This is a genomic window from Paractinoplanes durhamensis (assembly GCF_016862175.1).
GTDB lineage: Bacteria > Actinomycetota > Actinomycetes > Mycobacteriales > Micromonosporaceae > Actinoplanes > Actinoplanes durhamensis.
The window spans coordinates 56,996-172,338 of record NZ_BOML01000022.1 but is presented as its reverse complement, the minus strand read 5'-3'; the positions used below and the strand labels follow the sequence as shown (position 1 = coordinate 172,338).

General features: G+C 72.0%; 88 protein-coding genes and 1 pseudogene (2 of these 89 running past the window's edge). 45 read left to right on the top strand and 44 right to left on the bottom strand.

The window, feature by feature from the left end:
* The 4 genes and pseudogenes from Adu01nite_RS48890 to Adu01nite_RS14330 all read left to right on the top strand — a co-directional run.
* Positions 1-357 (top strand): annotated as a pseudogene (locus Adu01nite_RS48890) (Hsp70 family protein); its annotated part reaches 27 nt to the left of the window's first position; the annotation flags it as partial.
* A 414-nt stretch (positions 358-771) separates the two neighbouring features.
* Entirely contained in the window at positions 772-1,488 is a 717-nt protein-coding gene (locus Adu01nite_RS48885; RefSeq protein ID WP_239132391.1) for a hypothetical protein, read from the top strand.
* A 16-nt stretch (positions 1,489-1,504) separates the two neighbouring features.
* Positions 1,505-2,185, top strand: coding sequence for a hypothetical protein (locus tag Adu01nite_RS14335; protein WP_203727255.1), 681 nt, complete (start codon positions 1,505-1,507; stop codon positions 2,183-2,185).
* Between the two features lie 48 nt (positions 2,186-2,233).
* Complete coding sequence (locus Adu01nite_RS14330) at positions 2,234-3,268, top strand: magnesium and cobalt transport protein CorA (RefSeq protein WP_203727253.1); 1,035 nt, start codon at positions 2,234-2,236, stop codon at positions 3,266-3,268.
* A gap of 7 nt (positions 3,269-3,275) precedes the next feature.
* On the opposite strand, the gene Adu01nite_RS14325 is transcribed toward Adu01nite_RS14330, so the two are convergent.
* Both Adu01nite_RS14325 and Adu01nite_RS14320 read right to left on the bottom strand, forming a co-directional pair.
* Entirely contained in the window at positions 3,276-4,787 is a 1,512-nt protein-coding gene (locus tag Adu01nite_RS14325) for a hypothetical protein (protein ID WP_203727251.1), read from the bottom strand.
* Between the two features lies 1 nt (position 4,788).
* Positions 4,789-6,843, bottom strand: coding sequence for a hypothetical protein (locus Adu01nite_RS14320; protein ID WP_203727249.1), 2,055 nt, complete (start codon positions 6,841-6,843; stop codon positions 4,789-4,791).
* A gap of 154 nt (positions 6,844-6,997) precedes the next feature.
* On the opposite strand from Adu01nite_RS14320, the gene Adu01nite_RS14315 reads away from it, so the two are divergent.
* Positions 6,998-9,370 (top strand): putative bifunctional diguanylate cyclase/phosphodiesterase, encoded by a 2,373-nt coding sequence (locus Adu01nite_RS14315; protein ID WP_239132390.1) that lies wholly within the window; start codon positions 6,998-7,000, stop codon positions 9,368-9,370.
* A 38-nt stretch (positions 9,371-9,408) separates the two neighbouring features.
* On the opposite strand, the gene Adu01nite_RS14310 is transcribed toward Adu01nite_RS14315, so the two are convergent.
* Genes Adu01nite_RS14310 through Adu01nite_RS14285 form a run of 6 tightly spaced genes read right to left on the bottom strand, consistent with a single transcriptional unit; the run spans position 9,409 to position 13,380 of the window.
* Complete coding sequence (locus tag Adu01nite_RS14310; protein WP_203727247.1) at positions 9,409-9,885, bottom strand: hypothetical protein; 477 nt, start codon at positions 9,883-9,885, stop codon at positions 9,409-9,411.
* A complete protein-coding gene (locus Adu01nite_RS14305) occupies positions 9,882-10,700 on the bottom strand; it encodes a hypothetical protein (protein ID WP_203727245.1) in 819 nt (272 codons plus the stop codon). Before Adu01nite_RS14305 ends, Adu01nite_RS14310 begins: the two co-directional genes overlap by 4 nt.
* Before the next feature lie 12 nt (positions 10,701-10,712).
* Positions 10,713-11,036 carry a hypothetical protein gene (locus Adu01nite_RS14300; RefSeq protein WP_203727243.1) on the bottom strand — a complete coding sequence of 108 codons (324 nt, stop codon included), beginning with the start codon at positions 11,034-11,036 and terminating at the stop codon, positions 10,713-10,715.
* Positions 11,037-11,061: 25 nt separating this feature from the next.
* Entirely contained in the window at positions 11,062-11,793 is a 732-nt protein-coding gene (locus Adu01nite_RS14295) for a YbaB/EbfC family nucleoid-associated protein (RefSeq protein WP_203727241.1), read from the bottom strand.
* 22 nt (positions 11,794-11,815) lie between these two features.
* Positions 11,816-13,180, bottom strand: coding sequence for a hypothetical protein (locus Adu01nite_RS14290; protein WP_203727239.1), 1,365 nt, complete (start codon positions 13,178-13,180; stop codon positions 11,816-11,818).
* A gap of 41 nt (positions 13,181-13,221) precedes the next feature.
* Complete coding sequence (locus Adu01nite_RS14285) at positions 13,222-13,380, bottom strand: hypothetical protein (protein WP_203727237.1); 159 nt, start codon at positions 13,378-13,380, stop codon at positions 13,222-13,224.
* A 334-nt stretch (positions 13,381-13,714) separates the two neighbouring features.
* Between Adu01nite_RS14285 and Adu01nite_RS14280 the strand changes: the two genes are divergently transcribed.
* Together Adu01nite_RS14280 and Adu01nite_RS14275 are read left to right on the top strand one after the other, a co-directional pair.
* Positions 13,715-13,999, top strand: coding sequence for a hypothetical protein (locus Adu01nite_RS14280; protein ID WP_203727235.1), 285 nt, complete (start codon positions 13,715-13,717; stop codon positions 13,997-13,999).
* A 29-nt stretch (positions 14,000-14,028) separates the two neighbouring features.
* The gene (locus tag Adu01nite_RS14275; RefSeq protein WP_203727233.1) at positions 14,029-14,928 is read left to right on the top strand and encodes a helix-turn-helix domain-containing protein; all 900 of its coding nucleotides are present in this window, start codon (positions 14,029-14,031) and stop codon (positions 14,926-14,928) included.
* A 17-nt stretch (positions 14,929-14,945) separates the two neighbouring features.
* On the opposite strand, the gene Adu01nite_RS14270 is transcribed toward Adu01nite_RS14275, so the two are convergent.
* From Adu01nite_RS14270 to Adu01nite_RS14260, 3 genes are all read right to left on the bottom strand, one after another.
* Positions 14,946-15,587 (bottom strand): hypothetical protein, encoded by a 642-nt coding sequence (locus tag Adu01nite_RS14270; protein WP_239132389.1) that lies wholly within the window; start codon positions 15,585-15,587, stop codon positions 14,946-14,948.
* 157 nt (positions 15,588-15,744) lie between these two features.
* Positions 15,745-17,991, bottom strand: coding sequence for an FtsX-like permease family protein (locus Adu01nite_RS14265; protein ID WP_203727231.1), 2,247 nt, complete (start codon positions 17,989-17,991; stop codon positions 15,745-15,747).
* A 64-nt stretch (positions 17,992-18,055) separates the two neighbouring features.
* Positions 18,056-18,715, bottom strand: coding sequence for an ABC transporter ATP-binding protein (locus Adu01nite_RS14260; protein WP_203727341.1), 660 nt, complete (start codon positions 18,713-18,715; stop codon positions 18,056-18,058).
* Between the two features lie 126 nt (positions 18,716-18,841).
* On the opposite strand from Adu01nite_RS14260, the gene Adu01nite_RS14255 reads away from it, so the two are divergent.
* The 3 genes from Adu01nite_RS14255 to Adu01nite_RS14245 all read left to right on the top strand — a co-directional run bounded on the left by Adu01nite_RS14255 (position 18,842) and on the right by Adu01nite_RS14245 (position 21,592).
* The gene (locus tag Adu01nite_RS14255) at positions 18,842-20,182 is read left to right on the top strand and encodes a sensor histidine kinase (protein ID WP_239132388.1); all 1,341 of its coding nucleotides are present in this window, start codon (positions 18,842-18,844) and stop codon (positions 20,180-20,182) included.
* Positions 20,179-20,826: a response regulator gene (locus Adu01nite_RS14250; protein WP_203727227.1), complete on the top strand. Its 648-nt coding sequence runs from the start codon at positions 20,179-20,181 to the stop codon at positions 20,824-20,826. The genes Adu01nite_RS14255 and Adu01nite_RS14250 overlap by 4 nt, the downstream gene beginning before the upstream one ends.
* A 79-nt stretch (positions 20,827-20,905) precedes the next feature.
* A complete protein-coding gene (locus Adu01nite_RS14245; protein WP_203727225.1) occupies positions 20,906-21,592 on the top strand; it encodes a SprT-like domain-containing protein in 687 nt (228 codons plus the stop codon).
* Here Adu01nite_RS14245 and Adu01nite_RS14240 read toward each other — a convergent pair.
* Both Adu01nite_RS14240 and Adu01nite_RS14235 read right to left on the bottom strand, forming a co-directional pair.
* Positions 21,567-24,203: a putative bifunctional diguanylate cyclase/phosphodiesterase gene (locus Adu01nite_RS14240; RefSeq protein ID WP_203727223.1), complete on the bottom strand. Its 2,637-nt coding sequence runs from the start codon at positions 24,201-24,203 to the stop codon at positions 21,567-21,569. The two genes, Adu01nite_RS14245 and Adu01nite_RS14240, sit on opposite strands and share 26 nt — an antisense overlap.
* Before the next feature lie 53 nt (positions 24,204-24,256).
* Positions 24,257-25,723 carry a GGDEF domain-containing protein gene (locus tag Adu01nite_RS14235; protein WP_203727222.1) on the bottom strand — a complete coding sequence of 489 codons (1,467 nt, stop codon included), beginning with the start codon at positions 25,721-25,723 and terminating at the stop codon, positions 24,257-24,259.
* 174 nt (positions 25,724-25,897) lie between these two features.
* Between Adu01nite_RS14235 and Adu01nite_RS14230 the strand changes: the two genes are divergently transcribed.
* From Adu01nite_RS14230 to Adu01nite_RS14210, 5 genes are all read left to right on the top strand, one after another.
* Entirely contained in the window at positions 25,898-28,162 is a 2,265-nt protein-coding gene (locus Adu01nite_RS14230; protein ID WP_203727221.1) for a putative bifunctional diguanylate cyclase/phosphodiesterase, read from the top strand.
* Complete coding sequence (locus tag Adu01nite_RS14225) at positions 28,159-29,124, top strand: glycoside hydrolase family 6 protein (protein WP_239132387.1); 966 nt, start codon at positions 28,159-28,161, stop codon at positions 29,122-29,124. Before Adu01nite_RS14230 ends, Adu01nite_RS14225 begins: the two co-directional genes overlap by 4 nt.
* 68 nt (positions 29,125-29,192) lie before the next feature.
* Positions 29,193-29,498, top strand: coding sequence for a type VII secretion target (locus Adu01nite_RS14220; RefSeq protein WP_203727220.1), 306 nt, complete (start codon positions 29,193-29,195; stop codon positions 29,496-29,498).
* A complete protein-coding gene (locus tag Adu01nite_RS14215; protein WP_203727219.1) occupies positions 29,495-31,066 on the top strand; it encodes a hypothetical protein in 1,572 nt (523 codons plus the stop codon). Before Adu01nite_RS14220 ends, Adu01nite_RS14215 begins: the two co-directional genes overlap by 4 nt.
* Positions 31,066-31,389, top strand: a complete 324-nt coding sequence (locus tag Adu01nite_RS14210; protein WP_203727218.1) for a hypothetical protein — start codon at positions 31,066-31,068, stop codon at positions 31,387-31,389. The genes Adu01nite_RS14215 and Adu01nite_RS14210 overlap by 1 nt, the downstream gene beginning before the upstream one ends.
* Here Adu01nite_RS14210 and Adu01nite_RS14205 read toward each other — a convergent pair.
* Positions 31,376-31,819, bottom strand: coding sequence for a protease inhibitor I42 family protein (locus Adu01nite_RS14205; protein WP_203727217.1), 444 nt, complete (start codon positions 31,817-31,819; stop codon positions 31,376-31,378). The genes Adu01nite_RS14210 and Adu01nite_RS14205 overlap by 14 nt on opposite strands.
* A gap of 115 nt (positions 31,820-31,934) precedes the next feature.
* Here Adu01nite_RS14205 and mraY point away from each other — a divergent pair, with 115 nt between their 5' ends.
* Positions 31,935-33,041 carry a phospho-N-acetylmuramoyl-pentapeptide-transferase gene (gene mraY, locus Adu01nite_RS14200; RefSeq protein ID WP_203727216.1) on the top strand — a complete coding sequence of 369 codons (1,107 nt, stop codon included), beginning with the start codon at positions 31,935-31,937 and terminating at the stop codon, positions 33,039-33,041.
* A gap of 48 nt (positions 33,042-33,089) precedes the next feature.
* Here the strand turns inward: mraY and Adu01nite_RS14195 are convergent, their stop codons facing one another.
* Complete coding sequence (locus Adu01nite_RS14195) at positions 33,090-33,422, bottom strand: hypothetical protein (RefSeq protein ID WP_203727214.1); 333 nt, start codon at positions 33,420-33,422, stop codon at positions 33,090-33,092.
* A 174-nt stretch (positions 33,423-33,596) separates the two neighbouring features.
* Here Adu01nite_RS14195 and Adu01nite_RS14190 point away from each other — a divergent pair, with 174 nt between their 5' ends.
* Positions 33,597-35,054, top strand: a complete 1,458-nt coding sequence (locus tag Adu01nite_RS14190) for a tetratricopeptide repeat protein (RefSeq protein WP_203727212.1) — start codon at positions 33,597-33,599, stop codon at positions 35,052-35,054.
* Here Adu01nite_RS14190 and Adu01nite_RS14185 read toward each other — a convergent pair.
* Positions 35,051-37,369, bottom strand: a complete 2,319-nt coding sequence (locus tag Adu01nite_RS14185; protein ID WP_203727210.1) for a putative bifunctional diguanylate cyclase/phosphodiesterase — start codon at positions 37,367-37,369, stop codon at positions 35,051-35,053. The two genes, Adu01nite_RS14190 and Adu01nite_RS14185, sit on opposite strands and share 4 nt — an antisense overlap.
* A gap of 161 nt (positions 37,370-37,530) precedes the next feature.
* Here Adu01nite_RS14185 and Adu01nite_RS14180 point away from each other — a divergent pair, with 161 nt between their 5' ends.
* Both Adu01nite_RS14180 and Adu01nite_RS14175 read left to right on the top strand, forming a co-directional pair.
* Positions 37,531-39,228, top strand: a complete 1,698-nt coding sequence (locus tag Adu01nite_RS14180) for an ABC transporter ATP-binding protein (protein ID WP_203727208.1) — start codon at positions 37,531-37,533, stop codon at positions 39,226-39,228.
* The gene (locus tag Adu01nite_RS14175; RefSeq protein WP_203727206.1) at positions 39,225-40,958 is read left to right on the top strand and encodes an ABC transporter ATP-binding protein; all 1,734 of its coding nucleotides are present in this window, start codon (positions 39,225-39,227) and stop codon (positions 40,956-40,958) included. Before Adu01nite_RS14180 ends, Adu01nite_RS14175 begins: the two co-directional genes overlap by 4 nt.
* Before the next feature lie 54 nt (positions 40,959-41,012).
* On the opposite strand, the gene Adu01nite_RS14170 is transcribed toward Adu01nite_RS14175, so the two are convergent.
* From Adu01nite_RS14170 to Adu01nite_RS14160, 3 genes are all read right to left on the bottom strand, one after another.
* Positions 41,013-43,715, bottom strand: a complete 2,703-nt coding sequence (locus Adu01nite_RS14170; protein ID WP_203727204.1) for a putative bifunctional diguanylate cyclase/phosphodiesterase — start codon at positions 43,713-43,715, stop codon at positions 41,013-41,015.
* Between the two features lie 66 nt (positions 43,716-43,781).
* On the bottom strand, positions 43,782-44,000 hold the full coding sequence (locus Adu01nite_RS14165; protein WP_239132386.1) for a sigma factor-like helix-turn-helix DNA-binding protein: 219 nt from the start codon (positions 43,998-44,000) through the stop codon (positions 43,782-43,784).
* A 75-nt stretch (positions 44,001-44,075) separates the two neighbouring features.
* Positions 44,076-47,489, bottom strand: coding sequence for a TIR domain-containing protein (locus tag Adu01nite_RS14160; protein WP_203727203.1), 3,414 nt, complete (start codon positions 47,487-47,489; stop codon positions 44,076-44,078).
* A gap of 129 nt (positions 47,490-47,618) precedes the next feature.
* Between Adu01nite_RS14160 and Adu01nite_RS14155 the strand changes: the two genes are divergently transcribed.
* Positions 47,619-48,092, top strand: a complete 474-nt coding sequence (locus Adu01nite_RS14155; RefSeq protein ID WP_239132385.1) for a hypothetical protein — start codon at positions 47,619-47,621, stop codon at positions 48,090-48,092.
* Here the strand turns inward: Adu01nite_RS14155 and Adu01nite_RS14150 are convergent.
* Positions 48,089-51,019: an AfsR/SARP family transcriptional regulator gene (locus Adu01nite_RS14150; RefSeq protein WP_203727202.1), complete on the bottom strand. Its 2,931-nt coding sequence runs from the start codon at positions 51,017-51,019 to the stop codon at positions 48,089-48,091. The two genes, Adu01nite_RS14155 and Adu01nite_RS14150, sit on opposite strands and share 4 nt — an antisense overlap.
* Positions 51,020-51,291: 272 nt before the next feature.
* On the opposite strand from Adu01nite_RS14150, the gene Adu01nite_RS14145 reads away from it, so the two are divergent.
* Genes Adu01nite_RS14145 through Adu01nite_RS14135 form a run of 3 tightly spaced genes read left to right on the top strand, consistent with a single transcriptional unit; the run spans position 51,292 to position 56,842 of the window.
* Complete coding sequence (locus tag Adu01nite_RS14145) at positions 51,292-54,366, top strand: ATP-binding protein (protein ID WP_239132384.1); 3,075 nt, start codon at positions 51,292-51,294, stop codon at positions 54,364-54,366.
* Positions 54,363-55,529 (top strand): aminotransferase-like domain-containing protein, encoded by a 1,167-nt coding sequence (locus Adu01nite_RS14140; RefSeq protein ID WP_203727200.1) that lies wholly within the window; start codon positions 54,363-54,365, stop codon positions 55,527-55,529. Before Adu01nite_RS14145 ends, Adu01nite_RS14140 begins: the two co-directional genes overlap by 4 nt.
* On the top strand, positions 55,526-56,842 hold the full coding sequence (locus Adu01nite_RS14135; RefSeq protein WP_239132383.1) for an MFS transporter: 1,317 nt from the start codon (positions 55,526-55,528) through the stop codon (positions 56,840-56,842). Before Adu01nite_RS14140 ends, Adu01nite_RS14135 begins: the two co-directional genes overlap by 4 nt.
* On the opposite strand, the gene Adu01nite_RS14130 is transcribed toward Adu01nite_RS14135, so the two are convergent.
* Positions 56,808-57,587, bottom strand: coding sequence for an alpha/beta fold hydrolase (locus tag Adu01nite_RS14130; protein WP_203727199.1), 780 nt, complete (start codon positions 57,585-57,587; stop codon positions 56,808-56,810). The two genes, Adu01nite_RS14135 and Adu01nite_RS14130, sit on opposite strands and share 35 nt — an antisense overlap.
* A 163-nt stretch (positions 57,588-57,750) precedes the next feature.
* On the opposite strand from Adu01nite_RS14130, the gene Adu01nite_RS14125 reads away from it, so the two are divergent.
* Positions 57,751-58,734, top strand: a complete 984-nt coding sequence (locus Adu01nite_RS14125) for a hypothetical protein (RefSeq protein ID WP_203727198.1) — start codon at positions 57,751-57,753, stop codon at positions 58,732-58,734.
* A 40-nt stretch (positions 58,735-58,774) separates the two neighbouring features.
* Complete coding sequence (locus tag Adu01nite_RS14120) at positions 58,775-59,431, top strand: GntR family transcriptional regulator (protein WP_203727197.1); 657 nt, start codon at positions 58,775-58,777, stop codon at positions 59,429-59,431.
* 349 nt (positions 59,432-59,780) lie between these two features.
* Here the strand turns inward: Adu01nite_RS14120 and Adu01nite_RS14115 are convergent, their stop codons facing one another.
* The 11 genes from Adu01nite_RS14115 to budC form a co-directional block, all read right to left on the bottom strand.
* On the bottom strand, positions 59,781-61,355 hold the full coding sequence (locus Adu01nite_RS14115; RefSeq protein ID WP_203727195.1) for an ABC transporter substrate-binding protein: 1,575 nt from the start codon (positions 61,353-61,355) through the stop codon (positions 59,781-59,783).
* Between the two features lie 18 nt (positions 61,356-61,373).
* Positions 61,374-62,336, bottom strand: coding sequence for an ABC transporter permease (locus Adu01nite_RS14110; protein ID WP_203727194.1), 963 nt, complete (start codon positions 62,334-62,336; stop codon positions 61,374-61,376).
* A complete protein-coding gene (locus Adu01nite_RS14105; RefSeq protein WP_203727193.1) occupies positions 62,333-63,193 on the bottom strand; it encodes an ABC transporter permease in 861 nt (286 codons plus the stop codon). Before Adu01nite_RS14105 ends, Adu01nite_RS14110 begins: the two co-directional genes overlap by 4 nt.
* The gene (locus Adu01nite_RS14100) at positions 63,190-64,884 is read right to left on the bottom strand and encodes an oligopeptide/dipeptide ABC transporter ATP-binding protein (RefSeq protein ID WP_203727192.1); all 1,695 of its coding nucleotides are present in this window, start codon (positions 64,882-64,884) and stop codon (positions 63,190-63,192) included. Before Adu01nite_RS14100 ends, Adu01nite_RS14105 begins: the two co-directional genes overlap by 4 nt.
* Positions 64,865-65,731 carry a polysaccharide deacetylase family protein gene (locus Adu01nite_RS14095; protein WP_203727191.1) on the bottom strand — a complete coding sequence of 289 codons (867 nt, stop codon included), beginning with the start codon at positions 65,729-65,731 and terminating at the stop codon, positions 64,865-64,867. Before Adu01nite_RS14095 ends, Adu01nite_RS14100 begins: the two co-directional genes overlap by 20 nt.
* Positions 65,728-67,194 carry an amidohydrolase family protein gene (locus Adu01nite_RS14090; RefSeq protein WP_203727190.1) on the bottom strand — a complete coding sequence of 489 codons (1,467 nt, stop codon included), beginning with the start codon at positions 67,192-67,194 and terminating at the stop codon, positions 65,728-65,730. The genes Adu01nite_RS14095 and Adu01nite_RS14090 overlap by 4 nt, the downstream gene beginning before the upstream one ends.
* A 59-nt stretch (positions 67,195-67,253) precedes the next feature.
* On the bottom strand, positions 67,254-67,931 hold the full coding sequence (locus Adu01nite_RS14085) for an aspartate/glutamate racemase family protein (protein ID WP_203727189.1): 678 nt from the start codon (positions 67,929-67,931) through the stop codon (positions 67,254-67,256).
* Positions 67,928-69,061 carry a carbohydrate kinase family protein gene (locus Adu01nite_RS14080; protein ID WP_203727187.1) on the bottom strand — a complete coding sequence of 378 codons (1,134 nt, stop codon included), beginning with the start codon at positions 69,059-69,061 and terminating at the stop codon, positions 67,928-67,930. The genes Adu01nite_RS14085 and Adu01nite_RS14080 overlap by 4 nt, the downstream gene beginning before the upstream one ends.
* A complete protein-coding gene (locus Adu01nite_RS14075) occupies positions 69,058-70,200 on the bottom strand; it encodes an SIS domain-containing protein (RefSeq protein WP_203727185.1) in 1,143 nt (380 codons plus the stop codon). Before Adu01nite_RS14075 ends, Adu01nite_RS14080 begins: the two co-directional genes overlap by 4 nt.
* 110 nt (positions 70,201-70,310) lie before the next feature.
* Positions 70,311-71,303 carry an alpha/beta hydrolase fold domain-containing protein gene (locus Adu01nite_RS14070; RefSeq protein ID WP_203727183.1) on the bottom strand — a complete coding sequence of 331 codons (993 nt, stop codon included), beginning with the start codon at positions 71,301-71,303 and terminating at the stop codon, positions 70,311-70,313.
* Positions 71,304-71,316: 13 nt separating this feature from the next.
* The gene (gene budC / locus Adu01nite_RS14065) at positions 71,317-72,078 is read right to left on the bottom strand and encodes a meso-2,3-butanediol dehydrogenase (RefSeq protein ID WP_203727181.1); all 762 of its coding nucleotides are present in this window, start codon (positions 72,076-72,078) and stop codon (positions 71,317-71,319) included.
* A gap of 93 nt (positions 72,079-72,171) precedes the next feature.
* On the opposite strand from budC, the gene Adu01nite_RS14060 reads away from it, so the two are divergent.
* Positions 72,172-72,741 carry a TetR/AcrR family transcriptional regulator gene (locus Adu01nite_RS14060; RefSeq protein WP_239132382.1) on the top strand — a complete coding sequence of 190 codons (570 nt, stop codon included), beginning with the start codon at positions 72,172-72,174 and terminating at the stop codon, positions 72,739-72,741.
* Here the strand turns inward: Adu01nite_RS14060 and Adu01nite_RS14055 are convergent.
* Positions 72,738-73,487, bottom strand: a complete 750-nt coding sequence (locus tag Adu01nite_RS14055) for a sulfite exporter TauE/SafE family protein (protein ID WP_203727179.1) — start codon at positions 73,485-73,487, stop codon at positions 72,738-72,740. The two genes, Adu01nite_RS14060 and Adu01nite_RS14055, sit on opposite strands and share 4 nt — an antisense overlap.
* 34 nt (positions 73,488-73,521) lie before the next feature.
* Positions 73,522-74,850: a serine hydrolase gene (locus tag Adu01nite_RS14050; protein WP_203727178.1), complete on the bottom strand. Its 1,329-nt coding sequence runs from the start codon at positions 74,848-74,850 to the stop codon at positions 73,522-73,524.
* 233 nt (positions 74,851-75,083) lie between these two features.
* Between Adu01nite_RS14050 and Adu01nite_RS14045 the strand changes: the two genes are divergently transcribed.
* A complete protein-coding gene (locus Adu01nite_RS14045; RefSeq protein WP_239132381.1) occupies positions 75,084-76,634 on the top strand; it encodes a M4 family metallopeptidase in 1,551 nt (516 codons plus the stop codon).
* 27 nt (positions 76,635-76,661) lie between these two features.
* Here Adu01nite_RS14045 and Adu01nite_RS14040 read toward each other — a convergent pair whose 3' ends face one another.
* From Adu01nite_RS14040 to Adu01nite_RS14020, 5 genes are read right to left on the bottom strand one after another with little or no spacing between them, the layout of a single operon-like run.
* Entirely contained in the window at positions 76,662-78,002 is a 1,341-nt protein-coding gene (locus Adu01nite_RS14040; RefSeq protein WP_203727177.1) for an MFS transporter, read from the bottom strand.
* Positions 77,999-79,552 (bottom strand): beta-galactosidase, encoded by a 1,554-nt coding sequence (locus Adu01nite_RS14035; protein ID WP_203727176.1) that lies wholly within the window; start codon positions 79,550-79,552, stop codon positions 77,999-78,001. The genes Adu01nite_RS14040 and Adu01nite_RS14035 overlap by 4 nt, the downstream gene beginning before the upstream one ends.
* Positions 79,549-80,496, bottom strand: a complete 948-nt coding sequence (locus Adu01nite_RS14030; RefSeq protein ID WP_203727175.1) for a carbohydrate ABC transporter permease — start codon at positions 80,494-80,496, stop codon at positions 79,549-79,551. Before Adu01nite_RS14030 ends, Adu01nite_RS14035 begins: the two co-directional genes overlap by 4 nt.
* Positions 80,493-81,482, bottom strand: coding sequence for an ABC transporter permease (locus Adu01nite_RS14025; RefSeq protein WP_239132380.1), 990 nt, complete (start codon positions 81,480-81,482; stop codon positions 80,493-80,495). The genes Adu01nite_RS14030 and Adu01nite_RS14025 overlap by 4 nt, the downstream gene beginning before the upstream one ends.
* 48 nt (positions 81,483-81,530) lie before the next feature.
* Positions 81,531-83,225 carry a type 2 periplasmic-binding domain-containing protein gene (locus Adu01nite_RS14020; protein WP_203727174.1) on the bottom strand — a complete coding sequence of 565 codons (1,695 nt, stop codon included), beginning with the start codon at positions 83,223-83,225 and terminating at the stop codon, positions 81,531-81,533.
* Positions 83,226-83,400: 175 nt separating this feature from the next.
* Between Adu01nite_RS14020 and Adu01nite_RS14015 the strand changes: the two genes are divergently transcribed.
* From Adu01nite_RS14015 to Adu01nite_RS14000, 4 genes are all read left to right on the top strand, one after another.
* The gene (locus Adu01nite_RS14015; RefSeq protein ID WP_203727173.1) at positions 83,401-84,618 is read left to right on the top strand and encodes an ROK family transcriptional regulator; all 1,218 of its coding nucleotides are present in this window, start codon (positions 83,401-83,403) and stop codon (positions 84,616-84,618) included.
* Positions 84,619-84,789: 171 nt separating this feature from the next.
* Positions 84,790-87,570, top strand: a complete 2,781-nt coding sequence (locus Adu01nite_RS14010; RefSeq protein WP_203727172.1) for a glycoside hydrolase family 3 protein — start codon at positions 84,790-84,792, stop codon at positions 87,568-87,570.
* 73 nt (positions 87,571-87,643) lie between these two features.
* Complete coding sequence (locus Adu01nite_RS14005; protein WP_203727170.1) at positions 87,644-87,967, top strand: YciI family protein; 324 nt, start codon at positions 87,644-87,646, stop codon at positions 87,965-87,967.
* Positions 87,964-89,184: an RNA polymerase sigma factor gene (locus Adu01nite_RS14000; protein ID WP_203727168.1), complete on the top strand. Its 1,221-nt coding sequence runs from the start codon at positions 87,964-87,966 to the stop codon at positions 89,182-89,184. Before Adu01nite_RS14005 ends, Adu01nite_RS14000 begins: the two co-directional genes overlap by 4 nt.
* Before the next feature lie 2 nt (positions 89,185-89,186).
* Here Adu01nite_RS14000 and Adu01nite_RS13995 read toward each other — a convergent pair whose 3' ends face one another.
* Positions 89,187-89,579, bottom strand: coding sequence for a hypothetical protein (locus Adu01nite_RS13995; protein ID WP_203727166.1), 393 nt, complete (start codon positions 89,577-89,579; stop codon positions 89,187-89,189).
* Between the two features lie 203 nt (positions 89,580-89,782).
* On the opposite strand from Adu01nite_RS13995, the gene Adu01nite_RS13990 reads away from it, so the two are divergent.
* On the top strand, positions 89,783-92,107 hold the full coding sequence (locus Adu01nite_RS13990) for a putative bifunctional diguanylate cyclase/phosphodiesterase (RefSeq protein ID WP_203727164.1): 2,325 nt from the start codon (positions 89,783-89,785) through the stop codon (positions 92,105-92,107).
* Here Adu01nite_RS13990 and Adu01nite_RS13985 read toward each other — a convergent pair.
* Complete coding sequence (locus tag Adu01nite_RS13985; protein ID WP_203727162.1) at positions 92,029-94,254, bottom strand: helix-turn-helix domain-containing protein; 2,226 nt, start codon at positions 94,252-94,254, stop codon at positions 92,029-92,031. The genes Adu01nite_RS13990 and Adu01nite_RS13985 overlap by 79 nt on opposite strands.
* A gap of 275 nt (positions 94,255-94,529) precedes the next feature.
* Between Adu01nite_RS13985 and Adu01nite_RS13980 the strand changes: the two genes are divergently transcribed.
* The 11 genes from Adu01nite_RS13980 to Adu01nite_RS13930 all read left to right on the top strand — a co-directional run bounded on the left by Adu01nite_RS13980 (position 94,530) and on the right by Adu01nite_RS13930 (position 109,218).
* Positions 94,530-97,022, top strand: a complete 2,493-nt coding sequence (locus tag Adu01nite_RS13980) for a phosphoenolpyruvate synthase (protein ID WP_379138986.1) — start codon at positions 94,530-94,532, stop codon at positions 97,020-97,022.
* Entirely contained in the window at positions 97,019-98,578 is a 1,560-nt protein-coding gene (locus tag Adu01nite_RS13975; protein WP_203727158.1) for an AMP-binding protein, read from the top strand. Before Adu01nite_RS13980 ends, Adu01nite_RS13975 begins: the two co-directional genes overlap by 4 nt.
* Positions 98,575-100,125, top strand: a complete 1,551-nt coding sequence (locus tag Adu01nite_RS13970; RefSeq protein WP_203727156.1) for a hypothetical protein — start codon at positions 98,575-98,577, stop codon at positions 100,123-100,125. The genes Adu01nite_RS13975 and Adu01nite_RS13970 overlap by 4 nt, the downstream gene beginning before the upstream one ends.
* Positions 100,122-100,358 (top strand): acyl carrier protein, encoded by a 237-nt coding sequence (locus Adu01nite_RS13965; protein WP_203727154.1) that lies wholly within the window; start codon positions 100,122-100,124, stop codon positions 100,356-100,358. Before Adu01nite_RS13970 ends, Adu01nite_RS13965 begins: the two co-directional genes overlap by 4 nt.
* Entirely contained in the window at positions 100,355-101,392 is a 1,038-nt protein-coding gene (locus tag Adu01nite_RS13960; protein WP_203727152.1) for an SDR family oxidoreductase, read from the top strand. Before Adu01nite_RS13965 ends, Adu01nite_RS13960 begins: the two co-directional genes overlap by 4 nt.
* Entirely contained in the window at positions 101,389-102,321 is a 933-nt protein-coding gene (locus Adu01nite_RS13955; RefSeq protein ID WP_203727150.1) for a nucleoside-diphosphate kinase, read from the top strand. The genes Adu01nite_RS13960 and Adu01nite_RS13955 overlap by 4 nt, the downstream gene beginning before the upstream one ends.
* The gene (locus Adu01nite_RS13950; protein ID WP_203727148.1) at positions 102,318-103,130 is read left to right on the top strand and encodes a hypothetical protein; all 813 of its coding nucleotides are present in this window, start codon (positions 102,318-102,320) and stop codon (positions 103,128-103,130) included. Before Adu01nite_RS13955 ends, Adu01nite_RS13950 begins: the two co-directional genes overlap by 4 nt.
* Positions 103,130-103,966, top strand: coding sequence for an LLM class F420-dependent oxidoreductase (locus tag Adu01nite_RS13945; protein ID WP_203727146.1), 837 nt, complete (start codon positions 103,130-103,132; stop codon positions 103,964-103,966). The genes Adu01nite_RS13950 and Adu01nite_RS13945 overlap by 1 nt, the downstream gene beginning before the upstream one ends.
* Positions 103,963-104,865, top strand: a complete 903-nt coding sequence (locus Adu01nite_RS13940; RefSeq protein WP_203727144.1) for a ScbA/BarX family gamma-butyrolactone biosynthesis protein — start codon at positions 103,963-103,965, stop codon at positions 104,863-104,865. Before Adu01nite_RS13945 ends, Adu01nite_RS13940 begins: the two co-directional genes overlap by 4 nt.
* Positions 104,866-104,936: 71 nt before the next feature.
* The gene (locus tag Adu01nite_RS13935) at positions 104,937-107,780 is read left to right on the top strand and encodes a M28 family peptidase (protein ID WP_239132379.1); all 2,844 of its coding nucleotides are present in this window, start codon (positions 104,937-104,939) and stop codon (positions 107,778-107,780) included.
* Positions 107,781-107,874: 94 nt separating this feature from the next.
* Positions 107,875-109,218: a HAMP domain-containing sensor histidine kinase gene (locus Adu01nite_RS13930; protein WP_203727142.1), complete on the top strand. Its 1,344-nt coding sequence runs from the start codon at positions 107,875-107,877 to the stop codon at positions 109,216-109,218.
* Here Adu01nite_RS13930 and Adu01nite_RS13925 read toward each other — a convergent pair.
* Positions 109,215-109,883: a response regulator transcription factor gene (locus Adu01nite_RS13925; protein WP_203727331.1), complete on the bottom strand. Its 669-nt coding sequence runs from the start codon at positions 109,881-109,883 to the stop codon at positions 109,215-109,217. The two genes, Adu01nite_RS13930 and Adu01nite_RS13925, sit on opposite strands and share 4 nt — an antisense overlap.
* Positions 109,884-109,925: 42 nt before the next feature.
* On the opposite strand from Adu01nite_RS13925, the gene Adu01nite_RS13920 reads away from it, so the two are divergent.
* Together Adu01nite_RS13920 and Adu01nite_RS13915 are read left to right on the top strand one after the other, a co-directional pair.
* The gene (locus tag Adu01nite_RS13920; RefSeq protein WP_203727140.1) at positions 109,926-110,480 is read left to right on the top strand and encodes a hypothetical protein; all 555 of its coding nucleotides are present in this window, start codon (positions 109,926-109,928) and stop codon (positions 110,478-110,480) included.
* The gene (locus Adu01nite_RS13915; RefSeq protein WP_203727138.1) at positions 110,477-111,274 is read left to right on the top strand and encodes a DUF4253 domain-containing protein; all 798 of its coding nucleotides are present in this window, start codon (positions 110,477-110,479) and stop codon (positions 111,272-111,274) included. Before Adu01nite_RS13920 ends, Adu01nite_RS13915 begins: the two co-directional genes overlap by 4 nt.
* Positions 111,275-111,699: 425 nt before the next feature.
* On the opposite strand, the gene Adu01nite_RS13910 is transcribed toward Adu01nite_RS13915, so the two are convergent.
* Both Adu01nite_RS13910 and Adu01nite_RS13905 read right to left on the bottom strand, forming a co-directional pair.
* On the bottom strand, positions 111,700-113,871 hold the full coding sequence (locus Adu01nite_RS13910) for a TerD family protein (RefSeq protein ID WP_203727136.1): 2,172 nt from the start codon (positions 113,869-113,871) through the stop codon (positions 111,700-111,702).
* Positions 113,872-114,008: 137 nt separating this feature from the next.
* Positions 114,009-115,343: the 3' portion of a carboxylesterase/lipase family protein gene (locus Adu01nite_RS13905; protein ID WP_203727134.1), read on the bottom strand. The gene runs 90 nt beyond the window's last position; 1,335 of the gene's 1,425 nt are visible here — the last part of the coding sequence; its start codon lies beyond the right edge, outside the window; it ends in the stop codon at positions 114,009-114,011.

Genomic DNA, 115,343 nt, shown 5'->3' with positions numbered 1-115,343 from the left:
AGGGAGGTGGCCCGCCGCGACGGAATCGTCGACCTCGGCCGGGACCGGCTGGTGCGCCGGTTCATCGCTTCGACCCTGGAGCAGATGCGCAAGCACGCGGTGACGGCGGTGACGAAGGAAACCGGCCTGACCATGGCGGACATCCAGTGGTGCATCACGGTGCCGGCGATCTGGTCCGACGCGCAGAAGCAGACGATGCGCGACGCGGCCGTGGAGGCCGGGCTCGGCCGCGGCGACCAGGTGGTCATCGCGATCGAGCCGGAGACCGCCGCCCTCTACTGCGTCCTGGACGCGGGGCGGCTGAACCCGGGCAAGAGCTGGCGGACCGACGGCGAGCAGCGGTTCATGATCGTCGACTGTGGCGGCGGCACGATCGACATCTCCGCCTTCGCCTTCACCATGGACGGGGGACGGCTCCGGCTGGCCGAGATCGGGGCCGGCAGCACCGGGGCGGCACTCGGCTCGCAGTTCATCAACCAGGCTTTCCGCCAGACGCTGTTGCGGCAGCAGCTCGCCCCCGACGTGTTCGACCAGTTGGAGCGGGAGCACGGCAACCTGCTCAACGCGGTGGAGAACAACTGGGAGGAGGAAAAGCGGCACGTGGGCGTGGCCACCGGCGACGGCGGGCGGCCGGTGATCTCCGGCGACACCAGCATCGGCATCCCGGACGCGTTGTGGAAGCTGCTGCCGAGGCCGGTGCGACACCGGCTGACCGCGGCGGCCAACGACGACCTACGCACTCTGCTCGTCACCGCCGAGCAGGCGCAGACGTTGTTCGACGCGGTCATCGACCCCATCGTCGTCCTGGTCCGGCGCGCCTTCGACGAGCTGAGCGAGCAGGTCGCCGGCGAGCCCGTCACCGTGCTGCTGGTCGGCGGGTTCTCGGTCAGTGACTACCTGCACGCCCGGATCAGCCACGCGCTCAAGGGCCGGGCGAAGGTCGCCAGGCCGACCGAGCCGCGCGAGGCGGTGGTGCACGGCGCGGTGCACTTCTGCTACGACCCGGACCTCATCACCGAGCGCCGCGCGAAGCTGACCTACGGATTCCAGATGGCGCTGCGATTCCGGGAGGGCACGGAGGACAACCGGCACCAAGGCATCTTCGGGCCGGACGGGCAGAAACTGGTCCGGGACCGGTTCCAGATCGCCGTGCGCCGATCCCAGGCGGTCCAGCGCGATCAGCCGTATCGCAAGATACTCACCCCGTCCTCGGCCGAGACTCCCACGCTGCAGGTGACGTTCTTCGCCAGTCGCGACCGCGACCCGCAGTACGTCACCGAGGCCGGCGTCGAGAAGCTCGGCGAGATCTCCATCGACATCAGCCACAGTGTCGGGCGGCCGCCGGCCGACCGGAAGGTGCGACTCGACCTGGTGTTCGGCGACACCACCATCATGGCCACGGCGACCGACCTCGACACCGGGACCACGACCCGGATCGACCTGCCGGTCGACGACCCGGAGCAGGCCGAAGCCCTCGGCCTGGTCTGAACAGTAGGAGGAGCTCGTGTTCCGCTGGTTTCGCGCCATCGCGGCCGCTGCCGACACCCGTGCCCGGTTGCTCGGTCTGCCGGCACCGGCCGCGCCGCCACCGATCGTCGAGGTGCCCGACGAGGCCAAGGAACTGGCGGAGCTGCGGGACGAGGTGGCGAACCTGCGCACCCGTGTCCTCGCCCTCTCCGGCGGCTCCGACGAGGAAGACCTGGTGCACGACAACCTCGCCGACCTCTACCGGAGCCTCGTCACGCAGCGGCTGCGCCAGCTGGCCCGGCTGCGCTGGGCCCGGGTCCGGGGCGCGCGCCCGGGGGCCGACGGCCCGGTGGCGCAGGCCCGGATGGTCCGCGAGCTGGTCCGGCTCACGATCGCCGGGAACGCCGACGAGCAGGACGTCGCCGACTGGCTGCGCGGCGACGGGGACGAGCTCGCCGACCCGGAGCGCCGCGCGGTCGAGGGGGCCTGCGGGCAGGCCCGCCGCCTGGCCGTGGGACTCGCCGGCACCACCCGGCAGGCCACGTTCGCCGAGGACGTGCCGCGCGGTGAGCCGCTCGCCGAGGGCGCCGGCCGGCCCTGGGCCGGTTGTGCGCCGGACGGCCCGGTGACCTTCGTCGTCGCCCCGGCCTACCTCTTCCGCGGCCGGGTCCTGGTCGAGCCGATGGTGTTCACCGAAACCGAGCCCGACCTGGACTGATCCTCCGGAGCAGGGGCAGTAGGCTCCGGCCGGGGGGTGACGTGAATCTTGGACGCCCGACGCACCTGGGAACCGCCCCGGCCGGCCGGCTGGCGGCGGGCCGACCACACCGCGATCGTGGGCTGCGACCTGTTCGTCGACGGGGTCGCGGTCGAGAGCCCGGGGTCGGCCGCCGACCTGGCCCGGCTGTATGCCGCGGCCCAGGAACGGGAGGGCGCGTTCGTCCGGCTCAGCCTGCACGAGCCCACCGAGGCCGCGCTCACCCGGGTCGCCGACGTGTTCGGGCTGCATCCGCTGACGGTCGAGGACATTCTGCAGCGCGAGCAGCGGGTGAAGATCGAGCGATACGACGACGTGGTGTTCCTCGTCGTACGTTCCGCCCAATATGTCGATCATGAGCAGATCACCGCGACCAGTGAGATCGTCAGCACCGGTTTCATCCGGGTCTTCGTCGGGCCGCACTTCGTGATCACCGTGCGGCAGGGCACCGTTCTGGACCACAGCACACTCGACGCGGGGAGCCCGTGGTCGGTGGTGCACGCGATCCTGGACCGGCTCGTCGACGACTACGTCGAGATCGCCGCGGCCATCCAGACCGACCTCGACGGAATCGAAGCGGCCGTTTTCGCGTCCGGGTCGCCGGTCACGGTCGAGCAGATCTACCAGCTCAAACGGCAGCTGATGAAGTTCAAGGCGGCGGTGCTCCCGCTCCATCGGCCGCTCGCCGCCCTGGCCGGCAAGGAGTTCGCCGACCTGCCCAAGGAGGTCCGCCGCTACTTCGGCGACGTCGCCGACCACCACGCCGCCGCGGTCGAGCAGGTCGCCGCGTTCGACGACGTGGTCAACGCCCTCCTGCAGGCCCGGCTCACCCAGCTGACGGTGGAGCAGAACGACGACATGCGCAAGATCGCCTCGTGGGCGGCGATCGCCGCGCTGATCACCGCGATCGCCGGCGTCTACGGCATGAACTTCCCGAACATGCCCGAGCTGACCTGGCGCTACGGCTACCCGAGCATCATGTTGTTCATGCTGCTCAGCGCGGCCGTCCTGTACTGGGTGCTGCGCCGCGCCGGCTGGCTCTGAAAAAGCTTCAGGCCGAGATGTCGGCGTAGGTCAGCCAGCGCTCCCGCGGCGACAACCGCAGCCGCACCTTGCTCGGGTCGACCCCGCCGACGGTCGGGATCCATTCCCGGATGCGCAGCTGGGCCGCCTCGGTGGCGTCGGTCAGCAGGCGCTGCACCGCCGCGTGGTCGCGGTGCTCCTGGGAGAGCATCACGATCAGCTTGGCCCGGCCCCGGACGACGTCGCCCCGGCACAGCCGCGACTGGGCGTAGGCGATCTCGCACCGCCGGGTGTGCGGCTCCATCGCGGCCTGCACCTCGGCCAGCAGGGCGGGCGTGTCGACGGTGCGGTGCGGGAGCTGCCACCACAGCCAGATCGGGTAGGGCACCCGGCCGGTCGTGGTCGCCCCGGTCTGCTGGCTCGACGGCGGGTAGGTGCAGCGCATCACCGGGCTCACCGCCACCTTCCAGTCGGCGATCGAGCCGTCCGCGGCCGCCGAACGATCGTCGGTGCCGCCCGCCACCGAGCTCAGCCAGGGCAGCGCGTCGAGCCAGCTGCCGGTCCACGCCCCGGACGTGCCGGGGGCGTCGGCGGCGACCGGCAGGATCAGGTTGATGAACGTCGTCTTGCGCATGCTGGAGATGGAGGCGGCCAGCACCCCGATCCCCCGGGCCCGCAACGCCGCCACCGTCGCCGCGGTCGTCCCGGTGCGGGACGGGCCGACGATGCTCGCGATGACCGCCCGCCGCGGGGTGTGCACCGGCGCCTCCGGGAACAGCCGGCCGCGGGCCTGGCGGTGGCGCTCCCGGTCGAACCCGCGAATCGTGAACCACTCACCGCGTACGCGATGAAGCCGTTGATCGTCGATCTTGAGGCCGAAGCCGTATTCCTCGGCCAGCGCCGCCAGCTCGGTCTCGAAGTCGAGCCGGGCCGCGGACATCTGCGGATCCACCCCGATCGAGAAGCGCAGGCACGGCCCGATCGCGTCGCGCAGCCGCTCGCTCGACCCGTCACCACGCTGGGATCGGACGCTCAGCGGCACCGGCGCGACCGGGGTGTGCAGGTGCAGCACCGGCGAACCCCGCTCGGCGGCCAGCCCGGTGAGCTTCTCGATGATCAGCGCCTGCATGAGCGTTTCCCGGTAGGTCGGCGACCAGTGCGCGGTGCCGAGCGTGATGAGCACCTCGACCTTGCGGGTCGACTGGTTGAGGAACCCGGGGTTCGGCACGGCATAACCGGAATATGCGTACGTGTCGGGCTGCTCGGCGAGCTCGTCCGGACCGATCTGCACCCGCCCGCTGAACGCCGACATCGCCGACGGCCAGATCGACGTGGACACCGACAGCCCGGCCGCGGAGAAGTGGCAGAAGTCGGTCGGCCAGCTGTTCGGGTCCTCCTTGTCCGGCTCGGCGCCCAGCGTGGTCATCGGCAGCGGCCCGTGGGTCAGGGTGAACTGCACCGAGGAGAAGTAGGTGCCGGCCGCCTCGGCGGCGATCCGGGCCAGCTCCGACGACTTCGTCGAGTTCGCCGATGAGGTCACCTCACATCTCCCCACGTGCGTCGAAGAAGTCGTCCGGCTCGACCGTGCGCCGGGTGGACCGGCGGGCGTCGCGGAGCCAGCGCGGCACCCGGGCCGACCGCGGCACCGCGCTGCTGCGGTGGATCCGCCGGGCGTAGAACTCGCACAGGCAGCAGAGCAGGATGACCATCAGCACGGCCAGCGCGGCCTGGAAGAACCGGGTCATCGTCCGGTCCGACTCGACCGTGCCGACCACGATCGCGAGCGCGGTGGTCACCACCACCGAGGCGGCGGCGAGCGCCCGCTGGAACCGGTGCAGCTGGCCCAGCACCGACTTGGTGCCGGGCAGGTCGAGCCGGGCCAGCAGCAGGCCGGGCACCAGGAGCAGCACCGCGACGACGGCGTCGGCCTGGGCCGGCACGAACCCGCCGGCCACCCGCCACGAATAGAGCCAGGCGACCCCGCCGGACAGCAGCGTCCCGATCCCCAGCACCACCAGGAACAGGCCGGCCACCATCCGGGTGATGCTCTCGATCAGGGCCGGTGCCTCGTCGGCGAGGGCCATGAACGCGACCACCCGGACCGGTTCGGTGGACTGCGGGCTGAGATCGGCCGACGGCCGCCGCCAATGCGCATGGCCGCCGTGCTCGCGGGGGTCGCTGTCGGTGGTGACGTCCCGGCCCACCTGCGCGGCCCGCAGCCCGGCGGCGATGTTGAGCAGGGCCGGCCCGGCCAGGCCGCTGCGGGCCAGATGCTGCATGCTGTCGGTGGCGTAGTGCGCGCAGAACGCGGCGAGCACGTCGAGCGAGCAGTCGCCGGCGGACAGCGCCGCGATCACCTCCTCGGCGGTCATCCGGCGCTGCTCACCGCCCGGCGCGCCGACCGGGATCGGCAGCCGGGCCAGGTAGGACTCGTAGCCGGCCAGGTCGACCAGCCGCCGCCGGCCCAGCTCGGCCAGCCGGGACGCGATGCTCTGCATCTCCAGCTCGAGCAGCTTGTGGTGGGTGCCGAGCCGGTCCGCGCGGCGGGCCACCGACTCCAGGTCCTCGGCGAGCACCTCGACGAACTCCTCGTCGACGTCGCTGGACATCACGAACCGCCGGACGCTGATCTCCTGCCGGACCTCCAGGGTCAGGTGGTAGGCCTTGACCGCCCGCGGGATCTCGGTCTCGTATTCCACGACGAACTCGCGGTTGACCGGCAGCACGTTCTTCGCCAGCGACTGCAGCGGCGCCGGCCGGTGCTGCGCGGGCAGCAGCGGCGCCTCCCAGCTCAGAAATCGGCGCGGCCGGTCCAGGCCGAGCTGCGCGACCAGAATGTACTGCCGGGTGGCCAGCTGCAGCAGCCGGGCGAACGGCATCAGCAGCCGATGCCCGCCCTCGGCCGGAAAAAGAGCATCAAGACCGAGAAGAGCCAGCTTGCGTACGGACCCGGAGGTGCCCACCGGCTCCGGCAGCTCCGCATGATCGAGCGGGGTGTGCAGCCGCTGCCCGGCGGGCGCCCCGACCATGACGAGCTCGGTGATCGCCGCCTCGATCAGCCACCGCGAGCGCTGGTGGGTGTGCCGCAACTGGTGGATCGGGCTGGCCGGGGTGGCCACGTCGTCGTGCGCGTTGATCAGCATGGCGAGCAGCTTCACGAAGGCGGCGGCGGTGACCCGGTTGGCGTCGCGGTGCGACAGCCGCGGCACGACCTCGCCGCGCGAGTCCCGGATCACCGCGGGCGCCAGATCACGCCGGCTGTAGCGGGAGACCGGCACCCACAGCGACGTCCCCTCCCCCGGCACCAGCAGCGTGTCGCGCAACCGGCCGGAGATCAGGTCGAGGTCGACGTCGACGCTGATCTCCCGGCTCATGTGCCCGCGGTCCATCAGCGTCAGGTGCTCGGACAGCCGCGGCACGTGGTCGAGCCGGAAGGACAGGTCCATCAGGGCCAGGCCGAGCGCCGCCTCCCGGCTCGGGAAGGTCAGCGGCGCGGTGGGCACCGGAACCGCCTGGATCAGGGTCCGCAGAGGATCCAGCGGGCCACCGGCCGACCGGCCGGCGACCGCGGATTGCCCCCGTATATGGACGGTCATACTGCTCCTCGCCGGCCCGCGCTCGCTGACATCCTCGCGCATCCCCCGGACGAACGGCTGATCTGTCGCGATGACGACTCACGCCGTTCCGGTTCGGTGAATGTGGAACGTTCGGGGGACTTCGGGGGCATATCAAGGCCGATAATGTCGGGCCGTGACGCGGACAGTGGATCGAGGGACGGGCCGGTACGTTCGGGCCACCGCCGCCGTCACCGCGCTCGGCACCGTCTGGTGCCTGGCCTACCTGACCGTCGGCGCCGGCAGCGAGGCCCTGTCGTACGTCTTCGTTCCGATCGGCGGCGTGCTCGCCACCGCGGCCGTCCTGGACAAGGTCCGCAACCGCGCCGGCCTCGACCCGGTCGCCCGGCGGTTCTGGCGGGCGGTGCTGCTCTCGGTCGGCGTGATGACGATCGGCTACGCCTGGCTCGCGGTGGACATGCTCACCCACGCCGCCGAGGCCCGCACCCGCAGCATGCCGATCGCGGCGGCGGGCTGCGTGGCGGCCGGCTTCGGGTTCGCCCTCTGGGCACTGGTCCGGGTGCCGGTCGCCCCGACCGGCGGCGTCGAGCGCTGGCGGGTGCTGCTGGACCGCACGATCGCGTTCCTGGGTTCGGCGGCAGTGTTGTGGTATGTGGGGCTGGCCCCCATGCTGTCCGCCCGCGAGCCGTGGAGCCGGCAGGCGACGCTGCTGGTCGGGCTCGGTTTCCTGGCCGCGGCCGGGGCCGCCGCCAAGGTGTCGTACATCGTCTGCGGCCCGGTCGACCGCCTCGCGATGCGGCTCATCGCGGCCAGCGGCGGCGTCCCGGCCGGGGCGGTCGCCGTGCTCGCCGTGCAGTTCGGCTACGTCGCCACCATCCCGGCCCAGTCGATCGTGATGCCGCTGGCCCCGGTGCTGATCACGCTCGGCGTCGCGGTGCAGGGCCGCGCCGACCGCGGGCTGCGCCCCGACCGCGGCCGCAAGGGCGTGCTTCTCCCCTACCTGGCCATCGTGGCGGTCGACGTGCCGCTGATCGCGGTCGCGTTCGGCGCCCCGCTGCGCTGGCCGGTCCGGGTCGCGCTGATCGCCACGGTCGCGGTGACCGCGCTGGTCACCGTCCGGCAGTACGTCGCCTCCCGGGAGAATGCCCGGCTCCTGCGCAACACCCGGGAGCAGGAGGAGCGCCTGCAGTACGAAGTGAGCCACGACGGCCTCACCGGGCTGGCCAACCGGGCGCTGTTCCGGGACCGGCTGGCCGCCGCCCTGACCACCACCGGCCCGACCGCGGTGCTGCTCGTCGACCTCGACGACTTCAAAGTCGTCAACGACCTGCTCGGGCACGGGGTCGGCGACCGCCTGCTGCTGTCGGTCGCGCGGCTGCTGCAGACCGAGGCCGGAGCGGCCGGCCTGCCGGTGCGGGTCGGCGGGGACGAGTTCGCGGTGCTGCTCACCGACGGCGGCACCGACCCCGAGGAGCTGGCCGGCCGGCTGCTGACCGCCCTCACCCGCCCGATCAGCGAGCACCGCCTGCTGGTGCAGGCCAGCATCGGGATCGCCGTCGCCGCGCCCGGCGCCACCGTCGACTCGGTGCTGCTGAACGCCGACGTCGCGATGTACACGGCGAAGGAGCGGGGCAAGGCCGGCTTCGTGCGCTACGCGGACGGCATGCGCGAACCGGTCCTCGCGCACATGCAGCTCGGCGGCGAGCTGCGCCGGGCCCTGGAGAACGACGAGTTCCGGGTGGTCTACCAGCCGATCGTGCGGCTGGACGACGGCCGTCTGATCGGCGTCGAAGCGCTTGTCCGGTGGCATCACCCGGTCCGCGGCGTGGTCGGCCCGGCCGAGTTCATCCCGGCCGCCGAGCGGACCGGCCTGATCGTCCCGCTCGGCCGGTTCGTGCTGCGCGAGACCTGCGGGCAGGCGTCGGCGTGGCTGGCCGAGTTCGGGCCGGAGGCCCTCGCCGAGGCCGGGCTGAATGTGTCCGCCCGGCAGCTGCACGACCCCGACTTCGTGGCCGAGGTGACCGCGGCGCTCACCGACAGCGGGCTGCCCTGCGAGCGGCTGGTGCTGGAGGTGACCGAGTCGGCGGTGCTCCGCGGCCAGCAGGTCTCCCGGGCCCTGCACGAGCTCGACCGGATGGGCATCCGGCTCGCCCTCGACGACTTCGGCACCGGCGAGTCGTCGCTGAGCCTGCTGCGCGCCTTCCCGGCCGCGATCATCAAGCTGGACAAGTCGTTCGTCGACGGCATCGAGATCGACGACGGCGGCCCGGTCACCCCCGACGCCCGGCAGGCGGTCGCCCGCGCGGTGATCCAGCTCGCCGGGGCGCTCGGCCTGGCCACCGTCGCCGAGGGGATCGAGAGCGCCGAGCAGGTGGCCGTGCTCCGCGAGCTGGGCTACACCGTCGGCCAGGGCTACTTCCTGGGCGAGCCGATGACCGCCGACGGCGTGTCCCGCCTGCTGGCGGTGCAGCGAAAGGCCGCACCCGGCCCGCACCCGGGCGGGCAACGGAACAGCGATCGGAGCGGCCTTTCCCTGTACCGTGCCTGATGCCCCGGAGAACGACCGTCTCGGTCTGACCGCCGGCCTCACGGCAGGTTGCGGGCCAGCCGGTGGGTGACGCCGTGCGCGACCGAGGCCAGCGACAGCAGCGGGAAGGCGCTCAGGACGCCGATGAACAGCAGGCTGACGTCGCCCAGGGTGAAGGCGAGGACGATCGCGGCCACGGCGGTCAGGGCGGCCGCGATGCGGCTCAGCCGGGTGTAGCGGTGCGCGACCGACCGGGCCCGGCGGCCGTCGGCGAGGCCGATGCCCTCCGGGCCGACCGCCCGCCGGCCGCGGCGGGCCGCCGACCAGACGCCCAGCGCCAGCAGCAGCCCGGTCAGGTAGGCGGCGGCGAGCAGGATGCCGAGCCCGGCGACGTGCGGCGCGATCAGCAGACCGGCCGCCGCACCCGCCGCGAACAGCACGGCGAGCAGGGCGGCCGACACGACGGCCAGGCGCAACTTGCCGCGCAGGCCCGCGGTCACCGCGGGCGGGAGCTGGTGCACCTGCGGCGCGGTCATGACAGGAAACGCCAGTTGGAGTCGTTGCCGTCCAGGAAGCTGGCGTCGGACATGCCCGGGGTGGTGGCCGCCGGCCAGTTGCCCTGCGCCGCCGACCCGGGCCGGGCCGGGAACGCGTTCCAGTTGTTGAGCTGCTGGTTCATCGCGGTGTAGGGGCCGATCTGGGAACCGCTGAACGCCCACAGCAGGGCGGCGGCACCGGAGATGATGCCGAGCAGCTTCACCACCGAGGCGATGAAGGCCAGGATCGCCGGCGGCGCGCCCACCCCGGTGTCGGCGGCGGCCTCCTCGGCGCCGAACTCGGGCAGCGCGGACAGCAGCCCGGCGATGCACGCCAGCCAGAACGCGACGATCGCCCCGGCCATGTTCTTCAGCGCCGTGTCGAGCGCGTCGCACATCGTCTTGATCGCGCCGAGGGCCAGGCCCTGCGCGGGCAGGGTGTTCTTGTAGGCGGTGGCCGCGTCGCCCTGCCAGTGGTCGTCGACCTGGGTGTAGTTCAGGCTGGTCTGCCCGACCGCCGAGCTGGCCGCGAGGCCGACCTTGTCGACCCAGACCTCACCGGCGTGGAACAGGGCCGGCGGCCAGCCCGGGTTGAGCACGAAGTCCTTGACGTAGTCGAACAGCTCCTTGACGATGTCCCACGCCCTGGTCAGGAACCGGTTGACGTCGTCCTTGAGCCAGGGCGGGATCCAGTCCCAGATCGCCGACACCGAGTCGTACAGCGACTGGGCGCTGGTCTGCACCTTGGCCAGGTGGGTGCTCGCCTGGGTGAGGATGTCGTTGAACTCGCTGTCGGTGGCGCCGACCGCCGTCATGGTGAACTCCCTCTAGTAGACGTGGTGGGCGCGCCGGTACGCGTCGTTGTCGCTGCGCTCGTAGTCGTTGGCCGCACCGGTCAGCGCGGCCGACAGCGCCTCGAGCTGGGTGGAGCCCTCGCCCAGCAGCTGGATGATCTTTTCCTGGATACCGGCGTACACCTCGGTCAGACCGGCCTTGTCGCCGACGAACGAGAAGTGGAACTTCTGCAGGCCCAGCGGGATGGCGGCGTCGCGGGCCGCGGCCAGTTCGTCGGCGGTCTCGCCCCACGTCCGGGCATCGGTGCGCAACGCCTGGACCGCGACGCTGACCTCTTGCGGTGTGGGATCGGCCATCACTCGTACCCCCCTCTTGATGGTTTCAGCGGGAACCGAACAGGCGCCGGAGCAGCGCGTTCGGGTCATCGGTCAAGGCCTTCAGCTCGCGCAGCGCGTCGTCCGCGACCGGCTGCTCCGGCGGCGCGTCGACGGTGCGGTAGGCATCGGCGATCGCGGCATTGAGCGCCCGGCCGACGTAGTCGTCCTCCATCCGGCGCAGGAACGGCTCGTCCGCCTCGATCTGCCGAACCTCACCGGCGCCGCCGACCCGCACCGTGACGTGCCGGCCGGGATCGTGCCCGGCGTAGTCGCGGCGGGCCCGCTCACCGGCCGCGCGGACGGCCTCGTCGAGCTGGCCCTGGGCGGCCTGGAGCAGGGTGAGCGTCTCCCGCATCGCCCGCTGCGCGTCATCACTGCCCGGACCGCTGCCGGCCTCGAACGGTTCCGGCTTCGGGGTCGCCGGCGGGGCGATGGGTTCGGCGACGACGGTGGCGAACGCGCTCATCCGTTCCCGCTGGGGGTTGCCGATGGCCTCGATCACCGCCCGGGCCAGGCCACCGTTGTCGTCGAGCTTGCGGCGCCAGTCCGACCGCAGCCGAACCTCCTCGACCCGGCCGCGCGCCCCCACCGTCACCTCGACCGACCCGGACGCGTCCCGCCCGCTGTGCCGCCGGTCGGCCGGCAACGCCTCGGCGAGCCGGCCGGCGAGCTGCTGGGCCTCGGCCTGCAACGCGTTCAGCCGGTCCAGCCAGGGCGGTGGCTCCTGTGTGGTCACGTCTGCGTCTCCCCCATCAACTCTAGTGCGCCGTTCGTCTGATCTGGGCCGTGCAGGTGCTGGACACGGTCGTCCACGGCACTCCGAGTTGCTCGGTCGCGGCGGTGGTCAGCGGGCTGCCGACGACCGCCACGGCGTGGAAGAAGCCGAGCGCCCTGGCCCGGCCGTACTGCTGCACGAGGCAGGAGACGCCCAGGTAGGCGGTGCCGTACCGGCCGTTGGCATCGGCCGGCGACGCCTTCTTCTTGGGCGCCCCCACCCGAAGATCACCGTTCCATTTCCCGCGTACGAACGAGATCGTCACCGGCCGATCGCTGTACTGCGCGAACGGCCGCTCCTCCGCGGCCACGTAGTCGGCCATCCCTTCGACCAGCCACCAGGCGTCCGCGTACTTCACCTTGGACCCCTGTCCGGCCAGCGTGGACACATGCCCCATCTCATGCCGGAGCAGCTCGGGGAGGAACGAGGGCGTCGCCGAGGATGCTCTGAGGACCACGGATTCGCGCTCCGGCTCCGCATAACCGGCAACCCAATCCCCTTCTTCACCGTACGGCCATCGCCCCCACTCCTTGGCCCCGGCGAGATAGACGACGTACTTACTGGGCGTGGTCGTCAGCGCATACCGGTCGGCGACCTTGGCCGCCTTCTCGGCCTCGGCCAGCACCGCACCGAACCGCCCCGCGGTGGCCGCCGGTCCCGCGACGATCACCCGAGACCCGACCTTGGCCTGCAGCACCGTCTGCGCCCACGGCGGCGTGGCCTGCCCACCGGTGTACTCCCAGAGCTCGGTCATCCGCGGATGCGCCTCGTCGGCGAGATCCCACATCGTGTGCAGGGTGATCGTGCTGGGCGTGGCACACCCGGCAACGAAGCAGTAGCTGACGTCGATGGTGGACTGCCAGCGGGTCCCCGAGTAGGGCGTCCAGGAGTCAACCTTGGGTGTCCATTGCGCGACCCCCATCGCCCGCAGCGAGGTGAAGCTGCGAGTGAGCCAGGTCTGCCCGAGCCGATACCCCGGCGCCGCGTACCCCACGAACGTCGCCTTGTCCCCACCGAGCAGCGCGGCCGACTGACCAGCCATGGCGTCACTGATCACCTGCCCGATCCGCGCGGTCCGGTCATCCCGGGCCTTGATGCCGGCCTTGGCCGAGGCAAGTTCCGGCGATTCGGTATAGCCGTAGGTGGGCAGCGCATCAAGCTCACGCCGAAGTTCCCGCCGCTCCCAGAGCCCAAGCCCGACCAGCGCCACCAGGGCAAGAACCACCACCCCGGCACAGATGGCAAGCGCCCGCTTCCACGACACTCCCCGCTGACGCGGCGGGTCACCCGGTGCCGGCGCCGAATAGGACGGCGGGCGCAGGGGCGGCGGGCTGCTCGGGTCGGACACCCGCGCACGATACAGCGGGAACCATCGATTGAGCTGCCCCGTTACACCCCCGCCTTGGCCCAGTGAGCGACACCGAGGAGAAGGCCCACCGTGCCGGCGAACGCGGCGCCGCCGGTCAGAACGGCACCGGGCAGGTTGCTGCCCCCTGCGCTGGAGAGCAGGCCGGCCAAACCGCTGACGATTCCGGCCGTCAGAACCATGACGAGGAGCCAAGCCCACCGGGAAGACGAGGGCGACCTGGTGGGGGTCTTGCCAGATTTCTCGGTCATCACTACCGCCAAGTGCCAGAGTCGAAGGAGACGATGGCCTCAGCATGAGTCAGTGAATCTGACTCATGCAGGCAGGTTTCACAGTTCGGCAAAGGATCAGCGTATTCACGCTGGTAGGAGGGCTAGCCTGACACCTGGCACACTGCTACGTGGCAGTACCAGTGCCCACTCTTTCGAGGAACCAACGGGGTTCTCGGTGTCCGAGTTGTGGTACAGGCTAGCGTCCCCCACGAAAACCTCTGGTTCATGCAAAGGAGAGACTAAGATGTCGGAGTTGTCGACGACGACGGGCAGCGCACACCAGTTGATGGTCAGCGCATCAGTGGTCAACGCATTCCTGAGCGAGCCGGGCCCGCGGCTTCGCCCCATCGCTAACCGATGCACGGCGAGTTCATGCCCGACCGTCTACCTCGACGCCGACTCCGGCACGCTGGTCGTCCAAGGCTTCGACGTACCCCGCGACCAGGAAGGTGTGGACGTTCCCCAGGGCGAGAGCCTGGTTCGTGTCCCCATCGAGTTGCTCGTCGAAGCCATGACCAGCTTGACCTGACACGACATGCATGCAGAGGGAGGGCCGGAGTGGCAACGGATTCGGGTTCTCCCTCGGGCAGCCTCGGCCCGGCCGACGACGAGCCGATCGGGGTCACCCTGAGGCGGCTGCGGAAAGCCCGGCGAATGTCGGAGCGAGCGCTCGCCTCGGCCGTCGGGCTCAGCCAGTCGACAGTCTCTCGGATAGAGCGCGGGATCGGGTCGCCCGACCTCGACGACATCCGAAAGATCGCCCGGGCGATCGGCGCCGACGACCAGCAGACCCGGTCGCTGATCGGGCAGGCCCAGCGGTCCCACGACCGGATGACCGACTGGCGTCCGACCTCCGACTCGCTGGCCGGCCGGCAGGAGAGTGTCGCCGACTGGGAAGCCCGGGCGCAGACGATTCTCGACTTTCAACCGACCGTCCTGCCCGGCCTGCTGCAGATCTCGCCGTACGCGAAGGCTGTCCTGCGCCTCTTCCAGCCTCTCGCACGACTCCCGGTGGAGGCGTTGACCGAGACGGCGGTGCTCGCCGCCGTCTCGGCCCGGGTACAGCGTCAACTGGTCATGGCAGACCGGGCCAAGTCGTTCTCTTTCGTGATCACCGAGAGCGTCCTGAAAAATGCCCCGTGCCCGCCGGCCGAGATGCTGGCCCAGATCCATCACCTGCGCGAGATCTCCGCCGAATACGAGAACGTCAGCCTGATCGTCATTCCCGACGGCCGACCGATGACCATCCCTCCCCTGCATGGCTTCACCCTGTTCGACCAGGAGATGGTAGTCATCGATATCTACAACACCGGACTCCTGTCCCGCGGCCGGAGGGACATCGAGATCTACCATCAGATCTTCGAGATGAATCACGACAGTGCCGAGCCGATAGCGCCCTACCTTGACCGGTATCAGGCGCTCTACATCGACGCTTTGACAGGTGGGCGCGGCCGCTGAGAGGCAGCCGCTGGGCGTCAGGCCAGGAGCATTTCGCGCATTTCGCGGCCCGGGTTCATGCCGCCGACTATCCGGTGCGCGTCCGGTGCGTACACGTCGATGGTGTTGTTGCGGCGCATCAGCTCGCGGACCGGGTTGGGGAGGGGCGGCTCCTTGCTCATCGTCGTGCGGAGGTCGCGGGCGGTGCTGATCAGCAAGGTGGCCAGCGCTGCGCCGTCGGTGTCGACGCGGACCGAGGCGAACTCCCAGCCCGCGATGGTCAGGTCGAGGATCTCGAAGAGATGGCCGTGCAGCCGGTTCTGGTCGGTCGCGAGCTTCACCTCGGCGCTGATCGCCCGGAGGGCCCCGGCGACGTGGATGTACGGGAACAACCCGCAGGGCAGCTCGAACAGCGGCCACCGCAGGTCCGGCCTCGCCTCCCGCCACATCGGCCGGTAGTCGGCGCGGTCCACGACGAACTGGTAGCCGACCCGGCGGGAGAGCTCGGCGGCCAGCCGCTGGATCTCCGCATGCGCCGAATCGGCGAACTCGTGCACGATGCCGGCCGCCGCCGCGACACCGTCCGGGCCGGTCAGCGCCTCGGCGACCGCGGCTGCCTGCTGGTCGAACGATCCCGGCTGATGGAGACCGAAACGCTGCCGGATATCGCTGATCATCATTTGCCGTGCCGGATCCTGCTGGCCGGGCCGCTCGTCACGTGTCCGCCGGAACCATCGCATGTCGCCTCGTCTCGCCGCCGCCTCGAACGCGGCCATGGTAGTGGGCGGTATGCGGAAAGCCCGGCACCCGCGCGGGCCCGGGCTTTCCACCCCCCGATCATTCGGTGCGCAGAGCCACCGCCGTTCTCGTGCGGGCCGCCCAGCCCGCCGGCAGCAGGGCACCGGCCGCCGCCAGGATCAGGCCGGCCAGCGCCAGCGCCGCGAGCAGAGCCGGGGCGTACACCTCGATCGTGCTGTGTGGCAGGCGGATGCCGGCTCCCCGGGCCATCGCGGGCACCGCCCAGTGGTGCAGGACGTAGCCGGCCGGGACGCCTGCGGCGCCGCCGGCCAGGCCGGGGATGCCGATCGAGGCGATGACCATCAGGGCGGTCTGCTTCGGCGTCATGCCCACTGATTTGTGTACGCCGATGTCGTGCACCCGGTCGCGTGAGTCGAGGACCACCGCGTTGAGCACGCCCAGCGCGGCCACCGACACCAGCAGGGCGGTGAGGAGCGCGGTGAGCGAGTCCAGGATGATCAGCGTCCCGTCGGCGCCCTCGACCTGAGTGGCCTCGGCCGGGATGTGCTTGTCCTTCAGGGCCGCCAGGTAGACGGCGAGGTCGGTGCCGGGCTTGAGCTTGACGTACCACTCGAACGGCGCGGCCAGGTCGGGCACGCTGGCGGCGTCGGTGTAGAGGTGGTTGTTGGCGCTGCCGTCGAAGGTCTCGCCGACCAGGGTGAGCGGCCCGTGTCCGGTCCCGGTCACGGTGTCGCCGATGTGCTTGCCGGTGGCGGTGAGGAAGCCGGTCGTGACGACCGCCTCGCCCGGCTCGGCGTACCAGCGGCCCTCCAGCATCTCGTACCCGGCCGCCCTGGCGTCGCCGACGGTGACGGTGCCCTGGGCCGCCTCGCGCAGCCCGTCGACGATGATCTCGGCCGGGCCGCGTCCGTAGTAGCTTCCGGTTCCCGGCACGCCGTCGAGGACCGTGCGCGGATCCGCGACCTCGGTGTCCGGGCCGGACAGGACGACCACGTCGGCGGAGGTGGCCGGCTTCTGGTCGGCGGCCTGGATCGCCCGCAGCGAGCCGGCCAGGCCGATGGCGAACGTCGCCGCCGCCGTGCCCAGCCCGATCGTCAGGAGCATGACCAGCAGGCGGGCCGGCCGGGTGAACGGCTGGGCGAGCCCGAGGCTCAACGGCCTCGGCAACCCGGAACGGGCGGCCAGCCGGGCGGCGAACCGGCCACGGCCACCGCGCGGGGTACGGCCGACGGCGAGCGCGTCGACCGTCCGCAACCGCGCGGCCCGCCAGGCGGCCGGCGCCGCGGTCGCTGCGATGACCAGCACCGCGGCGACGATCGCGGCGGCGTCGACCCAGGGGGTGACCGACATCGGGACGGTGCCGAACAGGTCGGCGACGTCGGCGGTCAGCGGCACCGCCAGCAGGTCGCCGGCGACGATGCCGAGGATCGCACCGATCCCGCCGGGGATCAGGGCCTGGACCAGGCAGGCGCGGACCACCTGCGACGGGGTCAGGCCGAGCGCCTTCATGACGCCGATGCGCCGGGTGGCCGAGGCGATGGTGCCGGCCGTGACGTTGCCGATGACCAGGGCGGCCAGGGCGAGGCCGATCAGCCCGAACGCGCTCAGCAGCGGCACGAAGAGCTGGGTGCGGTGCGCGGCGTCGTTGCGGACACCGATCCAGGACTGGGTCCGGGCGTCCGGGCCGAGCGCGGTCGCGTGGGCGGTCATCGCGGCCTCGGTGCCGGCATCGGCGTAGCGGTAGAGCATCTGCCAGCCGGTCGCCCCGAGCGCGGTGACCCCGCCGGGGGTCATCCAGCCCCCCGCGCTCCGGCTGATCGACCGGGCCTCGCCGACGACCTTCAGCGTGGACCCGTTCGCCAGCTTCAGCGTGGTGCCGGCCGGGAGCCGCAGGTTGGTCCGGGCGATCACGATCTCGTCCGCGGCCCGCGGCCAGTGCCCGGTCAGCAGGGTGACCCGGTCGACCGCGTCGCCGCCCGGATCGGCCCGCCCGGCGACCTGCAGCGGCGGGAGTCCCGGACCCCCGGGCGGCATGCCGTCCAGTCTCGTGGCGACCATGGCCACCGGGAACGGGCCGGCCGACTGCCCGGCCTGCGCCGCGGTCGCCGCGGCCTGCCGTTCGGTGGTCTTCGCGGCGTCGAAGAAGGCGGTCAGGTGGGCGCCGTGCTGGGCGGCGAACGCGTTGGCGAACGGTCTGGAGGACGCGGCCAGCAGCAGTCCGGCGAGGACCGTCGCGGTCACCGCCATCGCGGTCGCCGCGATGATCACGATGGTGGAGACGCGGCGCCGCTGTGCGCCGCGCACCACCGTCCGGATGGCACTCATCAGGCCCTACCTTCAAGAAAAAGCGGAAGACCAAAAACGCGATCATGACGCTCGCTTCGCTCGGTCACGCCGCCTGCCCGTCGACCAGGCGCACGGTCCGGGTGGCGACCGCCGAGGCGAGGACCTCGTCGTGGGTGACCAGGATGATCGTCTGGCCGTCGGCGTGCAGGTCGATCAGCAGCTTGCGGACCTCCGCGCCGGATGCGGTGTCGAGCGCGCCGGTCGGTTCGTCGGCGAGCAGCAGCGGCGGCCGGTTCATCAGCGCCCGGGCGACCGCGACCCGCTGCCGTTCCCCGCCGGAGAGCCGGCCCGGGTAGGCGTCGGCGTGCCGGTCGATGCCGAGCGTGCCGAGCAGCTCCCGGGCGCGGCGCCGCGCGTCACCCGCCGGCCGGCCGGCGATCTGCGCGGGCAGCAGCACGTTGTCGGTGACGGTCAGGTCGTCGAGCAGGTTGAAGAACTGGAAGACCAGGCCGATGGTGGCGCGCCGGTAGCGGGCGGCGGCCGCCTCGCCGAGCCGGTCCACCCGGGTGCCGCCGACCGTCACGGTGCCCTCGGTCGGCCGGTCGAGCCCGGCGATCAGGTTGAGCAGGGTCGACTTGCCGCTGCCCGAGGGGCCGAGCAGGGCCAGGCATTCACCCTCGGCGACGTGCAGGCTCAGGTGGTCGAGGGCGGCCTGGTCGCCCTCGTAGCGGCGGCTCACATCTACGACATCAATCATGGTCAGGGACGCTAGGGACGACCGGGCACCGCGGGCGTCGGCCGTGAGAGCCCCTTCGCGGGCCGGCGTCATCCTTGCGGCGTAGTCGAGCGATGGATGCGTACGCTCCGGAAGTCCCGACACAATGGCCCGGTGACCACCGACCCGCCGCCCGTCCGATGGCGCCGCCTCCGGGCGCTGCTGCGCCGTTCGGGCCCGCAGCCGCGGATGACCCGCCGCAACTGGGTCTTCGACACTCTGCTGGTCGTGGTGTTCGTGGCGGTGGCGCTCGGCGGCACCGACATCACCGACCACCTGTTCGACACCACCAACGACGTGGCGGTGCGGGTGCCCTATCCGCAGGCCCCTGATCTGCCTGATCTGCCTGATCTGCCCGACCTCCCGGACGGCCTGGATTTCACCCCGCCGATCCCGGTGGGGCCGGTGGGCCCGTGGGAGAACCAGCTGAGCGATCCGCAGAGTCCGGGGTGGATCGCCATCGCCGCGATCCTCCCGCTGGTGCTGCGCCGCCGTTATCCGCTGGCCACCCTCAGCGCGATCCTCGGCATCACGGTGCTGTCCCTCTACGGCGTGGAGCCGAGCACCGACATCCTGCGGGTCTCGTTCTACGCCTGCGTCATCGCCGGGTACAGCGCCGCGGCGTACAGCCCCTATCGGTTGTGGGCCCTGGGTGCACTGCCGCTGGCGGCGCTGCTCTACAGCTCGTTCCCCGACCTCGCCGTGCCGATCGTGCCGGTCGGCTGGGTGCCGTTCCTGGTGCTGCTGCCGATCGGGGTGGCCGTGCACGGCATGCGCACCTGGCGGCTGCGGGCCGACCGGCTCCGCAGCGAACGCGCCGACGCGATGCGCGAGGCCACCCGCCAGGAACGCGCCCGGATCGCCCGCGAGCTGCACGACATCGTCACCCACAACGTGTCCATGATGATCATTCAGGCCGGGGCCGCCCGGAAGGTCCTGGACAGCTCGCCGGAGGCCGCCCGCGACGCGCTGCTGTCGGTCGAGGAGGGCGGTCGCGCGGCCCTCGGCGAGCTCCGCGGCGTGATGGGCCTGCTGGCCGCGGCCGAGGACGATTCGCTCGACCCGCAGCCCGGCCTGGCCCAGCTGCCGCCGCTGATCGACCGGGTCCGCGACGCCGGCATCGACGTCACCGTGACCACCAGCGGCGACCGGGTTCCGCTGCCGGCCGGGCTGGAGCTGGCCGCCTACCGGGTGGTGCAGGAAGCCCTCACCAACACCGTCAAGCACGCGTCCGGCGCCCGGGCGGCGGTCGACGTCGCCTACACACCGGCCGAGCTGTGCATCACCGTCACCGACACCGGCGGCCGGCCCACCCCGGAGTCGGCGTCGTCCACCGGCCGCGGGTTGGCCGGCCTGCGTGAGAGACTCGCCGTCTACGGCGGCACCCTGCAGACCGGGGCGCGGCTCACCGGCGGCTACCGGGTCCGGGCCCAGCTTCCCCTGGAGGTCCGATGAGGGTGGTGATCGCCGACGACCAGGCCCTCGTGCGGGCCGGCTTCCGGATGATCCTCGCGGCCGACGGGATCGACGTGGTCGCCGAGGCGGAGAACGGCGCCGACGCGGTCGACGCGGTCCGGCGCACCGGCCCGGACGTGGTGCTGATGGACATCCGGATGCCGACCATGGACGGCATCGAGGCCACCCGCCGCATCCTGAGCGGCGACGACCCGCCCCGGGTCATCATGCTGACCACCTTCGACCTGGACAACTACGTCTTCGCGGCGCTCGAACTGGGGGCCAGCGGCTTCCTGCTCAAGGACGTCACCCCCGAATACCTGGTCGCCGCGGTCCGGATCGTCCGCGACGGCGACGCCCTGCTGGCGCCGAGCATCACCCGCCGGCTGGTCGAGCGGTTCACCACCCGCGGCCCCCGGGATTCCCCGCTGCACCGCGACCTGACCGCCCTGACACCCCGCGAACGCGAGGTGCTGACCCTCGTCGCGCAGGGCCTGAGCAACGTCGAGATCGCCGGCCACCTGTTCCTGTCCGAGGCGACGGTGAAGACCCACGTGGCCCGGGTGCTGGCCAAACTCGGCCTCCGCGACCGGGTCCAGGCGGTGGTCGTGGCCTACGAGACCCGCCTGGTCACACCGTCCTGAACTGCACCCTTCCGCGGTGACCCGGGCCGGCCGTGGCACGATTGTCCGGCGTTCGGCGAGTCGGCGGGGAGCGGCAGGTTTGGATCTCACGGAAGCACGGCGGCTCGCCTCCGGTCTGATCGCCCGGCACGGGCTGCGCGGGTGGCGGCTGGTGTTCGACAACGCCAAGACCCGGGCCGGGGTGTGCCGCTTCGACCGCAAGGAGATCGGGCTCTCCCGGCCGCTGGTCGCCCTCTACGACGTCGAGCAGGTCACCGAGACGGTGCTGCACGAGGTCGCGCACGCGCTGGCCGGGCCGCGGCACGGCCACGACCGGGTGTGGCGGGCCACCGCCCGGCGGATCGGCAGCACCGGGGAGCGGTGCATGCCGGCCGACGCCCCCAGCGTCGACGGGCCCTGGGTGGGTGTCTGCCCGGCCGGGCACCGGGCCACCGCCCAGCGCCGGCCGATCCGGGTCAAGTCGTGCCGCGCCTGCTCGGCCGGGTTCGACCCGGCCGCGATCTACACCTGGTCGCATCATGGTCTACCGGCGGCGATGGACCCCCGCTACGACGCCGAGCTGGCCCGCATCCGGGCCGGCCGGTCCGCGGCCGCGCCCGCACCGGTGGTGCCGGTGCAGGTCGGCGAGCGGGTCCGGCTGACCGGCACCGGCAAGTACGCGGGCCTGGCCGGCACCGTGGTCAAGCGTGGCCGCACCCGCTACCAGGTGCAGACCCGGGCCGGCCTGCTGAGCGTGGCGTTCACCGCCGCGCAGCAAGTTCCGTAGCCAGCGCCTCCTGGAAGAGAGCGGCGCTCATCGGCCGGGCGAAGTGGAAGCCCTGGGCGCGTTCGTAGCCCAGCCGGGTCAGCAGGGCCGCCTGCTCCGCGGTCTCCACCCCCTCGGCCACCGCCTCCACCTCGAACGCCCGAGCCATCTGCACCACCGCGTCGGCGATCGCGTCCGAGGCGTCGCCGTCCGGCACGAACGAGCGGTCAAGCTTGATCTGGTTGACCGGGCAGGTGACGAGCAGGCTGAGGGTGGAGGCGCCGGTGCCGAAATCGTCGAGGGACAGCCGTACGCCCAAATCGCGCAAGCCCTGGAGGTTCTCGGCGGTGGCGCCGCCGCCGACCGCAACCGACTCGGTGATCTCCACGGTCAGCCGGTGGGCCGGCAGGCCGCTGTCGCGCAGCGCCGCCGCCACCACCGCCGGGAAACCGGCCTCGCGCAGCTGCCGGGCCGACACGTTCACCGACACCTTCAGCTCGTCCGGCCAGGTCGCCGCCTCCCGGGTCGCGGAGCGCAGCACCCAGGTGCCGAGCTCGACGATCAGGCCGGTCTGCTCGGCGACGTCGATGAACGCGCCCGGCCCGATCAGCCCCTCGGTCGGGTGCTGCCAGCGGACCAGCGCCTCGGCGCCGATGATCCGGCCGCCCGGCAGCGTCACCACCGGCTGGAAGAACACCACCAGCTGCTCCTGCTGCATCGCGGCACGCAGCGCGGCGGCCTTGCGGTTGCGCTCGGCGCCGCGGGCCTCCATGCCGGGCCGATACCGCTGGTGGCCGCCCTCGCCGCGCTCCTTCGCCTCGTACATCGCGATGTCCGCCTGCCGGAGCAGGTCGCCGGGGTCGTCCCCGCCGCGGCCGTCCACCACGCCGAAGCTGGCCCGGACCGCGATCGGCTCGCCGTCGATGATGGCCGGCTCCAGCAGCGCGGCCGCGATCCGGGCCAGCAACCGGTCGACGTCGTCGCCGCCGGCCCCTTCGAGCAGGATCGCGAACTCGTCGCCGCCCAGCCGGGCCACCATGTCGCCCGGCCGCAGGCCGTCCTGCATCCGCCGGGACACGTGCACCAGGAGTTCGTCGCCGGCCGCGTGCCCGAGGGTGTCGTTGACGATCTTGAAGTCGTCCAGGTCGACCAGCACGATGCTGACCGGGTGGTCCGGGCCCGCGCCGGTCACCGCGGTGGCGACCCGCTCGCCGAAGAGCGTCCGGTTGGCCAGGCCGGTCAGCATGTCGTGGCTGGCCTCGTAGCTGAGCCGGTCCTGCACCTGCCGGGTCTCGGTGACGTCGCGCGCGTTGTTGACGATGCCGCCCACGCTGGGTTCGCCGGTCAGGTTGGCGCTGACCGTCTCGAGCCAGCGGTAGGTGCCGTCGGCGTGCCGCAGGCGTACCTGGTAGGTCACGGTGCTGCCGGGCACCGCAGCCACCGCCGCGAACTTCTCGGCCACCACGGCCAGGTCGTCCGGGTGCACCCGGGGGCCCAGCCGGCCGCCGACCAGGTCGTCGGGGTGCACGCCGAGCACGCCCTGCGCGGCCGGGCTGACATAGGTCAGCACGCCGCCGGGACCGGTGATGGTGATCATGTCGGTGGTGTTCTGGACCAGCAGCCGGAACCGGCTCTCCTGCACGCCGATCCGGGCCAGCAGGATGTCGTTCTGCCGGAACGCGATCAGCTGGCGGATCACCACGAGCCCGGTCAGCGTGAGCGCGACCCCGTCGATCAGAGGGCCGTCCGTGGTGCCCCGGGCGTTGTGGTAGACCACCATGGCGTCGACGGCCGCGATCGCCACGTACGGCATCAGGCTGTAACCGCGCGGCTTGCGCCGTGGCCGGTCGCCGGCCGCGCTGTCCACCACCTGCATCCGGGCACCGACCGCCGCCACGTAGGCGGCCAGCGGCAACACCAGCACCAGCAGGTTGCCGTCGGTCTGCCGCGGGTCCAGGAAGCAGATCGCCGAGCCCAGCCCGCCGATCAGCGCCGACGCGCCGATCCAGGAGAGCCCGCGCCGGGCGAACGAGTCGACGCCGGAGAGCACCACCTTGGCGGCCAGGTAGATGCCGTTGAGGCCGGCGCCCATGATGACGACCGCGGCGACCACCCGCGGCCCGGTGACCCGGCCGTCGGCGAACTGGTAGGACGCGGCGAAATGCCAGATCAGCAGGCCGGCCGCGACCAGCAGGGTGCCCAGGTCGAGCCGGACGCCCACCCGGCGGGAGCGGCCGCGGGCGCTGAACGGCAGCCCGAGCAGCGGGACGGTGAGTACCGCGCCGCCGACCAGGTGCAGCACCACCGACAGCCGCAGCAGCCAGCCGCCGGCGCCGAGCTCGGACAGGAGGCGCAGCCCGGCGACGCCGACGAAGAGGGTGGTGCCGACCTGGACCGAGCGCCAGTAGCGGCGCACCACCGGCCCGGACGCCGGGTCGGCCTGCACCCGCCGGCAGAGCACGATGGTGGCGGCGATGACCGCGATGACCAGCAGCCAGTTCAGCGGCCGGGGCCACAGCCGGCCGAGGTGCTCCTGCAGCAGGAACGCGGCGACATTGACGATCGACAATGCGGTGACGGCCTGGAACGCCCGGTCGGCGAGGAGCGGCGGGCGGGCGGGCGTCTCGGGCACGCCCCCATAATCGGCGCGGCCGCGCCCGAGGTGAGGTGCCCGAACGGAGCGACTCAGTGGTTGCTGGAGATGAAGACGCGGTCGCGGCCGGCCCGCTTGGCGGCGTAGAGCGCGGCGTCGGCCCGGGCCAGCAGCTCCTCGGCCGACTCGCTGCCGTTCCACAGCGCGGCACCGGCCGAGAACGTCTGGCCGAGCGGGGTCGCCGCCTGCAGCCGCTCGATGATCCGGTCGGCGTCGGACAGCCGGGAGTGGTCGAAGATCGCGCCGAACTCCTCGCCGCCGTAGCGGGCCAGCAGGTCCTCCGGGCGCAGCTCGGCCCGCCACCCGGCCGCGGCCAGGCTGAGCAGCTCGTCGCCGCCCTGGTGGCCGTGCTCGTCGTTGTAGAGCTTGAAACGGTCCAGGTCGAGGATGGCGACCACGACCGGGGTGCCGTGCCGGCGGGCGGACGCGATCCGCCGGCTCAGCTCCAGGTCCCACGCCCGCCGGTTGGGCAGGGTGGTCAGGGCGTCGATGTGCGCGACCGCGTCGAGCTGGCGGGCCTTGTCCTGCACCTGGCCGACCAGGTCGACCATCCGCAGCGCGACCAGGGCGAACAGGGCGATGCACCCGATCCCGGCGGCGAACCAGCCGACCCGGCCGTGCTGCAGCAGACCCTGGGCGATGAGCAGCCCGGGCGCACCCATGCAGGCCAAGTTGACCAGCAGGACCCGGGCCGGCGACATGTCGGTGACCGGCCGGACCGGCTGGGCGGTGAGCAGGCGCATGGACGGATGCAACGCCGCGCCGGCCATCAGGAAACCGGACAGCGACGACACCGCGCCGAAGTCCGGGCTCTTCACGCCCCAGACCATCGAGAGCAGGGTGGCCATGTGGGTGGCGGTCTGCAGCAGCAGGGACGCGCTGATCTGCCAGAACGCCGCGTTGCGCATACCCCGGGAGATGAAGAACCGGATGAGTACGCCGAGCAGCAGCACGTCGCCGAACGGGAACAGCACCGCGAACACCTCGCCCGGCAGCGCCGTGCGCACCCGCATCAGCGGGGTGATCACCAGGAGCCAGCAGGCCAGCGCGAGCCCGACGCAGATCATCGCGGTGTCGAGCATCCCGGCCCGGTCCCGGCGCCAGGAAGCGCCGCGCACGATGAGCAGCAGGGCCGCGGCCTCCAGCGGGTACACGATCATGAAGATCGAGAACGCCACCATGCTCGCGCCGGCCACCCAGATGCCGTAGCCGACCACGGTGATCACGCCGGCCGAAGCCAGCAGGAGCCACGGCCAGCGCGCCGTCGGCCGGTTCAGCACCACACCGGCCACGATGCCCGCGGTGAACAGCAGGGGCATCGCGAGGGTGAGGAGGCTGCCGGCCGCGCCGGCGAACAGCTGCGTACCGCAGAACACCACGGACCCACCCAGCCACCACAGCCACAGCCGGGCGCCGTTGATCGCGGTATCCGGTTGCGGCTCGGCGGCTCGGATGACCGCCACGTCAACCGGTTCGGCCAGTGCAGTGGTAGTGGACAACGGGCTGCTCCACCTCTTCGTAGTTCGTATCGCTGCGGTCGTCATCGGCTGTCACGCACCGCTCCGTAGCGTCCCGCGGAACTAGCAACCAGGTCGCCACCACGGCACCGATTGCACCCGGCCCGCAACGGGTGACCGGCGCAACCCGGCCGGAGCGGCGCCGATCGTGCGGGTATGGCAAAACTGCGCGCGGCGTCGGTCTGGGGATCGGGTGCCCTGCTCGGCACGATCGGGGTCCAGTACGTCACCGGCTGGGGCAGCGATGCCGGCGCCGAGAAGCTCAACGACCTGGTCTATCTCCCGGTCGTCCTGCTGACCGCGGCGCTGGGGCTCCGGCTGGTCCAGCGGGGCGGCCTGGCCCCGCGCGAGCGCCGGGCCTGGATCCTGCTCGAGGCGGCGTTCGTCCTCCAGGTCGTGGCGCACGTGGTCTCGGTGGTCCAGGACTTCATGCCCGGGATGCCGGCGTACCCGACCATCTCCGACTACCTGTACGCGGCGGCGATCCCGTTCGTCGTCGCCGGGCTGTTGCTGCTGCCGGTCACGCGCCGCAACGCCGCCCAGCGGGTCAAGCTGCTGATCGACTCGCTGATCATCGTGGCCGTCGCGTGCATGGCGCTCTGGTACCTGGAGATCGGCCCGATCCTGCAGTACCCGGGCGCCGACCCGGTGGTGATCCTGTTCTCGGCCGCCGTGCCGGTGCTCGACCTGCTGCTGGTCTTCGCGCTGATCAGCCTGCTGCTGCGCCGGCCCCAGGCGGGTGGCGCGATCGGCCTGCTGGGCGGGTCGATGGCGGTCAAGGTGGTCGCCGACAGCACGTACACCATCGCGTACGTGCAATTCGGTTTTGCCTTCCGTCCCGGCAGTTGGCCATATCTTTTCTGGGCGGCCGGCGCCTTCCTCTCCCTGCTCGCCGTGGACCGCCGGCTGCGCGAGCACGGCGCGGTGCCGGTCGAGCGCCGGTCCCGCGTGCGGCTCGGCTGGCTGCCGTACGGGGCGATCGTCCTCGCCTCCGGCATGCTGGCCTACGTCGCCCGTGGGGAGTCGATCTACCCGCTCGGCGGGATGATCCTCGGCACGATCGCGCTCACCGCCCTGGTGATCGCCCGGCAGATGTACGCCCAGCGGGAGAACCGCCGGCTCGCCGTCACCGACCCGCTCACCGGGCTGTCCAACCGTGCCCTGATCGCCGACCGGCTCGCCGAGATGTCCCGGCAGCCGCTGCGCGAGGGCCGGCACGGTGCCGTCCTGCTGATCGACCTCGACCGGTTCAAACCGATCAACGACGCGTACGGGCACGAGGCCGGCGACGCCGTCCTCAAGGCGGTCGCCACCGCGCTGACATCGGTGATCCGCTCCGGGGACACCGCCGGCCGGGTCGGCGGCGACGAGTTCGCCGTCGTGCTGCCCACCCTGCCGAGCCGCGCCGCCGCCGAGAGCGTGGCGCAACGCCTGGTCGAGGCCCTGCGCACCCCGGTGATCTTCGGCGACGCGGTGCTCGGCGTCGAGGCCAGCATCGGCGTCGCGTTCCGCGACGAGACCACCCCCGACTTCCTCCAGCTGCTGGCCCACGCCGACGCCGCGATGTACGCGGTGAAGCGGGCCGGCCGCGGCAGCTACCGGGTCTACACGCCGGAGCTGGACACCCGCGCGCACGACGCCGAGCTGCGGCGGGCGGTCGAGAACGACGAGCTCGTCGTGCACTTCCAGCCGGTCGTCACGCTGGCCGGCGGCGACATCACCGCGGTCGAGGCGCTGGTGCGCTGGAACCACCCGACCCGCGGCCTGCTGATGCCGGGCGCCTTCATCGACCTGGCCGAGGAGACCGGCGCGGTGATCCCGATCGGCGAATGGGTCCTGCTCGACGCCTGCCGGCAGGCGGCCGGATGGCGGGCGGCGAACCCGGACGCGGAGTCCCTGCGGCTCAGCGTCAACCTGTCGGCCCGGCAGGTCACCCAGACCGCGCTGGTCGACATCATCCGCAACATCCTGGCCGAGACCGGTTTCCCGGCCGACCGGCTGGTGCTGGAGCTGACCGAGAGCGTGATCCTGCAGCCCGACGAGCAGACCGTGGCCCGCCTGAACGCGCTGCGCGAGATGGGCATCGGCATCTCGGTCGACGACTTCGGCACCGGCTACGCGGCGCTCAGCTATCTGCGGGCGCTGCCGGTCAGCGTGCTGAAGATCGACCGCTCGTTCGTCACCGGCATCGACACCGACCCGGACGTGTACGCCGTGGCCGAGGCCGTGGTGCGGCTGGCCCAGGCGTACCGGCTGCACGTGGTGGCCGAGGGCATCGAGACCGCCGGGCAGGCCGCGGCCCTGATCGAGATGGGGTGCGTGTCCGGCCAGGGCTACCACTTCGCCCGCCCGATGCCCGGCGAGGATCTGGCCGCGAAACTCTCAAGTTCGGTGCCGGCCGGCCGACCGGGCAGGGCGTGACGAGACGGACCGCGGCCCTGATGATGGCCGCCGTCGTGATGGTCATGGTCGCCGCGGCGCCGACGGCCGACGCCGCGCCCCTTGTCGCCGCGCCGGCGGCGACCCTCGCCTGGGGGCTCTACGTCGACCCGCAACTGCCGGCCGCCCGCTGGGTCGCCGCGCATCCGCAGGACACCCGGGCGGCCGCGATCCGGACCTCGATCGGCCGGCAGCCGATGGCGCACTGGTTCACCGGCACCAGCGACGCCGACCTCGGCAAGGCGGTCACCAGGTACACCGCGGCCGCGAAGACGGCCGGCAAGATGCCGGTCCTGGTCGCCTACAACCTGCCCCTGCGCGACGCCTGCGGCGCCGAGTCCGCGGGCGGGGCGGCCAGTCCGGCGGCCTATCGCAAGTGGATCACCACGTTCGCGACCGCGATCGGCTCCCGGCCGGCCATCGTCATCCTCGAACCGGACGCCCTCGGCGACTTCAGCTGCATGACCACGGCCCAGGTCACCGCCCGGCTCGGCCTGCTCAACGCGGCGACCACGGTGCTCGCCGCCAAGGCCCCGAACACCTGGACCTACATCGACGCCGGCCACGCCAACTGGAACAGCCCCGCGATCGTCGCCAAGCGGCTCCTGTCGGCCGGCGTGGCCCGGACGCGCGGCTTCGCGGTGAACGTCTCCAACTACATCGGCACGGCCGACTCCCGGACGTACGCGAAGCAGGTCAAGGCCGCCCTGCACCGCCCGGCCGGCTACGTCATCGACACCAGCCGCAACGGCAACGGCAGCAACGGGCAGTGGTGCAACCCCAGCGGCCGCAAGCTGGGCAAACGCTCCACCGCGGACCCGGCCGCCCTGGAACTGTGGATCAAGAACCCGGGCAACTCCGACGGCGGGTGCGGCATCGCGCCGACCAGCAAGGCCGGCGACTTCAGCCCGACCCTCGCCCAGCGCTTGATCACTGGCACGTAACGCGGTCCCCCGCCGCGAGCCGCTCGACGTTACGATCCCTGTCACTATCGTCGACTCGGGGGACATCGATGCCGGTACAGGTCAGCTCCGATCAGCTGCGAGCCGCGGCCCGGAAACTGCGGGAGGACGCCGCCGAAAATCTGCGAAAGGCCGCGATCCAGATCAAGGTCCCCGAGCAGCGGTACGGGGTGGAGGCCGCGTTCGACCACTACACGACCGCCGCTGCCTACCGCGAGTACGCCACCGCGCTCGAGGAGGAGTTCCGTCTCCTCGAGGAGGCGAGCCGGCAGCTGGCGGACGCCCTGGAGCAGACCGCCAACGACTACGACCGGTCGGACATGATGTCGGCCGAGCGGCTGAGTGGTCCGAAGTGAGCAACGAGAACATCGGCCGGCTCAAGCACGAGCAGGGCAACATCCGCGGCGCGTACGGCGTGTGGGGCACCGACGAGCTGGCCAACGGCAGCGCGGCGGGGGCCGCGGTACCCGGCTTCGGCGGCGACGTCGACACCCTCTTCGACATCCGCTACAACGTCGCCAAGACCCGGGAGATTGCGCATCTGGCCTGGGACGCCCTGCGCCAGCTGTACGGCCAGGGCCTCGGCGACAGCTGGGTCGGGGACGCCCACGTCGCGGCGAAGCAGGCGGCGCAGGCCCTGTTCACCGACATCCATGGCCTGACCGATCCGATGCGCACCCTGCCGGACCGCATCGAGCAGTACGCCCTGATCGTGGAGCGGTCGGGGCACACGGACGGGTACGCGGTGGAAAGCCTGAACAACGTCGCCGACGAGGCTTCGCGGATGACGGCGCTCGGCTTCCTGCCCGACCTGTCCGACTACGACGGCGACAAGATGGCCGGCCTGCACCATCAGGCAATGCAGGCCATCGACGAGCGGGTGAACACGCACGAGTCGGTCGAGGACGCCGGCCGAGAACTCTCCTCGGTGCTGCGCGACCAGGCCGGCCACGCCCGCGGCCGCCGGTTGCAGGGTTCACCGATGAGCGCCCTCGACGAGGTGGTCCTGGCCGAGGCCGGCAACAGCTGGATCTCCGGTGACGGCGCCATCCTCACCCTCGCCCAGGAGGAGCGGGCGGCCGCCGCCCTGAACGGGCTCAGCGACGCCGACCGGCAGCGGATGATGCAGATGATCGGCGCGTCCGCCTCCCCGGAGCAGCAGGCGTACCTGATGAAGATGCTGGCGGCCGGCTACTCGGTCGACGACGTGGCCAAGTTCAACGGCCTGATCGCCGCGCACGGCGACGACCCGAAGTGGCTGGCCGAGCACCTGAGCCCGTTCCAGATGGACGCCAACGGCAAGAACCTGACCGACGGCAAGCAGTGGAACGACTTCGAGGGTGCGCAGTGGACCCAGGGTCAGTACCCGACCTGCGTCGCCTCGTCGACGGTGGCCGCCCGGGCCGCGGTCGACCCGCTCTACGCCCTCGAACTGACCACCGGCGGGCACCCGGGCGACCCGGCCTACGACAACCCGAGCGCGTTCGCCGACCGGTTGCGGGCCGAGCAGTCCCAGGTCTACGACGACGGCCGCGGCTGGATGCAGAAGATGCCGCTGATCGGCTCGGACGGGATGAGCAACGACCAGTCCGAGAGCATCGCCAACGAGCAGATCGGCACGCACACCGGCACCTCGTACTCGAACGTCGGCATGGACGACGCGGACGCCCGCTACGACACGGTTCCGCAGATCGAGAAGGCGGTCGACGAGGGCTACCCGGTGCCGATCACCACCCGCAACGACGACGGCGGCCACCAGATGATGATCGTCGGCCACCAGGGCGACCAGCTGCAGATCTACAACCCGTGGGGCTACACCTACTGGATCAGCGAGGACGCGTTCGCCGCCGGCGACATCAGCAACGGCGAGCCGGGCCTGCCCGGCACACCGACCTCGGTGCGCCTTCCGCAGGAGGTGAAGTGATGCGGTTCCGGACAGATGCCGAAGCCGTGTACGACGACGTGGCCGCCCTGCTGACCGCGGGCCGCTTCAACGACGCGCTGGTGCCGGCCGCCCTGCAGGCCGACCGGTTCGGCGTGCTCCCGCCGTCGATCACGTTCCTGGCCGAGATCGTCCGCCGCGGCGGCATCCGCTACGCCGCCGAGCTGCCCGAGCCGCTGCCCACCCCCGAGCAGACCATCCTGATCCGCCGATGGCTGCTGACCAGCAACGACGACGACCGGATGGCCCGCTGGCTGGACGGCGTAGCCGCCCTGATCGAGGCCCGCCGGCTCAGCGGACGGTGACGTTCCAGGTGACCGTCCGGGCCTGGCCCTTGGTCGCCGGGTTGTCGCAGCCCTGGAAGCAGTAGGACAGGGTGATCGACGTGGTGCCGGCCGCCGCCGCGTCGTAGCTGAAGAACGTCGTGCCGCCGCCCCCGCCGAGCAGCGGGTCCCGCACCCGGTCGACCAGCGCGGCCGCCCGGGTCCGCTTGCCCTGGGCGGTGACCTGGTCGCCGGCGGCCTGCGCGGTCCACGAGTCGCCGATGGAGCCACCCCGGTCGGGCACCGCGAGCGAGAACCGGTCGCCCCTGTCAACCGCGACGCTGAGCTGGGACTCGGTGAACACCGCGCCGTAGACCTGGTGCCGGTACAGGGCGATCCCACCCCACCCGAGCCCGCCCAGAACGACGACCACCACCACCAGCAACCCAACGATGCGTACGAATCTGCTCACGGCCCGGCACACTATCCGCTCCGCGCCGCGGACACCGCCCCGGCTGCTGCCCCCCTTGCCGCCGGATGGCAAGCTCTTGTCCCGTGATCGATTCCGAGTACGTGGAGGCGCGCGCGTGAGGGCGGTCATCGTCGCGGCCGCCGTCGCGTTCATCATCTCCCTGTTCATCACGCCGGTGGCGATTCGCGTCTTCACCGCGCTCAAGGCCGGCCAGCCGATCCGTGGCGGCCTCGGCCTGAACAGCAACCAGGGCAAGACCGGCACCCCGACGATGGGTGGCGTCGCGTTCATCATCGCGACGGTGTTCGCCTACGTCGCCGGGCACATCGCCCTGACCACGCTGCCCGAGCGGCAGATCGCCCAGGAGGGGCCGACCATGACGGCCCTGGTCCTGCTCGGGCTGTTCGTGTTCTGCGGGGTGGTCGGCTTCATCGACGACTTCCTCAAGGTGCGCCGGCGCAACTCCGACGGCCTGTCGGCCAAGGGCAAGCTGCTCGGCCAGGCGATCGTCGGCGGCGGCTTCGGCATCGCCGCGCTCTACATGGCCAGCACCAACGGCCAGACCGTGGCCAGCACGCACATCTCGCTCATCCGCGACATCAGCTGGCTGAACGTCGGCAAGGTCGGCTCGGTGATGGTGTTCGTCTTCGTGATCACCGCGATGTCGAACGGCGTGAACCTCACCGACGGCCTGGACGGCCTGGCCACCGGCGCGTCGGTGCTGGTGTTCGGGGCGTACGCCCTGATCGGCTTCTGGCAGTACCGGCACTGGTGCGCCGACGACGCGTACGCGACGGTGAACGACTACTGCTACCAGGTCCGGGATCCGCTGGAGATCGCCATGATCGCGGCCGCGGCCGCCGCCGCCTGCCTGGGCTTCCTGTGGTGGAACACGTCCCCGGCGCGGATCTTCATGGGTGACGTCGGTTCGCTCGCGCTCGGCGGCCTGATCGGCGGGCTGGCCGTGGCCACCCGCACCACGCTGCTCTCGATCCTGATCGGCGGCCTCTTCGTCCTGATCACGGTGACCTGGGTGATCCAGATCGTCTCGTTCCGCACGACCGGAAGACGGGTCTTCCGGATGGTGCCGTTGCACCACCACTTCGAGCTGGCCGGCTGGAGCGAGGTCAACATCGTGGTCCGGTTCTGGATCGTGGCCGGCGTCTGCGTGGCGGTCGGCCTCGGCCTGTTCTACTCGGACTTCCTGTCGGTGATGGGATAGGCCACCTCGCCGGCCATCGTGATGACCGGCGAGGAGGGGCGTCCAGGATCAGCCGCGGTCGACGTGGAGCGTGACGCAGCCCGCGGCGACATACCGCGAGAACAGGCCGTAGAAGACGTAGAACCAGGAGGAACCGCCGCCGCACGCGCTGTAGTAGCCGCCGGACTCGGACTGGCACTTCGAATGGAGGTACTGCCCGCTGTACAGCGTTCCGGCCTGACCCCCGTCGGTGGACGCGGCGTTGCGGATGGTCACCGCGCCGGCCCGCGGCGTGACGGTACAGACGTTCGCCGCCTGAGCCGGGCCGGCCGTGACGGCGACCAGGCCGGCGACGAACATGAGAACCGTTGCGGCCGCCGCCGCCATTTTCCGATAAATCATGATCTTTCCTCTCCCCGTGGGCACAAGGCCAAGCTAGGCGGGGCATCCTCGGGGAGTCCAGAGTGAACGCGCCGTTTGCCGATCTCCGCAACGGCCGATCGGTGCGACATGAGCGTCGGCCAACAGGCTGACCAGCAGGTACACTCCGCGGCCATGAGCGCTTCATCAGCATCCGTGAGTCCTCTCGACGAAGCCCTGGCGCTGCTTCGCGACGGCCGGGTCGAGGACGCCGAAATACTGATGAAACGCGCCGTTCGCCGGGTCACCGACGAGCACGGCGAGAACAGCGCCGCCTGGGCCGCCGCGCAGTCCGACATGGGCAACGTGCTGCTGCGCGCCCAGCAGCCGGCCTGGGCGGCCGAGTGCTTCCGGGCGGCGGCCGGGGTGCCGGTCCCGGCCGGTGCGGAACCCCGGCTGTTTCTCGGCTACCAGCTCAACCTCGGCATCGCGCTGACCCTCTGCGACCGGCTCGACGAGGGCGTCAAGGTGCTGTGGGAGTCGCGGACCGGGCGCCTCGCCTTCTACGGGCCGGAGGACGCCGGGTATGCGGCCGGCCTCGAACCCCTCGCCGAGGTGCTGCTGCGTCTCGGCGACTTCAAGGGCGCGCTCGCCGCGATCGAGGAGGCGGTGCCGATCTTCGAGCGCACCGGCCACGTGCGGCTCGCCGGTTCGGTCGCGCTGCGCGGCGTGATCCTGCAGATGAGCAAACACACCGGGCCGCTCTTCCCCGGGCTCCGCGAGCTCGACGACCACGTCGTGGAGCAGGTCGCCGCGATCGCGGCGATCCGGGTCCGGCAGCCGGGCGTCGACCCGGACGCCGCCTACCTGCTCGTCGCCCACCTCGCCAACGCGCTGCGCGACCGGCTCGGGCCGGACCACGCGGCCACCGTCAACATGTTCAACGTCCTCGCCACCCAGGCCGGTGAGCGCGACGACCACAACGGCCGGGTCGCGGCGCTGCGCCGGGTGCTCGCCGCCTACGACCGGCAGGACCGCGCCGAGGAGGCGCTGTCCGCGGCGATCAGCATCGCCGAAGCCCTCGGCGAAGCCGGCGAAACCGATAAAAGCCTTGCCAGGTACGCCGATGCCGCCGCCCGCGCCGAGCGGATCGGTCGCGCCGGCCTGGTCAGCCAGGCGCTGTTCGACTGGGGTCTGGCCCTGCAGGCCGCGGGCCGGCCCGAGCCGGCCGCCCAGCGACTCGGCGAGGCGGTGGCCGCCGCCCGGGACAGCGACGACCCGGCCGCGATCGGGCACATCGCCGCCGCGTACGGGATCTGCCTGCAGCACCTGGGGCGGCCGGCCGAGGCCCGCGGGGTGCTCGAGGAGAGCCTGACCGCCCTCGACCCGACCGACGACGCCGCGCACGCGGCCCGGGGCCACCTGGTCGCGCTGCTCGACGGCCAGGAGTGCGACTGTGCCCGGCTGCGGGCGGTGGCCGAGCAGACGTACCGCGAGTTCGTGGTGTCCCGCCTGCCCGCCGACCTGCTCGCCCGCTTCGATGTCCGGATCGTCGGCAGCAACTTCATGCTCGACGTCGACTTCCGGCGGGACCCGACCGAGGCCGAGGCCGAGCAGTTCGACGAGGTGGTGCGGGCCGGCCAGGCCGAGCTGAGCCGCCAGGTGGCGGTCTAGCCGGCGGCCTCGGCGGGCACCGGGGTCGCGGCCGCCCAGAGGTCGCCGATCCGGTCGGCCGGGACCGGGCGGGAGAAGAGATAGCCCTGGCCGTACTGGTAGCCGAGGCCCTGCAGCAGCGAGCGCTGGTCCTCGGTCTCGATGCCCTCGGCCACCGAGGCGAACTCGAGGGCGTTGGCCATCTGGCTGACCGCGGTCGACACCGCCGCCTGCCGCCCGACCGTGGTGATCGACTCGACGAAGGAGCGGTCCAGCTTCAGCGTGGTCACCGGGCAGGTGAGCAGCAGGCCGAGCGAGGACGCCGCGGTGCCGAAGTCGTCCAGGGCGAGCTTCACGCCGAGCGCGCGCAGGGCGATCATCGCCTCGTTCGACTCCTCGTCGTCGAGGACGGCGGTCTCGGTCACCTCGACGCTGAGGCAGCCGGCGGGCAGCCCGGTCTCGGTGAGCACCGCGGCGACCTCGGCGGCGAAGCCGGGGGTGCGCAGCTGCCGGCCGGCCACGTTGACGCCCACCGTCAGGTATTCGGCGGCCGGGTAGTGCCGGCGCCAGTCGGCGGCCTGCCGGCACGCCTCGATGAGGGCCCAGCGGCCGATCTCGACGATCTGCCCGGTGCGCTCGGCGGTCGGGATGAACTCGACCGGCGAGACCACGCCGCGGGTCGGGTGGTTCCAGCGGATCAGCGCCTCGACGCCGGTCAGCACGTCGTCGTCGAGCCGGACGATCGGCTGGTAGAGCAGCTCGAACTCGTCCGCTTCCAGGGCCTGGGCCAGCTCGGCGATGAGGACCGCCTCGGCGCCGATCCGGGCGCCCATCTCGTCGGTGTAGCGCACCCAGGTGCTCTTGCCGCGGCTCTTCGCCTCGTACATGGCGATGTCGGCGTTGCTGAGCAGCACCGACGGCTCGTCGCCGGGCCGGCCGGCGGCCACCCCGACGCTGGCCCGGGTGACGACGGTGTGCCGCTGCACCTCGATCGGCACGAGCAGCGCGGCCAGGATCTCCTCGGCGACCCGGCCGGCGGTGGCCGGGTCGGCGCCGGGCAGCATGATGGCGAACTCGTCGCCGCCCAGCCGGGCCACGATGTCCTCGGCCCGGACCGCGCCGCGCAGCCGCTCGGCCACCGCGATCAGCAGGGTGTCGCCGGCCGCATGCCCCATCGTGTCGTTGATCGTCTTGAAGTCGTCGAGGTCGATCAGCAGGACCGCGCTCTCGCCGCCGGGCAGGACCCGGGTCATCTCGGCGGCGAAGTGCACCCGGTTGGCCAGGCCGGTGAGCCCGTCCACGGTGGCCTGCTCGCGGAGCAGGTCCTGGTGGCCGCGCAGGTCGTCGAGGGCCACGTCGAGCCGGCCGATCAGCAGCAGGTTGTCCTTGAAGGCGACCAGCTGGCGCCCGACGACCAGGCAGGTGATCACGACGACGCCGAGGGCGGCCCCCCACAGCTGCGAGGACGCCTTGGTCGGCAGCATCGCGAAGAAGACCAGGAACGTGACGGCGATCATCCCGTACGGAAGGAGGCTGTACGGCCGGCGCCCCGCGGAGCCGCCGGTGAACCCGCCGCGCACCACGATCTCCTGGATCCGCGGGCCGGCCGCGATGAGCAGCGAGGGCAGCAGCCGGATCGCGAAGACCCAGGCGTGGTCGGCCTCCTGGAAGGCGCCCGGCAGGAACGTGGTGATGCCCTGCACGCTCGCCGCGGCCACCATCGGCCAGGCCGCGATCCGGAACATCGGCGGCGCCGGGATGAGCGCCACCTTGGTCGCCGAGAACGCCGCCACCAGCACCAGGGCGGCGGTGACGCTGGCGTTGAGCCGGTCGGTGTGCGCGCCGTTGAGCGGGTTCACCGCGAAGCACCAGGCCATCACGCCGCCGCCGACCAGCACGGTGGCCGCGTCGAGCCAGAAGACGAACACCTCCCGCTTGGTGCGCAGGCCCTGCGGGAAGATCAGGCAGGCGATGACGTTGCTGCACATGCCGACCGCGAAGAACGCGGTCTGGACCAGTCCGCCGTTCAGCGACGGGACGCCCGGCGCCACCAGCGTGTGGACGAACTGGTAGCTGTCGCCGAGGGTGAACGACAGGCCGGCGAACGCGATCATCGCCCAGAACCGGCGGAACCGCTCGGGGGCGAGCGGCCGCATCCGCCAGGCGCCCAGGCCCAGCGCGGCGTCGAGCGGCACCTGGGCCGCCCAGAACGCCTGGACCTGGTGGATCGAGTGGCCCTCGAAGAGCACGAACAGCACGCACCCCAGCAGGGTGAGCGCGGCCAGGCCGCGGAGGGCAGGGTCGCGCAGCAGCGCACGCCAGTTGTTCTGCTGCAAGGTTTCCGACCTCCTCGATCCTCAAGGCCAAAATCGGGTGCCACCGTTGCATACCAAGGAGGTTGACCAGTGATCGGGGTCACAAACGGGCCGGTCCAGCGACGGGCCGCCCCCGCCCGAGAGGTTAGGCTCGCCTAAGTTGTTCTTGGTGAGGGGTTGCGGTGTCCAGTAGTACCAAGTCCGGCACCGCGGTACTTCGCCGGGCGGTCGTCCGCAACGGCAGGCACCTCTGGACCGGCACCGTCCTGGCCGGCCTCTACCAGATCTGCGCGGCCCTGGTCCCGATCCTGATCGGCGTGATCGTCGACCGCGCGGTCACCACCGGCGACCTCGCCGCCCTGATCCTCTGGATCTCCGTGCTGGTGGCGATGTACCTGGTGCTGGCGATGTCCTACCGCTTCGGCGCGCGGCACCTGCAACGCGCCATCGCCGAGGAGGGGCACCGGCTCCGGGTCGAGGTGGCCGGCCGGATCCTGCACCCGCGCGGGCTGCGCACCGACCGGCAGGCCGGCGACCTGCTCACCGTCTCCACCACCGACGCCGACTACTCGTCCTACTTCCTCGACCACATCCCGCGGGTGATCAGCGCCCTGCTGGCCGTCGCGGTCAGCGCGGTCACGCTGCTGCTGATCTCGGCGCCGCTCGGCCTGATCGTGCTGATCGCGACGCCGATCGTGCTGGTCACGCTCAACCTCACCGCGCCGCTGATCACCCGGCGGGTCACCGAGCAGCAGGACCAGGCCGGCCGGGCCACCTCGCTCGCCACCGACCTGGTCACCGGCCTGCGCCCGCTGCGCGGCATCGGGGCGCAGGACGCGGCGGCCGACCGCTACCGGGTGGTGAGCAAGCGGTCCCTCGCCGCCACCCTGCGGGCCGCCCGCGCGCAGAACGCCTTCCAGGGCGCCTCCGCCATGCTGAGCATGCTGCTGGCCGGCGGCATCGCGATCGTGGCCGGCGTGTTCGCGCTGTCCGGCCGGATCACCATCGGCGAGTTCATCACCGTGATCGGCTCGGCCCAGTTCCTGATCGAGCCGTTCGGCACCCTCGCCGTCGTGCCGCGGTGGGTCGCCGCCGCCCGGGCCGCCGCGAACCGGGTCGCCTCGGTCATCGTGGCCGGGCCGATCCTGCCGGACGCGGCCGCCGATCCGGCCGGCCCGCAACCCGGCCTGCACCTGGCCGGCGTCACCAACGGCCCGCTGAAGAACCTGAATTTACGCGTACGCCCCGGGGAGTTCGTCGGCGTCGTGACCTGCCGACCGGCGGACGCCGAGGCGCTGATGCGGTTGCTGGCGGTGCCGGACGCCTACGAGGGGGACATCCTCCTCGGCGGGGTGCAGCTGGCGACCGTGGACCGCGGCCGGGCGCGCCGCCTCCTGCACGTCGAACCGCACCAGACGGACCTGTTCACCGGCTCGCTGCTGGCCAACATCGACGTCCACGGCGACGGCGCCGACCGGCTCGGCGCGGCGGTGCGCGCGGCCGCCGCCGACGAGGTCGCCGACCTGCACCCGGACGGCCTGGACGCGCCGGTCGCCGAACGCGGCACCAACCTCTCCGGCGGCCAGCGGCAACGGGTGGCGCTGGCCCGCGCGCTGCTGGCCGAGCCACCGCTGCTCGTCCTGCACCACCCGACCACCGCGGTCGACGCGGTCACCGAGCACGCCATCGCCGGCGGCATCCGCTCGCTGCGGCACGCACCCGGCTCCGGCTTCGGCACCGTCGTGATCACCAGCAGCCCGGCGCTGCTGTCCGCCGCCGACCGGGTCGTCCTCATCGACGACGGCGCGGTCACCGCCGAGGGCGCGCACGCCGAACTCAGCGCGACCGACGACACCTACCGCCGGACGGTGCTGCGATGACGGTTCAGCTCCTGCCGGTGGCCACCCCTCGCGCGACCCGGGCCTGGCTGGTCGCCGAGCTGACGGCCCGCAAGGGCTCGGCCGCGGTCACCCTCGTCGCCGGGGTCCTCGCCGCAGTGGCGTCGATCGCCCCTGCGTACGCGCTCGGCCTGCTCGTCGACCGGATCAGCAACGGCGGCGACGCCGGGGCGGTCATCCCGGTCGCCGTGACCATCGTCGTCTCCGCGATCGTGGGCGGGGTGGCCACCACCTTCGGCGGCTACCTGATCAGCCGGCTGGGCTCGCGCATCCTCGCCGACCTGCGGGAACGTACCGTCGCCACCGCGCTGCACCTGCCCGCGCGGGTGCTCGACCGCGCCGGCCGCGGTGACCTGCTCTCCCGGGTCAGCGCCGACATCGCCGCCATCGACCGGGCTGTCTCCGAGGTCCTGCCCGGCATGATCTCGGCCCTGCTGCTCAGCGTCATCAGCCTCGTCGCGATGCTCGGCATCGACTGGCGGCTCGGCCTGGCCGGGGCGGCGGCCGTCCCGCTCTACGTGCTCGGGCTGCGCTGGTATCTCCCGCGGGCCGCGCCGTCCTACGCCGCCGAGCGGGTGGCCATCGCCGAGCGGTCCCAGCTCTTCGTGGAGAGCATGCAGGGGCTGCCCACGGTGCACGCCTACCTCCAGGAGGACCGGCACCTGGACGGCATCGAGGGTGCCTCCGGCCGGGCCCGGGACATCTCGATCAACGTGTTCTCGCTCTACACCCGCTTCGTCGGGCGGATCAACCGGGCCGAGCTGGTCGGCCTCGGCGCGGTGCTGGTGATCGGCTTCATGCTCGTACGCCATGGGTCGGTCTCCGTCGGTGCGGTTTCCGCGGCCGCGCTGTTGTTCCACCGCTTGTTCAATCCGATCGCGATGCTGATGGTCACCTTCGACCAGGCGCAGGACGCCGGGGCCAGCCTCGCCCGTCTCGTCGGCGTGCTCGGCATGGACGTCGAGCGGCGGGACGCGACCACCGCGCCGGCCGGCCGCGAACTCGTCCTCGACGACGTCACGTTCGGCTACGACGGCGCCGCACCCGTGCTCAGCGGGGTCTCGCTGCGCATCGCGCCCGGCGAGGTGGTCGCGCTGGTCGGTTCCACCGGCGCCGGAAAGACCACGGCGGCGTCGCTCGCGGCGGGCATCCTCCGGCCTGATGAGGGGTACGCCCTGGTCGGGGGCGTCCCGGTGACCGATCTGCCGGCCGCCGCCATCGCCATCGTCAGCCAGGAGACGCACGTGTTCTCCGGCCCGCTCGCCGAGGACCTGCGGCTGGCCCGCCCCGGCGCCTCGAACGACGAGGTAGCCACGGCGCTCGACCGGGTCGGCGCGCTGACCTGGGCGCGGGAGCTCCCCGACGGCCTGGAGACGGCGGTCGGCGAGGGCGGCGTGCAGCTGACCGCGGCGCAGGCGCAGCAGCTGGCGCTGGCCCGGGTGGTGCTGCTCGACCCGCCGGTGGTGGTGCTGGACGAGGCGACGGCCGAGGCGGGCAGCGCGGGCGCCCGCGAGCTGGAGCAGGCGGCCACCGCCGCGCTGGCCGGCCGGACCGCGCTGGTGGTCGCCCACCGCCTGACCCAGGCCGCCACCGCCGACCGGGTCATCGTGATGGAACACGGCAAAATCATCGAAAACGGCCCACACGCCGACCTGGTCACCGGCGGCGGCCGCTACGCCGAGCTGTGGGCAGCCTGGTCCACCCGCTCCTGACCCCCGCGCCGGCCCCGGGCTCATCGCCGGCCACCAGGACGAGCAGCCGGCGAATCACGGCGCTTCGGCCCGGATCCGGGCGCGGGCGTCGGTGTCGGTGAGCGGCCGGGCGAAGAGGAAGCCCTGGCCGTAGCCGCAGCCGGCCTCGGTGAGGAGGCGGTGCTCGGCCTCGGTCTCGATGCCCTCGGCGACGACCGTGAGCGACAGCATCGCGGCCATCTGCAGGATGCCGCGCACCAGGTCGTGCTGCTGCGGCGAGCCGACGATGGTGTCGACGAACGACTTGTCGAGCTTCAGCGTGTCGACCGGCATCCGGTGCAGGTAGCTCAGCGACGAGTAGCCGGTGCCGAAGTCGTCGATCGACACCTTGATCCCGGCGGCGCGCAGCTCCGCGATGTCGGCCTGGATCTGCTCCTGCTCCCCCACCAGCAGGCTCTCGACGATCTCCAGGGTGAGCCGGTCGGCCGGCAGGCCACTCGCGGCCAGCTCGTCGTGCACCCGCGCCACGAAGCCGGGCGCGTGGAACTGCCGGACCGAGACGTTCACGCTCACGTACGGCACGTGGCCGGGGTCGAGCGCGGCCCAGGAGGCCGCCTCGTGCACCGCCGTGTGCAGCACCCACGCGCCGAGCTCGACGATCACCCCGGACTCCTCGGCGAGCGGGATGAACTCGACCGGCGACACCATGCCGCGGGTCGGGTGCGGCCACCGCAGCAGGGCTTCGAAGCCGACCGTACGCCCGGAGCTCAGCTCCACGATCGGCTGGTAGTGCAGCCGGAACGCCCCCGCGGCCAGTGCCGGGGCCAGCTCGGTGCGCAGCTGCATCTGGTCGATGACCTGGGCGTGCAGGACCGCGTCGTAGCGCCGCCACCGCGGCCCGCCGGGGGTGCGCGCGTTGTCCAGGGCGACGTCCGCCTGCCCGACCAGCTCGCTCGCGCTGCCGGCCTCGAGCGTGGTCGCCACCCCGAGCCGCAGCCGGGTGCTGATCCGGGTGTCGCCGAGGGTGAAGCCGTCCCCGGGCACCGCGATCATCTGTTCGGCGAGCCGGTCGACCGCCTCGACGTCGCCGGCGTCCGGCACCACCACGCCGAACTCGTCGGCGCCCAGCCGGGACACCCGCCCGCGGTCGCCGACCAGCTCGGTGAGCCGCCGGCCGAGCGCGACCAGCAGCCCGTCGCCGACCTCGTGGCCCATCGTGTCGTTGATCGCCCGGAAGTCGTCGATGTTGAGCACGAAGACCGCCCCGAGCAGCCCGTCGCCCGCGGACAGAAGGGCGGTGTCGTCGGTGAACCGCAACCGGCTGCCCAGGCCGGTGAGCTGGTCGAGGTAGGCCCGGGCCATCAGCTCGTTCTTCAGGTAGTTCTGGGTCTCCTGGCGGTTGATCTCGCGGTTGAGGCGGATCCGGTCGATCATCGTGGCCGCCTGCCCGGCCAGCACCGGCAACGACTGCTGCAGCTCGGCCAGGCTGGTCTCGTCCCCGCCGACCAGCAGGTCACCGATCCGGCTGTCGCCCACCCCGAGCGGGCAGCGCAGGGTCAGGTCGAAGCCGGCCACCCCGTCCGGGGCCATCGTCATCGGCGCCGGGAACGGGCCGAGGTCGCCGAGCAGCAACTCCGTCCGATGCCGGGTGCCGTCGGCCAGCAGCCGGCCGACCGCCCGCTGCAGCACCGTGGTCACCGCGGCGGTGTCCGTGCAGAGCAGCAGCGCCTCGCAGGCCTGCCGCAGCTCCCGCTCCCGGGCCAGGGTCTGCCGCAGGCTGGTCGCGACGATCGAGATCCGGGTCAGCCCGAGCAGGATCAGCACCGCCGACACCGCGGCGATCACCACGCCGTCGTGCACCGGCCCGCGCAGCGCCTGGATCAGCAGCGCGGCCGGCGCGAGCAGGCACGCGAGGGTGAGTACGCCCCGGCGCAGCGACACCTGGGTCCGGCTGAGCACCTGCGGCTCGGTCAGCCGCGCCATCGACGGGTGCAGCACGGCCAGCCCGCCGGCGAGGTAGAACAGCAGCCAGCCGAGGTCGGTCGGGCCGCCCAGGGTGAACCCGCTGTTGAGCCGCATCAGCCCGTAGAGCGTGTCGGCGGCCAGCATCGACACCCCGGAGACGATCAGCAGGGAGCCGCTGATCGTGCGGGCGACGCCGAGACCGAGCCGGGCCAGCAGGACCAGGACCAGCACATCGGTGATCGGATAGGCGATCGACACCAGCTTGGTCAGGGCGGGCAGGTCGGGGCGGGTCAGGAACGGCCGGATCAGGAAGGTCCAGGCGAGGAACCCGGATCCGATGGTCAGGATGACCGCGTCGAGCGTGCTCGCCCGGTCGAGCATCGCGGCGCCGGAACGGCTCAGGGTGGCCAGCCCGGCGATCATCAGCGGCACGTAGAGGGCCAGGAAGACCACGTCGGCCGCGGACGGGAAGGTGCCGATGGTGGCGTACGCGACCAGGGAGCCGGCGGCGAAGGCGAGGTACGCACCGGTGAGCAGGATCCAGGGCAGCCGCCGGCGCGGGCGGTTGCGCACGATGCCGGCGATCGCGGCGGCGACCGTCGAGATGATCACCGGGCCGTAGACGACCAGGCCGAGCGAGGGCATCACCAGGTAGGCGACGAAGAGCAGGGCCGCCCAGCAGGCGTAGAGCCGGACCGTACGCGGCCGGACGCCCCGGCGTTCGCCGAAGAGCCGCGCGGCCTCGTCGACCTGGCGGAGACCGGCGATATCCGGCGTCGCCACGCCGTCGCGCGTGGCGCGACGCTCATTCACGGTCAACTGCGGCTCTCTTCTCCCCTGCCTCCTTTCGGCACGATCTTGCCGGGGCTGAGCAAATGACTAGACCGACGCGCCGGCCACCACTCCGGACAGGTGGCGCATCGCCCGGTAGAGCCGGGCCTTCGCCTCGGCCGGGGCGACCCCCAGCACCTCCGCGGCCTCACTCGTCGTGCGGCCGCGGAAATACGTCGCGATCAGGATCTCCCGGTGCCGCGCCGGAAGGTCGCGCAGCATCAGCTCCATCGGGACCCCGATGGTGTCGGCTTGTGTCGTCGGCATGCATGGCACTCTGCTCACCGGCCGGGCCCAACTCCAGTGCGCAGCCGCGGCGTAGTCGCCCGGTCACCAGGGGCTTCAGCAGGTGCTCCGGTACTTGATCTCCGGGATGTAGACGGCCCATTCCGCGGCGGTGAGGCCGCGGCCGACCGTGGTGCAGGCGTACTTGGCCGGGTTGGCCCGGATGGCGTTGAGCGAGCCGAGGCTCCACAGTGCCACCTCCGCGGGGGTGTCGTAGCCCTGGCGGGCGACGGCCAGGACGTTCCCGTCCGTACGGAAGTGCACCTCGCGCACAATGCGGCTGGACGGCAGGAGCATGGAGTTCAGCTGGACCGGTGCCTCGGGGTTGGTGGTGTCCCACAGGATCACCGCCTGCAAGGAGTCCGCGGTGGCCAGCGTGCGGCCGTCGGCGCTGAAGGCCAGGCTCCACACCGTCGACTGGTGGCCGTTCAGCATCGGGAGCCGGCGCGGGTGGGCCCGGTCGGCGACATCCCACAGCAGCGCCTTGTCGTCGCGGCCGCCGCTGGCCAGGTAACGCCCGTTCGGGCTGAAGGCCAGCGACTCGACCTGGGCGCTGTGGCCGATCAGCGTGGCGGTCCGGGCCGGGGCGGAGCGGTCGGCCACATTCCACAGCGTGATGGCGCCATCGCCGGTGGTGCCGGCGTTGGTGGCCATGGTGCGGCCGTCCGGGCTGAAGGCCATGGCGCCGCCGAAGCCGACGCCGGTCAGCCGGCCCCTGAGGACCGGACGGGCCAGGTCGGTGACGTCCCACAGCACCACGGAGATGCCGGTGGAGACCGCCAGGGTGCGCCCGTCCGGACTGAACTCCACCGCGTTCGCGTGCCAGATCTCGTCGGGCGTGATGGTCAGGATCGTCGGGTGGTCCGGCCGGCTGACCGCCGCCACCGTCAGCGTCCGGTTGTCCGCGTCGATGGTCGCCACCAGCCGGTGGTCGGGGCTGAAGGCGACCGACCCCAGCGCGACCGAGGAGAGGGTCAGGTCGGCGCCGCGGACCGGGCGGGCCGGGTTCGCGACATTCCACCTGCTCGCTTTTCCGTCGGTGCCGGCGGCCAGCAGGGACCGCCCGTCCGGGCTGAGGGTGAAGGTCCGGAGTGATCCGCCGGTGGCGGCGATGGAGGCGAGCGTGTCCGGGGTGCCGGGCACGCTCACGTGCCACAGGGTGGCCGTCGCGGAGCCGTCCGCGGTGACCAGCATTCCGGTCTTCGTGTCGAAGGACAGCGTGGAGATCGGGCCGCGGGTCCGCACCGTGGCGATGGGCGTGCCGTAGGTGTCCGACCGCAGGTCCCACACCTTCACCACCCCGTCGCTGTTCCCCGCCATCAGCAGATTTCCGTCCGGGCTGTACTCCATCGTGCTGATCGAGCCGGTCATGCCCTGCAGGGTCCGGTACGGGAAGGGGCCGTCCTCCGGAAGGTCCGGAATGTCCGGCGGGGTGGGGCCGCCGGGGTCGGCCGACGGCGGCGAGATCGTCGGGGAGTCGTCCGTGGTGGGATCCTCGGGGTCGGGATCGATCGGAAAGTCCGGCGGGGTCTGGACCGCGGTGGCGGTCGCGGTGGCGGTCGCGGTGGCGGTGGTGGCCGCCGCCGCCGACAGGACGTCCCCCCGCGTACCCGTCAGGTCCCACAGCGACACCGAGGCGCTGGCGGTGCCGCCGACGACCGCCAGCGTCGTTCCGTCCGGGCTGAACGCCTTCGTCCGGCCCATGATCAGGGTGACGTCGCCGATCCTGCTCCCGCTCACCGGGAACTCCCGATCGGTGATGTCGAGGTTCGAGAAGTAGATGTCCTGATCGATCAGGAGCCTGGTGCTGTCCGGGCTGACCCACAGCCCCCCCACCGCATGGGGGCTCCAGAAGGTCTTCTGGTGGAGCAGGATGGGATGCATCCGGTCGGTCATGTCCCAGATGGAGTGGGTCCCGGTGCCGCTGCCGGTGACGAGGGTCTTCCGGTCCCCGCTGAGCGCGATCGCGGAGAGGTTCTCGTCGGGCAGCGTGGTGATCCGGGCCGGGTGCGACCGGTCGGCGATGTCCCACAGGATCGCCTTGTACTTCGACCCCACGAAGACGAGGGTCTTCCCGTCGGAGCTGACCAGCAGGTCGCTGTCGCCCGCGGCCGCGTCGGGCAGGACGGCGAGCCGGACCGGCTTGCGGGGATCGGTCACCCTCCACAGCGAGACCCGGCGATCGTTGTCGATGGTCGCCAGCACACCGTCCGGCGCCGAGGCCGCCATCCTGATGTTGTCGATGGTGCCGGCGTAGTTCATGGTGGTGATCAGGCCGGCGAACTGGCTGCGGGTGGTCGCGTCGGGGTTGAGGTTCTGCGCCGCCGCCCCGAGCATGAGGGCGGTCTGCGGGTCCTCGACGAGCGCGGCCGAGGCCTGGTTGAGCAGCCGGCGGCTGACCGCGACGCGCTGCTGCTGGTCGGCCTTGGCCTGCTGCTTCGCGGCCTCCGCGGCCGCCTCGCGGGCCAGCCGTTCCTTCTCGGCCGCGATCTTCGCCAGCCGGTCCGCCTCCGCCTGCGATGCCTGCGCCCGCTCGGAGGCCTGTTTCGCCAGCTCCTCCTGCTCGCGCTTGCGGACGGTCGCCTGGTCGGCCAGCTTCTGCTGGCGCTTCGCCTCGACCGAGGCCGCGTCGGCCAGCTTCTGCTGCGCCTGCGCCGCCCGCTCGGCCTTGTCCGCCTCGACTCTCGCCGCGGCCGCCCGGATCTGCTGCTGCCGGGCCAGTTCCTGCTGCCGGCGAGCCTCCTCGGCGGATTTCTCGGCATTGTCCCGCTGATTTTCCGCCACCTGCTGCTGACGCAGCGCCTCGGCCGCCGACGCCTTCGCCCGCTCGGCGTTGCGCACCGCCGACATGCCGGTGATCGACGCGAGCAGGGCCAGGACCACCAGGGTCGCCACCGCGCCCGAGCGCAGCCGCTTGGCCCGGCGGTGCTGCCGGACGTCCTCGCCCTCCAGCTCGTCCTTGCTGATCCCGTGCATCGGGGCGGCCAGCTGGGCGATCGCGTCCCGGAAACGGGCGTGGTGCAGGCTCAGCTGCTCGCTGCCCCGCGCCCACCGCAGGTCCAGGAAGAACGGTTCCTCGGAGAACACGCCGCGCAGCGATGGCGGCACCGCGGTCGAGCCGGCGCTGAAGTCACCGGTCTCCTCGTCCCAGGCCCACTCGCCGTCGGTCACCACCGGCAGGATCTGGTTGGGCGACTTGGTGGCAAGCCAGTGCTCGATCTCCCGGTTCACCCAGACCGACTCGGCCGCCTCGGCCGAGGCCAGCAGGACAAAATAGTCTGAACCGTCCATAGCGGTCTGGATGGAGGACCACAGGCCCGGGGTCACCGACAAACCGGTCTGATCCCGGAAGATCCACAGCGCCCGCCGGCGGTGCCACGGCTTGGCCAGCCGGTGCAGACCACGCTGCACCGCGGGCGCGAGACGCCCGTCAGCGGCATGGCTGTACGAGATGAACCCATCGAAGTTCATTTCTGGTCCCCCGGTGGTCGGCGAGTGCTGCGACGACAGATTGTGCATGCCTCCGGCCCACGAGAAAAGGCGATAGATCGTATCGTCATGGTCGTCACGAGCTTGACAAGCCCTGGTACGGAGGTCGATGTGCGGTTCGGGGTCACAGGTCATCGGATCCTCCCGCCGACCATCGTCGACCGTGCGTTGCGGCATTGGAGCAGCGTGTTGCCGGTCGGGCCGCTCCTGCACGGGGTGTCGAATCTCGCCGACGGCGCCGACCAGCTGTTCGCCACCCACGTCCTGGCGGCCGGCGGCACCCTGGAGGCGGTGCTGCCGTGCGAGGGCTACGCCGCCTCGCTGCTCACCCCGGAGAGCCGCGTCCGCTACGAGGAGCTGCGGCGGGCGGCGGCCGAGGTGATCACGCTGCCCTACCCGGAGCCGAGCGATGAGGCGTTCCTCGCCGCCGGCCGGGCCCTGGTCGATCGCTGCGACCATCTGTTCGCGGTGTGGGACGGCCATCCGGCCCGCGGGATGGGCGGGACCGGCGACGTCGTCACCTACGCCCGGGCCCGCGGCCTCCCGGTCACCGTGCTGTGGGTCGAGGGCGTGGTCCGGGTCTAGGGCAAAGGCACCGCGAGAGCGGCGAAGAGCTGCTGGGCCAGCTCCCGGTGCGGGCCGCCGATGCCGTCGTGGGCGCGTGCCTGCTCGTAGCGGTCGCCGATCTCCTGGGCCAGGGCCAGCGCCTGCTCGTGCTGGGCCCGGGCGTCGGCCGCGTCGCCCGCGGCCAGCAGGACCTGGCCGAGGTCGTTGAGCGCCTCGGCCTCGCTGGCCCGGTCCCCGATCCGCCGGTGCAGCACCACGACGTTGCGCAGGTGATCCGCCGCCTCGGCGAGCCGGCCGCTGCGGGCGTACACCACGCCGAGGTCGGTCAGCACGTACGCCTCCCCGGTGCGGTCGCCGGCCTGGCGCATCACCGCGAGGCTCTGCTCCAGGTGGGTGGCGGCCCGTTCGAGGTCGGCCGGCCGGCGCGACAGGCGGGCGAGCAGCGAGATCACGTACGCCTCGCTGAACCGGTCGCCGAGCCGGGTGACCAGATCGAGAGCCGACGCGAACCGCTTGGTGGCCTGCTCCTCATCGCCGAGCCGGGCGTCGACCAGGCCGAGCCGGACCGAGGCGTCGGCCTGCCCGGCGGCGTCGCCGAGCCGCTCGTACCGCTCCCCGGCCCGCCGGTAGTTCTCGGCGGCCTGCCGGTAGTTGCCCAGCCGCCAGTGCACGCTGCCCAGGTTGCGCAGCGCGACCGCCTCGGCGGCGTGCTCGCCGAGGTCGGCGTAGAGGGCGAGGGACCTGCGGTAGGTGTCGACGGCCTCGTCGAGGCGGCCCTGCCGGCGGTGCAGCCGGCCCAGATCGGACAGTGCCCGGGCCTGCGCCTCCCGGTCGCCGAGGGCCACCGCCGCGGACACCGCCGAGGCGGTGACGGCGACCGCCTCGGCCACCGGCCCGCCGGCGTCGAGGTAGCGGAACATCGTGCCGGCGAGGGCCACCGCGAACCGGTGCCAGCCGTGCGCGGCGCCGTAGGTGCAGGCCGCGGCCAGGTTGGGCCGTTCCGCCTCGATCCAGCCCCGGGCGGTGTCCGGGTCGCCGTCCGGTTCGGTGCCGTCCGGGTAGAGCGTGTCCATCGCCGCGACCGCGCCGGCCAGGTAGTGGTCGAAGAGGCGGGTCAGCGCGGCCTTCCGGTCCGGCCCGGAGTCGTGCCGGACGGCGAGCTCGGCCGCGTACGCCCGCAGCAGGTCGTGCATGCCGTAGCGGCCGCCCCGGCCGACGTGCACCAGGCTGGCCCGGACCAGCACGCCGAGCAGCCGCCGGGCCTCGCCGGCCTCGGTGCCGGTCAGCGCGGCCACCGCCTCGACGTGCACGGTGTCGCCCGGATGCAGGCCGAGCAGCCGGAACACCCGGGCCGCGTCGCCGGGCAGGTTCTGATAGGACCAGGAGAAGACGGCGCGCACCTCGGCCCGCGGATCGCCGGCGTCGAGCAGGTCGAGCCGCATCCGGTGGTCGCCCAGCTCGCCGACCAGCTCGGCCAGCGTGACGTCAGTGCGGACCGCGGCCAACTCGGCGGCGATCCGCAGGGCCAGCGGCAGCCGGGCACACGCGCCGGCAAGGTCCTCGGCGACCGACGTCTCGCGGTCCACCCGGGCACCGATCAGGCGGCGCAGCAACACCACCGCGTCGGCCATCGGCAGCAGATCCAGGTTGATCCGCTCGGCGCCGTGGATCGCCACCATGCCGGGCAGCGAGTCCCGGCTGGTGATCAGCACCAGGCAGGACCCGGAGCCGGGCAGCAACGGCCGGACCTGCTCCACCGAGGACGCGTTGTCGAGCAGCACCAGCATCCGGCGGCCGGTCAGTTCGGACCGGTAGCGGCCGGCCCGCTCCTCGACGCCGGGCGGGATCTCCGGCCCGCCGACGCCGAGCGCGGTCAGGAAGCCGGCCAGCGCGTCACCGACCGCCACCGGCTGCTCGGAGTCGTAGCCGCGCAGGTTCACGTACAGCTGGCCGTCGGGGAACGCCTCCCGGACCCGGTGCGCCCACCGGACCGCGAGGGCGGACTTGCCGACCCCGGCCGTCCCGGAGAGCAGCACCACGGTCAGCGGCGGCTCGTCGCCGTCCGGCGGCTCCAGCGACCGGTCCAGGGCGGCGAACTCCCGGGCCCGCCCGGTGAAGGCACGCACGTCGGCGGGCAACTGGGCGGGCACCGACGGGCGGGCCGGCGGCGGGGCCTGCGGGCCGCGGGTCTCGACCGGCGCGACGGTGAGGGTGGGGTCGGCGGCGAGGATGCGCTCGTGCAGCCGGCTCAGTCCGGTGCCGGGGTCGCTGCCGAGCTCGTCGGCGAGGCTGCGGCGGATCCGCCGGTACTGCTCGTCGGCGTCGGCCTGCCGGCCGGACCGGTAGAGGGCAAGCATCATCTGCTCGGCCAGCCGTTCGTCGAGCGGGCTTTCGGCGACCGCGGCGGACAGCGACGGCAGCAGTTCCCCGTGCCGGCCGAGCCGCAGCAGCACGTCGTTGTGGTCGAGCTCGGCGGCGAACCGCTCGCTCAGCAGCGCCTGCCGGATCGAGGCCAGCCAGGGGGTGTCCAGGCCGGCGAACGGCTCGCCGCGCCACAGGCCGAGCGCCTGGGTGATCAGGTCGGCGGCGGACTTGTCCGACTCCGCCGACCGGGCCAGCGTGTGCAACCGGCGGAAGCTGTGCAGATCGACCGTCTGCGGGTCGGCGGTCAGAACGTACCCGCCGGAGCGGCGCTCGATCTTTACCTCGGTGGCCTCGGCGACGGCCCGCCGCAACCGGGACAGGTAGCTGTAGAGAGCGCCGTCGGCCCGCTGCGGCGCGTCCTCACCCCAGACCCGGTCGATCAGCTGGTCGATCGTGACCGGCCGACCGGCCTCGACCAGCAGAACAGCGAGCACGCTGCGCTGACGCGCATGCCCGAGGTCGACCGACCGGCCCGCGATCTGGGCCTCCACCGCGCCGAGCACCCCGAACTCCGCCGTCAACTGACCTCTGCCCGCCCTTCACCCAGACCTCCCCAGCAGGGGATTCAAGAAATCCACAAGGAGCGCGCCAAGTGTTACATGCTTCGCGCAAGGTCCGACCACGACCATTGATCTCGTTGCAGGGAAAGGTCGCCCTCGCCCGGTTGCGGCAGCGCGTAACGGGGGAATCGGGACGTGAAGGTAAAACCAAGAGCGACGGGCGACCTCCCCTGCACCAAGTCCCGGTAAGGTTCGCGCAAGCGATGGCGTCATCACCTCCGGGGTCGAGAAACGTGGATGTGCCGTACCTGCAGGTGCTCGGCCCGCTGCGTGTCTGGCGTGCCGGTGCCGAGCTCGATGTCGGCCCCCGTCAGCAGGCATCTTTGCTGGCACTTCTCCTGGCCCGGGCGGGCCGGCCGACCAGCACGAGCGAGCTGATCGATCTGATCTGGGGCGAGGACGTCCCGGCCAGCGCTCTCAACATCATTCACAAGTACGTCAGCGCGTTGCGCCGCCTCCTCGAACCCTCGCTCCCGGCCCGGGAAAGCGGTTCGTTCCTGCACCGCCGCGGCAACTCCTACCTGTTCGCGGCCGTTCCCGGCACCGTTGACCTGGTCGCCTTCCGATCGCTGGTCGAAGCGGCCGACCAGAAGCAGAGCGACGCGGCCCTCGACCACTACGTCGAGGCGCTCGGTCTCTGGCGCGGCCCGGCCGGCGACGGGATCAGCGCCGGGCCCGGGGCCACGACCGTCTTCGCCGCTCTCGACCACGAGTTCTTCGACGCCTGCACCGTGGCCGCCGAGCTGGCCGTGGCGGCGGGCCGCCCGGCACGGGTGCTCCCGGCCCTGCAGCTGGCCGCGTCGATGGCACCGTTCCACGAACCCGTGCAGGCCGGCCTGGTCGCCGCCCTCGGTGCCGCCGGACGCCAGGCCGAGGCGCTGACGGTGTTCCGCACGGTCCGCGACCGGCTCGCCGACGAGCTCGGGGTCGACCCGGGCCCGGCGCTCACCGACGCGCACCGCCGGGTTCTCACCCAGCCGCCGGCACCGCATCCGGTGGGCCCGGCGGACGGCACCGGCGATCTGGTCGGCCGGGTCGAGGAGTTCACGATGCTGCGCCGCACCGTGCAGAGCGCGCTCGCCGGCCGCACCGCGATCGGCATCGTCGAGGGCGAACCGGGCGTGGGCAAGACCCGCCTGCTGGAGGAGACCGCCGCGGTGGCCGGCCGGCAGGGCGCCCTGGTCGTCTGGGGCTCCTGTCTGGAGGGTGACGGCACGCCGGCGATGTGGCCGTGGGAGCAGGCGCTGGGCGCGGTGGTCGGCAGCCTGTCGAGTCCGGCGCGGGAGAAATGGCTGGCCGGCGAGCTCGGCAGCCTCCTCGAACCGCAGGACGGCCCGGCCCGCACGGTGCCCGACGGCAACGCCCAGTTCCGGCTGTTCGAGCAGGTCGTCGCCCTGGTCGGGCAGGCCGCGGCGCAGCGGCCGACCGTGCTCATCCTCGACGATCTGCAGTGGGCCGACGCCGCCTCCCTGCAGCTGTTCGGCCACCTGGCGAGCCGGCTGCCGCACCGCACCGCGATCATCGGTGCCCTCCGGGACCGCGCGCCCACGCCCAGCACCGCACTCGCCCAGGTGCTGGCGGCGGCCGGCCGGCGGCCCGGGCACCGCCGGCTCCGGCTCGGGCCGCTCGGCCTGGCCGACGTGGCCGCGCTCGTCCGCACCGAGGCCGGCCGCGACCCCGGGGACGCGGTGGCGCGCGCCATTCACGCCCGTACGGAAGGAAATCCGTTCTTCGTCCGGGAGTTGTCCCGATTGTTGAGCGAGGCCGGGGCGCTCGCCGAGGAGGTACCGGCCACCGTGCGTGACGTCGTCCGCGACCGGATGGCCGGCCTCGACGACGGCGCCCGCGACCTGCTGCACATGGCCGCGCTGATCGGCCGCGACGTCGACCTCGGGCTGCTGTCGCGGGCCACCGGGGTGGCGGTGGCCGACTGCCTCGACCGGCTCGACCCGCTGCACGCGCTCGGCCTGCTCGAACCCGGGCCGGACGGGCCGTCCTCGCTACGCTTCGCGCACGACCTGGTGCGCGAGTCGGTCTCCGAGACGACGACGCGGCAGCAGGCGGTCCGGCTGCATCTGCGGGTCGCCGACGCGCTCGAGGAGATCCACGCCGACGACGAGGCGGTCGCCGAACGCCTCGCCTTCCACCTGTGGTCGGCCGGCCCGCTGGCCGAGCCGGCCCGCACCGCGGAGGCACTGATCCGGGCCGGCCGCCGGGCGGCCGCCAAGCTGGCGTTCGAGTCGGCCGGCCGGCAGCTGCGGTCGGCCGTGCAGGTCACCCGGGCGGCCGGGCTGATGGATCGGGAGCTGGCCGCGCTCACCCTGCTCGCCATCGTCGTCCGGCGGCAGGCCGGGTTCGACGCCTCCACCGTCGACCTGCTCGACCGGGCCGAATACCTGGCCCGCTCGCTCGGCCGGGAGTCGGAGGCGGCCGACTTCTTCTTCATCCGGGTGATGGGGGCCTACACCGCGATCGAGGACGGCCGCGGGGAGCTGGCCGTCCGGATGCGCGAACTCGGCGCGGCGTCCGCCGATCCGGCCGTCCGGCGTTACGCCCGGCAGGCCTGGGGTCTGCACCAGTGGGACGTCGGCAACATCGGCGAGGCGTACCGGACCTTCACCGCGCCGGCCGAGGAGGGCCCCGGGGCCGAGACGCCACTGCGGCAGGACGGCAGCATCCCCGGCGAGGGACCCGGGTGGCGGGCGGTGATGACCGCGCTGCACGGCGACGTCGGCACGGCGCTGGCCTTCGTCGACACCTGGGACGACCCGAGCGATCCGTACGCGGCCTCGGTCTGGGTCTATTACACCACCATGATCGCTTCGATGGCCGGCGACGCGGCGACGGCCGGGCGGGCCGGCGAGCGGTGGGCGGCGGCTGGGCTCGACCGGCTCGGCGCCCAGATCGACCACTACATCCGGCAGTACCGGTTGTGGGCGCGGGCGCTCGCCGGGGACGATCCGGCCGGTGCCGCGGGCGAGGCCGCGGAACTCCTGGACGCCGCCCTGCTCGACCCGCCGCAGTGGGGCCTCGCCTACCACTACGGGCTGATCGCCGAGATGTGGCTGGCGGCCGGGCTGCCCGACCGGGCCGCGGCCGCCCTCGACCGGGCCGACCAGGCCGTCCGGAACCATGGCCAGCGCTACGCCGAAGGACTGCTGATGCTGCTCAAGGCCCGTCTGCTGGATGCTCGCGGTGAACCCCGGCCGGCGGTCCGGACGGCCGCCGAGCAGGCCCGTGCCCGATCCGCCGCGACCGGGGCGCACCTGTTCGCCCGGCGGGCCGACGAGTTCCTGACCGAGCTGTGACCGGGCTGACCGGCCTGGCCCGCGGGCTCTCCGCCCCGAACGGCTTCGTCGTGGCCAGCCAGGTCGCCCCGCCGCCGGACGCGATCCGCCTGCTGAGCGGCATCCCGGCCCCGGAGGCGCTGCCGGTGGACGCGATCGCGCGGGCCTCGGCGGCGCTGTGGCAGGACCCGGCGGCCGCGGTCGCGGCGCTTCAGTATTCGCCCGCCCCGGGATCGGCCACGCTGCGGAACTGGATCGCCGAGCGGGAGGGCGTCGACCCGGGCCGGATCGTGGTGACCAACGGCGGCATGCACGGCCTCACCCTCGCGGTGCTGACCGTCGTCGAACGCGGCGACACGGTCGCGGTGGACGATCCGGTCTTTCCCGGGTTCCGCTGGGCCCTGGAGGTGTCGACGAACCGGATCCTGCCGGTACCGGTGCTCGCCGACGGCTTCGACGTCGACCACCTGGCCGGCCGGCTCGCCGCCGGTGACCGGATCGCCGCCGCCTACACGGTGCCCGACTTCCACAACCCGGCCCAGGTCAGCCTGTCGGCGGCGAAACGGGCGGCGCTGGTCGGGCTGGCCGAGCGGTACGGCTTCTACCTGCTCGTCGACGACCCGTACCGGGAGTTGCGCTTCGCCGGTGCGGACCAGGGCGTCGCGGTCTTCCACGATTCGGACCGGGCGATCCACGTCAACAGCTTCACCAAGACCCTCGGCCCCGGCTGGCGGGCCGGCTGGATGGTGCTGCCCGAGCACCTGGTGGACCCGGTGATCCGGCTGCGCAACCGGCTCGACGTGCACACCTCGTCGGTGACCCAGGCGATCGTCGAGCGCCTCGCCGGCGAGTTCGACGGCGTCGTGCACCGCGCCCGTGCCCTGTACCGGGAGCGGGCCGCGGTGCTGGTCGGCGCCCTGCACGAGCACCTGCCGGGCGCCTTCGAGATCCACACCCCCGAAGGCGGGCTGTTCCTCTGGGCCCGGCTTGCCGACGAGAGCGCCGACCCGGCGGCACTGTTCCGGCGGGCGGTCGCGGCCGGCGTCGTCTACCAGCCGGGCGAGTATTTCGCGGCGGGACCCGAGCAGCAGTCGGCGGCCCGGCATCTGAGGTTCGCCTACGGCGACCGCACCCCCGACGAGCTGCGCGAGGCGGTCCGCCGGCTGGCGGTGGCGTTCCGGTGAGCCGCCTCCCCCTACGGGCCATCGCCCCGTTCGCGGCCGGCTCGGTCGGCATGGGCATCTGGGTCAGCGTGCCGGGCATCTTCCTGCTGTACTTCCTGACCGACATCCTGGCCGTCCCGCCGCTGGTGGCCGGCCTGGCCCTGCTGGTGCCGAACATCGCCGACATCGTGCTGCACCCGTGGGTGGGCCGGCTCTCCGACGCCGACCTGGCCCGCCGCGGCCACCGCCGCCGGCTGATGTTCGCCGGCTGCCTGGTGGTGCTCGCCTTCCTGGCCCTGTTCGTGGTGCCGGCCGGCGTGCACGGGACGCCGGCCGCGGTGTGGGTCGCGGCGGCGCTGGTGGCCGGCAACCTGCTCTACTCCTTCTACCAGGTGTCCTATCTGGCCACCCCGGCCGACCTCGGCATCGGCTACCACGAGCGGACCCGCCTGATGGGCTACCGCAACGTGGTGATCACGGTCGGCGTACTGCTCAGCGGGGTGGCCGCGCCGCTGCTGGCCGGGGACGACCCCGGCGTCGGCGACTACACCCGGATGGCCCTGATCCTCGGCGCGGTCATGCTGGCGGCGCTGCTGACCGGCATCACCGGCGTCGGCCGGCTCAACCGGGCCGCGCCGGGCAGAATCGAGCCGGGACACCGCGGCGGTCTGCTGGTGGCGCTGCGCGACCGGCAGTTCCGGGCGCTGACCGCGTCGTACCTGACCGTGGCGATCACGATGAACCTGGTGCTGGCCGCGATGCCGTACTTCGCCCGGTACGAGCTCGGCGACGCGAAGCTCACCACCGTGCTGGTCGCCGCGTTCATGGCGCCCGCGGTCCTGGCCACTCCACTGTGGGTGCTGATCGCCCGGCGGATCGGCAAGCAGCGCGGCCTGCTCACCGCCCAGGCGGCGTTCGTGGCCGGCTCGCTGGTGCTGGCGGCCGGTGCCACGGCCGGGCTACCGGTGCTGATCGGGGCGGTGGTGGTGCTGGGCGTCGCGTTCGCCGGGATGCAGCTGATGCCGCTGTCGATGGTGCCGGACGTGGTCGCCGCGGCCGGCCCCGGCGGCGCCGCGAGCGCGGGCAGCTACACCGGAGTGTGGACAGCCGCCGAGGCCACCGGCGGCGCGCTCGGGCCGTACCTCTTCTCGGTCTGCCTGGCCGTCGGCGGCTTCGTGGCCGGGCAGGCGACCCAGTCTTCCGCGGTCCGCTACGGCTTCACCCTGGTGCCGGCCGTCCTGATGACGGCCGCCATCGTGCTGCAGCGCCGCTACACCCTGGACCGCGCCGCCCACGCCGTCACCGAGACGTCTCCCGCGCCGCCCGCTCGATGAAGGCCACCGCGGTGTCCGGCTGCGCGACGAACACCAGGTGCGAAGCGCCCTTGACCACCTGCGTCGTCGCCCCGGCCCGCGCGGCCATGAACCGCTGGGCGGCCGGCGGGATGATCCGGTCGGCGCCGCTGATCAGGTCGTAACTCGGAATGGTGTGCCACGCCTGCGGGCCTGCGGCGGGCTCACCGAGCGCGGCACCGGAGGCCGGCCGCTGCGCGATCGCCAGCAGTGCAGCGTCTTTTCCGGACAGATCGCCGCCGAAGTTGGCCCGGAACACCGCCGGGTCGATGTAGAGGTCGACCTGACCGCCGGGCATCGGCACCGCCTTGAGCGACTCTCCGACCGTGCTGCCCGGGAACCGCCCGGCCAGCTCCTGCACGCTCTCCCCCGCCTCCGGCACGAACGCAGCCAGGTAGACCAGCGCCCGCACATCGGTGTCCCCGGTCGCGGCGGCCGAGATGACCGCACCGCCGTACGAGTGCCCGACCAGCACGATCGGCCCCTGGATGCTGTCCAGCAGCGCCCGCACGGCCGCGGCGTCGGAGCCGAGTCCGCGCAACGGGTTCGGCGCCGCCACCACCGGATAGCCGTCCCTGAGCAGCCGCGCGGCGACCGCGTTGAACCCGCTGCTGTCCGCGAACGCACCGTGCACGAGCACGATCGTCGGCTTGGCCCCGCCCGCATGAGCACCCGCCGCACCGCCGGGAATCAACGCCAGGACAGCGGCCACGGCAGCGAAACTCATTTTGATCATCTTTCCTCTTCTCGGTTCGGCGGCGACTGTGCGACCGAAAAGTAGGGCGGGGCTCTGGATCCGCAGTGGACGGCGCGATCCAGTCGCGGTTCAGAGGACCGGGAACCGTGGGTGGGCGACCGGCGTCTGATCGCCACTACGAGGGGGCGGGGTCATGGGTGGTCGGGCGACGGCGTTGGTGGTCTGTCTGGTGTTACTGGCCGGTGGATGCGCCGAGCAGGCCGGCGCGGACAACGACAAGCCGTCCCGGAGGGACCGGGCGCACGGGATGCCGGCGGTCGAGGCGAGCTGGGTTTCCTGCGAGCAGTTCATCCCGGCGCCGGACGGCATGCTGTTCGGCGGCGGGGCGAAGGCCGCGGTGCTGCCCATGCTGGACGAGAGTTTCCCGCCGGTGGCCGCGGTAATCTGCCGCAGTGACTCGCAGCCGCATCCGGGCGGCGGGTGGGACCTGGTGGCGATCGAGGAGCGCGCGGACGACATCACCGCCCTGGTCGCGGCGCTGCGGCTGCCGGATCAGAACGTGCACGACTGCCACGGGGAGTTCTGGGCGCAGTACATTCCCTGGCTGGCGCTGGTCGACGCGCAGGGCCGGTGGATCCGCCCCGGCATCCCGCTCGCCCCGTGCAACGCGCCGCGGGCCGAGGTCAAGACCGCGATCGAGCAGCTGACCACGACCCGGGTGTCGACCCGGGTCCTGCGCCGCAACGACCGGGACGTGGCCAAGGCCGGCGGGTGCCACGACTCCGAGGAGTACGACCAGGTCTTCGGCCCGGACCGGATGCCGGTCCCGGCGACGCTGCCGGACGCCGGCATCCCGATGCGGGTCTGCCGCTTCCTCGCCGAGCCGACCGTGGAGGACGGCCGGACCTACTACCTTCGGGGCCTGCTGCAGGACGGCGAACAGCTGACCGCCGCGGGGTGGGCGGCGGTCCGGCACGAGATCGACGTCGCGCCGCCGGCCGCGCCGTGCAACCAGGTCAGCCCGCGGTTCGCCGTGCTGCGGGAGAAATCGTGGAGCCGGCCGGTCTCGGTGGAGGCGGACGGCTGCCGCCGGGTGCTGATCGAGGGCAGCGAATTCAACCTCGGCGACATGCGGCAGGGCTCGGGGAAACTGGTGTCGCTGCTTTACCACCGATAGGCAATAATGGGGCCCGAAATGGTTCTGCGGAAGGAATTACATGGAGGAACGCCCCGAGTCGCTCTCCCGGCAGATTTACGCAATGCTCCGCGAGGGCATTATCCGGGGGCGTTGGCCGCAGGGTTCCCGGCTGGCCGAGCAGCGCCTGGCGCAGGAGTTCCAGGTGTCGCGGGTGCCGATGCGCGAGGCGGTCCCGATGCTCGAGGTGGACGGCTTCGTGCAGACCCTGCCGCGGCGCGGCGCGGTCGTGTCGAGCTGGTCGGTCAAGGCCGCCAACGACCTGTTCGACCTGCGGCTCTGCCTGGAGGTCGGGGCCGCGCGCTACGCCGCCCGGGAGGTGGCCGGCGGCGCCTCGACCGGGCCGCTGGAGGCCGCGCTGGAGCAGTCCCGCCGGGCGGTGGCCGAGCGCGACTCCTACGCGATCGCGCGGGACAGCACCGCGTTCCACGAAATCATCGTCGACCTGACCGACAACGCATTGATGCGCTCGCTGATGCGCTCTGTTTCCGGTCGCATGATGTGGCTGTTCTTCATGACTTCCGAGCTGGATCCGGTCGACGCTCTCTCCGGGCACGAGGAATTGCTGCGGGCGATCGGGTCGGGTAATGAGCGGGTCGCGGAATCGGTGGCGTACACACATATCGAGAGCGACCGGCTCGAATCGCTGGTCGCCCTCAAACGGCTCGGGATCGCATAGGACGTAACTGTTCACCTGGTCCCGGCCGAACGTCGCGCAGGTCAGGCGGCCACCCAACGACGGGCCAGGGCCGGGCCGCGGGACGGGGCTACCAACTTCGCGGAAGTTGGGGCCTCGCCCCAAAGCAGCCAGAGGCCGAGATCAAGGAAAACGGGCTCTCGCCGCACGCCCGACCGCCCCACATCAAGGAAAACGGGCTCTCGCCGCGCGCCCGACTGCCCTACATCAAGGAAAACGGGCTCCCACCGCTGCGCAGACCCCGACATCAAGGAAAACGGGGTCAGCCGGCGCGGCAACCAGCTGAACAGTTGCACAGGGCGGGCGGGGGCACCCGCCCTGTGCAAGCCGGTCAGCTCTTGATGCCGAGCTTCGCGAAGTTCAGCTCGTTGGCGCCGATGTTGTGCGACTCGGCCACCCCGGTCAGCCACTTCTGGGTCACGACCCAGTCCTTGTTGTAGGAGAAGTTGAGGTAGCAGCCGGCGGCCGCGTACTTGGTGGCGGCCGCGACGAACAGGTCGTTGTCGCCGGTCAGGACGGCCTTGTCGAGGTCGGCGTCGACCGCCGGGTCGTCGCAGCCGAAGTAGTTGATGCCGCCGGACTTGTCCCAGAAGACGTGCCCCCACATGTACGGGTTGCCGCCGTCCGGCCCGTTGTTGCCGTCGAAGAAGGCGTCCGGCCCCTTCGCCGGGTCGTTCACCCAGTCGAAGACCTGCGCGGTCGGGTAGCCCTGCGCGGTCGCCTTGATGTTCAGGGTGGCCATCTGGGCGGCGACGATGGTGGCGAGCTGCTGGGCGTTCGGGTTGCCGGTGGCGTACCCGATGGTCATCGTGGAACCGGCGGGCAGCGTCGCGGCGTACGCCTTCAGCACCTCGGGTTTGTAGTTGATCTCCTGCTTGTCGGCCCCGCCGGGGATCATGCCCTTGGCGTAGAGGGTGGTGGCCACCTCGGAGCGGTTGCCGAGCACCTGCGGGATGAGTTTCTCCCGGTCGAGCGACTGCAGGAAGGCGAGCCGGGCCTCGGCGGTCTTGAAGAAGGTGCCGCTCGGGTTGAGCGTGACCAGCGCCGACTGCAGAGTCGGCAGCAGGTAGCTGTCGACCGCGCCCGAGCTCTCGTACTTCTTGAGGTCGGACGACGGCAGCGCGGCCACGATCGCCGACACGTCACCCTTGTCGAACGCCAGCTCCAGCGCCGAGGAGTCGTTGTAGACCGGCAGCTCGACCTTGGTGAACGGCGACTTGGTGCCCCAGTAGCCGGCGAACTGGGTGAGCGAGTACTTCGTGCCGGTCTGCACCGCGCTCAGCTCGTACGGTCCGCTGCCGATGTCGTGCGTGGTGAGGTAGGTCTGGGCGTTGTCGCTGCCCTTGTTCTTGGCGAGGGCGTCCGGCGAGATCATCTTGGGCCCGAACGGCGAGGCGAGGTAATCGAGGAACGCCGCGTTGCCCTCCTTCAGGGTGACCACCGCGGTCGCCGGGTCGGTCGTGTCGACGCTCTGCACGCCGGCCGTCATGTAGGCGGCGCCGCCCTTGACGTCGGTGCGCCGCTGCAGCGAGGTCTTGACCGCCGCCGAGGTGAACGCGGTGCCGTCGTGGAACTTGACGCCCTCCCGCAGGTGGAACGTGTAGACCTTCTTGTCCGCCGACACCTCCCACGTGGTGGCCAGCCGCGGCGCGATCTTCACGGTGTCGACGTTGTCCTCGTACTGGACCAGGCCCTCGTAGGTGTTGAGCACGATGGCCAGGCCGTTGTTGGCGTAGTAGATGTCCGGGTCCGGGGGCTGGCCGATGTCCCCGAGCAGCCCGACGGTCAGGGTGCCGTCGGTCGGGGCCGGGTTGGCCTGGGCCTGGTCGTCGTTGGAGGTGCCGGAACAGCCGGCCGCGAAGAGGACGGCGGTCAGCGCCGCCGCGGTAACACGCAATGGCTTCATGAAATATCTCCGGGGGATTTATAGGGCGATGCGCGGGTCGGCGAGTGCCTGGATCATGTCCACCACGGTGTTGGTCACGATGTAGACGGCGCCGAGCACGACGGTGACGCCGGCGATAGCCGGGTAGTCCGCCGCCGGGATGCTCTCCGCGAGGTAGTTGCCGATGCCGGGCCAGCTGAAGATCTGTTCGACGACGACCACGCCGGCGAACATGAAGCCCAGTTGGAGGCCGGCCATCGAGAGGCCGGGCCCGATCGAGTTGCGCAGGACGTGCCGGCCGAAGACGGCGGCCTCGGTGAGGCCTTTGGCCCGCGCGGTACGGACATGGTCGGCGCCCAGCGTCTGCTGAAGACTGGCGCGCAGGATGCGCCCGATGCTCACCGCGGGAGCCACCGCGAGCACAAAAGCGGGCAGGACGACGTGCTGCAGGCCGGCGCCGAAAACAGCCCAGTCACCGGTGACCAGGCTGTGCGCCAACAGGAACCCGTCGCCGCCCCGGCCGGTGGCGGGCAGCCAGCCGAGGTGCGCGTAGAACAGGATGATCCCGCCGAGGGCCAGCAGGAACGGCGGCGCGGTGGCGCCGACGAGCAGGATGCCGCGCACGAGCGTGCCGGCGAGGGTGCGGATGGTGGCGAACAGCGCCCCGAGCAGCAGGGCGAACAGGAACGCGACGACGACCAGCTCCACGGTGGCGGGCAGGAAGGCGCCCAGGTCGGTGACGACCGGCCGGTGGGTGCGGAAGGAGATCCCGAGATCGCCGCGGATCGCCTGGGTCAGGTAGTGCCAATACCGGCTGAGCAGCGGATCGTCCAGGTGCAACGAGACGCGTTCGGCGGCGACCGCGGCGGGCGAGGCGTTGGCCCCGAGGTACGCCTTGACCGGGTCGCCCGGCGAGTACTGCTGCAGGACGAAGACGGCGCCGGTCAGCACCAGCAGCACGATGATCGCGGCCCCGGTCCGCCGGGTCAGGAAGCCGATCATCGCCGGCCGTCCAGGAGCTCGCGCAGCGCGTCGCCGCCGAGGTTGGCGATCAGGCTCAGCAGCATCACCGCGAGGCCCGGCACGACCGGCACCCACCACTGGGCGAGCAGCTGACTCAGTGCCCGGGCGGTGTCGGCGCCCAGCTCCGGGGCGGGTGCGAGCTGGCCGAGCCCGATGAACGACAGCCCGGCGAGCAGCAGCACCACGTTGCCGATGTCGAGGCTGGCGGTGACGATCGCGGTCGGCACGGCGCCGGGCAGCAGGTGCCGCCGCAGGATCCGGCCCTTACCGGCGCCGGCCAGCCGAGCCGCTTCCACGTGCGGACGAGCGGCCAGCGCCCGGACCTCGCCGCGGATGATCCGGGCGTAGTAGGGCCACCAGACGATCGAGATGCCGATCAGGGTGTGTTCGAGGCCGGGGCCGAGCGCGGCCACGATGGCGATCGCGACCAGGACCCCGGGCAGCGCCAGGAACAGGTCGGTCAGCCGCATCAGGACGTTGTCGACCCAGCCGCCGGCCGCCCCCGCGACCAGCCCGATCAGCCCGCCGGCCAGCAGTCCCACCAGGACCACGGCCAGCGCCGACAGCCAGCTCGCCTGGATTCCCCACAGCGTCCGGCTGAGCAGGTCACGGCCGATCAGGTCGGTGCCGAGCAGATGGCCGGGCGAGCCGGGCGGCAGGTTGAAGTCGCCGACCGGCTGGATCGGGTCGTCCGGCGCGAGCCACCGCGCGGTCAGCGCGATCAGGGTGATCAAGCCGAGAAGACCGATCAAAACCCAGTTCAAGTTCTTGTTGTGTACGGCCGGGGTGCGCGCTCGCACTCCGAAGCGACGGGGGACGACGGCAGCATCACTCATGACGTGATCTCCGGGACGGCGGCGAGCAGGGTTCTCGTGTATTCCGCTTGGGGCCGCGACACCAGGTCGTCGGCGGCGCCGGTCTCGACGACCCGGCCACCGGTCATCACCACGATCCGGTCGCCCATGAGCCGGGCCACGGCCAGGTCGTGAGTGACGAAGACGACCGCCATGCCCAGGTCGCCGCGCAGTTTCCGGATCAGGTTGAGCACGCTCGCGGCCAGCGAGGCGTCGAGGGCGCTGGTCGGTTCGTCGCAGAGCAGCACGGCGGGCGGGACGATGGTGGCCCGGGCGAGGGCGACCCGCTGCCGCTGACCGCCGGACAGCTGCCGGGGGCGGGCGGTGGCCACCGTTATGGGGAGGCCGATCGCGGTGAGCGCCTTTTCTATCCGGTCGTCCTGCTCGGCCCGGCCCAATTTCAGCACTCGTTCACGGAGCAGCTCGCCGATCGTCAACCATGGGGTCAGCGACGAACCGGCGTCCTGGAAGACCATCTGGGTGCCGCCGGTGACCTCGCGGGTGCCGGCGGTCGGCTTGATCAGGCCGGCGATCACCCGGAGCAGCGTCGACTTGCCCGAGCCGCTCTCGCCGACGATCGACACCGCCTCGCCCGGCGCGACATCGAGGTCGACGCCGTCGAGGGCCTTCAACGTGCCGGCCCGGCGCCAGCCGTTGCGCACCTTGAAGTCGCAGCGGATGTCGCGCAGCTTCACCACCGGCTCCCCTTCAGCGGCCGCCCCGTGGCCGCCCGGGTCCGGCGCCGAATTCCCCGCCGGCATGTCCGAAATATCACGCCAACACGACTTTTGGTGGTCGCTGCCGGTCAGGGGCGGCTGCTCCTCCGCGCACCGATCCACGGCGAGGGGACATCGCGGGTGATACGCGCACCCCGAGCCACGCGAGCCTGCTTCGGCCTGAAGCGTCGGCAAGTCGCGGTCACGTGGGGTGGACAGCGACAGCCGCGACCGCAGCAACCCGGCGGTATAGGGGTGGGCGGGCGCGGTCAGCAGGTCACGGGTCGGGCCGAGCTCGGCCAGCCGCCCCGCGTACATCACCCCGATCCGGTCGGTGATCTGCGCGGCCACCGCGAGGTCGTGGGTGATGAACAGGACGCTGCAGCCGTACTCGTCGCGCAGATCCCGCAGCAACTTCAGCACCTGGGCCTGCACGGTCACGTCGAGCGCGGTGGTCGGCTCGTCGGCGATGATCAGCGACGGACGCCCGGCCACCGCGATCGCGGTCATCACGCGCTGCCGCAGCCCGCCGGAGAGCTCGTGCGGGTAGACCCGCAGCCGCAGCGCCGCGTCCGCCACCCCGACGTGTTCGAGCAGTTGCACGGCCTGCGCCCGGTCCCGGGTCACCTCGGTGATCTGCCGGCCGATCCGCATGGTCGGGTTCAGCGAGGTCATCGGGTCCTGGAAGATCACCCCGAGCTCGCGCCGCCGGACCGCCCGGTGCGCGGCGGCCGAGCCGTGCACCATGTCCACCCCGGCGACCTCGACCGTGCCGGTCACCTGCGGGTGGGCGTCCGGCGGCAGCAGACCCAGCAGGGAGAGGGCGAGCATGCTCTTGCCGGAGCCGGACTCGCCGACCAGCCCGAGGATCTCCCCCGGCCGCACCGACAGCGAGACCCCGCGCAGCACCGGATTGCCGCGCAGCGTGACGTGCAGATCATCGACCGACGCGATCATGCTGGGCCACCTCCCGGAAGATCTCGCCCGGCCGGCAGAACCAGACGTCGTCGCGGTGCGCGGCCAGGTGTTCGAGGGCCCGGCTGAGCGCCCGCAGCCGGAACGGCGCGCCCGAGATGAACGAGTGCGTCACCAGGCCCATCACCAGCGGCTGCTCGTCGGCCGCGGCGAGCAGCTCGTCGAACTCGTCGATCACCATCGCGGTGAAGTCGGCCGCCGACGCGGCCCGGCCGACCATCGTGGTGCTGTCGTTGAGTTCGAGCGGGTACGGGATGGACAGCAGCGGCCCGGAGTCGGTGGTCAGCCACACCGGCTGGTCGTCCATCCGCAGGTCCAGCACGTACCGGTAGCCGGTGGCGGCCAGCAGGTCGGGGGTGCGCGGGGTGTGCGTGAGCCACGGGCTCGACCAGCCACCCGGCGGCGTCCCCTCGGCGGTCGCGATCCGGCCGGCGACGTCGCTCAGGTAGGCCTTCTCGGCGGCGGCGTCGAGCCCGGCGAGGGTGTCCGAGTTGGTGATGCCGTGCGCCACGAACTCGGCCCCGAGCCGCCGCGCCGCATCGGTCACGTCCGGCGCGGTCTCGTACACCATGGTGTTGAGCAGCACCGTCGGCGGAATTCCGAACTCGGCCAGCCGGTGGAAGAGCCGGAACGCGCCGACCCGGTTGCCGTAGTCACGCCACGCGGTGTTGACCAGGTCGGGCGCCTCGACCCCGGGCAGCAGATCCTCGGTCAGCCCCTCGCCGAAGCGGTAGTCCTCGACCCCGACCGCGACGTAGACGGCGAGTTTCCGGCCGCCCGGCCAGCGGCCCGCGGGCCGGGTCGTGATCGGCGAATACTCGTATCTCATCGGGTCATCCCCACGTCGGTAGCGGCCGCGCGGCGGACCATCTGCTGATATTCCGGAAACCACCGGCCGGCGTCGGCGCGGGCCGCGGCGAGCGCGGGCGCCTTGGCGGCGAACACCTCCCGGGCCTCGGCGAGCAGGGCGTCCTCGTCGACGCCGACCATCCGCCCCCGCTCGGCGACGATCCGGCCGTCCACCATGGTCAAGGCGACGTCGGTTCCGCTTTCGCAATAAACCAATTGGCCGGGTACGTCGTTGAGCGGCGTGAACGCGATCCCGTGCAGGTCGAGCAGCGCCAGGTCGGCCAGGTGGCCGGGCGCGATCCGGCCGAGGTCGTCGCGCAGCATGGCGGCCGCCCCGCCGTCCCAAAGGCAGTCGAGCACCTCGGTCGCGGCCGGCCAGCGGTCGCTGTCCAGGCCGGTGACGTTGTGGATCAGCCCGGCCATCTTGACGACGCCCCACATGTTGACCGCGTCGTCGCAGATCGCCTCGTCCACGCCGAGACAGACCGGGATGCCGCGGTCGCGGATCGCCCGGAACGGCATGATCCCGCTGCCCAGCCGCAGGTTGCTGACCGGGTTGTGGGCCACGATCGAGCCGGCCGCGGCGATCAGGTCCCAGTCGTCCTCGTCGGTCCAGACCGCGTGGATGATGTTCATCCGGTCGCTGAGCAGGTCGAGGTCGGCGGTGTAGCGGACCAGCGAGCGGCCGCCGTGCTTCTCGGCGGCCAGGGTGCGCTGCACCCGGGTCTCCAGCATGTGCGCGTAGAGCGGCAGGCGGTGGCGGCGGCTCAGGTCGTCGAGCGCCGCGAAGTAGTCGGGCGTGACCCGCTGCGGCGCCGAGATCGACACCGCCGCGCCGAGCCGGCCACCCTCGGCGCCGTGCCAGCGGGAGATCAGGTACTCGTAGCGGGCGAGCAGCTCGGCGGCCGGCAGCGGGGCCGGTTTGCGCAGCTCGGCGGCCAGCTCCGCGGAGGGATCACGGAACGGCAGCTTGGCGCCCTCGGGCACCTCGGGCTGGTCGAGCGCGACGGTGGCCCGCAGGCCGCTGTCCGCGTACGCCTGCATGACCGCGTCGATGATCTCCGGTTCCGGGTACGGCATCAGGAACGCGTCGTCCTGCACACTCGTCGTCCCGGTCCGCACCATCTCGATCGCACCGAGCATGGTCCGGAGGTACGCCTCGCGCGGGGTGGGCCGCAGCGCCTCGGTGGCCGGCGACTCGTAGAGCATGAAGAGTTCGAGCGGCAGGCTGGGCAGCGAGCCCTTGAGGTGGTTGGCCGGCGAGTGGAAGTGCGCGTTGATCAGCCCAGGGACCAGAAGGTGGTGGCCGTGCCCGTCGATGATGCGATCCGCGTTTTGGTGAAGCCCCGCGCCGATCGCGGTGATGCGGTTGCCCTCGACCAGAACGTCGGTCAAGCGGTCGACGGCCGGGTAGGCGTAGACGTTGCGGAACAGCACGCTCATGCCGGCTCCCCGTTTCGCGCCGCGAGCGAATTCCGCACCGGGCCTGCCGATTCGCTCGCTCATGGGTGCCGCCAGGTGTTGACCCGCGAGGCGGTCAGGCCCTGGGCGATCAGGCCCTCGACCATCGGGACGGCCGCGGTGACCCCGTCGATCACCGGCATGCCGAGCCGGGCGGTCAGCGGTCCGACCAGGTCGGTGAGGCCGGCGCAGCCGAGGATCAGCGCCTCCGCGTCCGGCTCTCGCCGGGCCTCGGCCGCGAACACCTCGGCCAGGTGGGCCGAGCCCTCGGCGAGGTCGGCGACCGGCACGTCCACCGCGCGGACCGTGCAGCGGTGACCGAGGCCGAGTGCCTGCACGACCCGCTCGGAGTGGGCGATCGTGCGCCGCGGCAGGGTGACGATGGTGAAGCGGTGGGCGATCAGCGCGGCGGTCATCAGGGCCGCCTCGGTCATCCCGACCACCGGGCCGTTGGCCAGCTCGCGAGCGGCCGGCACCCCGGTGTCGCCGAAGCAGGCCACGACGTACCCGTCAATGCCCTGCTCTTCGCCCTTGCGGACCTGGTCGATCACGCCGAGCGCGCCCCAGGCCTCCTCGTAGTGACTCTCCACGCCGGCCACGCCGTCGGCAGGAGTGCCGCCGACGATCGTGGTGTCCGGGCGGGCGACCGTCCGGGCCGCCGCGACCACCGCATCGGTCATCGAGGTCGTCGTGTTGGGGTTGATCACCATGAGCTTCATCGCGCCGCCGCCAGCAGCCCGCAGGTGCCGTGATCGCTGACCGCGATCCGGGCCACGCTCGCCGCCCGCTTAGCCGCCGCCACCGCATCACCGCTGCTCAGATGGGCGGCCGCGAACGCACCACAGAACGCGTCCCCGGCCCCCGTGCTGTCCACCGCGGCGACGACCTCGGCCGGCACCTCGGTCAGCGTGCCGCCGTCGAACACGAGGCAGCCCCGCTCGGCCCGCTTGATGACCACGACGCCCGGCCCATCGGCCGCGAACACGCGGGCCGCCTCGCCGAGGTCATCGGTCCCGGCCAGAGCCCGCGCCTCGACCTCACTCGGCAGAAAGACATCACAGTGCCGAACGAGCGCCCGCATCTCCGGCCCGAGCCCATCCTCCTGCACATCCAGATAAATCCGGTATTCCCGGCCGGGCCTCCGCCGCTCCGCCAGCCAGGGCAGGAGCGCCACCATCGACGGATTACTCATCGCCGAGACCAGCACCCCAGACACCGGCTCTGCGCCCAGCCCCGACCCGGCGCCCAGCCCCGACCCCGCGCCCAGCCCCGACCCCGCGCCCAGCCCCGACCCCGCGCCCAGCGCCCCGCCCGGCCCCGGCTCGGCCGGGGCAGTTCGGGGCGCGGTCGGGTCGGTCGACTCCGGGAAATCCGATGGATAGACCGACATTCGGTCGAAGTGGGCCTCGCCGGTGACCAGGTCCCAGCTCCGCGACCCATCCGCCCGATATTTCACGACATTGCGAATCGTTGGCTCGGTGCGGCGTGGCATGCCGGTGGTCTGCAGGCCGGCCGCCTGCCACTCCGCCAGCGTCGAGGGCGGCAGGTCGCTGCCGATCGGGGCGCAGACGCGCACGTCCTCGATGACCAACCGGGCTCCGAGGGCCGCGAAGATCGCGTCCCCGCCGGCCTGCGCCACCCGGCGGCCATCCGGGAAGACGGCCTCGTCGACGGTCACGTTGCCGACGCACACCAGGATGACCCCCACCGCCGGGCCGAGGCCCGCCGGATCGGCGCTGGCGGACCCGGCGCCCGCCGAGCCGACGTCGGCCGAACCGACGGCCGCCGGATCAGCGCCGGCCGAACCGATGCCTACCGGGGCGAGGCCCGTCGGGTCGGCGCCGGTCACCGCTGCGCCGCCCGGAACTTGGCCATCGCGGCGTGGAAGCCCATCAGCTGGGCGGGCAGGAAGGTCAGCAGCGGGCTCAGCGCCTCCGGCACGTCCGGCAGGCGCAGCACGTCGTCGCCGAAGGCCGTCTCGGTCGCGCTGGTCACCACGTAGGCCCGGCCGCCGAAGCGCAGCGCCTCGGCCCGGGTGTCCGCCGCCCGCGGCACCGACCAGCCGCTCGGCGCGAGCAGCAGCAGCGGCTCGCCGGCCTTCTGCGAGTTGTAGTGGTGGTACTCCTCGACCTGGATCGCGAGGGCGTGATCGGGGGTGCACTCCTTGTATTTCGCCGCCCCGGCCAGGGCCGCGCCGAAGCTGGGCCCGCCCGCCGAGAACAGGAACATCCGGCTGCCGGCCTCCCGCTCGGCGATCGCCGCGATCGGCTCGCTCAGCGCGCCGATCACCTCGGCCATCAGGTCGGGAAGCCGATCCAGGTCGGCGCCGGCCCGCATCCCGGCCGGCTTCTCGCCGCCGAGCATCCCGGCCAGCTTGAGGAGCAGGGCGAGCGCGGCCGTCGACGACTGGGTCGGCCAGCCGACCCGGGTCGCCTCGATCTTCAGCGTCTGTTCACTCTCGACGTCGAGAGTGGAACCGGCGGTGTTGGTCAGGGCCAGCGTGAGAGCGCCGGCGTGCTGCGCGACCAGGGCGGCCTCGACCGTCCGGGTGGTCTCCCCCGAACTGGACAGCGCGACCACGAGCGTGTGCCGGTCGAGCACCGGCCGCAGGTAGTAGGCGAATTCCAGGCTCTGCACCGCCTCGACCGGCACGGCGAGGGCGTCCTGCAGGGCGAGCCGGGCGGAGATCATCACCGCGTACGAGTCGCCCGCCCCGACCAGATAGACCCGCTCGATCCCGCGGTCCCGGATCGCCTCGGCCGCCGCCACGAGGGTCTTCTCGTTCGCCGCCCAGGTGCGAAGCACCATCTCGGGCTGGGCGATCAGCTCCGGCCAGGTCGCCTCGGTGCGGGCGAGCCGCTTGGCGTCGAGCGGGTCGTCCGAGGGCAGCTGCAGGATCCCGGCGTGCTCGGCCGCCGAGACCCGCGCGATGACCGCCTGCTGGCGCGCATCGAGCGGACTCCCGGCCGAGATCAACGGTGACTCCACGACAACCTCCCCAGTTCCTAAGGAGGCAAACGGTATACTGTTTAACGTTTCTCTCGGATCAACAGTTGTTTCGTACCTATTAAATCCAGTGCTTATCAGCGGCGCCGTTTCTAGCGCCCAGCGTGTTGGTATACCGATTGCAGGTTGCGCTGGAGGAAGTCGCGCCACGTCCGCTCGAAGCCGCGGCTCAGCGCCGAGTGGGGCGCGAAGCGGTCCCAGGCATGGAAGGCGCGGGCATAGAGGTGGAGGTCGGCCGGGACGCCGGCGGCGTTCAGACTGCGGGCGAACTCCATCCCCTCGTCGCGCAGCAGGTCGAACTGAGCGACCGCCACGAAGGTCTCCGGCAGGCCGGCCAGATCGGTGGCCCGGCCGGGCGCGGCATACGGGTGCACGCCGTCCTTGCCGACCCGATCGCCGAGCACCGCGGCCCAGGCGAGCTGGATGTCCGGCCGGGCGATGACCACCTCGGCGGTGATCTCGAACGCCGACGGCGTTTCGAGGCGGTCGTCGAGCATCGGGTAGAGCAGGCCCAGCAGGCACGGCTGCTGCTCGTGCCGGTCACGCACCATGAGCGCGGTGGCCGCGGCCGGCGCCCCGCCCCCACTGGCCCCGGCCAGCCCGATCCGCCGCGGGTCGATCCGCAGCTCGTCCGCATGCGCCACGAGGTGCGCATAGGCGAGGTAGCCGTCCTCGGCCGCCCCGGGCGCCGGCGTCTCCGGCGCCAGCCGATAGACGACGGCAGCAAGGACGCAATCAAGATCAAGAGCCAGACCGGTGTGGTACGCGTCGTCGTCGCGCGCGTTGTCCCCGAGGACCTGGGCGCCGGCGTGGAACCAGAGCAGCACCGGGCGGTCGTCGGTGACCCCGGCCGGGCGATACAGCACGACCTCGAGCGCGGTCCCGTCCTCGCGCGGGATGCGCAGCGTCTCGATCGCGACCCGCGGGTCCGGCGGGCTCACCGGCACCTGGGCCGCGGCCGCCCGGAGCTGCGCGCGCACCCCCGGAATGTCGGAGAGCTCGATCAGGGCGCCGTTCCCGGCCTTGGGCATGGCCGCGAACGCGGCCGCAAGCTCCGGGTCGAGCGCGTCGGTGATTCCAGGCATGGTTGTCTCCCGTTCAGAAGAGGTCGGGCTGGCCGCTGCCGGCGGTGATGCCGCCGTCGACGGGCAGGATCGTGCCGGTGATGAAACGGGCGTCCTCCGACGCCAGGAAGCTGACCGCGGCGGCGACGTCGGCCGGCGTGCTGAACCCGGCGAGCGCACGCCGCTGGTTGAAGCGCTCGATCATGTCGGCGTACTCGCCGGCCAACTCCTCCGGGCCGGTCAGCGACGGGGCAACCGCGTTGACCCGGATGCCGTAGCGGCCGAGGTCGAAGGCGAGCCCGCGGGTGAAGTTGACGACCGCGCCCTTGGCCGCGTTGTAGGCGGTGAGCCGGCGGTCGCCGCCGAGCCCGGAGGCGGAGGCGATCTGCACGATGCTGCCGCGGCTCCGTTTCAGATAGGGCAGGGCGGCCTGCGCGCCGAAGAAGCAGCTGTCGACGTCGGTGGTCATCACCAGCCGCCAGTCGGCGGCGGTGGTCTCGGCGAACTCCTTGGCCAGGCCGAGCCCGGCGTTGGAGACCAGCACGTCGATCCCGCCGAACCGGGCGGCACCCGCCACGACCATCGCCCGGACCTCCTCTTCGCTGGTCACGTCGGTGGCGACGGCTAGCGCCCGGTCGGTGCCGAGTTCCGCCGCGAGATCGTCGAGGCGGTCCTTGCGCCGCGCCGCGAGCACGAGGTTGGCCCCTTCGGCGGCGAACCGCCGGGCGATGCCGTCGCCGATGCCGGAGCTGGCGCCGGTGACGACGACCGTCCGGCCGAGAAAACGTTGGTGCATGCTGACCTCTTTCCGTCAGTAACTGACGCTACAACTCGTCAGTTACTGACGCAACGTTTCGTCAGTAACTGCCGCCGATGGTAGGGTCGGGCCGTGCCCCGAAACGGTGAAGAGGTGCGGCTGCGGCTGCAGGAGGCCGCGCTCGAGCTGTACCTGGAGCGTGGCTACGACAAGACCACGACCGGCGACATCGCCGCCCGCGCCGGGGTCACCGAGCGGACGTTCTTCCGGCACTTCGCCGACAAACGCGAGGTCTTCTTCGACGGCCAGGCACAGCTGGTCGATCTGCTGACCGGAGCGGTCGCCGCGGTGCCGGCCGGCACCCGGCCGCTGCCCACCCTGCGGGCCGCGTTCCACCAGGCCGTGCCGCTGATCGAGCAAAACCTACCGGTCACCGAGCGCCGTTATCCGGTGATCGCCGCAACTCCGGCGCTGCGCGAGCGCGCGCTGGCCAAGAACGCGGCACTGGTCGACGCCCTCACGGACGCCCTGCGGGCCCGCGGCGTCCCCGATCAGCTGGCGGCGCTGTGCGCCCAGGTCGGCATGGACACGTATGCGATCGCCGTCCGCCGCTGGGGAGCCGACCGCACCGAAGATCTCCACACCCACCTCGACCGCGCCTTCAACGACCTGCGCCTGGCCACCAAGGCCCTCAAGCCCTAGCGGCCGGCGCGCCACCACAGGTAACCGGCCAGACCCAGGGCCGCGACGGCGATCGCCACCCGCAGCGGGCGCTCCGGGGTCCGGCGCACCAGCATCGGGCCCAGCCAGCTGCCGGCCAGGCAGCCGATCGCCATCAGGCCGGCCGCGGCCCAGTTCACCGGGGCGATCACCGCGTAGATCACCGCCGCCGCGAGGTTGGCGGCGCCGAGCGCGATGCTCTTGACCGCGTTGGTCACCGGGAGCGGTTCGGTCGCGCTCACCGAGAGGACCGCGAGCATGAGTACGCCCGCGGCCGCGCCGAAGTAGCCGCCGTAGACCCCGACTCCGAAGATTGCGGCGGCCAGCACCGGCCGCGGCATCCTCCGGTGCCCGGCCCAGCGCCGCAGCGGGTCGCGCAGCAGCAACAGGGCCGCGCCCAGCGCGACAAGCACCGGCACGATCCGCTCGAACGCCGACGACGGCGTGGCCAGCAGCAGCACCGCGCCGGCCAGCCCACCGCCGGCCGCGACCGCGGACAGCCGGGCCAGCCGGCGACCATGACCGCGCAGCTCCGGCCGGGCCCCGGCCGCGGTGCCGACGGTGTTGGACAGCAGCGCCACCGTGTTGGTGACGTTGGCGGCGACCGGCGGCAGGCCGACCGCCAGCAGCGCCGGGTAGCTGACGAGGGAGGCAAGGCCGGCCATCGACCCGGTCAGCCCGCCACCGACGCCGCCCAGCACCAGCAGGGCGGCGTCGCTGGGGTGCATCCGGCCACCGTACCGACGGCGGCCGGCGGCTCGGTCAGTGCCAGGCGTTGTCGAACGCCTGGAGGGCGATCGTGCACGGCTGCGGGTAGGCGCCCCGGCTGTTGACCAGCAGGGCCACGTCGACCTTGATGCTGAAGGACATCACGCAGCCGCGCATGCCCCGGCCGCCGGACATCGCCCATACGGCGCCGTGGCCGTGGTAGGTGCCGTACTTACCGCTGTAGGACTTGAGGCCGAGCCCGCCGTCGACCATCAGCGAACGAGCCGAGGCCGACACCAGCGTGGTGGTGTAGCGGACGTGCGAGATGAACGAGGCGATCCCGTTCGCGGACATGTTGTAGCCGAAGCCGCCGCAGCTCGCGACGTAGTCGGCCGGGCCCCAGCCGGCCTGGCCGCCGGTCGGGAAGGCGTACAGCTTGGTCGGGGCCGGGTCGGAGCTGTTGCAGCTGACCGGGGCGCCGGCCAGGGCCAGGACGGGCTTGAGGTAACCGAGGAACACGATCCCGGTCAGGTAGTCGATCTGGGCGGGCGTGACGTTCGGCGGCGGCGCGTCGTAGAGCTTGCTCAGGTCCACGCCGTACGCGATCTTCGGCACCAGGATCCGGAAGATGCTGAAGTTCATGTTCGCGTACTTGTAACTCTTCGAGCCCAGGTTCTGCCCGACGGCGATGCGGATGTTGTCCCACGAGCCGGTGGACTTGCCCCCGGTCGTACCCGTCGCGGTCTGGAAGTTCTGCAGCAGGCCGCTGCGGTGCGTCATCAGGTCGCGGAAGGTGATGGCGTCGACGCCGGTACCGCGTTTCCAGGCGGCCGGCAGCCACGGCCCGATCGCGCTGTCGACCGAGATGCCCTTCTGTTCGAGCAGGCGCAGGGTGGCCGCGGCGGTCACCGGCTTGCTGATGCTCGCCACCGTCATCACCTTGCTCGCCGACTGCGCCAGCGGGCTGTCCGGCGCCACCCGCGCCGAACCGACGCCGGCCTGCCGGTCGAGCTGCCCGGCCTTGCCGATCGCGTAGGCGTACCCGACCGTCTTGCCGGTCAGCGCGGCCCGCAGGTTGCGCTCGAACCAGTCCATGTCGAACGTCTTGCCGGGCGAGCCGAGGCCGAGGGACGGCGCGGTGGCCTGGGTGTCGTCGGCCTCGATGTCGAACGGCTCGGGTTCGGGCCGGGTCGGCCGGAGCAGCGCGGTCAGCATGCCGTCGGCGGTGAGCGCGGCCGTCGGGACCTGCCGCCCGATCGTGTCGACGAGCCGCTGCAACTCCGGCGGCAACGGGCCCGGGGCGGCGGTGGCCGGTGCGGCGAGGCCGCCGGCGCCGAGGATCAACGCGGAAACGACGGCTGTCGCCCGGAGGATGGTGCGCATGGTTTTCCCCTCAAAATTTGGCTACCGAGAATGAACCATGTGCCGCTCCGAGCCGTACCACTTTGTCTAGATTTCCAGCAAAGTCAGACCTTCGGCCCGACTTAAGCAAATCTTTATGGTTGTCGACCCTTGTCGATGTCTAGCCTTGGCCGCCTGGTCAGCCCGGCGGATTCGCCCGCCACCGGGCCTCGATCCTGCCTTCTCCCCCACGAGGGCAGGGAACGGAGCACCTGGTGAAACGAAAGATCCCCCTGATCATCGTGCTGGCGACCGCGACCGCGGGTTCGCTGACGATGGCCGTGCTGTCCCATTCGGCGTCGGCGGAGCAGACCTCCCCCGCCACGGCCTCTTCCTCGGCCGACTCGGTCGCGCTGGCCAAGAGCACCGCCGCGCGGGTCGTCGCGAGCCGGCCGCAAGTGCTGCACGCCGGCAAGTACGACGCGTTCCAGCAGCAGGCGGTCGCGAGCTACCAGAGCCTCACCTACGTTCCCTACGCCCGCACCTACAAGGGAGTGACGGTCCAGGGCGGTGACTTCGTCGTCCAGACCGACGCGGCCGGTCAGGCGATCTACACCTCGGTGGCGCAGTCGGCCGCGATCGGCGAGCTGCCGGTCACCCCGAAGCTGACCGCCGCTAAGGCGACCCGGATCGCCAAGGCGCAGCTCAAGACGGTGACCGGGGTCGAGGACGCCACGCTCGTGGTCGACGCGACCGGCGACACCGCCCGGCTGGCCTGGTCGGCCACCGTGGACGGCACCGGCGCCGACGGCCGCAGCCGGCTCACCGTCACCGTCGACGCGCTGACCGGCGAGGTGCTGGGCACCACCGAGCACATCACCGACGTGACCGCGACCGGGCAGGGCGCCATCTACGGCGACGTCCAGTTCGAGACCACCGGCAACGCGCTGCAGGACCCGCAGATCAACCGGCTGGTCTGCCAGGACGCCGCCAACAACCGGACCTTCACCAGCCAGGACAACACGTTCGGCAACGGCGACGGCACCGACCGGGAGACCGGCTGCGTCGACAGCTTCTTCGTCGCGCAGAAGCAGAACGAGATGCTGGCCCAGTGGCTCGGCCGGGACGGTCAGGACGGCCAGGGCGGTTCGTTCCCGCTGCGGGTCGGCCTGCAGGACCAGAACGCGTTCTTCGACGGAACCCAGGTCCAGGTCGGCTTCAACACCCGGGGCGAGTTCCTCGGCTCGGCCGACGTCCTCGGCCACGAACTCGGGCACGCCATCGACGCCACCACGCCCGGCGGCATCTCCGGCGGCAACACCTCGGAGTTCGTCGCCGACACGTTCGGCGCGGCCACCGAGGCGTTCATCAACAGCCCGAACGACAAGCCGGACTTCACCGTCGGCGAGGAGGTCGACCTGCTCGGCACCGGCCCGATCCGGGACATGCGCAACCCGCAGTCGCTCGGCGCCGACAACTGCTTCTCCGGCCAGACCGAGCGGGACGAGGTGCACGACGCGGCCGGCCCCGGCAACCACTGGTTCTTCCTGCTGTCCCAGGGCACCGGCGGCAACGGCCAGGGCGCCAGCCCGACGTGCGACAACAGCACGATCACCGGCCTCGGCATCGAGAACGCCATGAAGATCATGTTCAACGCGATGCTGCTGAAGAACTCGAACTCGTCGTACCCGCAGTACCGGGTCCTGACCCTGCAGGCCGCCAAGACCATCTTCGCGGGAAGCTGCACCGAGTTCGACACGGTGAAGGCGGCGTGGGACGCGGTCGCCGTCCCGCCCCAGAACAACGAGCCCACCTGCAACGCCTGACCGCGGGCCGAAGGGATCCCGGTGCATTCACCGGGATCCCGCCGCGGCGACCTGACCCCCGTCCGGTTCCACGGCCGGCGGCCGGGCCAGTCGCCCGAGGTGCGGGGTGGTCAGCAGGGCGACGACGAGCATCAGCTCACCCAGGGCGGCCGCGGCGATCAGAAGGCCGTAGCCGCCGCCCGGCTCACCGAACCGCGGGACGACCCGCGACGCGGCCTCGACCAGCGCCGAGCCGGGCTGGAAGAGCCGGTCGGCGAGGTAACCGCCGGCGAGGACGGCAATCGGGTACGGTCCCTGGCCGAGCAACCGCCGGGCGCCGAAGACGGACCCCTGCACCGACGGTGGGATACGTTCCTGCCAGATCGCGGTGAGCGGTGCATTCGTCAGCTGCGTCGACAGATTGCGGACGACCCCCGACGCCGCCCACAGCGCGGGGATGGTGGACAGGGCGAGCCCGATGCGCCCGAACAGCGCGCCGGCCGCGACGCCCGCCACGATCAGGCCGCGGCGGCCGGCCCGGCCGCCGACGGCCAGGATCACCGCGGAGCCCAGCAGAAGTCCGGCGGCGCCGGCCGTGGTGTAGAGACTCAGATTCCAGGGCCGGGCCGCGACGGTCGAGGAACCGAGGATGTACGCGGTCACGACGGCGTATCCCAGGCCGTTGAAAAGGGCGAGGCCGGAGAAGGTCAACTGCAGGAACCGGAACGACCGGTCGGCGAAGATGAGCCGCAGACCGGCCGCCGCACCGGCGAAGGGCCGGAACTTCTTGCCGGTGGCGGGCCCGGTGGCGGGGCCGGCCGCCTCCCACCGCACCACCGTGCAGCAGATCGCACTGAGGCCGAAGGTCAACGCGTCGATGCCGTAGACGACGGACGGCGAAGCCACGGCATACAACGCGGCGCCGAGCACCGGCCCGGCGAAGGTGGGGATGTTCTCCAGGAACGACGTGAGGCCGTTGACCCGGGTCAGGTCGGCCTCGGCGCGGATCTGCCGGACAGAGGCGGCCAGGGATACCGACAACGACGCGGACAGGAGCCCGGCGAGAAAGACCAGCCCGACGATCACCGGGAAGTGCGCCGAGACACCGAGCGCGGTGACGCCGGCCAGCCCGGCCGACACGACGCTGAGCAGCGAGTTGGACCAGATCATCGTCCGGCGCCGGCTGAAGTGATCGGAGACCGCGCCGGCCAGCGGTGCGAAATAGATGCTGCTGAGCGTGGCGGCGGCCACCACCAGCGCGAGCCGGGTGGCGCTGTGGGTCGCCGCGTAGACCGCCAGGGACAGGGAGACCGAGGCGGCCCCCGAGCCCAGCAGGGACAGGAGCTGACCACCCCAGAGGATCGCGAAGACCCGGTCGGTCCGGGTCAATGCGTGAAGCCGGGGTCCTGAGTGGTCATGTAGCGCACGATGCCTGCACCGTAGCGGTTCTCGAGCACGGCCGGGCGGCCGTCCGGGAGGCGGTGGAGGACGGTGGCGGTGATGTCGGTCAGGTCGGGGCCGATCAGGCGGGCGCCGATCAGGTCGTCGAGGGCGCCCGGAGTCACCCGGCAGTGCTCGTCGACCTGGGCGGTGCCGGCGGTCAGGATCAGGCGGCCGCCGCCGCCCGCGTAGTCCCGCAGGGACCGGTGCACGGCCGCCGACATCAGGTAGAGCATCGGCGCCACCACCAGGTCGTAGCCGTGCAGCGGCGCGGTCGGGGGCAGGACGTCGATCGGGCCGTCCAGGGCGCGGTGCCAGCGACGGGCGACCGTGTCGTAGTCGGGGTCGCGGGCCGGCAGGTGCGGCGCCTGCAGGGCCCACATCGTCTGCTCGTCGTAGAGCAGGGCGGTCGACGCCGTCACCGTCACCGGCTCGCGGTCGCGCAGCTCGGCGCCCAGCGCGCTGATCTCCTGGAAGACCGGGGTGTCCGGGCCCTCGTGCGGCACCATCGCCGGGTGCCACTGCTCGGCGCCGCCGCGGCTCGCCCGCCACTGGAAGTAGAGGATGCCGGCGGCGCCCCGGGCCAGGTAGGGCTCGGCTACCGCCCGGGCGGCGGCCGACGGTGCGTGCTCCATCAGCATCCAGGGGCGGTCGCGGGCCCAGCCGCGGGCCAGGTCGGCGGCGAAGGCGCGGTCCTCGTCGGCGGCGGGGTAGTCGTCGATCGCCACGATGTCGACCTCGCGGGACCACTGGGCGTGGTCGACCGGCACCCAGCCGCCGAGCGCGAAGTTCGTGGTGACCGGGGCCGGCGAGTCGGCCAGCAGGGCGCGCTGGGCCCGGAAGTGCGCCAGCATCGCGTCCGAGACGAACCGGCGGTAGTCGAGCAGCTGGGCCGGGTTGCCCAGGTACTGGGTGGCGCGCGGTGGCAGCACCTCGTCGAACGACGACACCCGCTGGGACCAGAAATCGGTGCTCCACGCGTCGTTCAGGGCCGCTTCATCGCCGTACCGCAAGGAAAGCCAGCGGCGGAAGGCCGCAGCGCAGGAATCGCAGTAGCAGGTCGTCCCGTATTCGTTGTGAATGTGCCAGAGGCGCACTGCGGGGTGGTCGGCGTAGCGCGACGCCAGCCGGTTGGTGACCGTCAGCGACGAAGCGAGATACGCGGGGGCGTTGACGCAGTAGGTGTCCCGGGAACCGTGGGTGAGCCGGACGCCGTCGCGGTTCACCGGCATCGCGTCCGGATGCAGCTTCGTGAACCATGGCGGCGGGGACGCGGTCGGGGTGGCCAGGCAGACGCCGATCCCGGCCTCGTGCAGCAGGTCGAGGACCTCGTCGAGCCAGCCGAAGTCGAACTCGCCCGGCCGGGGCTCCAGCCGCGACCAGCTGAACACCCCGACGGTGGCCAGGTTGACCCCGGCCCGGAGCATCAGCTCGACGTCGTCCTTCCGGACCGACGCGGGCCACTGCTCCGGGTTGTAGTCGCCGCCGAAATAGATCATCCCTTGACCGCGCCGAGGAGCATGCCCTTGGCGAAGTGCCGCTGCACGAACGGGTAGATCACCAGGATCGGGATCAGCGTCAGGGTGACCACCGCCATCTGGATGGACAGCGGGGCGATCTGCTGGGTGCCGAAGTAGGTGCCGGTCTGGGTGACGCCGGTGCCGGGCATCGGGTTGCCCTGCAGGGTGTACGTGTAGATCACCAGCTGCAGCGGCCACTTCTGGTTGTCCGGCAGGTAGAGCAGCGCGTTGAAGAAGGTGTTCCAGTAGCCGACCGCGTAGAACAGCGAGATCACCGCGACCACCGCCCGGGAGGTGGGCAGCACGATCCGGGTGAGGATCCGCCACTCGCCGGCGCCGTCCATGTAGGCCGCGTCGATCAGGTCCCGCGACGTGTTGGCGAAGAAGCCGCGCATCACCAGGATGTTGAAGACGCTGACCGCGCCGGGCAGGATCATCGACCAGTAGTTGTCGTAGCCGCCGAGCCCCGCCACCACCATGAACGTGGGGATCAGGCCGCCGTTGAAGAACATCGTGACGACCAGCAGCATCAGGATCACGCGGTGGCCCCACGAGCGGTTGCGCGACAGCCCGTACGCACAGAGGACCGTGACCAGCACCGAGATGGCCGTGCCGGCGACGGTGATGCCGAAGCTCGCGATCAGCGAGCTGATCACCAGGTTGTTGGTGAAGATCTGCCGGTACGCCTCAACCGTGATGCCGTGCGGCACCAGCACCATCCCGCCGGCCTGGTTGATCGACCCCTGGGTGGAGAAGCTGGTCAGCACGACCATGTAGAGCGGGATGAGCACGACCAGCACGATGAAGACCAGGACCGCGCCCTTGCCGGTCTGCCCGGCCGCCGTCGGCGGCTCTTCCCAGGCGGGCCGGTTGCGGTTGCGGCGGGTCTTCTCCGCCGCCGTGGCCAAAGAGGTAGCGGTCATCGTCGGTACAGTCCGTCCTCGCCGAACAGGTGGGCGACCTTGTTGGCGGTGAGAATGAGAATCAGCGAGAGCACGCCCTTGAACAGCGACGCCGCCGCCCCGAGGCTGAAGTTCGCGTTGACCACGCCGTAGAAGTAGGCGTAGGTGTCGAGCACCTCGGAGGCGTCCCGGCCGACCGCGAACCGCTGGATCAGCATCTGCTCGAAGCCGATGGTGAGCACGTTGCCGAGCTGCAGTACCAGCATCAGCACCACGATGCTGCGGATGCCGGGCAGGGTGATGTGCCACATCCGGCGCCACCGGCCGGCCCCGTCCGCGGCCGCCGCCTCGTAGAGCTGGGTGTCGATGGCGGCGAGGGCGGCCAGGAAGACGATGATCCCCCAGCCCGCCTCCTTCCAGACCACCTGCGCGGTGACCAGGAGCTTGAAGGTGTCCGGGTTGGTCATGATGTTCCACGTGCTCATGTCGTGCGCGCGCAGGAACTGATTGAGCGCCCCGGCGCCGCCGAGCATCTGCTGGAAGATCGTGATCGCCAGCACCCACGAGAAGAAGTGCGGCAGGTAGACCACCGACTGGACGAACGTGCGGATCTTGGTGCTCAGCACCGTGTTCAGCAGCAGGGCCAGCAGGATCGGCACCGGGAAGAACAGCACCAGCTGGACCAGGCTGAGGGTCAGCGTGTTCTCCAGGGCGTGCCAGAAGTACGGATCGTTGAAGAGCCGCTGGAACGTGGTCAACCCGGTCCACGGGCTGTGCCAGAAGCCCGCGTAGATGCTGTAGCTCTGGAACGCCGTCACGGTGCCGAACATCGGCGCGTAGTTGAAGACGAGAACCAGCGCGATCGCCGGCAGCGTCATCAGGACCAGCGAGCGGTCGCGCAGGAAGCGGCGGCGGCGGTCGGCCTTGCGCAGGACGCGTCGCTCGGCGCGGGTGGGCGGCGCCGGCGGCGTTGCGGCGGCGGGCGGTGCTTCGTGGATGGCCGTCAAGGCTCAGACTCCTAGCGCGTGGCCCGGACCGAAGTCCGGGCCACTTATTCACTGTCCGGTGCCGTACTTGTTCTTTACGTCCTCGTAGAACTTGCGCAGCTCCTCGCCGCCCGAGCTCTTCCAGGTCTGCAGCGCATCGGTGAAGGCCGAGATCGGCTTACGCCCGTACCGCACGTCGATCGAGACGTCGACCATCGGCTGGTTGAGGTTGGCGTACTGGGCCGGCTCGGTGATGTTCATGCCGTAGAACGCGGGCTTGACCGCGTGCTTCACCATGTCCGCCTCCCAGGCGGCGTAGTCCTTGGCCACCTGCTCGTAGCCGGGCGTGACCGGGACCGGGGTGACCGGCGTGACCAGGAACTGGTAGGTCGTGGCGACCTCCTTGCTGCCCTTCTCGGTCAGCTTCGGGTTGCCGCCGGTCATCGTGTAGTCGACGCCCTCCTTGCCGAAGTTGACCGTCAGCCACTCGGTCGACCCGTACGGCGCGGCCAGGTAGTTCGCGATCGACAGGACCTCCTTGATCTGGTCGGCGCTGAGCTTGCCGTTCAGGAAGGAGTACATGCTGGACGCCGGGTTCATCGGCATGGCCGGCTTGCCGTCGGCCGCCAGGAGCTTGAAGGCCTGCTTCTCGTACGACGGGTTGGCCGCCTTGCCGGACTCCGCATCCGACCCGGCCCAGCCACCGGTGCCGTCCCCGGTGATGACCTCCTTGCCACTCCAGAACCGCTGCTTGCCCTCCTCCTTCTTGCCGGCGAGGGCATCGGGGTGGACGTAGCCGGCCTTGGCCTGCTTGGCGAACCAGTTGAGCGCCTCGAGGTACTCGGGCATCTCGTAGCGGTTGACGACCTTGCCACTGGCGTCGACGGTCCACCGGTAGGGATCGCCCGGGAAGTGGAAGATGTGCGCCGTGTAGTCGAAGATGTCGCCGAACGCCCAGCGGCCCGCCTTGGGGTCGGTCAGCTGCTTGGCGATGCCCTCGAGGTCGGCCGGGGTCTTGATGCTGTTCGCGTCGATGCCCAGCTGCCGGAAGATGTCGGCGCGGTAGAAGATGGCCCCGCCGGCGGAGGCCGCACTGTAGTAGGTGGGCAGGCCGAACAGCTTGCCGTTCCAGATGCAGGACTGCCAGGCCCCGGTCGGGATGGCGGCCAGGTTCGGGTACGCCTTGATGGCGTCGCCGGACAGGTAGGGCCCGAGGTCGGCGAACTTGTTGACCGCGTCGGCGAAGCCCAGGTTGCCCATGTTCCAGCTGGGGATCATCAGCCAGTCGGGAAGCTTGCTGCCGGCGAAGAGCGGCGGCAGGATCTTGTCGTAGTTGACCCCGTCGGCCGGCTGCATCTTCAGGTCGGCGCCGAGCGCGGCGTTGACCGTGTCGTAGTAGGTGTTGCCCTTCGACGACGGGATGGACCCCCACAGCGGGGTCATCGTCGTGTAGGAGCCGCCCTTGCCGGGCACGCCGGTGACGGTGGCGACCGGGCTGGCCGGATATTTCAGGTAGACCGGGGTGGAGAAGAAGCCGTTCGCGCCCGGGGCGCTCGGGATGTCCGGCGTCAGGGCCGCGGTGGACGGCACGTAGGCGGGCAGGATCTTCGCGAGCTGGTTCTTGTCGGTCGTGCCCGGGCCGCTGGAGGTCTTGGCGTCACCGCAGGCCGCGAGCAGGCCACTCCCCGCGATCGTGAGCGCACCGAGACCGGCCAGCTCCAGGAACCGGCGACGGTCGGCACGGACTCCATCGAGAGGGTTCACTATGTTCACTCCCTTCCGGGATTCCAAATCGGTTGCCTTGAGGACTAAGACATCGATAAACTTTAGTTGGGGCGTTAAACAAACAAAGTAGCTGCTGCCCTCCGACCTCACAACCCCTCACGGGGGTGCGGCATGATGGGCGGCGAGAGCATCGGACCGGGGGCAGGGGCCATTGGTGTTCACCAAGGACGGCGGGCCGCAACGATCGGATTTCGCGGACGTCCGCGCGACCAACCTGGCGGTCGTGCTGCGTCATCTGCGGGTGAATGCACCCTGCTCGCGAGCCGACATCGCCGGCGCCACCGGTCTCAACAAGGCGACCGTGTCCAGCCTCGTCACCGACCTGATCGAGCGCCGGCTGGTGCGCGAGGTCGGCATGACCGAGAACCGGATCGGCCGCCCGGCCATGATGCTGGTCCTGGACGGCTCGCCGTATGCGGCGATCGGCCTCGAGGTCAACTCCGACTACCTCACCGCGGTCGCTCTCGACCTCGGCGGTGAGCGCCTGCTGTCCTGGCGCCGCGGCTGGACCGGCGCCTCGGGCGCCCCCGGCCCGGCGATCGCCTCGCTGGTCGCGCTGGCCAAGCGGGCGATCGCCAAGGTCACCGGGGAGCAGCGCCGGGTGCTCGGCCTCACCGTCGCGGTGCCCGGCCTGGTCGACCCGGACGGCGTGGTCGAGCTCGCGGCCAACCTCGGCTGGCGCCAGGTCGACCTGCGCAAGTCACTGCTCGGCGCGCTCGGCGATCCGGCCTATCCACTGCTGGTGGAAAACGACGCCAATCTCGCGGTGCTCGCCGAGCAGCGTTTCGGCGGCCACGCCGGGACGGCCGACCTGGTCTACCTGGCCGGCGGGGCGGGCATCGGGGCCGGCATCATCAGCGACGGCCGGCTGCTGCGCGGCAGCCGGGGCTTCGCCGGCGAGTTCGGCCATCTGCCGATCGCGCCGTCCGGCGGCCCGCTCTGCGACTGCGGCCGGCACGGCTGCACCGACGCGCTGGCCGGGCTGGGCGCGCTGATCCGCCGGGCGCTGCCCGAGGCGGCCGTCTCGCCGGCCGAGTTCGGGCCGCACGTCGACGAGATCCACCGGCTGGCCAAGGCGGGCGACCCGGCGGTGCTGGCGGCGCTGGCCACCACCGGGCGGCACCTCGGCCACGGCATCTCGATCCTGACCAATCTGATCAACCCGGAATACGTCGCGCTCGGCGGCTATTTCACCGTGCTCGCGCCGTGGCTGATCCCGGACGCCGAGCGCGAGCTGCTGGCCCGCTCGGTGGCCGGCGACGCCGGCGGCACCCGCATCGTCGCCTCGGCTCTGGACTCAAGCGCGGCGGCGGCCGGGGGCGCGACGCACGTACTGGACGCGATCGACGCGGGAGCGCTCCCAACGCCCTGACCGGAATAGATCAACATCGCTTGACTGACCCCGACCGGCTGCGGTAGACATCTGGGCAACTCTCCGAAACACCTTCGACACATGCGTGATCCCGTGTCGAAGCGCTTCGACTGTCCCACCACACCGTCCGGTGAAGCGCCTTCGACAACCGCCACACCGACGGATGTGACCATGATCGACACTCCCCGCTTCCGCCAGCCCGATGCGCCGCTCGCCGACCGCGTCGACGATCTGCTGACCCGGCTCACCCTGCCGGAGAAGGTCGCGATGCTGCACCAGCATCAGCCGGCCGTCGATCGGCTCGGCATCGCCTCGTTCCGGACCGGCACCGAAGCGCTGCACGGTCTCGCCTGGCTCGGCGACGCCACCGTCTTCCCGCAGGCGGTCGGCCTGGCCACCAGCTGGAACCTCGACCTGATCCGCCGGGTCGGCGCCGCGGTCGGCAACGAGGTGCGCGGCCTGCACCACAAGGACCCGACGCGCTGCGGCCTCAACGTCTGGGCGCCGGTGGTCAACCCGCTGCGCGACCCCCGCTGGGGGCGCAACGAGGAGGGGTACGCCGAGGACCCGCTGTTCTCCGCGCTGGCCGGCGACGCGTACGCCCGGGGGCTGGCCGGCGACCATCCGCGGGTGCTGCGGACCGCGCCCACCCTCAAGCACTTCCTCGGCTACAGCAGCGAGACCGACCGCTGCACGATGTCGAGCAACCTGAGCCCGCGGGTGCTCCGCGAATTCGAACTGCCCGCGTTCCGGCTGCCGATCGAGCGCGGCTCGGCGGTCGCCGTGATGGCCTCCTACAACCTGGTCAACGGCCGGCCCGCGCACGTCACGCCGTATCTCAACGACGAGCTGCGCACCTGGACCACCGACGAGGTGCTGGTGGTGTCGGACGCGTACGCGCCGAGCAACCTCGCCGATCCGCAGCAGCAGGCCTGGTTCCCCGATCACGCGGAGAGCCACGCGGCCGCGCTGCGGGCCGGCATCGACAGCTTCACCGACGCCGACGACCGCTCCGAGGTGACCGTCGAACGGATCAACGAGGCGATGCGGCGGGGCCTGGTCACCGAGGAGGACGTCGACCGGGCCGTCCGGCGGGCCTTGACCGTCCGGGTCCGGCTCGGCGAGTTCGACCCCGACGAGGACAACCCGTACGCCGGCGTGACGTCCGAAGTGATCAATTGCGCCGAGCACCAGGAGCTGGCCCGCCAGGCCGCCCGCGAGTCGATCACGCTGCTCAAGTCGGAGTGCTGCCTGCTCCCGCTCGACCCGGCCCGGCACCGGACGGTCGCGGTGGTCGGCCCGCACGCCGCGAAGAACTACACGGACTGGTATTCGGGCACCCTCCCCTACTCGTGCACGCTGCGCGACGGCCTCGCCGAGGTCTTCGGCGACGCCCGGATCCTGCACGCCGAGGGCGTCGACCGGATCGCGCTGCGGTTCGGCGACCGTTACCTGGCCGCCGACGCCGACGGCGTGCGCCTGGTCGACGAGGTGGCCGGCTTCGACGTCTTCGACTGGGGCAACGGCGTCGTCACCCTGCGGTCCACGGTGAACGGAAAGTTCCTGCGGGCCTCGGCCGAGGGCCTGACCGCCGACTCCCCCGGCCCGTCCGAGTGGGTGGTGCGGGAGATGTTCCGCCTCGACCGCCGGGCCGACGGCACGGTGGCGCTGCGCACCCACTCCTCCCCCGGCAACACCGAGCTCGGCTCGCTCACCGCCCAGCTCGACCTCGGCCCGCGGGCCGCCCGGCTGGTGCTGGAAACCCTCGTGGACGGGGTCGCCGACGCCGCCGACCTGGCCGCCACCGCCGACGCGGTGGTCGTGGTGGGTGGCAACCACCCGCTGGTCAACGGCCGGGAGACCGAGGACCGCGCCGACCTGAAGCTCCCGCCGGCCCAGGACCGGCTGCTGCGCGAGGTGTGGGCGGCCAACCACAACACCGCGCTGGTGCTGGTCTCCAGCTACCCGTACGCGGTGGAATGGGCCGACGTGCACCTGCCCGCGGTGCTGTGGATGTCGCACGGCGGCCAGGAGCTCGGGCACGCGCTCACCGACGTGCTCACCGGTAGGGCCGACCCGGGCGGGCGGCTCACCCAGACGTGGTACCGCAGCGCCTGCGAACTGCCGGACCTTCTCGACTACGACATCATCACCAACGACGCGACCTATCAGTACTATCGCGGCACCCCGCTCTACCCGTTCGGGCACGGCCTGTCCTACGCCACGTTCGGCTACTCCAACCTCGACGTCTCGCACTCGTCGGCGGCGCCGGGCGACACCGTGACCGTCACGGTCTGGGTGACCAACACCGGCCGCCGGCCCGGCAGCGAGGTGGTGCAGCTCTACACCCACCAGCAACTGTCCCGGGCGAAGCAGCCGCTGCGGCAGCTCCGCGGGTTCGCCAAGATCACCCTGGAGCCGGGCGCGTCCGAGCTGGTCTCGTTCGAGCTGGCCGTGGACGACCTGCGGTTCTGGGACATCACCTCGAACCGCTACGTGGTCGAGACCGCCCGGCACAAGGTCATGGTCGGCCGGTCGGCCAGCGACATCCGGCTCACCGCCACCCTGCCGGTGCGCGGCAGCCGGATCGGGCCGCGCCCGGCCCTGGACCGCCCGATCGCCGCGGTCGACCACGACGAGTACAGCGGGATCACCCTGGTGGCGACCGGCGACCCGGTCCGCGGGGAGGCGGTGCGCGCGGTCGAGGACGGCGCCTGGTTCGCCATGTCCGGCGTCGACCTGACCGGCAGCCGCGCGGTGGCGGTCGGTGGCGACGGCCCGCCGGTGGTGCTGCGGCTCGACGACCCCTACGCGGGCCCGGCCCTGGCCACTGTGGCGCCCGGCGCCGACGCGGTGCGGACCGAGGTGACCGACGGCGTACACGATCTCTACCTGATCCTCGACGCGGGCAGCCGGGTCACCGACATCACCTTCCGGCCAGAAAGTTCTTGAGAGGGCATTGTCGGATCGGCGGAGTCGCGTTCGTTGCCATGATGAGCAACGACCACGAGGGAAGGACCGACCGATGCAGTATCTGGTTTCCGTGATCACCGACCACCCCGGCCTGGCCACGCCCGCGGAGCAGGCGGCCATCGACGAGTTCAACGATCGGCTGGTCGCCGACGGCCACTGGGTCTTCGCCGGTGGCCTCGGCGGCCCGGACACGGCCACCACCCTCGACAACCGGGGGGCCGAGCCGCTGCTCACGGACGGGCCGTTCGTGGAGTCGAAGGAGTTCATCATCGGCTTCTGGATCATCGAGGCCGCCGACCTCGACGTGGCACTCCGCCTCGCCGCGGACGGGTCCCGAGCGTGCAACCGGAAGGTCGAGGTCCGGCCGTTCCTGTGACGGACGCGATCACCCGGGCCTACCGGGCGGAATGGGCGCGGGTGGTCGCCGCGCTGACCCGCCGGTTCGGCGATCTCGACATCGCCGAGGAGGCAGCGGCCGAGGCGTTCGCGACCGCCGTCGAGCGGTGGCCGGCCGACGGCGTGCCGCCCAATCCCGGTGGGTGGCTGACCATCACCGCCACCCGCCGGGCCATCGACCGGCTCCGCCGGGAGAGCAGACGAGACGACAAACAGAAGGAGGCTCAATTGATGTACGCCGTTGAGCCTCCCGACGAGACCGGCGTCGTCGACGACGAGCGGCTCCGGCTGATCTTCACCTGCTGCCACCCGGCGCTCGCCCCGGAGACCCGGGTGGCGCTGACCCTGCGGATGGTCGGCGGTCTGACCGTTTCCGAGATCGCCCGGGCCTTCCTCGTCCAGGAGACCGCGATGGGGCAGCGGATCACCCGGGCCAAAGCCAAGATCAAGACGGCCCGCATCCCCTACCGGGTGCCGGCCGCGGCCGACCTCCCGGCGCGGGTCTCCGGCGTACTCTCCGTGCTCTTCCTGGTCTTCAACGAGGGTTACCTGGCCACCGGGCCGGACACCGACCCGATCCGGCACGACCTGACCGCCGAGGCGATCCGGCTCACCCGCCTGATCCGGGCCCTGCTGCCGGCCGACGGCGAGGTGGCCGGGCTGCTGGCGCTGATGCTGATGACCGAGGCCCGCGGCACCGCCCGGGTCACCGCCGGCGGCGAGCTGGTGCCGCTCGGCGAGCAGGACCGCGGCGCCTGGGACCGGGCGCTGATCGCCGAGGGCCACCGGCTGGTCCGCGAACGGCTGGCCGCCGGGGTGGCGCCCGGCCGCTACCAGATCCTGGCCGCGATCAACGCCGTGCACACCTCGGCGCCCGACGTCGGCGCCACCGACTGGTCGCAGGTCGTCGCCCTCTACGACCAGCTGGTCCGGCTCGACCCCTCGCCGATCGTCGCGCTCAACCGGGCGGTCGCGGTCGCCGAGCTGGACGGCCCGGAGGTGGCCCTGGCGATCATCGACCGGCTCACCGAGCGGCTGGCCGGCTATCACGCATTCCACGCGACCCGCGCCGAGTTCCTCCGCCGGCTGGGCCGCGTTCAGCATTCCCGGGCCGCCTACGACAAAGCCATCGAGCTGGCCGGCAATACCGCCGAGACCACCTACCTGACCCGCCGCCGCGACCAGCTCGCCGCATAGTTCTATGCGGTCGGCTTGCAGCTCGCCGGGTCGGTGCCGGTGGCCAGCTCCTTGCCGTCGGCCGACACCACGCTGACCGCGGCGACGCCGTGCGGGCCGGCCTCGTTCGCCGCGTTCTGGCAGAGGCCGGCGGCGAGGTCGCCCTCGTCGGCGCCGAGCGAGGTCGACACCACCGCCTTGTCGCAGCTCGGCACGTCTACCGAGGTCACCGCGCCCATCCCGGTCAGCGACGCCTTGATCTCGGCGAGCGCGGCGCCGCAGTCATCGGCGGCCGCGGCGGCGGGGGCGGCGGTCGTCGCCGCGGGGGCGGCCGCTTCATCGTCCGATCCCCCGCAACCGCCGAGGCCGAGCAGGATGGTGAGACCGGCGGCAGCAATTAATGAATTCACTCGCATAACGGCACGATGGCAGGGCCGCACGCCAATAGCAATAGCCTTTATCGAAGCATTATCGACCTTAAGCGTTTCTTTGGGGACGGCCGATAAAATGCGTTTCAAAAGGCATCAGGAATGCGTTGCGTACGCCAATCCAGGAAAGCATACCGCGCTTCCTGCCCGTTTATGGCGTTTTGGGAGGCATGGCGTGAGACGGTAAGGCGGTGCAACACGAGGCGGCGCCGCCATCCCACCGGGCGGCGGTCTTTCTGTGGGCCGGCGTACTGTTCGCCGCCCTGCTCCTGCCGTTCGCGTTCATCGCGTCCACCCTCAACGGCCTGGCCGTGGTCATGCTCGGCAGCGCACTGCTGGTCATGGCCTCGATCGCCGCCGGGATCCGGCTGCATCGGCCGCCCTTCGCGCGCGCCTGGTGGCTGATCTTCACCTCGGTCGGGCTGGCCCTGGCCGGCAACCTGATCTTCGCGACGATCCTGTCGGGCACGGTCGCGCGCAACGCGGCCGCCATCAACATCATCTACGGCATCACCTACCCGATCCTGTGCGCCGGCGTGGCGCTGCTGCCCAACCACGGCCGGCCGCGTGCCGCCCGGATCGGCCTGACCGAGAGCGCGGTCATCGCGGCCTGCGTCGCGGTGATCTGGTGGATGGGGTTCGTCGACCCGGCCCTGGTCGATCCCGGCCTCCTGCGCACCCACGCCTACCTGCTGGTCGAGCCGTTCCTCGACCTGGTCCTGTTCGGTCTCGGCGTTCGCCTGATGCTGCTCAGCGACGCGCGCTCGCTGTCCTACTGGATGGTGTCGGCCTCCTGCGTGGCCCGGCTGGTGGCGGACACCGGCTACCTGACGGTCGGCAGCAAGGCGGGCTACCCGACCCCGCTGAGCATCGCCGGCTGGCTGATCTGCAACGGCCTGATCGCGGTCGCCGCCCTGCACCCGTCGATGACCCGGACGGTCCCGCTGCCGGCCGACGGGACGGTCGGCCGGCGCGGCGCCGGGCCGGTCTCGGTCGGCACCGTGGTGGCCACCCCGGTGCTGGCCGGCGCGTTCCTGCTGCACGAGGGGCTGGCCGACGACCTCAGCAGCGTCGACGTCGTCGTCCCGATGATCGCCACGGCGGTGACGTCGGCGCTGATCGTCGAGCGGATGCGACAGCTCAACCGGTTCGCCGGCCGGCGAGCCGCGGAACTCGAGACCGCGCTGCTCAGCGAGGCCGAACTCCGCAAGGAGCTGCTGTTCCGGGCCACCCACGACATGCTGACCGGCCTGCCCGGACGGTCGACGCTGCACGACCGGCTGGCCGCCTGCCTGGCCACCGGCCCCGGCGGCACCCTGATGCTGCTCGACCTCGACGACTTCAAGGAGGTCAACGACCGGTTCGGGCAGACCGTCGGCGACGACCTGCTGATCGAGGCGGCGACCCGGCTGCGCGGCCTGATCGACGACGGCCTGGTGGCCCGGCTGCACAGCGACGAGTTCGCCGTGCTGCTCGAAGGCGTCGCGCTGACCGACGCCTGGGCCACCACCGAGCGGGTGCTGACCGCGATGCGGCGCCCGCTGACGGTCCAGGGCCACGAGCTGTTCGCCCAGGTCAGCATCGGCCTGTGCGACCTGGCCGACGACGAGTCGGCGGCGGATGTCATCCGGGACGCCTACCTGGCGCTGCACGCGGCCAAGGAGGCCGGGCGCAACCAGATGGTGCTCTTCGACGAGGAACTGCGGGCGAAGCGGCTGCAGGCGGCGCAGACGGTGGAGCGGCTGCGCGACGCGATCACCCGCGACGAGTTCCTGGTGTTCTACCAGCCGCTGATCCGGCTCACCGACGAGCGCATCACCGGCGTCGAGGCGCTCATCCGGTGGCAGCCGCCCGGCGAGAAGATGGTGCCGCCGGACAGGTTCATCGGCATCTCCGAGGACAGCGGGCTGATCGTCCCGATCGGGGCCTGGGTGCTGCGCGAATCGTGCCGGGCGGTGGCCGGCTGGCATCGCCGGCACGGCACGGTGGTCTCGGTGAACGTGTCGCCGCGCCAGCTGCGCGAGCCGGACTTCGGAATGATGGTGCTGGACGCGCTGCGCACCTCCGGCCTGCCGCCGCAGGCCCTGATCCTGGAGATCACCGAGGGCGTGCTGGTCAACTCGGGAACGGTCACCGAGCAGGCGATCAGCCACCTGAGCATGCTGCGCGGGCACGGCATCAAGGTGGCGATCGACGACTTCGGCACCGGCTACTCGTCGCTGGCGTACCTCCGCGATCTCCCGATCGACAATGTCAAGATCGACCGCTCCTTCATGCCCGCCCCCGGCGCCCCCGACCCGGCCGCCCGGACCCTGGTCAAGGCGATCATCGACCTGGCCGCCGGCCTGCGGCTGGGCACCATCGCCGAGGGTGTGGAGACCGCCGAGCAGGTGGCCCTGCTGCAGGAGCTGGGCTGCGAGCGGGCGCAGGGTTTCTTCTACTCACGCCCGGTCCCCGAGCCGGACGCGGCCCGCCTGATCCTGGAGTCGGCCGACGCGGCGGAACAGCGCGCCTGAGGGACGGCGTCGCCGAGCTCGTCGCGGCGCGCGACGCCCAGCTTTCGGTAGATGCGGGTCAGGTGCTGTTCGACCGTGCTCATCGTGATGTAGAGCTGGGCGCTGATCTCGCGGTTGGTGTGGCCCCGCGCCGCCAGCCCGGCGACCTTCGCCTCGGCCCGGGTCAGCCGGGGCGGCGCGGTGTCCGGGAGGGTGGTCGCCAGCAGCTGTGCCGCCCGGGTCCGGCTCCACGAGGACGGTGCCGGCGAGCGGGTCAGGTGCTCCTCGGCCAGTTGGCGGGCGGTGTCCCGGTCGCCGAGCCGCAGCAGGGCCTCGGACAGGTCGGCCCGCCAGGGCAGCAGGCCGGGCGCCTCGATCCCCCACGACGTCAGCCGGTCGCCGATGGTCCGGAAGTCGTCGGCCGCTCGCTGCGGCGCGCCGGTGGCCAGGTGGTGCCGGCCGCGGGCACGCAGATGCAGCAGGCCGTACGGGCTGCGGGTGAGGTCGGCCGGCGCCGGGACGGTGACCGCGGCGGCGACCTCGGCGTGCTGCCCGAGCTCGGTCAGCGCCAGCAGCAGGACGGCGCGCGGCACCGCTTCCCGCACGCTCCACCGGTCGTCGCCGATCGCCCGCCGGGCCACGGCGGCGGCCCGGCCCGGATCGCCGGCCCACAGGGCGGCGGCCGCCCGGGCCCCGGCCAGCAGCGATTGCCACGGGGGCAGCTCGCTGACGGCGACCGCACGGGCGAGCCGGCCGAACCAGGGTTGGTCCGGGTCGAATCGTTCCAGCCCGAGCAGGGTGAAGACGGCGATCTGCGCGTCTTCCAGGTTCGCTTCGCCGGGCGTGAGATGGCGAAGCATCTCGACCGCCGCCGCCGCGGAGTGCACGACGGTGCCTGGGCCGGGAAAGACGTGCCGGACCCAGCGGTCGTCGCCGTCGCGCGCGACGAGGGCGTCGTCGGCGCGGCCCTGCCAAGCCGCCAGGCGGGCCAGGCGGGCGGTCCGCTCCGGGGCGAGGTGGCCGTCGCGGGCCGCGGCCATCAGGGCGGTGAGCAGGTCGCCGGCCTGGGCCGGGTCGGACCACCACCGGACGTCGAGCAGGCGGGACCGGATCTCGGCCCGGGCGGCCGGGGCGGCCGACCAGTCCAGGGCCAGGGTGAGCTGGGCGGCGGCCTCGTCGAAGCGTCGCTCGCGGGCCGCCTGGCCGGCCGCCTCGCACAGCACGGCGGAGGCCCACGGCTCGGCGGCGACGCCCGCGGCGAGCAGGTGCCGGGCCACCACCGGGGCCGGGGCGGCGTCCTGGTGGAGCACCTCGGCGGCGCGCAGGTTCAGGCGGCGGCTCGCGGCCGGCTCGGCGCCGGTCAGCACCGCGGTGCGGACGCGGGAGCGCAGGGTGTGGTCGGGGGCGAGCAGGCCGATCGCGATGAGCTCGTCGAACAGTTCACCGAGCCGGCCCGGGGTCATGCCGAGCACCCGGCTCAGGACGAACGGCTCGGCCTGCTCGCCGAGGACCGCGATGGCCTGGGCGACCGGGGTGAGCTCGCCGCCGAGCACCCGGTGGACGGCCCGGCCGAAAGCGGCGGGCGCGACGTCGTCCAGCGCGGCTTCCACCAGAACGGCGTTGCCGCCGATCGACGGGTAGACGTCGTCGGACACCCGGCCACGGGACAACTCGGTGACCGCGGCGGCCGGCAGTGGGCGCAATCGGAGCCGGCGATAGGGCTCGCCGAGGCTCAGCGGCCGCTCGGCGCCACGGCAGGCGAATACCACTATCGGCGCGTCGGCGCCCGCGCGGCGATGGAGATCGTCGACGAATGCGCGGCAATCGGGATCACCGAGATCGGCGTCGTCGACGAGGACCGCGACGAAGGTCAGCCGGCTCAACCCGGCGATCACCGCCATCGGATCGTCCTCGGTGACGAGCCGGCGGGCGGTGGCCAGCAGCGGGCCGGAGCCGGCGAACAGCAGGTCGGCGGAGCGGCGGCCGGCCGCGCGCGGCAGCACGGCGGGGTCGACGGCGGACGGCCCGGTGACCACGGTGATCGGGGCCGCGGTGATCCGCTCGATGAGGACCGCGAGCATCGGCTCGAGGGGCGTCGCGAGGCTGGCACCGAGCAGTTCCAGCGGGCTCCCGTCGAGCTCGCTGAACGACTCCAAGCGCACCACCATTTACTTCCCCCCGGCTCGACCGAAACCATATTGGTCGATCCGCGATTACCGTATGACCTATCGCACAAAGGCATCACCGCGACAGTTCATAGTGAACGAAGTGATGACCGGAGGCGCCATTGTGTAACTCGCCGTTAACGGCGGACCCCCTATTACCCGGCGACCGCCGAATTGAGGGGTGGTGAACTCCTCGTCGACTGTGGATGGATGGCGGACGGCATATTCGTCGCCGAGAGGACTCCCCCGTGGTCGACAACTCCGGCTATCTGGTCACCGTGGACAGCCCCGCCGAGGCCCGGCGATCCGCCGGAGCCAAGGCCGCCAACCTGGCCGCCCTGAGCGAGGCCGGGGTCCGCATCCCGCCGTGGGCCGCCATCCGCAGCGAGGCGTTCGACCAGTCCGGGCAAGCGGCGCGAGAGGTGATCCGCGCGGCCTACGCCGCCGCGGGTTCGGGCCGGGTCGCGGTCCGCTCGTCGGGCCTGGAGGAGGACGGCCACCGGCATTCGTTCGCCGGCCAGTTCGACACCTACCTCAACGTGAGCGGGCTCGACCAGGTCATCGACCGGGTCCGGGCGTGCTGGCAGTCGGCGTTCTCGGACCGGGCCACGGCCTACCGGGCGACCAACGGCCTGCCGGCCGAGCCCGCGGGCATGGGCGTGCTGATCCAGCAGATGGTGCCGTCCGACGTCAGCGGCGTGCTGTTCACCGCCGACCCGGTCACCGGCGGCCGGGACACGTTCGTGGTGAGCGCGGTCTACGGCCTCGGCGAGGGCATCGTCTCCGGGGCGGTCGACGCGGACACCGCGATCCTGGACGCCCGCAGCGGAGCGGTGCTGGAGACCGACCTCGGCGACAAGGCCGAGCGGTACGACTACGCGGCCGACGGTGGCGTCGCGATCAACCCCGTCGGCGAGGCCGAGCGGGCGGCCCTGTCGCTGGCCAAGGTGGACCTGGCCGAGCTGCACGCGGCCGGCGTGCGGATCGCCGAGGTCTTCGGCGGCCCGCAGGATGTCGAATGGGCGGTCGCCGACGGGCGGCTGTGGATCCTGCAGGCCCGGCCGATCACCTCGGCGATCACGACCGGCGAGCTGCGGATCTGGGACAACGCGAACATCGTGGAGAGCTTCCGCGGCGTCACGTCCCCGCTGACCTTCACCTTCGCCGCGATGGTCTACGGCGCCGTCTACGACAGCTTCGCCCGGTCGCTGCGGGTGCCCGACAAGCAGCTGCGGCAGATGCAGGAGTGGCTGCCCAGCCTGCTCGGCAGCTTCCACGGGCGGGTCTACTACAACCTGCTCAACTGGTACCGGCTGCAGCGGATCCCGCCGTTCTACGACATCAACCGGCGGCTGCTCGAGGTCGCGATGGGCGTCGACGAGTCGCTGCCGGACGAGATCGCCGAGACGCTCTACCCGTACGAGTTCGAGTCGAGCCTCGCCGAGAAGAAGGCAAGGCTCGTCACCACGACCACGTTCTTCGGGAAGTTCTTCCGGATGGGGCGCGACGTCAAGCGATTCACCGCCTACTTCTACGAGCAGTACGCGGTGTTCGACAAGCGCGACTACGCCGCGATGCCGGCCGACGAGGTCTACCGCGCGTTCCAGCAGCTTCAGCGCAACCTGCTGCTGCGCTGGGGTCCGATGCAGATGCTCGACTCGACGATCCTGCTGTCGATGGGCGTGCTCACCGTGCTCGGCCAGAAGTGGCTGCCGGCCGACGCCCCGCCCTGGCTGACCTGGGCGGCGGCCCGGCCGGGGCCGGACGTCGAGTCGGCCGAGCCGGCCCGCGCGATGGCCGCGCTGGCCGAGATGGTGAAGGCCGACGACGAGCTGCGCCGGCTGATCGAACAGACGCCGCCGGCCGACATCCCGGCCGCCGTCACCAATCCGGAATTCGCCGCGGCGGTGGAGTCCTATGTCGCCGAGCACGGCTACCGCAGCCCCGACGAGCTGAAACTCGAAGTGCCGGACCTGCGCGAGGACCCGGCCAGCCTCTACCTGATGCTCCGCGACGCCCTCCAGGCCCCGCCGGAGACGCAGGGCAACGACACCGCCCAGGAATATCTCGACCAGCACCTGCGCGGGCCGAAGCGGTGGATCTACGAGCTCGTCCGCCGCAAGGCCGCGAAGTCGCTCGCGCACCGGGAGCGGCTGCGGTTCTGCCGGACCCGCGCGTTCGGGTCGGCCAAGCAGATCCTCCGCGCGCTCGGCCGGCACCTGCACCGGGTCGGCGCGATCGACCGCTTCGAGGACGTGTTCCTGCTGCGGCTGGACGAGCTGAGCGGCGCCTACGAGGGCAAGATCGCGCACGACGAGCTGCGGGACATCGTGGCCGTCCGACGCCGTACCCAGGAAAGGCAGTTGATCTTGGTGGCGCCGCCGCGCTTCGAGACCCGGGGCGCGCCCTATTGGGAGGGCAACCTCACCAGCTGGAGTGCGCCGCCGGAGAGCACGGGCGAGCTGCGCGGCACGCCGTCGTCGCCGGGTGTCGCGACCGGCCGGGTGGTGGTGGCGGATCGGCCGCAGGACGTCAACGGCGGCATCCTGGTCACCTACAGCACCGATCCGGGCTGGGTGGCGGCGCTGCCGTCGGCGGCCGGGCTGATCATCGAGCGCGGCAGCCCGCTGACCCACGTCGCGATCGTCGCCCGCGAGCTGGGCGTGCCGACCATCGTGAAGGTCAAGGGCGCCACCCGCGCGCTGAAGACCGGCATGGTGATCCGGATGGACGGCGGCACCGCCACCATCGAGGTGCTCGAGCAGGCATGAACATCCGCGACTGGCTCACGAATCCCCGGCCCGGCCGCGGCCTGCGGATCGCCACCGACGACGGGTGGGAGTCCTACTCGTACGCCGCATTGGCTCTCGCGGCCCGGCGCAGCGCGACCGCGATGCTCGCCGCCGGCGCCAAGAAGGGCGACGTGGTCTGCCTGCTGATGCCGACCGGCTATCCGGTGCTGTGTGCGTTCTTCGGCGCGTGGGCGGCCGGCCTGACGCCGTGCATGATCACGCCGCCGAGCTTCAGCAGCACCGCCGAGTACGCCGAGCTGGTCTCCGGAATCGTCGACGCCGCCCGGCCGGCGCTGCTGGTCACCGACGAGAAGTACGCCGCGGCACTGAAACAGCCGACCTTCGTGCATCGCGAGGCCGACGAGCCGATCGACGTGGCCGAGGTGGCCGGCGACGACCTGGCGATCCTGCAGTTCACCTCGGGCTCGACCGGCACCCCGCGCGGCATCCCGGTCACCTGGACCAACCTGACCGTCAACATCGAGTGCTCGCGGGCCTGGTGCGACTGGCAGGACGGCGACTCCGGCGCGTCCTGGCTGCCGCTCCATCACGACATGGGCTTGATCGGGACGCTGCTGACGATCATCTGCGGCCAGGGTGACCTGTCGCTGATGCGGCCCGCGCAGTTCCTCCGCGACCCGGCCCGCTGGCTGGAGTGCATGACCACGGCCGCGGTGACCGCCGCGCCGCCGTTCGCCCTGGAGTACGCGGCCTCCCGCATCCCCGAAGGCCGCATCGCCGGCTGGGACTTTCGCAGCTGGCGGACCATGTTCGTCGGCGCCCAGACGGTCGACCCGGCGGTGCTCGACAAGTTCGCCACCACGTTCGCGCCGGCCGGCTTCGACCCGGCCACGCTGCGCCCGGCCTACGGCATGGCCGAGACGACCCTCGGGGTGACCGGCACCGCGCCGGGCACCCGCCCGCTGGTGGTCCGGATCGAACCGGACACCCTGCGGTTCGGCCGCCCGGTCAAGATCGACCGGCAGTTCCACCTCGGCGACGAGCCGGTCCCGGCCCGCGGCGGCTGGCTCACCGGCTGCGGCGGCCCGGTGCTGGACACCGAGATCGGGCTCGTCGACGAGGACGGCGCGCCCCTGCCGGACGACTACCTCGGCGAAATCGTGGTCAGCGGCGCGACGGTCACCGCCGGATTCTCCAGGACAGGCGACGCCGGCTTCCGCCACGACGGCCAACTGTTCGTGCTGGGCCGGATGGGCGACAGCCTCAAGGTCAACGGCCGGGCCGTCTACGTCGAGGACCTGGAGGCCGCGGTCATCGAGGCCACCGGGCTGCCGGCGGCGCGCTGCGTCGTGGTCAGCGCGCCGGAGACCGACCGGATCGGCGTCGCCCTGTTCGTCGAGGGCCGCCCCGGCGGCTGGGAGACCACCGCCCGCGACCTGCTCCGGGCCCGCCTCGGCCCGGCCGCCCGGATCCGGATCATCATCGGCCGCCCCGGCCTGATCAAACGAACCACCAGCGGAAAACCGCGCCGCCGCGCGCTCTGGCAGCAACTGCAGGACGAGGGAACCGAATGATCCTTTCCGAGGCGCAGATCGAGTCGCTGGCCGAGCAGACCCTCGCCCGCATCGACGCCCCCGCCGACGCCGCCCTGCTCCTGGAGGGCTCGATCGCCGAGGGCTTCGGCAACTCCCGGTCCGACATCGACTTCCTGCTGATCGCCGACCAGGACGCCGACATGCCGACCATGCCGACGATCTTCTTCATCGACGGCCGCCGGGTGGAGATCCGCACCCGCTCGGTCGGTCAGATCAGCCGGCACCTCCTCGAGGTCGGCCGGGCCAAAACCATCGCCCGACTCGACGAACACCTGCTCAACCGCTGCCAGCGCTTCCTGCGCGGCTATCCGGTCCGGCGTCCCGACCTGATCGAAAAAGTTCGGGAGAATGTGGCGTACGACCATTTCGCGGCCGTGATGACCAAGTGGTGGGCCGAGTACGCCCGGCACTCCGTCCGGCACGCGGTCATGCTCGACGCCCTCGGGCAGCACGACCAGGCCGCCGTCTGGGCCCGGGCCGGCCTGCAGCAGGCCGCGAAGAGCTGGGCGGCCCGCAACGGCGAGACCTACCTCGAACCGAAGTGGCTGTCCCTGCAACTGGACCGGCTCGCCGCCGACCCGCTGGTCGCCCGCTACTGGCAGACCGACACGACCGCCGACTGCATCCGCCTGGTGGCCGACCTCGGCGTGACCGGCTGCGCCGACACCCCCGACCGGCTCGTCGTGGAACGCCCCCGCGAGGTCACCACCTGGCAGATCGGCGACCGCGTCCACCTGGTCCGCGACCGTCAGGACGTGTTCGTGCTCGGCGCCGAGGCCGCCCGCACCTGGCGCCGGATCATCTGGGGCCGCCCGCTGACCACATTGGGCGGCGACGGCGACCTGCTCGCCACGTTCGTCCGCTACGGCCTGATCCGGGTCTCCTGGAAGGGCGCCGCGATCGCGCCCCGCCTCCCCCTGGCCGCGCCGCTCGGCAGCGTCACCCCGGCCCCGGCGATGACCCAGCCGATCCTGAGCATCGGCGGCGCCAACCCGCGGCACCCGCGCGCGGTCGACCTGCTGCCGTTGCCGGCCAAGCGTTTCGCCGCCGCCGCGATGGCCCTGGTCTGGGGCAACATCATGGTCGAGAACGCGGTCGAGGACCTGCGCGGCGCCCTCGACCGCGAGCAGTGGCGGGTGGCCGCCCTCGCCACCACCCGGGCGGTCAACGGTGGCCTGCGCGCCCTGCTCTGCTCCTACGGCGTGAGCCCGCTGCCCAGCGACCCGGAGCTGATCGCCGGCCTCGACCTGCTGCCGGACCCGCAGCCCCGGATCGCCCAGCTGGCCCACCAGCTGACCAGCGGCGGCGGCGACCTGGCCGAGTTCATCGCCGCGGTCCGGGCGGCGGCCGGCGGCGAGGCGTTCCCGTCGTCGTTCGACTCCGCCGACGGATGGCAGCACACCCTCGACATCGGCTACGACTGGCTCCGCCTCGGCGCCTACCTCGACCAGCAGCTTCCCCTCGACGAAGCCCAAGACCTGCTCGCCAGCGGCGGCGCGCAGCCACACACCAAGGCGGCCCGATGACCACCGACCTGTCCTGCTACGCCGTGATCGGCGCGATGGCGCCGCACCGGATCGACGGGATCGGCGCCGGCACCCTGCTGCGCGACGAGCTGATGTTCGACTCGCTGCGGCTGATCGAGCTGGCGATGGCCCTGGAGAAACACTTCGGACTCCCGCCGCTCGACATGGGCGAGAGCGTCGACGTGGTGACGGCCGGCGACGTGGTCGCCCTGGTGGAGAAGGTGCTGCCATGAAGATCCTGGTCACCGGCGCCGCCGGGCTGGTCGGCACGGAAGTCTGCGCCCGCCTCAACAGGAACGGCCACGAGGTGTACGGGCTGGTGCACCACGTCCGCACCCTGGTCGGGAACAACGCCGAGCTGATCCCGGGCGACGTCACCCAGCCCCGGCTCGGTCTCGACGAGACGACCTGGCAGACGCTCACCAACAAGGTCGACCTCATCGTGCACTCGGCCGCGATCACCGACTTCGGCCGGCCGCGCGAGCTCTACCAGGCCGTCAACACCACCGGCACCGCGCACGTCCTGGAGCTGGCCGCGGCGGCCGGCGCCCGGCTCATCCACGTCAGCACCGCCTACGTGTGCGGCGAGCAGGACGGCCGGATCCTGGAGTCCGCGCTCGACGCCGGGCAGCGCTTCGGCAACCACTACGAGGAGAGCAAGTTCGAGGCCGAACTGCTGGTCCGCAAGGCGGCCTCGGACGGGCTCGCGGTCACCGTGGTCCGGCCCAGCGTCGTCGTCGGCGCCGCCCGCACCGGCGTGGTCCGCGAGTTCAAGAACATCTACGTGGTCCTCAAGCTGCTCTCCGAGGGCCGGGTCACCGCCATTCCCGGCCACTTCGACGCGTGCGTCGACCTGGTGCCGGTCGACCACGTCGCCGCGCTGATCGCCGACGTGGTGGAGAAGCCGGCCGACGGGCTGACCCTGCACGCGGTCGGGTCGAGCGTCTCGATGCGGCACCTCTCCGACGTCCTCGCCGAATACCCGTCGTTCCGGGTCCCCCGCTACGTCGCCCCGGCGACCTTCTCGGCCGCCTCGCTCGGCGACGTCGAACGCGCCTACTGGGAGCGGATGCTGTCGCTCTACGAGAGCTACTTCCGGCGCCGGCAGCACTTCGACGACACGGTCGCCGCCGGTTTCCGCGGCCACAAGCGGGCCGCCGACGGGCCGGCGCACCTCCGGAAGATCATCGACTACGCGGTCCGGGCCGGCTACCTCGGCGCGCCGCTGCCGGGGGTCGACGAGGCCCTGGCCGGGGTCGGCCGATGAGCTACGGACCGCCGTTCCCGGCCGGGCTCACCCGCGACCCGGCCAAGGAACGCTACTTCGGCACCGACAGCTACTTCCTGGACGCGTACGACCAACTGGCCGACCCGATCGGATTCGCCGCCGGGCACGCGTTGCTGCTGCTCAAGCCGGACGCCGTCGCCTCCCGGTCGATCTGGCCGGTGCTCGACTGGGTGCGCACGTCCGGCTTCCGGATCGTCGCTTCCCGACGCTTCGCGATGACCCGCGGCGCGGTCCGGGCGATGTGGCACTACCAGCTCAATCGCGCGACACCGGCCCGCTCCCGGCTGGCCGACGCGCTGTGCACCGCCTCCGATTCGATGGTGCTGCTGCTCAGCCTGCCCGACGACGATCGGGTGCCGCCGTCGGTGGCGCTCAGCGACCGCAAGGGTCCGGCCGATCCGGCCCGGCGCACCCCCGGCCAGCTGCGCTACCGGCTCGGCGACCACGGCTTCCTGCTCAACCTGGTGCACGCCTCCGACGAACCGGCCGACGTGCTGCGCGAGCTCGGCATCCTGCTCGACGTCGACGAGCGCCGCGAGCTGATCCAGCAGGCGCTGCCCGGCGCCGACCGGCACGACGCCGCGACCGCCCTCGCCGACCGGCTCTACGCCGACTCCCCGGCCCACGACCTGCGGTTCGAACCGGCCACCGCCCGGCTCGCCGCCGAGCTTTCCCAACTTCAAGATCTTCCGGCTTATGTACGGGCGGAGCTGCGCACCCGGCTCGACGCCGAAGACTGGGGCGCGCTGGTCGAGCTGATCTGGCGCGCCGGGCTGCCGGTGTCCGGCTGGGACGTCACGGTCGTCGGCTGCGGCTCGCTGCCGTTGTCCCGGCCGGAGTATGCCCAGCTGCTGCGCGGCACCGACATCGACCGGTGGCGGCAGCCCGCGCAGGTCAGCGGCCGGTGACCGTGCTGACCCGCAGCGCCGGTTTCGTCGGTGCCGTCTTCGCGCCGCAGGTGCACGTCACCTACGCGGTGCTGTGGACCGCGGCCTACGAGGCCCTTGTCGCGGGCCACGACTGGCGGCCGACCGGCGGCACCGCGCTGCGCGCCGCGACCGTCCTGGCGATGCTGCTCTACCTGCGGCTGATCGACGAACGCAAGGACGAGAGCTACGACCGGGTGCACCACCCGGACCGGCCGCTGGTGACCGGCCTGGTCACGGCGGCCGAGCTGAGCCGGGCCGGCCGCATCGTGATGGCCGTCGTGCTGGTCGCCAACGCGTTCTACTCGCCGTGGTCGGCAGTGGTGGCGGCGGCGTTCTTCGGCTACGCGGCGATGCTGACCCCGCTGGAGCGCCGGTTCCCGCGGCTGCGCGACGATCCGCTGGTCAACATCGCGGTGGTCTACCCCGTACAGCTGCTGATCGGCGTCTTTCTCGCGGTTTCGGCCGGCTCCCCCGCCGTACGGCCGCTGCTGGTCTTCGCCTTTGCCTTTCTGCATTTTGAATTCGCTCGTAAAACGGCGTGGGCGGCGACCCCGCGGATGTATTCCGCCACCGCCCTCGGGCCGGTCGGCAGCGCCCTCGCGGCCCTCGGGTTCGCCGTCGCCGCCTGCGGATTTACGGGCCGCTGGTGGCCGTACGCCATCCTGGTCCTTCCGATCGCGGCCTTGGCCGCATTCCTCAGCCGGCGCGTGCCCGCATGGCCGAAACCCGCCGCGATGCTGTTTCTGATCGTGCTGTACAGCGCGCTGATCGTCGACGGGGTGGCCTGATGGAGATCGGCGTGGTGCTTCCGCAGGGTGAATTGCACGGTGGGGCAAGGGAATTGCGGGAATTCGCGGTGGCCGTGCAGGAGCTGGGTTTTCGGCATCTGCTGGCCTATGACCATGTGCTCGGCGCCGATCCGGACGGACATCCGGGCTGGTCCGGGCCGTACGACGTGGACAATCCGTTTCATGAGCCGCTGACGTTGTTCGCTTTTCTGGCCGGCGTCTGCGATCTCGAACTGGTCACCGGGGTGCTGGTGCTGCCGCAGCGGCAGACCGCGCTGGTCGCCAAGCAGGCGGCCGAGGTCGACCTGCTCTCCGGGGGCCGGTTGCGGCTGGGCGTCGGGCTCGGCTGGAACAGCGTCGAGTACGCCGCCCTGGGGCGCCCGATGCGTGGGCTCGGGTCGCGGCTCGACGAGCAGATCGCGCTGCTCCGGGCACTGTGGACACAGCGGTCGGTCACCCTGATGGGCTCGGGCGAGCATTTCGACGCGGCCGGGCTCAATCCCCGGCCGGCCCGGTCGATCCCGATCTGGATCGGCGGCACCTCGGACGCGGCCTATCGACGGGCCGGGCGTCTCGGGGACGGATGGCTGCCGCGCCTCTCCCCCGGCCCTGCTTTGGACGCAGCCAAAGCGGTCGTCGCGTTGGCGGCGCTGTCCGCCGGCCGCGATCCCTCGGCGATCGGGATGCACGGACGGATCCGCCTCGGCGCCGGCGGGTTCGACGCCTGGCGGGACGCCGGTGCCACCCACCTGGCCGTCAGCACGCTCGGGGCCGGGTTCACCTCGTTATCGGAACACCTGCGCGCGCTGAGCCAGCTGGAAGGAGAGATCCGATGAGGACTGACACCACGGTCGAGCCGTCGTCGATCCACCGCCGCCACGCCGCGACGGTGTTCCTGACCGACGTGCAGCCCGACGGGTCGGACGGGTTCGTGGCGGCCGCGATCCTGCCCGACGGCCACGCGTACTACTCGGCGCACACCGCGCCCGCCAACCGGCGGCTCGACCCGATGCTCGTGCTGGAAACCTGCCGGCAGGCCCACAACTACCTCGCGCACACGTATTTCGAGGTCGAGGCGGACGCCGCGTTCATCCTGAACCGCTTCTCGCTGCGGGTCGCTCCCGACGCGTACACCCTGATGCCGGCGGTCGGCGACGGCCTGTTGCGGATGACCCTGCCGGCACCGACACCGCAGCTGCTCGGCCGCCGCACCCGCGGTCTCGCGCCGTCCTTCGCGCTGTCGCTCGACGGCACGCCGATCGGCGAGTCGGACATGACCGTCGGCTACCTCAGCGCGGCCGCCTACCGCGCTCTGCGCACTCGGCACCGCGGCGGCGCGCTGATCACCTCGGACGATCTGCCGCCCGCCGACCGCACCGGCGCCGTCGCGCCCGCGATCGTCGGCCGCATCCGCGACGCCGACGTCCTGCTCGCCGACCTGGCCGGCGACCGTGCCCGGCTGCTCGTCCCGGTGGAGCACACCGGACTCTTCGACCACCCGCTCGACCACATCCCCGGCACCCTGTTCATCGAGGCGGCCCGCCAGTTCGCGACCGCGCTCTCGCCGCCTTCCATGATCATGACCAGCATGAACGCGACCTTCCACGCCTTCGCCGAGTTGGACGCGCCGGTCTCGCTCACCGCTGTCACTCGGGGCGGCGAGATCGTCGTCGATGCCTGCCAGGCCGGTCGGGCGGTGGCGACGGTCGCGGTCGCGTTGTTACCGGTCCGATAGCAAGGCTTCCGGCGCCCTTAAGGAACACCCGGTGAGACTCCACGGCACACCACAGCCTTGGGGAGGAACCGTTGAGGCGTTCCAGGAGGAAGGCACTGCGGGTAATCACGCTCAGCAGTGTCACGCTCGTCTCGCTGCTCGCGGGGGCGGCCATCACCGCCGGATACACGTCGACCGGGGCGGTGCCGCAGACCGACACCGCGACCGCCGCCGCGGCCTCCGCCGACCAGTACGTCACCGGTGACTCGACCGGGTTCACGAAGGCGCCGGACGAGACCCTCACCCGGCAGCAGGTCGTCACCACCGGCCAGGGGCTCAACTACGTCAGCTACGCCCGGGTCTACCGGAACCTGCCGGTCTTCGTCGGCGGTGACCTCGTCGTGGTGACCGACCGCGACGGCAAGGTGCGCAGCAGCAACGCGTCGAGCCTGGTGCCGATCAGCGCACCGGTCGACCCGAAGATCACCGAAGCCAAGGCCAAGACCCTCGCCCTGCGCAACCGGCCCGGCGCCGTCGCCGGCGATCCCACGCTGGGCGTGGTCGCGGCGGCCGGCAGCAAGCTCGTCTGGGAGGTCGTCGCCACCCGCGGCGGCGCGCAGCCGAGCCGGGCGCACGTCTACGTGGACGCGATCACCGGCGCGGACGCCGGTTCCTGGGACGAGATCTCGGCCGGCACCGGAACCGGGCACTACAACGGCACCGTGGAGATCGGCACCACCGGCAGCGCCGGCGCCTTCCAGATGAAGGACCCGGCGCGCGGCAACATGACCACCAGCAACGACCGGACCGGGCAGATCTTCACCGACGCCGACGACAGGTGGGGCACCGGCGCCGGCAGCGACCTGCCGACCGGAGCCGTCGACACCCAGTACGCCGGCGGCGTCATGGTCGACATGCTCAAGACCAAGCTCCACCGCAACGGCATCGACGGCAACGGCGGCACCGCGGCGATGTTCGTCGGCCTCAACGAGGTAAACGCGTTCTACAGCTGCGCCGGCACCACCAACGCCGGCCAGGACCAGGCGAAATACGGCAAGACCAGCGACGGCGCCCGGCAGGTCAACGCGATCGACGTGGTGGCGCACGAGCTGGGCCACGGCGTCTTCTGCCACACCCCCGGCGGCAGCCGCGGCACCTCCAACGAGACCGGTGGCCTGAACGAGGCGACCGGCGACATCTTCGGCACCCTCGCCGAGGCCTTCGCGGCCAACCCCAACGACCCGGCCGACTTCACCGTCGGCGAGCAGGTCGACCTGGCCGGCAGCGGGCCGATCCGCAACATGGTCGACCCCTCGAAGCTCGGCGACCCCAATTGCTTCTCCTCGGCCATCCCCGGCACCGAGGTGCACTCCGCGGCCGGGCCGCTGAACCACTGGTTCTACCTGGCCGCCGAAGGATCCGCGCCGGCCGGTAAGCCGGCCGGCCCGACCTGCAACAACAGCACGGTCACCGGGATCGGGCTGTGGGAGGCCGGCGAGGTCTTCTACCACGCGCTGCTGCGCAAGACGTCGGGCTGGACCTACACCAAGGCCCGGAAGGCGACCTTGGAGGCGACGCTCGAGCTGCACCCGTCCGGATGCGGCGAGTTCACTGCGATCAAGGCCGCCTGGGACGCGGTGAGCGTGCCCGCCTCCGGCGACCCGACCTGCACCGCCGCCACCCCGGCGCCCACGACGGCTGCTCCGTCCCCGCAGCCGTCACCGACCGCCACGCCGGCCGCGGCGGTGCCGGACATCGACAGCGCCAAGGTCGAGGCCGACCTCGACGAACTCGCCCGGATCGCGACCGCCAACGGCGGCAACCGGGCGCACGGCAAGCCCGGCTACCAGAAGTCGGTCGACTTCCTCAAGGGCAAGCTCGACGCGGCCGGCTACACCACCCGGATCCAGCAGTTCACCTCCAACGGCGCGACCGGTTACAACCTGATCGCCGACCTGCCCGGCCGGGGCGACCCCACCAAGGTCGTCATGCTCGGGGCGCACCTGGACAGCGTCGCGGCCGGAGCCGGCATCGACGACAACGGCTCCGGCTCGGCCGGCATCCTCGAGGTTGCTCTCTCCTACGCCACGAGCGGGGCGCAGGGGGACAAGGCCATCCGCTTCGGCTGGTGGGGAGCGGAGGAGCTGGGCCTGGTCGGGTCGAAGGCGTACGTCGCGTCGCTCTCCACCGCCGAGCGGGCGAAGATCACCGGCTACCTCAACTTCGACATGATCGGCTCGCCCAACGCCGGGTACTTCGTCTACAACGACGACACCCGGGGCACCGCGATCGGCGCGGCGCTGAAGGCCGGGTTCGCGGCGAAGAACATCGCCACCGAGAACGTCGACGTGCAGGGACGCTCCGACCACGCCTCGTTCAAGGCGGCCGGCATCCCGACCGGCGGCACGGCGACGCTCAGCCTCGCGTCGGCGATGAGTGCGGCCCAGGCGGCGAAGTGGGGCGGGACGGCCGGGCAGCCGTTCGACTCCTGCTACCACCAGAGCTGCGACGGCCGGACCAACATCAACGCCACCGCGCTCGACCGGCACACCGACGTGGCGGCGTACGCGGCGTGGACGCTGACCGGCGTGGCCGCGCCTTCCTTGGAAAACGGTGCCGACTTCCTCCTCCGGGACCGGGCCACCGTCGAGTCGCCGATCACCGTGCAGCACCCGGGCCTGGCGCCCAGGACGCTGACCGTGGACGTGGACATCAAGCACGCCTCCCGCGGTGACCTGCAGATCCGCCTGCTGGCCCCGGACGGCACCGCATTCCTCCTCAAGAAGGCGAGTCGGTTCGATCGCCGCGACGACGTGAAGCTGACCGCGACCGTCGACGCCTCGGCCGTGCAGGCCACCGGAACCTGGCGGCTGCGCGTCCGTGACCTCTACTCCGGCGACACCGGAACGCTCAACGCGTGGGGTCTGACGTTCTGATACGTCACCGTGGGTGCGGGTGCCGACCATGGCGCCCGCACCCCGCGGACGGCTATGGTCGCTACCCAGCTTCCCGCCGGCCGTACGGATCGGAATGAGACGCAGCTACGTCCTCGTCGCCCTCGCCGTCACCACCCTGGTGGCCCTGGCGTTCTGCATCCCGCTCGGCCTGCTCGTCATCACCGCGGCCCAGGACCGGGCCCTTCGCGAGGCCGAGCGGCAGGCGCTCGGCCTCTCCCCCGTCGTGGTCGTGGCCACCGACCGTGAGCTGGTCCTCAGCTCGATCCTGAGCACCGACGCGGGCCACGAGGGCCGGATCGCCGCGCACCTGCCCGGACTGGGCACGGTCGGCACCGCCCGGGCCGGCGAGGCCGAGGTCGCCCTGGTCCGGCAGCGGCAGGTGGCCGGCACCGCGGACGTCGCCGGCGGCCGGGTCTACCTGCGCCCGGTGGCCCTGCCCGGCGGCGAGATCGCGGTCATCGAGGTCTACGTCCCGGCCACCATGCTGCGCAAGGGCGTCAGCACCGCGCTCGCCGTCCTGGCCCTGGTCGGCATCGTCCTGATCGGGCTCTGCGCGTTCCTCGCCGACCGGCTCGCCGCCCAGGTCGTGCGGGCCACCCGCGACCTCGCCCGCACCGCCACCAACCTCGGCGCCGGCCGGCTGCACGCCCGCACCCGGCCGAGCGGGCCGAGCGAGATCGAGGAGGTCGGCACCGCCCTCAACGTGCTCGCCGACCGGTTCGGCGACCTGCTCGCCGCCGAGCGCGCGCTGGCCGGGAACCTGTCACACCGGCTGCGGGTGCCGCTGACCGCGCTGCGGCTCAACGCCGAGGCGATGCCGACCGGCGACGACCGGGACCGTCAGCTGCGCGTCGTCGACCGGCTCGAACAGGAGATCAACGCGGTGATCACCGAGGCCGGCCGGCCCCTCGTCGCCCGGCCCCGGCTCGAATGCGACCTCGGCGCGGTGGTGACCGACCGGACCGCGTTCTGGGGTGCGCTCGCCGAGGACCAGGGGCGGCCGTGGCAGGCCGACCCGCCGCCGGCCGGGATCACCGTGCCGGCCGCCTTCTCGGTGGTGGCCGAGGCGCTCGACGTGCTGCTCGGCAACGTCTTCCACCACAGCCCCGACGACGCCGCCTGCCGGGTGACGGTCCAGCAGTCCGCGGACTTCACCGAGGTCGTGGTCGAGGATGCCGGCCCCGGCTTCGCCGACCCGGCCGCCGCCCTTGCCCGCGGGGTCAGCGGCGCCGACTCCACCGGCATCGGCCTGGACATCGCCCGGAAGCTCGCCGCGGACACCGGCGGGGAGCTGCGGATCGAGCGCAGCGACCTGGGCGGCGCCCGGGTGGTCCTGGCCCTCGGGGTTGCCGCATCCGACCCGCCGGTGAAATCACCTTGGTGGCGGATCGGTGGCGGCGCGCACGCCCGTTTCTAGTCTTTGGGGGCCGACAGCTGGATGCCGACGCCGCGGACCGTGTGCAGGTAGCGCGGGCTGGCGGCGCGTTCGCCCAGCTTGCGGCGCAGCCAGGTGACGTGCACGTCGACCGTCTCCACCGACCGGCTCTCCAGCGGCCACACGTCGGCCAGCAGCTGCCGGCGGTTGACCACCTTGCCGGGCCGCTGCATCAGGTAGGCGAGCAGGTCGAACTCCAGCCGGGACAGCTGCAGCGGCTCGCCGTCCAGCGACGCCGACCGGCCGTCCGGGTCGAGGGTCAGCCCGCCCACGGTCAGCACCGACGACGCCGGCGCGTTGCCGCGGCGCAGCACCGCCGCGATCCGGGCCTCGATCTGCTCCGCCGAATACGGCTTCACCACGTAGTCGTCCGCCCCCGCCCGCAGCAGGCGGATCATCTCGGACTCACCCTCCCGCGCGGTCGCCACCACGATCGGCACCGAGGAGACGAGCCGGATGTTGCGGAGCACGGTCGCCCCGTCCAGATCCGGCAGACCGAGATCGAGCACCACCACGTCCGGATTCCACGCGGCGGCGTCACGCAGCCCGTCGAGGGCCCGCTCGCACAACCGAACCGCGTGACCGGTGGCGCTCAGTAGCCGTCCGAGAGCTTCCCGTACATCCGCATCATCTTCGATGACCAGCACTCGCGACATCAATACACGGTATCGCTGAGGCAGAATGTCATCATGGGCCGGAGCTGGAAATATGTCGCCGCGTGGCTCAGCGTGACGGTCACCGCCGTAACTGTCACCTGGTTCGGCGTACGCCTCGGGGTCGCCCCGACGCTGACCGGCGACCCACCGGTGGCCATCGATGCCAACCGCCGCTACACCGAGCTCCGCTTCGGCGCCGCCGAGCCGACCGTCGCCGTCACCACGACACCCGCCCCGGCCGTGACGACGTCGAAGCCCCGGCCGAGCCCGTCGCGCACCAAGGCACCGACCACCCGCCCGGCCGCCTCCTCCCCCACCGCGCCCCCGTCGGCCTCGCCGTCGCCGACGGTGGACCGCCGCCCCCGCTACCGGGTCCCGGCCGACGGCGGCAGCATCGTCGTCGCCTACTCGTCGACGCGGGTGGACGTGGTCGACGCCGACCCCGATCCCGGCTACGTGGCCAGCGCCACCCGCCGCAGCGACACGATCATCGTGGTCCGCCTCGCCACCTTCGGCCACACGTCGGTCATCACCGCGTACTGGAACGGCGGCCCCGCCGCCCAGGTGATGGAGGACTACACCGCATGACCGAGCGGCAGATCGCCGCCGCGCTACGCGGAACCGTGCTCGACGGCCACGCGGTGGAGGAAGGGCTCGGCGGCACGTTCCTGGTGGACGACGTCGACCCGACCGACCTGGTGACAAGCTGGCAGGCCGCCCGGCGAACCGGCCGGCATCCGGTCTTCACGCTGCCCGGCGACCTCGACCACGAGCCGGAGCCCGCCGAGCTCGCTTCGCTGGACCAGTCGGCCCGAACGACCGATCCGTGGTCGGTGTATCGGCGGGCCGATTACCAGCAAGAGGTGGAACGCTACGTCGCCGCGTTCCTGGGCCCCGGCATGGTGGACCGCGCGGTCGAGCAGCTGCCCCGCCCGACCACCGACGCGGCCCTCCAACGATGGGTCTACGACACCGTCCTGGCCGACCCTTCGCCGGCCGCCCGGGTCGCGCCCGGATTCGCCTACCTGATCGGCACGAAGCGCTGGCACACCTGGCCGGAGGTGCAGCTGGTGTTGCTGCCGACGACGTCGTCGTGGCTGGCCCCCGCCTGGGTCAACTATTTCGGCGCAGCCCGCCCCGACGGCCAGGCCGCGTGGGCCGCGGCCCTGTGGCAGTGGGACCAGCACTGGGGCGCCGGCCTGGTAGCCGCCTGGGGAACCATGCTGCAACTCCTGACCACCCGCCGCCCGGCGCCCGGCGACCAGGCATGGCAGCTGGCCGGCCAACTCCTGGCCGTCGGCGGCAGCCTCGAATGCGAACAGTGGCAGCTGGCAATAGCCCTGACCCAAGACGACGCCTGGTTCCTGCACGACCGCCCCTGAAGCCCAAATGCCATCCGGCCGAGCGAAATGTCGCTCGACCGGATGTGCCGGGTCTGGCTGGTTGACCCAATTTCCTTGATAGCGGGGTCCGAGCAGCACGGGTCACGACTTCGATTTCCTTGATGTCGGGCCCTCACCCACGCCACGAGACCCCAATTTCCTGAATCTCGGCCCCTCACGGCCAACGCGAGGCCCCAACTTCCGCGACAGCGGGGTCCGAGCAGCACGGGTCACGACTTCGATTTCCTTGATGTCGGGGCCTCGGGCGTGCGACGAGACCCCGATTTCCTGAATCTCGGCCTCTGGCGGCCGACGCGAGGCCCCAACTTCCGCGAAGTCGGCAGCCACCAGCCCTCTGGCCCCCGGTCCACAGCCCCCGCGCTCCGCGCCCCGCCCGGCCGCGAGTGCCATCTGCGCCGGCTCGGCTAGAGCAGGTCGGCGAGCAACTTCTCCGGTTGCAGCGCGTCGTACGTACACTCCGAAGCCGTTCCGAAGGTGATCGTTGCCTTTGCCGGGTCGTCGACCAGCTCCGCGCCCCGGACCCGGGCGTGCCGCAGGGCCAGCGCGGCCACGCTCACCTTGGTGTGGTGGCGGCCCGCCACCGCCGACACCAGCGTCGCGATGTCGTGGCCGTCCTTCTCGACCCGCGCTCGCGGCTCGCTCTGCAGGTAGACGTCGACGTACAGGATCTCGTGTGTCTCCAGGTCGAGCAGCATCGGCACGGCGTAACGCTTGCCGCCGGTCAGGGCGAACGCGTTCGCCACCGTGGCCGGGTCGAAGACCCGGGTTGCGCTGGTCGCGTCGGTCCGCAGCATCCAGCCCGTGCACGCCTCGGCCAGCGCGTCGAAAGTGGGCCCGGCGTAGCGGAAGATCACCGGGACCAGGTAGCGCCAGCCGCGCTTGTGGCCGAGCTTCGCGGCCTTCGTCAGGTCGATGTCGAGGAACTCCTCGGCGCCGTCCGGCGCGGACGTCAGGTCGCCCGAGTGGGTCAGCACGCCGTTGCCCAGGTTGGTCCAGGACACCTGGTCGACGAAGGCGAACGACGCGTCCAACACCATGCACGACAGGTCAAGGTCGCTGGTCTCGCCGTCCTCGCGCCAGTGCACGAACAGGCGCACCACGTCCGCCTCGCCCAGCGGCAGCCGGCTGCCCCGCTCCACCTGCACCAGGCCCTGCGCGGTGGCCCGGAGCTGGTCGGGCAGCAGCAGGCGGTCGAGGCCCGGCTCGATGTGCACGGTCTCGCCGTGCCAGTCGCCCTTGGCCTCGATCGCGGCGTCCACCGCGGCGTCGATCGCGCCGAGCAGCTCGGCCCGGAACTCGGCCGGCACGGCCAGGTGACCCGGTTCGCGCACGATCGGCAGCGAGGAGCCGTCCTTGCCGAAGACCACCCGAGGATACGTACGGCCGTTGTCGGCGACCTGTGCGCGGGCGGCGAGCAGCACCCGCAACGGAATGCGCTCGGCCGCGCCGGTGAGCGCGCCGACCAGCGCGGCCCGGTCCTTGGGCCCGGTAGCAGCGAGCGACCCGAGCCGGCGCAGGCTTCGGCCGAGCACGCCCGGCGCCTCCGCGGCCGCGATCCGGGCGGCGCCGGCGGTCTTGCCGTCGGCGAGCAGCCGCTCGAAGCGGCTCGGGAACGACGCCCGGTCGTGCCGGCTGTTGCGCAGCCGCGCGAACGTCTTCTGCACCAGCGGCGCCCGGAACTCCCCGACGTGCAGCCCACGGTCGATGGCCAGCCACAGCCCGCGCCGGCGGAACACGTCCCCGAGCCGGTCACTGACCTCCAGGGTGTTGACGACGATGCGGCGGTCGGCGCGGGACAGCCGCGGATAGCCGACCGGCTCGGCAAGGCTGAGGTCGCCGCCGGTCAGCTTGGCGAACAGCCGCAGCAGGTCGTCCGGGCCGGCACCGGTGAACGGCAGGCGGGTGCGGTCGAGCGCCCAGATCAGCTCGAACAGCAGGGTCCGGTTCTCCCGGAAGCGCACGTCACCGATCGCGATGCCGTCCACGCCGAGCCGCCCGACCAGCACGCCGAGGTCGCTCTGCACGTCCTCGCGCAGCGACGCGGCGCTGCCGAAGCAGTCCCGCATCCAGTCGGCCAGCCGCGCTTCGAGCTCCTCGCGGCCGACGATCCGCACGGTGATCCACTCGACCCGGCTGTCGCCCGGCAGCAGCGCCTGCGCCCGCCGGTCGGCGTCGGCCCGCTCGGCGTCCTGCGGGATCGACGAGGCCGGCCACCAGCTGAACCGCTGAAAGTCGAGCGCGTCGTGCCAGCTTTCCGGCGTGTCCTCGCGGCCGAGCATCCGCACCCGGGCGACGACGAACCGGAAGAGCGCATTGTCGAACTCCGGCAGCGTCTCCGGAAACCCGCGGAAAAGAGGCGCATAGGTGCCGGTCTCCCCACGCTTGACGCGTACGTGCGCGATCAGCTCCCGATGCCCGCCGGCCAGCCCGTCGGTGATCTCCTCCGGATTGACGAACCGCACGCCGACATGCGCGAACTCGGCCAGCAGCGGCGCGGCGACGGCCTGAGTGGCGATGCCCGCGGGCGTCACGACAAGTCCCAGCCGATCAAATCCGATGCGCTCCAGCGCGTCCACGTAGCACCCCCACTCGAAAAAAGGATCGGCGCCGCAGCGCGGCGCCGATGATGAGGAAAGTGCCCGGGCGATTTCACCCAAAGAAGTTGTCGAAGTATGCCCGGGCTAGGCCTCTGCCAGGGAGCCTACCGACCCGATCAGAGCGGGTCACACCAATTAACGTCCCGCCAGATCAACCGAGAAGCCTCCTCCGGGTACGCCGTGACCGCCGACGGTGCATCGAAGATCTGCGTCAGCCGCTTCTCTGTTTCGTAGGCCGGCCAGCCGGGGTCGCCGTGGGTCGCGAACGTGGTCCATGCCGTGCGCATCTCGGCGGACAGTGCCTCCGCCTCCGGGGACGGGTCCGGGCCGATGAGCACGGCGGGGCCGCCGCGGTCCAGGTTGCCGAAGACCAGCGGGACGTCGAGGCCGTGGCAGGCGCCGAAGACGCCGCCCATGCCCGGGGCCGGCCAGGTCAGCTCGTAGACGTGGGCCCGGCCGCCGCCCGCGACCTGGGCCTCGGCCAGGTGCAGCGACGGCATCCGGAACAGCCAGTCGGAATGGACAAGCTCGTACAGGTCGCCGTCCGGGAACGCCTCCCGGTAGTGGCGTTCGCCGTCGGGGCCGGGGGCGAAGTCGCGCAGCGCCTCGTCCGGGTCGCCGGGGCCGCCGGCCATCACGGTGAACAAGCGCTGCTCGTCGCGGGTGTGGCCGGCGATCAGGTCGATGTCGCGGGCCACGCCGCCGGCCAGCGCCTGCCACGGTGTGGCCGGCAGGACGTCGCCGTCGACGACCGGGGAGAACAGGATCGAGCGCAGCGCCGCCCGGCCCCAGCGTGACGGCATCGCGGCCATCACCGTGTCGGCCGCGGCGACCAACAGCTCCGGGTCCGCGGTGGCCAACTCGGTCGCGGTGGGCCGCAGTCCCAGCTCGCCGGCGATGACGGTGGCCATGTCAGAAGCCAGCTCCGGGGAGAAGAACGTGCCGGGCATGCTCTGCACGATGGCCCTCCGGAACAGCCCGGCCGCCCGCGGCATCGCCAGCAGGGCGGCGATCGACCCGCCACCGGCCGACACCCCGAAGACGGTGACCTGGCCGGGATCTCCGCCGAAGGCCGCGATGTTGTCGCGCACCCACGCCAGCGCGGCAACCTGGTCGAGCAGGCCCCGGTTGGCGGGCGCCCCCTCGATCAACGCGAAGCCTTCGGCCCCGACCCGGTAGTTGAACGTGACCACGACGACCGAGCCGTCCCGGGCGAGCCGGCCGCCGTCGTACTCGGGGCTGCCGGACATGCCGATCGTGTAGCCGCCGCCGTAGACCCACACCATGACCGGCAGCCGCGCGCCCGGATCGGGCGACCAGACATTGACCGTCAGCCAGTCGTCGCCGGTCACCGCAACGCCGGTCTGCGGGGGTGGCGGGCCGAACGACGAAGCCGCCCGCACCCCGTCCCACGGCGTCACCGGCCCGGGTGCGGCAAACCGGGGAGCCTC

Excerpts from the sequence above, each read along its gene's own strand:
- Adu01nite_RS13940 (WP_203727144.1), top strand. The coding sequence starts at position 103,963 with ATGAGGACTGACACCACGGTCGAGCCGTCGTCGATCCACCGCCGCCAC.
- Adu01nite_RS13985 (WP_203727162.1), bottom strand. The coding sequence starts at position 94,254 with ATGGTGGTGCGCTTGGAGTCGTTCAGCGAGCTCGACGGGAGCCCGCTG.
- Adu01nite_RS14035 (WP_203727176.1), bottom strand. The coding sequence starts at position 79,552 with ATGATCTATTTCGGCGGCGACTACAACCCGGAGCAGTGGCCCGCGTCG.
- Adu01nite_RS14100 (WP_203727192.1), bottom strand. The coding sequence starts at position 64,884 with ATGATCGCGTCGGTCGATGATCTGCACGTCACGCTGCGCGGCAATCCG.
- Adu01nite_RS14220 (WP_203727220.1), top strand. The coding sequence starts at position 29,193 with ATGCCGGTACAGGTCAGCTCCGATCAGCTGCGAGCCGCGGCCCGGAAA.
- Adu01nite_RS14175 (WP_203727206.1), top strand. The coding sequence starts at position 39,225 with ATGACGGTTCAGCTCCTGCCGGTGGCCACCCCTCGCGCGACCCGGGCC.
- Adu01nite_RS14030 (WP_203727175.1), bottom strand. The coding sequence starts at position 80,496 with ATGACCGCTACCTCTTTGGCCACGGCGGCGGAGAAGACCCGCCGCAAC.
- Adu01nite_RS14115 (WP_203727195.1), bottom strand. The coding sequence starts at position 61,355 with ATGAAGCCATTGCGTGTTACCGCGGCGGCGCTGACCGCCGTCCTCTTC.
- Adu01nite_RS13970 (WP_203727156.1), top strand. The coding sequence starts at position 98,575 with ATGATCCTTTCCGAGGCGCAGATCGAGTCGCTGGCCGAGCAGACCCTC.
- Adu01nite_RS14130 (WP_203727199.1), bottom strand. The coding sequence starts at position 57,587 with ATGAGTTTCGCTGCCGTGGCCGCTGTCCTGGCGTTGATTCCCGGCGGT.
- Adu01nite_RS14285 (WP_203727237.1), bottom strand. The coding sequence starts at position 13,380 with ATGGTTCTGACGGCCGGAATCGTCAGCGGTTTGGCCGGCCTGCTCTCC.
- Adu01nite_RS14230 (WP_203727221.1), top strand. The coding sequence starts at position 25,898 with ATGGCAAAACTGCGCGCGGCGTCGGTCTGGGGATCGGGTGCCCTGCTC.
- Adu01nite_RS14160 (WP_203727203.1), bottom strand. The coding sequence starts at position 47,489 with ATGAACTTCGATGGGTTCATCTCGTACAGCCATGCCGCTGACGGGCGT.
- Adu01nite_RS13975 (WP_203727158.1), top strand. The coding sequence starts at position 97,019 with ATGAACATCCGCGACTGGCTCACGAATCCCCGGCCCGGCCGCGGCCTG.
- Adu01nite_RS14165 (WP_239132386.1), bottom strand. The coding sequence starts at position 44,000 with ATGCCGACGACACAAGCCGACACCATCGGGGTCCCGATGGAGCTGATG.
- Adu01nite_RS14310 (WP_203727247.1), bottom strand. The coding sequence starts at position 9,885 with ATGACCGCGCCGCAGGTGCACCAGCTCCCGCCCGCGGTGACCGCGGGC.
- Adu01nite_RS13920 (WP_203727140.1), top strand. The coding sequence starts at position 109,926 with ATGGGCCGGAGCTGGAAATATGTCGCCGCGTGGCTCAGCGTGACGGTC.
- Adu01nite_RS14270 (WP_239132389.1), bottom strand. The coding sequence starts at position 15,587 with ATGATGATCAGCGATATCCGGCAGCGTTTCGGTCTCCATCAGCCGGGA.
- Adu01nite_RS14305 (WP_203727245.1), bottom strand. The coding sequence starts at position 10,700 with ATGACGGCGGTCGGCGCCACCGACAGCGAGTTCAACGACATCCTCACC.
- Adu01nite_RS13995 (WP_203727166.1), bottom strand. The coding sequence starts at position 89,579 with ATGCGAGTGAATTCATTAATTGCTGCCGCCGGTCTCACCATCCTGCTC.
- Adu01nite_RS13915 (WP_203727138.1), top strand. The coding sequence starts at position 110,477 with ATGACCGAGCGGCAGATCGCCGCCGCGCTACGCGGAACCGTGCTCGAC.
- Adu01nite_RS14250 (WP_203727227.1), top strand. The coding sequence starts at position 20,179 with ATGAGGGTGGTGATCGCCGACGACCAGGCCCTCGTGCGGGCCGGCTTC.
- Adu01nite_RS14070 (WP_203727183.1), bottom strand. The coding sequence starts at position 71,303 with ATGCCTGGAATCACCGACGCGCTCGACCCGGAGCTTGCGGCCGCGTTC.
- Adu01nite_RS14085 (WP_203727189.1), bottom strand. The coding sequence starts at position 67,931 with ATGAAGCTCATGGTGATCAACCCCAACACGACGACCTCGATGACCGAT.
- Adu01nite_RS14120 (WP_203727197.1), top strand. The coding sequence starts at position 58,775 with ATGGAGGAACGCCCCGAGTCGCTCTCCCGGCAGATTTACGCAATGCTC.
- Adu01nite_RS13955 (WP_203727150.1), top strand. The coding sequence starts at position 101,389 with ATGAGCTACGGACCGCCGTTCCCGGCCGGGCTCACCCGCGACCCGGCC.
- Adu01nite_RS14300 (WP_203727243.1), bottom strand. The coding sequence starts at position 11,036 with ATGGCCGATCCCACACCGCAAGAGGTCAGCGTCGCGGTCCAGGCGTTG.
- Adu01nite_RS14210 (WP_203727218.1), top strand. The coding sequence starts at position 31,066 with ATGCGGTTCCGGACAGATGCCGAAGCCGTGTACGACGACGTGGCCGCC.
- Adu01nite_RS14280 (WP_203727235.1), top strand. The coding sequence starts at position 13,715 with ATGTCGGAGTTGTCGACGACGACGGGCAGCGCACACCAGTTGATGGTC.
- Adu01nite_RS14125 (WP_203727198.1), top strand. The coding sequence starts at position 57,751 with ATGGGTGGTCGGGCGACGGCGTTGGTGGTCTGTCTGGTGTTACTGGCC.
- Adu01nite_RS14195 (WP_203727214.1), bottom strand. The coding sequence starts at position 33,422 with ATGATTTATCGGAAAATGGCGGCGGCGGCCGCAACGGTTCTCATGTTC.
- Adu01nite_RS14265 (WP_203727231.1), bottom strand. The coding sequence starts at position 17,991 with ATGAGTGCCATCCGGACGGTGGTGCGCGGCGCACAGCGGCGCCGCGTC.
- Adu01nite_RS14110 (WP_203727194.1), bottom strand. The coding sequence starts at position 62,336 with ATGATCGGCTTCCTGACCCGGCGGACCGGGGCCGCGATCATCGTGCTG.
- Adu01nite_RS13960 (WP_203727152.1), top strand. The coding sequence starts at position 100,355 with ATGAAGATCCTGGTCACCGGCGCCGCCGGGCTGGTCGGCACGGAAGTC.
- Adu01nite_RS14105 (WP_203727193.1), bottom strand. The coding sequence starts at position 63,193 with ATGAGTGATGCTGCCGTCGTCCCCCGTCGCTTCGGAGTGCGAGCGCGC.
- Adu01nite_RS13930 (WP_203727142.1), top strand. The coding sequence starts at position 107,875 with ATGAGACGCAGCTACGTCCTCGTCGCCCTCGCCGTCACCACCCTGGTG.
- Adu01nite_RS14010 (WP_203727172.1), top strand. The coding sequence starts at position 84,790 with ATGATCGACACTCCCCGCTTCCGCCAGCCCGATGCGCCGCTCGCCGAC.
- Adu01nite_RS13965 (WP_203727154.1), top strand. The coding sequence starts at position 100,122 with ATGACCACCGACCTGTCCTGCTACGCCGTGATCGGCGCGATGGCGCCG.
- Adu01nite_RS14050 (WP_203727178.1), bottom strand. The coding sequence starts at position 74,850 with ATGCGCACCATCCTCCGGGCGACAGCCGTCGTTTCCGCGTTGATCCTC.
- Adu01nite_RS13945 (WP_203727146.1), top strand. The coding sequence starts at position 103,130 with ATGGAGATCGGCGTGGTGCTTCCGCAGGGTGAATTGCACGGTGGGGCA.
- Adu01nite_RS14095 (WP_203727191.1), bottom strand. The coding sequence starts at position 65,731 with ATGAGATACGAGTATTCGCCGATCACGACCCGGCCCGCGGGCCGCTGG.
- Adu01nite_RS14055 (WP_203727179.1), bottom strand. The coding sequence starts at position 73,487 with ATGCACCCCAGCGACGCCGCCCTGCTGGTGCTGGGCGGCGTCGGTGGC.
- budC (WP_203727181.1), bottom strand. The coding sequence starts at position 72,078 with ATGCACCAACGTTTTCTCGGCCGGACGGTCGTCGTCACCGGCGCCAGC.
- Adu01nite_RS14320 (WP_203727249.1), bottom strand. The coding sequence starts at position 6,843 with ATGACCGTCCATATACGGGGGCAATCCGCGGTCGCCGGCCGGTCGGCC.
- Adu01nite_RS14005 (WP_203727170.1), top strand. The coding sequence starts at position 87,644 with ATGCAGTATCTGGTTTCCGTGATCACCGACCACCCCGGCCTGGCCACG.
- Adu01nite_RS14090 (WP_203727190.1), bottom strand. The coding sequence starts at position 67,194 with ATGAGCGTGCTGTTCCGCAACGTCTACGCCTACCCGGCCGTCGACCGC.